We start from the raw sequence: 115,343 nt of genomic DNA, 5'->3' as shown, positions 1-115,343 counted from the left end.
CAGCTGTCGGGGCCGCGGCGTTGGCCGACGTCTGTTGGCCGAGGCGATGGCTTTTTGCGACCGTCGCGCGTTTTCTGCCGTTCAGCTGTGGACCTTCAGCGGGCTTGACGCCGCGCGCGCGCTGTATGAATCATTCGGCTTTACGTTACATAAAGAGTGGCAGGGCGATCAGTGGGGGATGATGATGACCGAACAGCAGTTCAGCCGATACCCGGCGGATGCAGCGTCGGCGTAGCCACCGTCCTTGACCGCGTACACCCGGCTAAGCTGTCTCCACCTTAGCCGGGGATTCAGTCTCCTTTAACTCAGTCTGGCGGTAATGGCCGCGATCTCCTCGCGCCACTGCGCCTGCAGGTGGGGTTTCTGGTGCTTAGGTTTACGCGATACATCATCCGCCAGCCGTTGTTCCAGATCGATCAGCCGTTCCAGCAGGGCGTCATGGTCTTCGGAGACGGTGGTCGTCGCATCCGCGTCGGCGGGCCTCCCGGGCAGGGGCGCCCCGCCGCGCAGGCGGGTGTAAACGTCGTCGGCGCTATGCCACTCGCTCAGCCCGTTATCATCAATCAGCCAGAAGCGGTTACAGCTCTGGCTTATCAACTGACGGTCATGACTGACCAGCAGCAGACCGCCGGAATACTCGCGCAGCGAGGCAGCCAGCGCCTCTTTGCCTTCCATATCCAGATGGTTGGTGGGCTCATCCAGCAGAAGCAGGCTATAGCTCGCCAGCGACAGCCCGACAAACAGCAAGCGGGAACGTTCGCCCCCGCTGAGGGTGCTGACCTTTTGCCCGTGGCGGCTCCAGCTGAAACCGGCGGAAATCAGCGCCCGCTTACGGCGTTCACCGGCGGGTTCGAAGCGCTCCAGCGCCTCCAGCAGCGTGGCATTATCCGCCAGCTGATGCAGCGACTGGTCGTAGTAGCCCGGATGTAATCGTGGATGCAGACGCAGGCCGACATCCGGCGCCGCCTGCTGCATCTGCCGCCACAGCAGGCGCAGCAACGACGATTTCCCGCCGCCGTTGCGCCCCATAATCGCCACCCGGTCGCCGCTGCGCAGACGCGCCAGCCCGGCGGTGAACAGGGCTGGTAATCCCGGAGCCGGGGGCACCGGCAGCTGTTCAATTTCGAGTAAACGATCGGCCCGCAGGGCGTCACCGTTCAGCGCCAGTCGCCACGGCGTGCCGGCGGTCAGCTCGGTTTGACTCTCCTTCAGGCGCGCGACCTGTTTCTCCATCTGTTTGGCTTTGCGCGAGAGATCTTCGTTGTCGTACACCTGTCCCCAGGTTGCCAGCCGTTTGGCGCTGGTGGTGACGCGGTCGATTTCTCGCTGCTCGGCTTTATGACGCAGGGCATCGCTTTCGTCCCGTTCCGCCAGCGCCTGACGCGCCGCGCTACAGGGAAGAGAGAAGGCGTGCAGGGTTCTGTCGCGCAGGATCCAACTGGCATTAGTTACAGCATCCAGTAAGAGGGGGTCATGGGACACCAGCACGAAGCTCCCCTGCCAGGTTTGCAAGAAGCTTTCCAGCCACAGCAGGGTCGGCAGATCGAGATGGTTGCCGGGTTCGTCCAGCAGCAGGAGATCCGGCTGCTGAATTAACGCTCTGGCCAACAGCAGTCGGGTATGTTGCCCGCCGCTTAGCGTTGCCGCTCGCTGGGTGAACGCCACCGTCGTAAAGCCCATTTCTGCCAGCAGACGTTCTGCCTGCCAGCGCTGTTGTTCACGCCCGCTGGCGGGAAGCCGCGCCAGAACCACCTCAATGAGCGATTGTTGCAGCAGGGCATCCGGCAGGTGCTGTTCAACCCGCGCCATCAGGCAATGGTGCGCCAGCGCCACGCTGCCGGCAGCGGGCGTCAGCGTGCCGTCCAGCACCTGCAGCAGGGTACTTTTGCCGCAGCCGTTATGGCCGATCAGGCCGATGCGGTCGCCTTTTTTCAGGGTAAAGGAGAGGTCGGTGAAAAGCGGCCCGAATGCCGTTTCAACATGCAGAGATTGCGCGCTAAATAATGTACTCATAGTGAACTTACTCAAGAGTTACAGGCGTAAAAACGCCTCGTCAAACATCGCTGACGATAACCCGGTAAGCCCGAGGGAAGGGAATTAGTCTGGGGTGTCTTCGCTCAAGCTGAAGTTATCGCAGCACGATACCGATAACGCTTGAGCAGTGACGATTACCAAATGTCAGTGAAAACATAGATATTTCACATAACAGCATGGGGTCCTCCTTTTTCATTCAGTGAGTTGACAGGTGAAGGCAGTGTAGGTGGTGGGCGGCGATTTGGCTAGCAACTAAAGATAGTGGGGCGGCGGCAAAAAAACGGGCCCGTTGTCAGGCCCGTTTGCGATGCAGGTTAATCAGATCGAGGTCCGGCGGTAGTTGCGATACTCCGGCAACCAGAAGTTATCGCTGATCGCCTGCAACAGCGCCTCGGCGGAGGTTTTCACCGCCACGCCCTGTTCCTGAGCGACTTTGCCGACCGCGAAAGCGATCGCGCGCGAGACGGTCTGGATATCTTTCAGTTCCGGCAGCACCGGGCCTTCGCCGTTGTTGACCAGCGGCGAGTGCTTCGCCAGCGTCTCACTGGCCGCCATCAGCATCTCATCGGTGACTCGCGATGCCCCTGAGGCGATGACGCCAAGACCGATACCGGGGAAGATATAGGAGTTGTTGCACTGGGCAATAACGTACTGCTTACCTTTCAGCGTGACCGGCGCGAACGGGCTGCCGGTGGCAACCAGCGCTTCGCCGTCGGTCCAACTGAGGATGTTCTGCGGCGTGGCTTCCACCCGAGAGGTCGGGTTCGACAGCGGCATTACGATTGGACGCGGGCAGTGCTTATGCATCTCGCGAATAATCTCTTCGGTGAACAGACCCGGCTGGCCGGAGACACCGATCAGGATATTCGGTTTCACATTGCGCACAACGTCAAGCAGGGAGAGCACTTCGTTGGTGGTATCCCACTGCTGCAGATTTTCACGCTTCTGCACCAGTTTGTTCTGGAACGGCAGCAGGTTCGGCATGGCGTCAGTCAGCAGGCCGAAACGGTCAACCATGAACACGCGCTGACGCGCTTCTTCTTCGCTTAATCCTTCGCGTTGGATCTGGGCGATAATCTGTTCGGCAATCCCGCAACCGGCAGAGCCGGCGCCGAGGAAGACGATTTTCTGTTCGCTCAGCTGGCTGCCCGCACCGCGGCTGGCTGCAATCAGCGTGCCGACGGTCACCGAGGCGGTGCCCTGGATATCATCATTGAATGAGCAAATCTCATTGCGATAGCGGTTGAGCAGCGGCATAGCGTTTTTCTGCGCGAAGTCTTCAAACTGCAGCAGAACGTCCGGCCAGCGGTGCTTAATGGCCTGGATAACGTCATCGACAAACTGATAATACTCATCGTCGGTAATACGCGGATGGCGCCAGCCCATATACAGCGGATCGTCGAGCAGCTGCTGATTGTTCGTCCCCACGTCCAGCACAATCGGCAGCGTGTAGGCCGGGCTGATACCGCCGCAGGTGGTGTACAGCGAAAGTTTGCCGATCGGGATCCCCATACCGCCGATGCCCTGGTCGCCGAGACCCAGAATGCGTTCCCCGTCGGTGACGACGATCACTTTGACGTTGTGGTTCGGGACGTTTTGCAGGATATCGTCGAGGTTGTGCCGGTTCTGATAGGAGATAAAAACACCGCGCGAACGACGGTAAATCTCAGAGAAGCGCTCGCAGGCGGCGCCGACGGTCGGCGTATAGATGACCGGCATCATCTCATCGAGATGGTTGCCAATCAGGCGATAAAAGAGGGTTTCGTTGGTGTCCTGAATGTTGCGCAGGTAAATATGCTTGTCGATCTCAGTTTTAAATCCCTGGTACTGGATCCATGCGCGTTCAGCTTGTTCCTCAATTGTTTCAACAACTTCTGGCAGCAGGCCGAGCAGGTTAAAGCTGCTGCGCTCTTCCATGCTGAAGGCGCTACCTTTGTTGAGAAGGGGAAATTCGAGCAGAACGGGGCCAGCGTAGGGGATATACAGGGAACGGTTTTTCTTATGGGTGAATTGCATCGCACTAACTCCTTGATGTTCACTTCAGACCGTGCGCGGCGATAAGCGTGCGGGCTGGCAGGGAATGCAGCGGGAGCAGTATAGAGCAGATGTTATCAAAGAGGGGAAATTGTATTAAAAAAACACCATCCTGACGAAAGGACGGTGTTTTTATCATCATTCAGCTGAGAAATTAACCCGCGCGGCGCTTACGGCCGGTGGCATGAGCGTGGTTAATTGTCGTTTCCACATCGCCGTCCAGCACCACTTTTTTCTGCTGGGACAGTTTATAGTTCAGACCGAGAAGATGACGTGCCTGGTGGTTCGATTTCATTCTTACTCCTTAATCCAGTTCTGTTTCAAGGACAAGCCCGGCGTGGCCGGACGAAATGTAACCCTAAGAACGGCGCGCTAGCGCGACCGTCTATCTATCGTGGTCTATTTTTCCGCCCCTGGCAACTTTATCACCCGGAATCAGGAATAGTCTGCGTTTACCACTTCATCTCGCCGGTGTTCACCTTCGCACTCAGCTCCAGCGAACTGACTTCCGCCAGCTCCGGCCAGCGCTGTTTCATCTCGGCGATCACCCCGGCGGAATCTTTGTGCGTTTTCAGCGCCTGCTCAAACTGCTGCAGATAGTCGCGGGTAAAGGCGATCGCGCGATCCCCGGCCGGCGGTGTGCCAAGATAGTGGCCCGGAATGACCTGCTGCGGATGGAGTGCGGCCATATCGTCGAGCGTTTTGCGCCACTGCAAGCGGCTTTCGGCGCTCTGGGTATCGGCCGTCCATACGTGCATACCCCAGGCGACACCGGTACCGCCGAGGATGGCTTTGTTCGCCGGGATCCAGACGAACGCCGCGTAGTGTTGCGGCTGACGAATTTCAACTTTTTCGCCGTCAATGGTAAAGGTGTTGGCCGCAATCACCTGCGGCGTATAAAGCTGCTTCGGTGCGCCATCTTTCATCTGCGGGCCCCAGAATGCCAGCTTCGCGGCCTGGGTTGCTTCGATGTGCTTGACCACCTCGGCCGTGGCGACAACTTTTGCGTCCGGGAAAGCCTTCACCAGCGGCTCGAGGCCGAAATAGAAATCCGGATCGCCGGAGGTAATGACAATGCGGCTCAGTTTCTTACCGCTTTTGCGGATCATATCGACCAGCTTTTCGCCATCTTTCACGCTAAATTGCGCATCAAACAGCACCGCTTCATGCGGGCCGGAAGCCAGCGTCGAGTTCACGGCGAAGATACCTTTATCCTGCGGGTTATAGGTCTGCAATGTTAAAGGTGCGGCAAACGCAGCGGAGCTGAACAGCGCGGTGGCAACGGCAAGGGCGGATAATTTCATGTTGGTTTTCTCTGTGTCTGTTGAATAACGCTATTTTACGGATTTCCTGATTTGCGAAAATTCCTGAAAAAAGAGATGCTGAGTTTCATAAAACGTGCAGATGGAAGTGAAAGATGGACAGAATTATTGCCGCGCAGGTCTACATGCGGATCTGCGAACTGGGGAGCCTGAGCGCCGCGGCCCGTGCGCTGGGGATGTCACGCCCGATGGTCAGTCGCTATCTGGAGCAGATGGAACACTGGGCGGGTACCCGCCTGATCCACCGTTCGACGCGCAAATTAACCTTAACCGCGGCCGGGGAGAAGGTGCTGCAAAAAACCCGCAGCCTGACGCAACTGTCGGATGAAATTGCCGGGCAGACCGAGCGGGCGGTGCCCAGCGGCACGCTCCGCGTCGCCTGCGCTCACTTTACGGCTATGCAGCTGATTTCACCGCTGTTACCCGATTTTCTCGCCCGTTATCCCCAGCTGCGTCTCGAACTGGATATCAATAATCATCCGGTGAGTCTGATCGGCGAGCGCATCGACGTGGCGATTCGCATCACCGATAACCCGGAGCCAGGAGCGATTGCCCGTCGGCTGGGGGTCTGTCGTTCGGTCCTGTGCGCATCGCCGCGCTGGCTACAGTTACATGGCCAGCCGCAGACGCCGGCGGAGCTTAGCGAACATAACTGTCTGCACTACAGCCATTTTGTCGCGCCGAGCTGGCAGCTTACCGACTCGCAGGGCGAGGAGGTCTCGGTGACGGTTTCCGGAAACCTCAGCGCCGGGATCTCCTCATTACTACTCGAAGCGGCGGTAGCCGGATGCGGTATCGCGATGCTGCCGGAACTGGAAGCGCAGCGCGCGCTCAACAGCGGGGCGCTGAAGCCGGTGTTGCCGGGCTGGACGCCGAAAGCACTCAGCGTCTACGGCATCTATTTATCGCGCGACTATCAACCCAGCGCGCTACCGCTGTTCCTCGATGAGATCCAACAGCAGCTGGCGCAGCTTAGCTAGCGCGCTTTCGTACCGCCGATCCTGCGTCGCGCCTTGCGGGCGCGCGTGCTCCTGCCATCACTCACCTCGCTACCTGCTACCGGGTGGCGTCCGCACGTCTGTCTCTTGTTCGCGCCGACAGCGTCCTCTTTCGTGAGCCATCTCCGACTTTCATCTAATCCTCCTGTGGATATCTAGACATATCGCAATTTGAGATATATCAATATATGTACATTATTTTACCAATAATTAACATTCAGGAGCGGAGAATGGATCTGGGGATTGGCGGAAAACAGGCTTTCGTCTGCGCATCATCGCAAGGACTCGGTCTGGCCTGCGCGGCGGCGCTGGCGGCAGAAGGCGTGAACGTCACGCTAAACGGGCGTTATGAACAGAAGCTGGCGCAGGCGGCATCGGCGCTGCGCCAGCGCTTTCCTCAGGTTGCCGTCACCACCGTCACTGCCGACCTGACGCAGTCGGCGGGGCGCGCGGCGATCCTGGCGGCCTGGCCAAAAATCGACATTCTGGTGACCAATAACGCCGGGCCTCAGCCCGGCGCACTTGCCGACTGGCATGAAGAGGCGCTGCTGGGGGCGATGGCGGCCAATTTTATTCCTGCGGTACAGCTGATTCGCGCGTGGCTGCCGGCAATGCAGCAGCAGCGCTTCGGGCGGATCGTCAATATCACTTCGGCCATGGTCAAAGCGCCGCACTACATGATGGGGCTATCCACCTCGGCGCGGACGGCGCTGACTGCTATCTGCAAAGCGATCGGTCGTGAAGTGGTAGCCGACAATGTGACCATCAATAACCTGCTTCCGGAGCGGATCGATACGCCGCGCCAGGCATTTATGTTGCAGCGGCTGATGGATGAAGAGGGCATCAGTCTGCAAGAGGCGCGCCGACGCAATGAGGCGACAATCGCCGCCGGTCGCTTTGGCCGCCCGGAGGAGTTCGCTGCGGCCTGTGCCTTTCTCTGTAGCCAGCAGGCTTCCTATATTTCCGGACAAAATCTGCAGCTCGACGGCGGTTCCTATGAGGGGCTGCTATGAATACGGATCTCCTGGCGCTAATGACGCTTGAGACGCAGCGTCAGCAGGCACTGGTGGCCGGTGATAGCGTGCGTCTGGCGGGGCTCCTGGCCGACGATCTTGTTCATATTCACAGTACCGGAATGGTGCAGGGTAAGGCCGAGTTTCTCGAACACGTGGTGAAAATGGGCGGCTTTGTGGCTATCGAGCGGCCAACGCCGGACATACGCCTGCTGGGCGATATTGCCATTATCAGCGGCGAAACGCGCAACGTGGTCCGTGCACTGCACGATGGCGCCGAAAGGGTTCGCCACGGTTTTTCCACGCTGGTTCTGCGACGTTCCCCGCAGGGCTGGCAGATTGTGTTGTCACAAATGACGCCCTTTGCGGCGTAAGAAGGAGTGTTATGAAGCTCGTGCGCTACACCCACCACGGACGTACCCGGCTTGGCAAAGTGGTTGATTCTACGGTCATTGATTTATCCGAAATCACCGGCATCGATCACTCAATGCGCCAGTTGCTCAACGACCTGCCGGCGCTTCGCGAACGGCTTGAGCGGGCCACCGGGCCGGCCATTGCGCTGGAGGAGGTTCGCCTGGAGGCCCCGATTCACGACCCGCAGAAGTTTCTCGGCATTGGTATGAACTATCGCCAGCATGCCGAGGAGGCACGCCGGGCGGGGATCGCCATCCCGCCATCGCAAATGTGGTTTAACAAGCAGGTTTCCTGCATCAGCGGGCCCTTTGATCCGGTCGTTAAGCCGCGCGTTAGCGAGCAGATGGATTATGAAATCGAGCTCGGTGTGGTTATCGGTCGCCGCTGTCGCCACGTCTGTGCCCGCGATGCACACGCGGTGATTGCCGGCTATCTGATCGTCAACGATCTCTCCGCGCGGGACTGGCTGAAAAAATCGCCGACCTTTACGCTCGGCAAATCATTCGATACGCACGGGCCGCTGGGCCCGTGGCTGACGACCGGCGATGAAATTGCCGACCCGTTGGCGCTACAGATGACGCTAACGGTGAACGGTGAACAACGTCAGCACGCCTCAACCGGCGATATGATTTACAACATATATCAACAAATTGAGTATCTCTCATCGGTGATGACGCTGGAGCCGGGCGACGTACTTGCTACCGGAACACCGTCCGGGATTGGCGCGCCGACCGGGCGTTTCCTGCAGCCGGGCGATCTGCTGCATCTGACCATCGACGGCCTGGGGGCGATAGAACATCGCGTGGTGGCAGAAGACGATGCCATAGCGTGGGAGGCGTGATGAGCAGCAACTCTTTTCGTGATTATCTTCTGCCTGCTGACGCGCCACGTATTCTGGCCGCGCGTAACGTGGATGTCGCCACCTATGGCGCCAGGATGCTGGCGACGGAAAAAGCGCGTGACCTACAGGCGCAGTGGCAGGCCAGCCTGGATGAAACGTTTCGCGGGATCACGACTGACGGCAGGGTACGCGAGGGGCTTTTCGCGTTAGCCGATGAAGGGTTTGCCGTCGACGAGGCGGTTGCCGCCGCCAGAGAGCTGCTGCGGACGCTGGAGCCGTCGCAGCGCCAGCGCGTCTGCCAGCCGATTGATGCGCCGCAGTGGCGTGCCTGGTATAACCCGGAAATTCCGTTCAATGACTATGGCGTGCGCCTGGAAGCGACGTCTCCGGCGACGCGCGAGGCATTTCTCGGGTTATTGAGGACCTGCACCAGCGAGCAGGGTTTTCGCAAAGTCTCTCGCCTGATGGATGCCAACCATTTCCTTGGCGAGCTGTATGACCTGAATAACATCATGAACCGCTGGAGCTTCCATTTCATGTTGTTCGGCGAGCCTTCGGCGGATCGGCCCTGGGGGTGGAATATCTACGGCCATCATGTCGCGTTTTGCTGTTTTATCGTCGGACGTCAGCTGACTATCGCCCCCACGTTTATGGGCGTGGAGCCAAACGTTATCGATCGCGGTGATGACAGCGATGCGACGCTGTTTACCGACGAAGAGCGCTGCGGCCTGGCGTTGATGCAGGCGTTGACTCCGCGGCAGCAGAAACGAGCAACGATTTTCCAGCAGATGGAAGATCCGGCGATGCCGCCAGAGCGCTTTAACTTCGCCGATCAGCGCCATCTCGGCGGGGCTTTTCAGGATAACCGCATGATTCCTTATGAGGGAATTTGTGTGGCGGAGTTCAGTCCGGCGCAGCGCAAGATGTTAATGGCGACGATTGCCTGCTTCCTTGATTTTTTGCCCGATGCTCCGCGACAGCGGCGGCTGGCGTGCATTGAACAGCATCTTGAGGAAACCTGGTGGTGCTGGATTGGCGGCTGCGGCGATGACGATGTCTTTTATTACCGTATTCAAAGTCCGGTGGTGATGCTGGAGTTCGATCACCATAGCGGGATGTGGCTGACCAATGAGCAGCCGGCGCGTTTTCATATTCACACGATTACGCGGATTCCCAATGGCAATGATTACGGCAAAGCCTTATTGGCACAAACGCGCAAATAAACCTGTCGGGTTTAATTTCTGTTGATATCACCCATCGCGAACGCAGAGCGTAGCGCGGGTGGGCGCATTGACGCGCCATTCTCTATGAGCCTGCGCGAACAGGCTCCGGGCGGTAAATAAAAATATCTCTGTCTCCTACAATGAGGTTATCTGGCAATGGAATTAAACTGTTCATTCAGAGTCTCAACGATGGCGTTATTTCCGCTGGCGTTGATGTGCGGCAGTTGTTACGCGAATACGGTATCTGCTGGTGGCGACTCTGATTCATTCAACGACTGGCTTTCGCAAGGAAATATTTACGGCGAAGTCAAAACTATGCATTTTTTTAAAGAATTTAACGGTACCGTTGCGGATAAACAAACGCACGCCTTTGGGGGTGATATTCAATATGTCAGCCCGGAACTTTATGGCTTTAGTTTTGGTGTTGCAGATTATGCGTCGTGGAATTTAGGTCTCAATCCCGATAACAGTGAAAAAACGGAAGTTTATCTGCCGGCGGATAATATCAATGTTCTGGGTAAGGCCTATCTGCGCTATCGGGGATATGGATTTAATCTACAGGGGGGACGAATTGCACTCGACACGCCTTTCGCCAACGGCGGCGAAGGTCGTACCATGATTCCGGCCTTATATGAGGGGGTTGGCGGCGATTACGCTTTGCTGGATAAGCAGCCGTTAAAGCTGTACGGCTATCGAATCTACCGCTTCAAACCTTTCAGCTCTGATACCTTTGGTAAGGGAGATACCGGGGCGCCAGAGGTTGATGATACGACGATCCCTTCGGTCGACAGCGATGGTTTCTCCACCTTCGGTCTGCGCTATGGCCACCTGTACGATGCCCAGGCCGAGGCCTGGTATTATCACTTTGATAAACGTGCGCAGATGGCTTTTGTCGGCGGTGAGCTGCCGGTACATGGGCTAAGCGTGGGACAATGGACGCCATTTTTCGGCGCACAGTATTTGCATGAATGGGATACATCGGATCAGTCCTGGCCGTATAAAAATATCGACACCGATCTTTATTCTGCCCGACTGGGGATGCGCTCGCGCAATCACAGTCTCTCGGTGATTGCCACTCATGTCCCCAGCAAAGACGGGGCGTTTTTAAATGGCGCCTATTTCGCACCATATAATTTCGGTATTTATGACACCACGCCGATTGAGGCCGGACAACCGCTGGCATCGATGATCACCAGTAATCAGCCCGGCGATGCGCTGGCGCTACGCTATGTTTATCATAATCAAAACGCGCTGGCGGTATTAGGCTATACGCGTCTGAATTTAAAAGATTCCAGTGGGATTTATTATCCGATTGCCGCTAAGGATATTAATGCCGGGTTTATGATATTAGGCTATAACCTGACCCCGCGATTACATGCTGAATTTGAATTTGATTATATTGACTCGCCGTCGCCGATAACCGGTGATTATCATGCTGAACGCCTGCGTCTGGTTTATAAATTCGGCGCTATGATGCCGGACAGCGAATATTAATCGTGATGACATTGTCCTTTTATTAGTAGCAGGGTCTGCCGGCGGCAGATCCTGACTGGAGATAAATATGAGTAACAGAAAAAGTCTTTATAGCGAGGCCTTCGTTCACGCCAATCCCGTTCCTGCCGCCTGTCGGATTGGCAATATGGTATTTTCCGGTGTGATTTATGGCCGCGATCCGCTGACCCGGCAGGTACCGGACGATCTTGATGCCCAGTGCGCGCTGATGTTTGCCCATATCAAAACGCTAATTGAGGATGCCGGAGGGACGCTGGACAACATTGCCCGATTGACGCTGTTGATGGCGGACAGAAACGAGCGCGAAACGGTGAACCGCCACTGGGTCCGCTATTTCCCTGATCCGGCATCGCGTCCGGCCAGGTACGCCATCGATGCTAAACTGAACGGCAATATTCGCGTACAGTGTGATTTTATCGCCGTTCTTTAACCAACTTTACTGACCGCTTCTTCGCTTTCCCGCACGTATTCCGTTGGCGAACAAAATTCAGGCCTGCGTCATCTCTTTAAGATATATTTAAAGTTTAGTTATGTTGCAGTGGATGATAAAGGAGTCGACGATGGAACAAACACAACGCTCCGGAAAAAAGTCCGCCGGTAACGACACTCCGGCTGTCCCGCAAAATGCGGGGCAGACCGGGCGTCGTGGGCGGGTATTCGATTACGGTGAGCTACGCGTGCTGCTCCTGGCGATGCTGTCTGAACAGCCGAGCCATGGATACGAACTAATTCATGACATTAAAGAACGCTTTGGCGGGTTGTATAAGCCCAGCCCGGGGGTCATCTATCCGACCCTGACCTGGCTGTATGACCGCAACTATGCGGTTATCGACCTGGAAAAGGGCGGCCGCAAGCGCTACAGCATTACCGAAGAGGGCCGGGCATGGCTGACGGCTAATCAATCGGTTATGGAAATGCTTAAGTCGCGGGTGGCGCCGCAGGCGAACCGAGCATCGCCGGTGGAGCTGGTAGAGGCAATGGACCACCTGAAACGGGCGCTCAGCCTGCGGATGAAATATGAGCCGCTGCCTGCCGGTATGGTCGTGAGCCTGGCGCAGGCAATTCATCTGGCCGCCGAACGTATTGAACATCTGCTGACTACCCCGGTTGCGTCGGAGGGCGTGCACACCAGTATCGCCTGCATCGCGACGCCCAATGCCTCGCGATTTATGCGCCGCTTGTGCAGCCATTTCCAACATCGCACGCCGGTCGTCAGCGATGAGCACAGCGGGCAGTTTCGACTGAGCATCGGCGAGGTCCGGCTGGATGTGCAGGATAACCTGTTGCAGATTACGTTGAGCGCCACGGAAACCGACGATCTGGCCGAGATGGAAACCATCGTGGAACGCCATCTGGCGGAAGCGGCAGTGCGCGAAACGCTGGATATCCGCTGGCAGCGGACGTAAAAAAACCGGCAGCCCTCTGCCGGTTTCTCGCTTTTGGCCCCGATAATCTGATGTTTAGCGGGGCCGATTTCGTTAGTCGAGATGGAACATCCGTGCGGCATTCCCGCCGAGAATATTGGCCTTATCTTCCGCTGAAATATCCAGACTCTGAATGGTGTCCACCCCCTGGAAGAACCAGTCTTTACGAATCGGGTAGGAGCTACCGTAGAGAATATTTTTCCCGCCGATCACCTTCACCGCGGCCTCCAGCTGAGCTTTACCCCATTGCGGCGCGCCGGAAGTATCGAAGAAGATGTTGTTGCTTAACTGCGCGCGCAGATTGCCGGTGCCGGTCTGGAAACGATCGACCGCATCGTTGAACTGATGCTGCGGCGGTACCAGCATATCGGCGAAGGCGTAAAACGCGCCGCCCAGCATGGAGTGGATAAAGCGCAGGTTCGGCAACTCGTCAAACATGCCGCTGAACAGCTCGCGTCCGACGGCGGTGGCCTGGTCGATGCAGCGCCCGAACTGGCGGCGCTGGTTGGTGTACGGCAGTACGGAGTTAAAATCCACCGGCAGCGGCGTATGGTGAACCACAACCGGAATTTCCAGCGAGTTCAGGTAGTTGAGGTAAGGGCGGAAGGCCGGGTCGTCGAGATAGATCTGCCCGTAGTGGGCGACAATCTGCGCGCCGCGGAAGCCGAGCTGATTCAGACAGCGGTCGACTTCGCGCAGACACTCTTCGGTCCCCCACGGCGGAACGACCGCCAGCGCCGACATTTTTCCGCCGCTGCGTTTCACGTATTCAGCCATTCGATCGTTGACCTTTTTACAGGTCTCCAGATCCAGCCACTCCTGCCATACCGGAAGACGGAAAATGGCGTGGTCGACGCCGGCTTTTTCCATGTCTGCCAGCTGACTCTCCAGCGTGTACTGACCTTCGGCGTAGTTGAGATTCACATAGCCTTTCGGCTGTTCGATGATCAGCTGACGCAGCGGTTTGCCTTCGATCTGCTCTACCCGGGTGTGGACCCCGTACTGTTTCGGCACGCAATCCAGAAATGCATTCAGCAGTTTTTCGTCGGAGAACAGGTCGCCTGGCAGCCAGTGCATGTTGGCATCGATAATTTTACTCATGCGTTCTTTCCTTTTGTTTTTGGTGTCATGTTGGTTGGTGGGGGGTTATTTCTGCTCGCTGGCAAAAACGGACTTATATTTACCGGGCGCTACGCTCTCTTTACTTCCAGGAATCCGCATCCCGGCTTTGGCGTGGTATTCGCTGAAGATAGCCAGCGCCTCTTCGTGGGGGAAAATGGCCTCAATATCGTCGAACGGTTTCCCGCCGCTGCGCTCTTCAACAATCCGACGAACCACCTCGGGGCCTTCGCCGCGTGAAGCCAGCACCAGCCAGTTCACCTTCTCGCGTCGTTCTTCCTCGTAGGCCCGCAGCGCCGCAACCGGATCGGCCACTGTGCTGAGTTTCTCAGCCAGCACGCGGGCGTCGACAAATGCCTGACAAACGCTGTTGCCGCCGCGCGGATACATGGCGTGCGCGGCGTCGCCCAGCAGGGTGATACGGCCAAAAGACCACTGGGAGAGGGGATCGTGATCGATCAGCGGGAAGAGGTAGCATTCGCGGGCGCGGCGGATCATTTCGCTGACATCCAGGAAACCGAGCTGGCAGTCATCGAAAACATGTTCAATCTCTTTGACGCCGGTTTCCTGATTCCAGTCTTCTTCGCTTTGCGGTTTTTCGGCCTGCTCAATCACCCAGTTGACCAGCTGATTTCCCTGACCATCGACGTTGTCCTGAATGGGGTAGACGATCAGAGTGCCCTGACGAATCGGATCGCCGATGTGCAAAATCGAGCCGCCGGTTTTGATCGGCGGCATTACGGTGACGCCGCGATACAGCGTCAGGCCGGAAAAGTGACTACGCTGAGAGGCCGGGAGCAGCTGGCTGCGCACCACCGAGCGAATGCCATCCACGCCAACCATCACGTCGGCCCGTACCTGCTGCGGGGCCGCCGGGTTCAGGCTGTTATCAAACGTGACGGTCACCCCATGCTCGTCCTGGGTGAAGCTCAGGCAGCGACAGCCGAGGGTAATCGCCTCGGGCCCCAATCGTTCCTGTACCGCACGATAGAGCATCATCTGGAGATGGCCGCGATGTACGAAGCGCTGATCGTGTTCATATCCCATATGTCGACCGCACTGTTCGGCGAAAATCTGCTGGCCGTAACCGGTGTAAAAAATCGACTCCTGAGCGTCGACAGAAATGTCGCAAAAAGCCTCGTACAGACCCAGTTCCGTCAGCTCTTTTACCGCGTAGGGTTTGATATCCACCCCGACGCCCAGCGGCTTAATTTCCTGAACGGCTTCGAATAAACGCGGTTTAAATCCCTGCTGGTGCAGACGCAGGGCCGCAGCCAGCCCTGCCGGACCGGCACCAATAATGACGATATCCAACATAATAACTTCCTCAGATTGTGTTATCGGCAGGCCAGCTGGCCTGTCATAGTCAGTTCACGGACGATTTGTTGATGCCAGCGCCGTCCGGGGCGCGGTGTTCAGCGGCAGGTTTATGGTTCGGATCGCGCAGCCAGACGGGAATGCCGACCAGACATACCGCCAGTCCCACCAGAACCAGCAGCGATAGCGAATGGCCGGTATGATTCTGTAGAGCATGGAAAAACAGCGGCGGTCCCAGGAACACGCCAATCAGCGTCAACTGGGTGATAAGCCCGCTGGTGGCGCCAATGCTGTCGCGTGAAGGGGCCACCACCGGCGCCAGTGCCCACATTCCCACCAGCAGCCCGCTGCCAAAGGTAAAGACCCACGACGCCACCAGCGATGGCCACAGCCCCAGCTGCAGGCTGAAGATGACCAGCGCGGGAATACCGGTCAGTACGATGCCCAGCGCGCCGATAAGCATCGCGCGGACGCCACGGTTGAGCAGGGCGCCGACCATCAGACAGCCGATGCCGTTACAGACCATCGCCACCACGTTCCAGCGCGAAACCGCCAGCGGATCCACGCCATAGCTTTTCGCCAGCCACGGTGCGAGGGTGGTGATGACGCCGGTTTGCAGAAACGCATCGGCGCCGAAAGAGATCCCCAGCAGCCACGGCAGCGGGCTCTTCAGCACGTCGCGCAGGCCCCGGGTACGGGAGAAGATGATTTTTTCTTCCGCACTGCGTCGCGGCAGGCAGCATTGCGCCACAGCGGCCAGCAGCAGGGTCAAGACCGAGTGGGCCAGGAACGCCACCCGCCAGTCGCCAAAGTGTTCGGCCAGACCGGCCGAGAGAAACGGCAGCAGAAAACTGGCGGGGACAAACGTTGACCACAGCGCCATCGCCATCGTCCTCTGCTTGCCGGTTGTGATGCGAATAAGCAGGGTGACGGCGGCGACGGCGGTCAGGACATAGCCCACGCCGGTAATCGCCCGACAGATCAGCAGCAGCGTAAAAGTGGGGGCAGCAATCACCAGCAGGTCGCCGGCAACAATAATCACCGCGCCAATCAGCAGCACCACGCGATCGCCGAAGCGGTCAACGGTATAGCCTGCCAGCAGCGCGCCGAGAGCGACCATTAAGGAAGGGAGCGACATGATCAGTCCCACCTGGCCGTGCCCGTCGATATGAAACGCGTGTGCAATGGCGCCCAGTTCGGTGACCGCTTCACTGACGGTCATCGCCGCCATCACGCCGAGGGCGTAGGTCACCAGAATTCTGAGATAAGCATTTTGAAAAAATGTAGCCACAATCGTACTCCTGGATGCTGTTAAGTTTGCTCACAGGCCGCGCGCGGCGCCGGAGCGTTGAGGTACAGCGTGTGACGATGTGCAATGTCAGGCGTCGTTGGCCATCGCCAGAAAACGTTCCAGGTCCGGCGGTTCAACCCGCAGCCGCGGAGGCTGCGGCGTCACGCCCACGAACGTTGTGGCCTCGGTAAACCATTTGTTTTGTGCCGGCAGTCCCCACTGATCGGCGCGTTTGGGATCCGCCAGATCCCAGCCGACGGCAGGTTCCGGGTCGATGTGCTGATAGTGGGTGTTGAACAGTTCAATGCGGTGGCCATCAGGGTCGCGAAAATAGATAAACAGCGCGCCGCTGATGCCGTGACGTCCAGGGCCGCGCTCCAGCTGCGGCGCGTAGCCCAACGCTCCGGCCACGTCACAGGCGCGAATCATGTCGTTGCTATCCGGGATGGTATAAGCGAAATGGTGCAGGCGAGGGCCGACGCCGTTAGTAAAGACAATATCGTGCGGGTTGCCTTTACGCTGCATCCACACCCCCCAGAGCTGCTCATTGCCGTCCAGCGTTGACCAGGTGTATTCGCTGGTGCGAAATCCCAGGCGCTGGTAGAAATCAAACGCGGTGCGCACGTCGCTGGCCTGCAGCTGATAATGATCGAGACGCTGGGCACAGGCGCCGCGGTAGCGATCGTACTGTTTAAACATTCGTTCGCGCGGCTCCATGGCCGCGCAGAACTCCAGCGGCACGCCGATGCTGTCGCTGACGTGCAGCGTCAGACCCTGCCAGGGGACATCAACCAGTTCGGCATTCGCTCCTTGTGCGGCGAAATAATCCCGCGCCCGTTTGACATCGTCCTCACTGTGGACCCGCATGCCGATGCGCGCGCAGCCAGGCTGTGCGCTTTTACGTAGCACCAGACTGTGGTGACCGCGCTCTTCCAGGCCACGCAGCCAGACGGTGGAGGCATCTTCATCGCTGACGATCAGGCCCACCAGCTCGCGATAAAAATGTTTACTTGCTTCAAGGTCCCGTACGTTCAGGACGACATGGCTGGCCCGGGTCACATTAAAAGGAGGCTGGCCGACTAGCTCATTGATCTGCTGCATTGTAGGGTTCTCTCTTTCAGTCATCGCTACAGGTATCGGATACGTAGCAGCTCTGTGGCCGCCTGTTCTGCTCAAGACAAAGCCCAATTGAGATATATCTTTTATCTCGATATATCTAGTTGTGAACTGATAGTAGATGAGCGGAAAAAATTCGCTATGGCGCGATGATGAAAATGTGATCTGTTGCGCGAATGTTAATCATTGTCATTTTCGTGTTAAAAAAACGACAGAAGGCGCCACCTGATAATTTTTTGTTTTATAGGGGATTTTCCTAATCCACCCCCGAAAGACGCCTCACCATCTATACTTTGGGTTCGACATACCAACAGGAGCGATTACATGGCAATCCATAAGAAAGGTCAGGCGCACTGGGAAGGGGATTTAAAAAGTGGCAAGGGGACCGTTTCGACAGAAAGCGGGGCGTTGAGCCAGCAGCCGTACGGTTTCAATACCCGTTTTGAGGGAGTAAAAGGGACCAATCCGGAAGAGTTGATAGGCGCTGCGCATGCGGCCTGCTTCTCGATGGCGCTGTCGCTGATGCTCAGTGAAGCCGGCTATACGGCCACGGCGATTGATACGGTGGCGGTGGTGACGCTGGATAAATCCGGCGGCGGTTTTGCGATTACCCAGGTGGCGCTGCAGAGTCAGATTGTTCTGCCGGGCATTGAAGCCGATGTCTTTGACGGCATTATCCAGAAAGCGAAAGCCGGCTGCCCGGTATCGCAGGTGTTGAACGCTGAGATTAGTCTCGACTACCAGCTGAATCCTTGAGTCTTTAGTGCCCGTTGCTGGCGGGCACTCTGCATCCTCGCTGCGGATAAAGTCACGGCCTGCACATGAGTCCCGTGCCGAATAGTGGTATGTTTTGCTGTCACGGAGAGAATCAGGCAAAACAATGACCAGCATACGCGGAATGATAGAAGCTCAGGTTCTGGGCTTAACCGGCATGGCGCTGAAAGAGATTGATTTCGAGCACCCGCAAGGGGAGCCGGGGCTGTTCGGCCCCCGATCGGCCATCTGGCAGGTACACGGCGACTTTACGTCGATGCTATGCGGAGGCGTGAGCGCACTGTTGCTCCAGATGTTGCACCCGCTGGCGCTGGCCGGCGTCTGGGATCACTCCAATTTCCGCGACGATATCTTCGGCCGCCTGCGGCGCACCAGCCAGTTTATCTCCGCGACCACCTTTGGCACCACCATCGATGCGGAAAGGCTGATTGCCAAAGTGCAGGGCATTCACCTGCGGGTCAGCGGGCAGGATAAAGACGGCACGCCGTATAAGGCCAGCGATCCGGCGCTGCTGACCTGGGTACACGTGGCCGAATGCAGCAGCTTTATGGCATCGCATCTGCGCTATAAGCGTACGGTGGTCAGCGAGGAGCGACAGACGCAATATTTCCACGAGGCGGCTGAGATTGCCCGCCGTCTGGGCGCGCGCGATATCCCGGTGACGCCGCAGCAGGTGACGGAATATCTGCAGGATATGCGCCCGCGTCTGCGCTGCGATGAACGTACGCGGGAGGTGGCGAACGTGCTGCTGACCACCCGTTTACCCGGCCGTCTGACTCAGCCGGCAGGCCAGTTGATGATGCGTGCCGGGATTGATCTGCTGCCGCCCTGGGCGCAGGAGATGCTCTCTCTGACGCTGACTCCCTGGCAGCGGCATACCGCCCGGCTTGCGGTACAGGGTATCGCCAGGGTGCTTCGCGCATCGGTACGCAACGGCGCCTATCATTGTGCGATGCGCAGAATGGCCGTGAATTAACGTTTTTGTCGCGGATAGCACCTGTCGGCTATTATTTCAGAATAAAAAAGTCGGCGCGATTTATATTTTTATGCGCGTTTTCGGCCCTCTGTGAATTAAATTATCGGCTCGCTGGAATCGATTGCGTGTGGGCCCCGCGACAGGTGCGTTAACTGTCCAGAGGAGGCTGACGCCGGCAGGTTGATAATGTAGCCACATTAATCTCAGGGTTGATTCATTGGCGCTCTACCTCGCATCCCCGCAGTGGTTTTCATATTGCCCGATAAATAAAAAAGGACCATAATTATTGCGCCATTATTCCATCGCATATTAATGGTTAATAACAAACGCATTGTCGTGTTTATGTTCAATAAAATAATCCAATCGGTTAATAGATATTATCTATAGCCAGACTGGGCATTCAGGAAGTCATACAATGATCATCCGACCAGAGCAACACTGGTTCCTTCGTCTGTTTGACTGGCACGGCTCCGTGCTGTCAAAAATCATTTTTCGCCTGCTGCTTAACGTCCTGATGTCGATTATCGCCATCATCAGCTATCAATGGTACGAACAGCTGGGTATCCATCTGACCGTGGCGCCCTTTAGTTTGCTGGGGATAGCCATCGCGATATTCCTCGGTTTTCGCAACAGCGCCAGCTACAACCGTTTTGTCGAAGCGCGTAATCTCTGGGGGACGGTACTGATTGCCGAACGCACCCTGATGCGTCAGCTGAAAAATATTCTTCCGACGGAGCACCAAACGCATCAAAAAATCGCCAGCTACCTGATTGCCTTTAGCTGGAGTCTGAAACACCAGTTACGTAAAACCCATCCCGGGGCTGACCTTAACCGGCTGCTGCCCCCCGATACCGTCGCGGAGATCCTCGGCAGCTCGATGCCGACTAACCGCATCCTGTTGCTGGTCGGTCATGAGCTGGGCCAGCTGCGCGAAGCGGGGAAGGTGAGCGATATCACCTATGGTCTGATGGACAATAAGCTCGACGAGCTGGCCCACGTGTTGGGCGGATGCGAACGCCTGGCCAGCACGCCGGTCCCTTTCGCATATACCTTGATTCTGCAGCGTACGGTCTATCTGTTCTGCACCTTGCTGCCTTTCGCGCTGGTCGGCGATCTGCACTACATGACGCCGTTCGTGTCGGTCTTTATCTCTTACACCTTCTTGTCCTGGGATTCGCTGGCGGAAGAGCTGGAAGATCCGTTTGGCACCGCGGCGAACGATTTACCCCTCAACGCCATGTGCAACACCATCGAACGCAACCTGTTGGATATGACCGGTCAGCACCCGCTGCCGGAAACGCTGCAGCCCGACCGCTACTACAATCTGACCTGATGGTTCTCTCTGCGTAACTGTTAAATAAGTTAAATCTAACGCGTGATAGATAACATTGATTATACAGTTGCGATCCCGATTGTTATGCTTTCGTTAACAAAAACGTCCGCCGCGGTGTTCTCCGGCGGACGAACTTTTTCACGTTGCGGATCGCCCTGATTAAGGTGATTCGGCACGTCGTTCTCGCTTATCGACGGCGCATTCTGGAGTAGATATGAATATGAAAAGACGCTCAGTACCTGGCGTGCATCCTTATGATGGCCCGGCCGGCGGCTGGGGCGCATTGAAAGCAACGGCCATCGCCGTGCGGACACAAATGGATGCCCTGGAGGCGCCCGTCACCCTGCTGCGCACCAATCAGCCTGACGGCTTTGACTGCCCCGGCTGTGCCTGGCCGGATAAAGAACACAAATCTACTTTCCAGTTTTGCGAAAATGGCGCCAAAGCGGTGACCTGGGAAGCGACCAGCAAACGCGTTACGCCGAAATTTCTGGCGGCGAACACCGTCACTTCGCTGTTGGCCAAAAGCGACTTTGAGCTCGAAGGCTACGGTCGCTTAACCCATCCGCTGGTCTACGATCGCGCCAGCGACACGCTGCGCCCGACCAGCTGGGAAAGCGCCTTCGCGCGTATCGGCGAAGTGGTCAGCGGCATGCAGCCGGACGAGGTCGAGTTCTATACTTCCGGACGCGCCTCCAACGAAGCGGCCTGGCTGTTCCAGCTGTTTGCCCGTGAACTGGGCACCAACAATTTTCCCGACTGTTCGAATATGTGCCATGAATCGACCAGCGTCGGGCTGCCGCAGTCGATCGGCATCGGCAAGGGAACGGTGTCGCTGGATGATTTTGATAAAACCGAGCTGGTGATTTCCATCGGCCATAATCCGGGAACCAACCACCCGCGTATGATGGGGACGCTGCATGAGCTGGCTCGTCGCGGCGTACCGATTATCGTGTTTAACCCTTTGAAAGAGCGAGCGCTGGAGCGTTTTGCCGACCCGCAGAATGTTATCGAGATGGCAACCCTGCGCTCGACAAATATTGCCTCTACCTATTTTCAGGTGAAGGCCGGTGGCGATGCGGCGGCGCTGAAAGGCATTGCCAAAGCGCTGCTGCAGATGGAAGAAGAGCAGGGTAGCGTCCTCGATCGCGCCTTTATTACTGAACATACGCAGAACTTCCCGGCGTTTGTCGATGATTTGCAGAAGACCTCCTGGCAAGATATCGAACGCGAATCCGGTCTCACCCGCGCTGACCTGCAGCGGGTTGCCGACGCTTACGCTAAATCGAACGCCACGATTGTGACCTATGGCATGGGGATCACTCAGCATAACAAAGGCACATCAAACGTGCGGCTGATCGCCGACCTGCTGCTGATGCGCGGGAATATCGGCAAACCCGGTGCCGGGATCTGTCCGTTGCGCGGTCACTCCAACGTCCAGGGCAACCGCACCGTCGGGATTACCGAGAAGCCGGGCGCCGCCTTCCTGGCGAAGCTGCAGGAGGTGTTTGGGTTCGTGCCGCCACACAAGCATGGCCATGACGCGGTAAAAGCGCTGCAGGCGATGATCGAGGGCAAATCGAAGGCTCTGCTGTGTCTTGGCGGTAACTTTGCGGTGGCAATGCCCGACCATGAGCGCGCGTTCCCGGCAATGCGCGGGCTGGATCTCAGCGTGCACGTCGGGACAAAACTGAACCGTTCGCATCTGCTGGTAGCGAAAGAGACGTTTATTCTGCCGTGTCTGGGCCGCACCGAGCTGGATATGCAGGAGACCGGGCGGCAGTCGATCACCGTGGAAGATTCCATGTCGATGGTGCACGCCTCGTCAGGAAAACTGAAACCGGCCTCGCCGCTGCTGCGTTCAGAACCGGCGATTGTTGCCGGTATGGCGATGGCGACCCTGGCAAACACTAAAGTCGACTGGCGCTCGCTGGTGGCAGATTACGACCGTATCCGCGATCTGATCGAACGCACCATTCCCGGTTTTGATAACTACAACGAGCGTATTCGTCACCCGGGCGGTTTTCGCATGCCGCTGCCGCCGACGGAGCGCATCTGGCCAACGCCAACCGGGAAAGCCATGTTCTCGGTGTTCCACGGCGTACATGAGAACGTCCATGTTGCGGGCGAGGAGGTGCTGCGGCTGGTCACACTGCGCAGCCACGATCAGTACAACACCACCATCTACGCCATGGATGACCGCTACCGCGGTATTTTTGGCCGTCGCGACGTGCTGTTTATGAACGAGCAGGATATGGCCAGTCAGGGATTCGAGCACGGCGACCGGGTGGATATCACCACCGCGCTGCCGGACAGCGATTTGCGTCTGGAGGATATTACGCTGGTGGCCTACAACATCGCGCCAGGCACCGTTGGCGCCTACTATCCGGAAGCCAACGTCCTGGTTCCGCTGGACTACATTGATGAAGAGAGCGGCACGCCTTCTTATAAATCCGTGCCGATTCGTCTGACCCTGCGCTCGAAAGAGATTCGGCCGGTCTCCGGCCTGCGCTAATCGGCCCGCGACCGCTGCCGACCTCAACGTCGGCAGCAAACTCTCGCTATTCTGGCGCCAGTACCAGCTTGATGCCAAGGCCGACAAAACCGGCGGCAAAAGCGACCCGCAGCCCCAGTAACACCCTGGGACGGGTCAGGACATAGCCGCGCATCGCGGCCGCGCAGGCGCCGTATAACATAAAGACCAGTAGCGTCATCAGCATAAAAATCCCGCTCAGCGTCAGCATCGCTTCCCCCGGGGAGGCGGCATCGCTGCGGATAAATTGCGGCAGAAAGGCGAAAAAGAAGAGCGGCAGTTTCGGGTTGAGAAGGTTAATCATCACGGCATGCGTGATGATTTTCAGCGGTGAATCGGCCTTGTCGCGGCTCTCTGGCGTGAGCGCGCCCCGTTGAGCGAGCGTATTCCATGCCATGTACAGCAGCCAGGCGACACCGAGATATTTGATCGCACCGAAGAGTTCCGGAGTGCGGTGGAGCAGCGCCGCCAGACCGGTGACGGCGGCAAGCAGATGCGGAATGATACCCAGGGTGCAGCCGAAAGCGGCCGCGAAGCTCCTGCGTCTTCCGGCAGCGAGTCCGGTGGCGATGGTGTAGAGCGTCCCGGTGCCGGGGGCGAGTACAACCAGCAATGAGGTGAGTAGAAATTCAGGGCTGATGAACGACATGGCGGTGTTCCTGTGAGAGAAATCAGTCGCTCTGAGTATTTCGCCACACCGCGGGCGCGTCTTGAATAAAATTGCAGGCGAGGTTACCGGACGGAGTGATAGCTGCCCGGGGTGGTGCCGAACTGTTTTTGAAAGGCGCGAGTCAGATGGCTTTGATCGGCGAAGCCGGCCATCTGCGCCGCATCGGCGGGGGAATGTCCGGCGCTTAACAGCCGACGCGCCAGCCGTACCCGGGACTGCACCAGATAGGCATGCGGGGTAATGCCCGTTTCGCGGGCGAAGCCGCGGATCAGCTGGAAACGACTCATGCCGCACAGCGCGGCGAGCATGTCGAGGGAGGTTTTTTCCTCCGGCGCATCATCAAGATACTCTTTTGCCAGCGCGATGGTCGGGGAGTAACGGGCCGGTGCCGTCCGGACGAGACGATGGCAGCCGGTTGCCCGCAGCAGACAGAGCAGCAGCCCCTCTTCAAGCGCCGTCTCATCGCCCGTGCGGGCGGTGATTTCAGCGAACAGTCGCTGCATGAGCAGGCGCAGCGGCGGGTCGTCGACCACCGGGCGCAGCAGGATATCCTCACTTTTGACTGCGCCCTGAAATTCATCGGTGACGAGCTGCGGATCGAGGTAGAGCATTTGCCAGCTGCGGGGACCGTTCAGCGGAACGCCATCGTGCATTTCTCCCGGGTTGACCATAATGATCTGCCCGGCCGAGGCGTCAACCTGGCCAAGATGACTCCACGAGCGCTGGGCACCGCGAATGAAAATACCGAGGCCAAACTGCTCGTGAGCATGGCGCGAAAAGTGCTGTTCGGTCAGCAGCGACATGGCCTCGAGACCGGGGAGAGGCAAGTGATGCTGCTGGACGTGATGGATGCGGGGCGCCATGTGCTCCTCCCGAAGCGGTTTTGTGCGAGTGTAGTCCGCCGATCGTCACTTCCGCAAGCGCCGGACCGGCTTGTATTTGTCCGATGCTGAACGTAACATTTAACTAACATACTTTTGACCGGGCGAGGGGAGTCTGCATCGCGCCGGCCGTTCGCATATAGCGAACGGCAACACACTGGATTAACCATGGATATTAAACAGCTCAAATACCTGATCGCACTCGATCAAACGCGTCATTTTGGCCAGGCCGCGGCGCTGTGCCATATCACTCAGCCGACGCTTTCGATGCGCATCCGCAATCTGGAAGAGGAGCTCAATCTGGTTCTGATTCAACGCGGGCAGCGGTTTGAGGGGTTTACCGCGGAAGGCGAACGTATTCTGGCCTGGGCGCGGGCGCTGCTGGCGGCTCATGACGGGCTGGAGGCGGAAGCGGCGATTTGTCGCGGCCAGATGGTGGGGCAACTGCGGGTAGGGATGGTGCCGCTGGCCAGCCTTAACCCGATGCAGCTGATTAAACCGCTGGCCGGGAAGTACCCGGAGCTGCAGTTCAGCCTGCTTTCTCTCACCTCGGAGCAGATTATCGATGGCGTCAGCCGTAATCAGCTCGATCTGGGCATTTGCTACCTTCACCACGTCGATAGCCAGCTTTTCAACATTAAGCGGCTGCCGGCAACGCGAATGGGGTTGCTGCATGATAAACGCCATTTTCAGTTTGCCGAAGGGACGCCAGACTGGGAAACGCTGGCCGCATTACCGCTTGGTTTTCTCACTAAAGGAATGCATTACCGTGAATCCATTGAGATGAGTTTTAAGAGTAAAGGGTTCACGCCGAAATATGTTTTTGAGAGCGATTCTACCTTCCAGATTATCCAGGCGGTGCAGGCGGGAATTTGCTGCGCCATTATGCCGCTCAACAATGGTCTGGAGGCGTTAAGCGATAATCTGGAGATTATTCCCATCGCCGAAACCGAAGTAGAGTCAATGCTGGCGCTGATCATGCGCAACCAGCAGCCGGTCTCGTCACTGGCGGAGAAATGTTTTGCCGATGCGCAGGTCATTTTTAATTAATATGGCCGGGGGATGGGAGGCCGTCCCTGGGGCTCAATGGCATATTCATTTGGCAAACTACGGCTTAGTGCGCTGACGATTGCCCGCCATGAGCCGACTGCGCCGCCGATAATCACCCGGCGGCGCAGCGGACAGTCAGATATTTTCCAGCTCGATACCGCGGGTTTTCGGGCCGTAAATACCCACCGAGAGCATCACCATCAGCATGCTGGCCACGATGAAGCTAATCACCCCCGGGGTGCCGGCGTATTGTAAAATCAGGCCGATCAGAAGGCTGGTGAGCGCCGTTGACAGGCGGCTGAACGAGTAGCAAAAGCCCACGGCTCTGGCGCGAATCCGCGTCGGGAAGATTTCCGCCTGGTAGGCATGATAGCTGATGGTCAGCCAGGCGTTGGACCAGGTAATCATAAACCCGCAGACAACCAGCATCACCGGATTATTCTGCAGCGCAAACAGGGTACCGAACACCACCGTCATCAGCGCGGAAAGAACGATCTGCCACTTATTCTCAAACCGGTGGACAAAGCGGGTGCAGAACAAGCAGCCCAGCGGGTAGGCGAGAGTGATAAAAAAGGCGTACAGCAGGCTGTGGGTAATGCTCGCCCCCTGGCCGGAAAGCAGCGCCGGCAGCCAGTTGCCGAAGCCAAAAAAGCCGATCGCCTGAAAGAAATTCATCACCATCAGCATGAGGGTTCGTCTGCGGTATTCCGGCGCCCAGATCTCTTTAAAGGTTCCACTTTTGCGCTGCGCTTCCCGGGTGTCCGGGATATGCTGCGGCGAAGGCGTGACGCCACAGCGCCGCTCCATCTGACACATCACCGCGTGCGCATCCGCATGGCGACCTTTCACCTCCAGCCAGCGGGCCGACTCCGGCAATTTTTTGCGGATGACCCAAATGATCAGCGAACACAGTGCGCCAAAGATAATCACCCAGCGCCAGCCGCTCAGGCCGAACAGCGTCGTCGGGACCAGCATCCATGACATCAGCGCGACGGCGGGAACCGAGAGAAACTGGATAAAAAAGGCAAAGGCGAACGCTTTGTTGCGCAGATGGGTCGGGACCCATTCGCTCAGGTAGGTGTCGATGGTCACCAGTTCAATTCCCAGCCCAATACCAACCAGGAAGCGGCACAAGATGACCCCTTCGGCGCTGTTCTGGAAAGCCATCAGCAGTGAAAACGCGCCGTACCAGGCCAGCGCAAACATAAAGGTTAATCGGCGGCCCAGCTTGTCCGCCAGCGGCGCCAGCAGACTGGCGCCGATAAATAATCCGAAGAAGGTGGCCGAGGCAAATGAGGCCTGATCGGAGATGCCAAAAATGCCCTGTTGGTCGGTATGAAAAATATGTTCTGCCAGCAGTCCGGTACTGATATACCCGGTCTGAAAAAGATCGTAGAGCTCAAAGAAGCCGCCCAGCGCCAGCAGAGTAATAAACGACCACAGGCCGACAGAGGCAGGCAGGGCATCAATGCGGCGGGTTAAGCTGGAGTGGGGGTGTTCTGCGGGTGCAAAAGGCGCATCCCCCAGAACCTGGGTGGTAGACATATTATTATTTTCCTCAGATAAAATGTTTGCCTGCTAATGTTATTAGATTGTTAATGGTTTTAAATTTTTAATTCCTCTTTCCATGGGACTTCCACAGCAAAAAATCTCGCCGATATGCAAAATGTCTACTGGATACGCTGGTTTCTTCGTAGAGTGGCCGACGGATTTGAAGTAAATGACCATGACACCGGCGGCCAGCATGATGCGCTGATCCGCTGCTTACCGGCCCACTTTTACCTGCGGCGGCAGCGCCTGTAATATCCGCTCTGCTTCCGACCCGGTCAGCGAATAATCGAAAAAGCGCTGATAAAAATCGCGGGTGATGGCGATCATATCCAGATCGTTAAAACGCTGTGGTTGCAACCGTTTCGCCGCCCATTGGATCTGCAGCGCACTTTCCGTGCCGTAGCGATCCCACGGGAACACGCCTGCCGGATTCTGCCAGACCTTGCCGTTTTTTACCGCCCGTAGCGGCGCGAACAGCTTGCCATAAGCCGAGTGCTGTAAATCGCCGCACCCGGCGCCGAGGATGATGATATCTGGCTGCCAGGCGAGCACTTTCTCCGGGGAAATTTCCTGCATATTGCCGGAGATTTCCGCCGCGGCGTTTCGCCCACCGGCCAGGTGAATCCAGGTATCGATTAGCGTATGGCTGCCGTCAACCTTAAGAGGCTTCAGCGACTGGATATGCAGCACCCGCGGCCGCTCGCCGTCCGTCAGACCCCGGTTGCGCTGAGTGGTAACGGCGATAACCTGTTGCAGATACCGGTTGTACGCCTGGGCCCTGGCCCGAACCTGGGGCGTATCGAAGACCGCTGCGGTGGTCTCTACGGCGTGGGCCAGCGACGGGTAGTCGGTAAAGTGCATTTCCATCACGGCTAATCCCGCCTGGCGATAGGCGTCCGCATCGCCATTGCCCTGCGCCACAAAGACCACCTGAGCATCGCGCGTCAGCAGCGCTTCGCTGGTGAAGTGGGGGCCGCGACTTATCAGCACCTGATTGAGCCGGGGAGCGATATGAAACATCCACGGGCGGCTATCCGGACGGTTAACCGTGGCGACGATACGGTCGCCGACGCCGAGCGTCATCAGCAGCGAGTGGTGCGCGAACCACCCCTCTGCCACCTGAGTCACCCGATCGGGCAATATCACCGGGTGCCCGGCATCGTCCGTCACCTGACGGTCGGCCAGCACCGGGAAAGCGAGTAGCAGCGAAAGCAGACCAGCGGCTATCTTTTTCATGTCGTTCCTCAGAAATCAAACTGTACTGACGCCGTCGCTTCGCGCGGTGCGCCGGGCTGAGCGCTGGCGTAACCTGCGCCGGTATAGCCTGTCAGCGCGCCGGGCACGATGTTGGTCCAGTAGTGGCGATTAGTAATGTTAGTAATTGCTAACCTGAAGGTGGTGTCGGTGCCAAACAGTCGGGTGCGGTAGTTGCTGCCGATATCCACGGTGGTATAGCTGGCGACCCAGCTGTCATTGGCATTATCCGTCGCCCGGCGCCCGACGTAGTGAATATTGCCGTTGACGTCGAGTCCAGGAACCGGGTCGATGCTGTAAATGGCCAGCAGGTTGGCGGTGAAGCGCGGCAGGCCGACAACCTGCTTATCATCGGCATCCGCGCTCGAGGTATTATGCAGACGCGGGTCGAGCCAGGTAGCGCCGCCGAACAGTCGCAGGTTAGAGGTGACGTGTCCGTCGGCCATCAGCTCCAGCCCGCGGTTTTTTTGCGTACCGTCTTCGGCAAAATCGCCGCTATCGTTGGTGTAGGCGAACGGACGTTCGGCCTGGAATAGCGCCGCGGTTAAGAGCAGGTCGCGGTGCGGGGCATATTTCGCGCCGACTTCCAGCTGATGGCTACGATAAGGGTCGAGAACCTCTCCGGCATTGCTGGCTCCGGCCGGCGTCGTGTCGCCCTGTTGCATGCTGTTTGCCCAGGTCGTGTAGAGCGTCACATTCTCCACCGGTTTATACATCAGACTGGCTGAGCCGCTGGTACCCCGGTCATCATGATTGCTGCTGCGATTTCCGCTTTTGTTGTAATTGTCGACGGTGAACAGGTTTTCGCTACCCGAGAGCAGCAGGCTCCACTGCGGGGTGAAAGTCAGCGTATCGCTCAGTAAAAAAACGTGCTGCGTGGTGGTGGCCGAATGATAGCGATCGGTAAAGTCCGGGTAAGCAGGGCGGGCGTAATCCGGATTTTCCGCCAGCGAGGCGTGTCCCAGCGTTTGCGTCCCGCCGTTGCGTGGATTGTCGTTTTTCCACACGAAACCGCGCATGCCGACCGCCAGATCATGCTGCAGCCAGCCGGTCTCGACGCTGCCGGTAAGATTGGCAAGATAGCTGTTGATGGTAAAACGGCTGGCGGCAGAGTTGGCGGTTGTGGTGGTGTAATGGCCGCGATTGTCGGTGAGCGTATTGGTCACGGCGGTGGATTCGCGGTCGGCAATCTGGCGCAGTACGCCAATGTCCAGCAGCCAGTTACCGTCAAAATCATGCTTAATATGCAGGCTTCCGGTTGTGGTGGTGTCGTCGTTGCCGGCGTAGTACTGGCCATATTGGCTTTTGGTCGGATCCAGCGGTGACGGGAAACGGGTGCCTTTTGCGAGGGCAAAAGTGCCGGGAAGACCTTTTTGATAGAAGTGGTAGTAGCTGAAATTGCTCTCCAGCACCGTCTGGTCGGTCAGCTGGAAGTCGAGCGCCAGACCCGCATACTGGTTGCGCTGACGGCTACCGTGGGTATAGCTGCTGCCGTCCTGCTCCCGCAGATTGAGGCGATATTTTACTCTGTCGGCCGCGTCAACCGGCCCGCTCAGGTCCAACGCGGCATTCGCGCCGGAGGCGGTCCCTCCGCCAACGGTTACCCTGCGCAGCGGCACATCGGTAGGCCGTTTCGAGACCAGGTTAAACATGCCTGCCGGGTTCGCCGGGCCATATAACGCGCCGGCCATACCGTTCAGTACCTCAATGCGTTGAAACTGTTCAGCGGGGTACTCGGTGGTCGACACCACGTTCAGGCCATCAATCATGCTGTTCTGGACCACGCTGCCCTGCATACCGCGGGTTTGCGGACGAACGCCGTCGCCCTGGACGGAGGGCAGATAACGGTAGATATCTTTGACGCTGCTGGCCTGCACCTGGCGGGTCAGAGAGTCGGAGAGCGTCTGCACGGACCACGGAACGTTAATCAACTTCTGCTTGCCGAGGTTGCCTACCGTAGCCTGCTGTTCAGCGGCAGGCGTAACATCATCAAGGGATTGCGTAAGCGGTTCTGCGGTGACAACCAGGGTTTCTGCCGCATATACGGGCATCGCCGGCATAATGAGAGAACAGGGAATCATCCCGGTAAATAAAACGAGTTTATATGAGCGCATTAATTTTGAGTTCAGACGAATGAAAGCGGAATGAGGCGGGTAAAATCTCGTCTCTGTCTGAAGGGTACGGTTTTTATTTGTATGACAAAAAGATAAAAAACATCGCTGTATATGTCAATATATAACGTTGGTTTTTGTAGGTCGGCACAGTCAACCTGCTACTGAATAAACAATGCTATTTATCTGTTTTTGCAGGTTTTAGTCTGCTGATGTGCCCCTGAAGAGAGCGATGGATTTTTTCAGGTCCGCGAGAGGTATAAAACCGTTGTGCTGCAGATAAGCTTGTTATTGTCGTGCAGGGAAGGTGTAATTGATGAGGATTCCTCATCTTTTTCCGGGGCAGATGCGCCGGTAACACCACGAAGAGCGAAAATGACGCAAGGAATGACTGAATTCAGGTTTACTTCGTTTATGGCGCAGCGGGCTCAGGAGCTGGCGTTGGCCCTTGATGCAGATCAGCAGGCGCTGGTTAATCAACTGGACACGCTGGGGAGCGGACTGACCTCAGGCAAGGCCGCCGGCGCCAAAGGGCTGTACGTCTGGGGGCGTACCGGGCGCGGCAAAAGTTTTATTATCGATCATTTCTTTACCAGCCTGCCGCTGGCGGAAAAGCGCCGGGTGCATTTCCACTATTTCTTTCGCGAACTGCATCAGCGGCTGAACGCGCAGCCCGCGCTAACCCTGCCTGAGGTGCTGGCACAGATGACCGACGGCTGTCGACTCCTGTGTTTTGATGAGTTCCATCTGCACGATCCGGGCGACGCCATGTTGGTGAAAGCGCTGCTTACGCTGCTGTTCCAACGCGGCATCATTCTGCTGGCTACCTCCAACTATCCCCCGGATCAATTACTGGCTAACCCGCTGTATCACGAACGTTTTGTTCCGTCGATTGCGCTGATCAAACAGCACATGACGATAGCCGCGCTCAATGGTGAAGAGGATTACCGGGCGCGCCATGCGCCGGCGGAAAATCCATTCTGCCGCGGGAGGTTTCTGGTGCAGCCCTCTGCACAAACCCGCCAGCGACTTGAACTACCGGAACCCTGCGTCAGCGCGCAGCCGCTGCAGGTGGGCTATCGTACGCTGCAGGCCGCCTCTGCGCCGGCGCATTTTCTGCATTTCACCTTCAACCAACTGTGCATGGCGGCGACATCGGTGATGGATTATCTGGTGCTCTGTGAACGGCATGAGCGCTGGCTGCTGGATGCGGTTCCGCCTTTGCGTCAGGCAGGCCCGGCGGCGCAGCAGCGTTTTATTAATCTGGTGGATGTGCTCTATGAAAAGCAGTGTCAGCTGATCGTGGTGGCTGCCTGTGGACTGAGCGAACTGGTGGCGGATGTCGAACAGGAAGATATTCAGCGTACCTACAGCCGGTTATTGCAGCTGGGGAAAACATAAGAGGGGAAGGGGAAAAGCCCCGGCGGGCATAGCGCCAGCCGGGGAGGGAGATTACAGATCGTAACGGTCGAGGTTCATCACTTTGGTCCAGGCCGCAACAAAGTCCTTAACCAGTTTCTCCTGAGCATCCTGGCAGGCGTAAACTTCCGCCAGCGCCCGCAGGACTGAGTTCGAACCGAAGACCAGGTCGGCGCGGGTCGCGGTGTACTTGCTCTCACCGCTCTGACGATCGCGGCCTTCGAACAGTTCGCCCTGCTCGTCGGTAGCGTTCCAAACGGTGGCCATGCTGAGTAAGTTGACGAAGAAGTCATTGCTCAGGACGCCGACGCGATCGGTGAAGACCCCGTGCTGGCTGCCATCATAGTTGGCGCCCAGCACCCGCAGGCCGCCCACCAGCACCGTCATTTCCGGCGCGGTCAGCGTCAGCTGCTGGGCTTTATCCAGCAGCAGCGTTTCTGTCGAGACGCCACCTTCGATACGGCGATAGTTACGGAAACCATCCGCCAGCGGTTCCAGCAGATCGAAAGACTCGATATCCGTCTGATCCTGACGGGCATCCACCCGGCCCGGCGCGAACGGTACGCTGACCTGCACACCGGCAGCCGCAGCGGCCTGTTCGACACCCACGACGCCTGCCAGCACGATGATATCGGCCAGCGACGCTTTACCCGAGGCTTTCTGAATGGCCTGCAGCGTCGGCAGCACTTTTGCAGCAACGGCGTTCACCGGCCACGATTTCTGCGGATCCAGCGCCAGACGCGCACCGTTAGCCCCGCCGCGTTTGTCTCCGCCGCGGAAGGTGGAGGCAGAGGCCCAGGCCACCGACACCAGCTCGCTGACCGACAGTCCGGCATCGGCGATGGCGGTCTTCAGCGTCGCAATATCCGCCGGCGTTGGGTTGTGGATGGCGGCCGGTAACGGATCCTGCCAGATCAGGTCTTCTTTCGGCACTTCCGGTCCGAGGTAGCGCGATTTTGGCCCCATATCGCGGTGGATCAGTTTGAACCAGGCGCGGGCGAAGGCTTCATTAAAGGCCTGCGGATCGTTGAGGAAGCGACGGGAAATCTTGCCGAATTCCGGGTCAAAGCGCAGCGTCAGGTCGGTAACCAGCATGGTCGGCTTGCGTTTTTTCTCCGGATCGAACGGATCGGGGATCAGGTCCGGGGCGTCTTTAGCTTCGAACTGAATAGCGCCAGCCGGGCTGCGGGTCTGGACCCACTCGTATTTGAACAGGTTCTCGAAGAAGTAGTTGCTCCACTGGGTCGGGGTCTGTGTCCAGACCACTTCCAGACCTGAGGTGATCGCATCGGGACCGGCTCCGCTGCCGTAGCTGTTTGACCAGCCGAGGCCCTGCGCTTCAATCGGTGCGGCTTCAGGTTCTGGGCCTACGTGAGTGGTTACCGCTGCGCCGTGGGTTTTACCGAGAGTATGACCGCCGGCAATCAGCGCAACGATCTCTTCATCGTCCATTGCCATGTTGCCGAAGGTGGCACGAATGGCGGCGGCGGCGGAGAGCGGGTCGCCGCTGGCGTTCGGGCCTTCCGGGTTAACGTAGATCAGACCCATTTCGGTGGCCCCCAGCGGCTGTTGCGCCAGGCTTTCCGGGTGACGATGTTCGAGCCAGGCCTTTTCATGGCCCCAGTCCACGTCCAGATCCGGTTCCCAGACATCTTCACGACCGGCGCCGAAACCGAAGGTGCGGAAACCGGCGTTTTCCAGCGCGACGTTACCGGCCAGCATATAGAGGTCGGCCCAGGAGATTTTCTGGCCGTATTTTTGTTTTACCGGCCACAGCAGGCGACGGGCTTTATCGAGGCTGACGTTATCCGGCCAGGAGTTCAGCGGCGCAAAGCGCTGCTGTCCACGGCCTGCGCCACCGCGACCGTCAACGGTACGATAGGTGCCTGCACCGTGCCAGGCCATACGAATAAACAGCCCGATGTAGCTGCCCCAGTCTGCCGGCCACCACTCCTGCGAATCGGTCAGCAGTGCTCTCAGGTCTGCCTTCAGCGCGGCATAGTCGAGTTTTTTGAACTCTTCACGGTAGTTAAAGTCTTCGCCGAGGGGATTTGAGCGGTTGGAATGCTGGTTCAGCAGGTCCACGCGGAGTTGATTAGGCCACCAGTCGCGGTTGGCGGTGCCGCCACCGGCACTTTGTGTGGGCTTCCCTGCGTGAAAAGGGCACTTCCCGGCGGATGCGTTGTTAGATGAATCGTTAGACGTGCTCATATCAGGCTCCGTTTGCTTTTGTGAATGCCATTACGATATACACTGCAACCAATAAGTGATACTTGAAAGAATCTACGGAATTAATAGTTATATCCTTTTAACAACAGGTGACAAAGAAATCCATAAAAAATTTGTGGATTAAAGCCAAAATACGTAAAGCAGCTTACGTATTTTCTTATTAGCTAATCAGTATAGGACACTGTAGCGAAGCCTCTGGTGATAAAAGCAGCGGTTGCAAAAAAAGCTAAGCAGGTGAATTCTGGTCATTTACTGGTTTCCGTCGCGACGACAAGAAATAAGATTACCGCGGTCGAGTTCCTGCGTTTATATAACCCGGTAGTGCTTGCAAAATGTGCCCGGGCCTGTTTTTGCTTGATTGCCTGCGGCGGGTCGTTGGTCGCACAGATGACCTGCACCAAAGTTACGCATTGCCCCAAAACCACTCCCCATTGTGGTGTGATGCCACGCTACTTTCAGTTATCTCACTGAATTAAAAAGAACAATTTTCTGGCATGCCCTTTGCAATTAATACATCAGAAGGCAGCGCAACAGACAATCAAGATGATCCAATAGCTGGCTAGGGTTCCGGTTCACGCAGGTGAATGTCTGGTCCGAGAGCTGGCGACCTCTGCGAGGTTACACGGCGGGACAAAAGCCCGGGAGACAGCAGCACCGTCAGGTGTCGCGCTGCTCCTGTTTTTGTGCCAACCAGAGGTTCATAATGAAGACATCCCGTGTAATCCGCTCGTTCATGCTGTCGCTGGCGCTGCTGGCCAGTTTCCCTTCCTTTGCCGCCGTAAAAAAAGAGTTCAACGTCTGCTGGACGATCTATGCCGGCTGGATGCCCTGGGGCGCCATCAGCAACGAAAAAATTATTGATAAATGGGCCGCGAAATACGGCATCAAAATCAATATCGTCCAACTCAACGACTATATCGAGTCGATTAATCAGTACACCGCCGGTCAGTTTGATGGCTGCACCATGACCAACATGGATGCGCTGACGATCCCTGCAGCGGGCGGCGTCGATACCACCGCGCTTATTACCGGCAGCTATTCCGACGGCAATGACGGCGTGGTGCTCAAAGGCAGCGCTAAAACGTTAGCCGATCTGAAAGGGATGCAGGTCTATCTCCCTGAGCTGTCGGTTTCGCACTATCTGCTGGTTCGCGGTCTGGAGAAGGCCGGTCTGCAGGAGAAAGATGTCAAAGTGGTGAATACCTCCGATGCCGATATTGTCTCCGCTTTTGGCACCAGCAGCGTCCGCGCCGCCGTGGCGTGGAACCCGCAGCTGTCGGCGATTAAAAAGACCCCGCAGACCAGCGAAGTCTTTAGCTCAGCGCAGGTTCCCGGCGAGCTTATCGACATGATGGTGGTCAACACGCAAACCCTGAAAGATAACCCCGCGCTGGGTAAAGCCCTGACCGGCGCATGGTTTGAGATGATGGCCAAAATGCATGCCGGAGATGCCCAGGCGCTAAACGCGATGGCGGCAGATTCCGGCACCGATCTTGCTGGCTACCAGGCGCAGCTGAAAACGACCCACTTGTTCTGGACCGCCGCCGAAACCCTGACATTCATCTCCAGCCCGGAGCTGGCAAAAACCATGCAGCGCGTGGCGCAGTTTTCATTTGATAAAGGGCTATTGGGTGAAGGGGCGCAAAGCGCCGACTTCATTGGCATGCGCTTCCCCGGCGACGTCACCGTCGGCGATAGCGCCAATACCCGACTGCGCTTCGACGATAGCTATCTGAAAATGGCCGCCGCCGGCCAGCTGTAATCATTGATGACGGGAGTGAACGCCATGCGCCAAATTAACCGCCATCCACAGCAGGGCATGCGGCTGATGCTATTGCTGCTGCCCTTTGTGTTGCTGATCGCCGCCTGGTTTATCGGCTCCGCTATTCGCCTTGAGGCTAACCCGCAGGACAAGCTGTTGCCCGGTTTGTCGCAGATGGCGGCGGCCGTCGAGCGGATGGCGTTTACGCCGGACAAACGCAGCGGCGAATACCTGCTGTGGGGCGATACGCTGATCAGCCTGACCCGCCTGCTCATTGGGCTGGCGGTGTCCGCGCTGATTGGCCTGAGCATCGGGATCGTTGCCGGCGTGTTTCCGCTCTATCGCGCGGCGCTGTCGCCGTTGATGACCGTGGTCTCGATGGTACCGCCGCTGGCGATCCTGCCGGTACTGTTTATCGTCTTCGGTCTCGATGAACTCTCTAAGGTGATGCTGATCGTGATTGGCATCACGCCGATGCTGGCGCGCGATCTTGAACAGCGGGCGCGGGAAATCCCGGCGGAACTGTTTATCAAAGCCCAAACCCTCGGCGCCAACAGCTGGACGGTGGTCCTGCGGGTGGTCCTGCCGCAGCTGCTGTCCCGTCTGATCACCTCGCTGCGTTTGCTGCTGGGATCGGCCTGGCTGTTTCTGATATCGGCGGAGGCGATTTCCGCTACCGCCGGGCTGGGCTACCGCATTTTCCTCGTGCGGCGTTACATGGCGATGGATGTGATCATCCCCTATGTCATCTGGATAACCCTGCTGGCCTGGCTGATGGATCTGGGGCTGCGCCAGCTGCATAAAGTCTGCTTCCCGTGGGCCGAAGGAGGCCGGACATGAGTTTTATCCGCATCAACAATATCTGGCAGGAGTACGGCGACCATGTGGTGCTGGAGCGCATCAATTTAGAGGTCAAAGAGGGGGAGTTTTGTTCAATGGTCGGCGCTTCCGGCTGCGGGAAATCCACCTTTTTGCGCCTGCTGCTGGGGCAGGAGCAACCGACCCGGGGGGCGATTACGCTCGACGGTCAGCCGCTGGCTCCCGAGCCGGATCGCAGCCGCGGCGTGGTGTTTCAACGTTATTCGGTCTTCCCGCACCTGAGCGTGCTGGATAACGTGACCGTCGGTCTGGAGCTGCCATCTTCGCCGTGCTTTGGCCGTCTGTTCGGTGCCCGCAAGCGCGCTGCCCGCGAACAGGCGGCACAGATGCTGGACAAAGTGGGGCTCGCCCACGCCCTGGACCGCTATCCGGCACAGCTGTCCGGCGGGATGCAGCAGCGGTTGGCGATCGCCCAGGCCTTTGTGATGCAGCCGCGGGTTCTGCTGCTCGACGAACCTTTCGGCGCACTCGACCCCGGTATCCGTAAAGATATGCACGCACTGCTGCTCCAGCTGTGGAGCGAAACGCGAATGACGGTCTTTATGGTCACCCACGACCTGGCCGAAGGATTCAACCTCGGCACCCGTCTGCTGGTCTTCGATAAGGTACGCCACGACCCGCAGGCTCCCAACGCCTATGGCGCGCGCATTACCTACGATATTCCGCTTAATGAGACCCGGATGTCGCAGATGCTCAGCACCGGTACCGATAACAATGTCTATGCCTTAAGGAGATAGCCCGATGACAGCGCTTTTTCATACCTCACCAAATCTGCGCGAAGAATTTTTGCCGGGCGGGGGCCATACCTCGTTCATTTTACGCCGTGGACAGATCCTGCGTTTGACCGACATCGAGGGCGGTGCGAACGTCAGCATGATGATGCTCAACCCGCACGAGAAAAGCGAGCGCCTGAACCTGCCGGACACCCTCAAGGGACAGCACACCGCGCGACTGACGGCCGGACACTGTTTCTACTCCGATATGGGGCGGGTACTGGCGGGCATTATCGCCGATAGCTGCGGCTGGCACGATCCGTTCGGCGGGGTGCTCAATGCGCAAGAGACGGAAGAAAAATATGGTGCCGGTCGCTACCAGGAACTGCGCAACACCTTCCATCGCAACGGCACCGATAATCTGCTGGTCGAAATGGGCAAATGGGATCTCGGCCTCGAGGATCTGCTGATGGTGGTCAACTTGTTCAGCAAAGTCACCGTCGATAGCGAAGGGCGCTTTCAGTTTTGTGCGGGCCATTCCACCCCGGGTAGCTACGTTGAACTGTTCGCGCCGATGGATGTACTGATGGTCCTCACCGCGCTGCCGCATCCGATGAACCCGTCTGACGAATATGCTCCTCGTCCGGTCCAGCTGGACTGGTATCAGGCCGACGATGAGCAGGCGGCGGTCGAATCGCTGTTTACCCGCGATGAAAACCAGCGCGCCTTCACCAACACCCACCTGTTCGCCCTTTGAGGAGCCTGCGATGAGCCTTGTGACCAGTACCCGTAACCCCGCCGATGCCGTCTATCGCCACGTGATTCCCGCAGGCGAACCCTGGCTGTTCGAAATCAAAAAGGGGCAGACCCTGCGCCTGCTCGATCTGGAAGGCAACCAGGCTGTCGATACCCTGTTTTATTGCGCCGACAGCCCACGCGAGCGTTACGATCCGCAGCGCACGCTGCGCCGCCAGGGCAACGCCTACCTGACGACCGGCAGCGTGCTGTACTCCAACCTCGGGAATCCGCTGTTGACCATCGTGGCCGATACCTGCGGGCGCCACGACACCCTCGGGGGGGCCTGCGCGCAGGAGAGCAACACCGTGCGCTATGCGCTGGATAAACGCTACATGCATAGCTGTCGGGATAATTTTCTCTGCGCCTGTCTGCATGACGGCCGGCTGCATAAGCGTGATATTGGCGCCAATATCAACTTTTTTATGAACGTTCCGGTGACGGAAGCTGGCGGCCTGACTTTTGAAGACGGGATCTCTGGCGCCGGGAAGTACGTCGAGCTGCGCGCGGAGCGCAACGTGATCGTCCTGATCTCCAACTGCCCGCAGCTGAATAACCCCTGCAACGGCTGGAATCCGACGCCGGCGGAGGTGCTGGTATGGAACTGACCCGTTGGCAGCGCTGGCGCCTGCTGGCCTGGCGTCTGTTTGCCGTTCGCGCCGACCGCCTGTTAAGCACACCTTCGCGCAAGCCCTGAATGCTTGTGCGCCTCGGGGACGGCCCCGGGGACGTCGAATTTTTTGGCGGGACGACCCGCCACGACGCGAGTCCCTTGTATGTTCAAAACCTTACTGATTGCTAACCGCGGCGCCATTGCCTGTCGAATTTTACGCACCCTGCGCGCGATGCAGGTGAAGGGCGTAGCGGTCTATTCCGACGCGGATCTCAGCAGCCTGCATATCCGTGAAGCCGATGAGGCGATCGGCCTTGGCGACGGCCCGGCGGCGCAAACCTACCTGATGACGGAAAAAATCATCGCCGCCGCTGTAAAAAGCGGGGCCGAAGCGATTCATCCCGGCTACGGTTTCCTGTCGGAAAACGCCGCCTTCGCCGAGGCATGTGAAGCTGCCGGGCTGGCGTTTGTTGGCCCGACGCCCGCTCAGCTCCGCACGTTTGGCCTGAAACACACCGCCCGGGCGCTGGCCAAAGCGCAGGGCGTGCCGCTGCTGGAGGGGACCGGTCTGCTGGCCGATAGCGTTGAAGCGTGCCGGGCGGCGGACGCCATCGGTTATCCGGTGATGTTAAAAAGCACCGCCGGGGGCGGTGGTATCGGGATGCGCGTCTGTCGCGACGCCCGCGAGCTGACGGACGCTTTTGAGACCGTACAGCGGCTGGGGCAGAACAACTTTAGCGATGCGGGCGTGTTTCTCGAAAAATACATTGAACGCGCGCGCCATCTGGAAGTGCAGATATTCGGCGACGGGCAGGGCGAGGTCATCGCCCTCGGGGTGCGCGACTGCTCGATACAGCGGCGCAATCAAAAAGTGATCGAAGAGACTCCGGCGCCCAATTTACCCACCGCAACGGCGGAGGCCCTCTGTGCGGCGGCGGTCGCGCTGGGCAAAGCGGTCAGCTATCGTAGCGCCGGGACGGTCGAATTTGTCTATGACAGCGCGGCGCAACGCTTCTATTTTCTCGAGGTGAATACCCGGCTCCAGGTGGAACATGGCGTCACCGAGCAGGTGTGGGGCGTCGACCTGGTGCGCTGGATGGTGGCGCTGGCAGCCGGAGATTTACCGCCGCTCACTGCGCTGCTGGCCGATCTGACTCCACGGGGGCACGCTATCCAGGCGCGTATTTATGCGGAGGATCCGGGCCGGCAGTTTCAGCCATCGCCGGGTCTGCTGACCGAGGTGCTCTTTCCACCGGCGGACGGCGAAACGCTTCGCATCGATCGTTGGGTAGAAGCCGGCTGCGACGTGCCGCCATTTTTTGATCCGATGCTGGCCAAAACGATCGCCTGGCGGCCAACCCGCGCAGAGGCTATCGCTGAACTGGCCCGGGCGCTGGCGAACACCCGCCTGTATGGCGTGGAAACTAACCGCATCTATCTCCAGCAGATTCTGGGCTTTGAACCCTTTACCCAGGGTGAACCCTGGACCCGTTGCCTGGAACAGCTGAACTATCGGGCCGCCACCGTCGAGGTGCTCAGCGCCGGGACGCAGACCAGCGTCCAGGATTTTCCCGGACGGCTGGGCTACTGGGCGGTGGGCGTCCCGCCGTCGGGGCCGATGGACGATCGGGCGCTGCGTCTCGGCAACCGGCTGCTGGATAACCCGCCGGGAGCAGCGGCGCTGGAAATCACCCTGAACGGGCCAACGCTGAAGTTTCATTGCGCAGCCCTGGCGGTGGTGAGCGGCGCCGGCGTCCCGGTCACCCTTGACGGTATCGCGCAAGAGATGAACCGCGTATTGCCGATCCCGGCCGGGGCGACGCTGAAAATCGGCGCCGTCGAAGGGGCGGGGGTCAGAAGCTACCTCTGCCTGCGCGGCGGCATCCAGGTGCCGGATTATCTGGGCAGCAAAAGTACCTTTACTCTTGGACAGTTTGGCGGCCATGGCGGGCGGGCGCTGCGCAGCGGGGATGTTCTGCATCTGGCGCCAGACGGCAAGGGAGAAACTGGCGCCGCGCTGCCTGTTGCGCTGGTGCCGCCGCTGGCAACGGTGCGTACCCTGCGGGTGATTTACGGTCCGCACGGTGCGCCGGAATTTTTTGCCGCAGATTACATCGACACCTTTTTTGCCACCGACTGGGAGGTGCATTTTAACTCCAGCCGTACCGGCGTGCGGCTGATTGGCCCTAAACCGCTGTGGGCCCGCGACAGCGGCGGCGACGCGGGGCTGCATCCGTCGAATATTCACGATAACCCTTATGCCGTCGGCGCGGTTGATTTTACCGGCGATATGCCGGTTATTCTTGGCCCCGACGGCCCGAGCCTCGGCGGTTTCGTCTGCCCGGTGACGGTGATTGAAGCCGATCTCTGGCAGCTGGGGCAGTTGAAAGCCGGCGACAAGGTGCGTTTTGTCGCCGTGGATCTGTCCACGGCCCGTCGACTGGCGGCTGGCTACCGGGAGGAGCTGGCGACGCTGGAGGCAATGCCCGTGGCGTGGCAACCCGCGCGGTTAACTTCCCCCGTGGTGATGAGCTGCGGAGAGGCGGATAAGCGTCTGGTGGCCCGTCTTTCCGGCGATACCCATCTGCTGCTGGAAGCGGGAGAGGCGGAGCTCGATCTGGTGCTGCGCTTTCGCATTCATGCTCTGATGCAGGCGCTGGAAAGCGGCTCCCGCGCGGGGGTGATTGACCTGACGCCAGGTATTCGCTCTCTGCAAATTCATTTCCAGCCGGAAACCCTGACGCTTGACGCGCTGTTGAGCTGGGTGAGCGTGGCGTGGGCGGCGGTGTGCGTCAGCGACGATCTGCAGGTGCCGAGCCGGGTGGTCCATCTGCCGCTGTCGTGGGACGACCCGGCCTGTCGCACCGCTATCGATAAATATATGACGACCGTACGGCGCGACGCGCCATGGTGCCCGAGCAACCTCGAATTTATCCGCCGGATTAACGACTTACCGGACGAACAGGCGGTATGGCAGACGGTGTTCGACGCCAGCTATCTGGTGATGGGGCTGGGCGATGTCTATCTTGGCGCGCCGGTGGCGACGCCGCTCGATCCGCGTCATCGTCTGGTGACCACCAAGTACAACCCGGCGCGTACCTGGACGGCGGAAAACTCGGTGGGGATCGGCGGGGCCTATCTGTGCGTCTACGGTATGGAAGGTCCCGGGGGCTACCAGTTTGTTGGCCGAACGCTGCAGATGTGGAATCGCTATCACGAGGTCGCCGACTTCGCCGGTAAACCCTGGCTGCTGCGCGTCTTCGACCAGCTGCGTTTCTACCCGGTTTCTGCCGAGGAACTGCAACAGATCCGCCGCGATTTTCCGCTTGGCCGCTATCCGCTGCGCATTGAGCACAGCACTCTGCGGCTGGCGGAGTACCAGCAGTTTCTGCAGCAGGAAGCGGTAAGTATCGACGCTTTTCGCCAGCATCAACAGCGCGCCTTCAATGATGAACGCGAACACTGGATAGCCAGCGGCCAGGCGCATTTCGATAGCCAGGAAGTCCCGGCTGACGCGGGTGTCGAGGCGCCGCTGCAGCGCGGACAGCAGGGCGTGGAGAGCCCGATCTCCGGCAATCTGTGGCAGGTGCAGGCCGCCGCGGGGAGTCATGTGCGCGCCGGCGACGTTCTGGTGGTGCTGGAGTCAATGAAAATGGAGATCCCGCTGTTGGCGCCGTGCGACGGCGTGGTGCAACAGATGAATGTTCAGCCGGGGGCGTCGGTACGCGCCGGGCAACGTGTGGCGGTGATCCTGGAGGAGAACGTATGAGTCAGCCAACCTTTGATTTACGTCTTGCGACCCTGGCAGAGGCGTATCGCCGCGGCGAATTGACGCCGCGCGCGCTGCTGGCCGATATCCGCCAGAAGGCGCAGACGCTGAATCCGGAGTATCAGTTGTTCATTCATATACTGACGGCGGATGAGCAGGAGCCCTGGCTGGCGGCGCTGGATACGGTTGCGCCGGAGACGCTACCGCTGTACGGCGTGCCGTTTGCCATCAAAGATAATATCGATCTTGCGGGAATTGCCACCACCGCCGCCTGTCCGGCCTTCGCCCGCACCGCGACTGAGGATGCCACTATCGTGGCCCAGCTAATTGCCCTCGGCGCTATCCCGGTCGGCAAAACCAATCTCGATCAGTTTGCCACCGGCCTGAACGGAACGCGTTCGCCCTACGGCCGCTGCCGTAACGCTTATCATGCGGACTATCCCTCCGGTGGATCCAGCGCCGGTTCCGCGCTGGCTGTCGCGCTCGGAGTGGCCAGCTTCGCCCTCGGAACCGACACCGCCGGCAGCGGGCGGGTCCCGGCTTCGCTCAATAACCTGGTGGGACTGAAGGCCAGCAAGGGACTTATCTCTACCGCCGGGGTGGTGCCGGCCTGCCGGACCCTCGACTGTACGACATTCTTTACCGCCACCGCCGACGAGGCCAGCCGGCTGCTGGCCCTGACCGCACGGCTGGATCCGCGAGATGCCTACAGTCGCCGCAACCCGCAGTGGAACAGCCGTCAGGCGTTTGGCGCCCCGACGCCGGGATTTCGCTTCGGCGTGCCGCAGACGCTGAATTTCCTTGGCTGTGCGCAGAGCGAGTCACAGTTTATGCAGGCGAAAGCACGGCTGATAGCCCTTGGTGGCGTGCCGGTCAACCTCGATATGACGCCGTTTCTTGCCGCCGCGCGCCTGCTGTACGACGGCCCGTGGGTCGCAGAACGTTATGCGGTGGTGGAACCGTTGATTACGCAGCAGCCTGAGGCGGTGCTGCCGGTGATTCGCGAGGTGCTGGCGAAAGCGCCGGATACCGATGCCGTGGCCACATTCCGCGCAATGTACCAGCTGCAAGCGTACAAGGCGCAGTGTGACGCGTTGCTGGAGACGCTGGACTGCGTGCTGACGCCGACCTGTCCGCGCCCGGTGACGCTGGCCGAACTGGAGGCCGAGCCGGTGCAGCGAAATGCCGATCTTGGCTACTACACCAACTTTATGAACCTGCTGGATTATGCGGCGGTGAATGTGCCGGTCGGTTTTCTGGCAAACGGATTGCCCTCCGGCGTCACCCTGTTTGGCCGGGCTTTCACCGACCAGTACCTTCTCGGTGTGGCCGACGCGTTCCAGCGCGTACAGCCACTGCCGCTGGTCGGCGGGAATCTGCTGGCCGCATCGTTGCCTGCCGCCACCGGTAGCCACGATCGTATGCCGCTGGTGGTCTGTGGCGCCCATCTTGATGGCCTGGCGCTGAACGGGCAGCTGCGGGAGCGGGGCGGGCGTCTGCTGACGGCCATACAGAGCGCTCCATGCTATCGGCTGTATGCCCTGGCCGACGGACGTCGTCCAGGGATGGTGCGTGATGAAAACGACGGCGCGGCCATCGCCGTGGAGGTCTGGGAGCTGCCCTCGTCGGAGCTGGGCTCGCTGCTGGCGGCCATTCCCGCACCGCTGGGGCTGGGCAAGGTCGAACTGTCCGACGGACGCTGGCTGAGCGGTTTTATCTGCGAAGGGTACGGTCTGCAGGGGGCTACCGACATTACCGGCTACGGAGGCTGGCGGGCCTGGCTGACCCGCGGCTGACCCCGGGGCCTCTGCCTTAACCGGGCAGAGGCCTTTTTGTGACAATGTCACACTCATTTCATCCCCCGGGTTTGTGCTGGCGCCTGCCGGGTATCTAACATGCTGAAACATTTCTGCTAAATCATTAGCAACCTTTCTGTAGGGCTGACGCGTCGATAACGCTATTCTGCTGCGCTTTTTCTTTTTTTCGCCTTTTATGCAAACTCAAGTGAATTGCCGCTAATGACCCTATTGAGAGATGAAATTCGCGATCACTCAGCGGAAGAGATGCTGTTTATTCGTCGTGCCGCGATCGCGTTTCTACTGGTGGTGGTCTGCTTTGGCGTGCTGATTTTTAACCTCTACCGTTTACAGGTTAAGCAGCACGATTTCTATCAGACCCGATCGAATCAGAATGACATAAAAATGCTGCCTATCGCGCCAAGCCGTGGGCTTATTTTCGATCGCAACGGTATCCCGCTGGTACAGAACATCACCCTCTACCGCCTGCAGGTGATCCCGAGCAAAATTCCCGATATGACCACATTGCTGAACGCATTGACACCGATCGTGGATTTGAGCCCCGATGATATCGCCAGTTTCCGCGACGATATGCACCACAACAGTCGCTACAAGCAGGTGACCCTGAAGTCGGCCCTGAGCGATGTTGAAGTGGCGCGATTTGCGGTCAACGAGTTCCGTTTTCCGGGCGTCACGGTGGAGAGCTACCAGCAGCGTGACTACCCCTACGGCGCCCAGCTGGCGCACGTGGTCGGCTATGTATCGAAAATCAACGACAGCGACCTGCAACGCCTGGACAAAAACGGTGAGGCGGAAAACTATGCTGCGGACCATAATATCGGCAAGCAGGGCATCGAAGGCTATTACGAAAAAGAGCTCCACGGCATGACCGGTTATCAGGAGGTGGAAGTCGATAACCATGGTCGCGTGGTGCGCCTGCTCAAAGAGGTGCCGCCGGTAGCCGGGAAGAATATCTACCTGACGCTGGATCTGCATTTACAGCAGTATATTGAAGGGGTACTGAAGGGGCAGCGCGCGGCGGTGGTGGTGGTTGATCCACGCGACGGCGGCGTGCTGGCGATGGTTTCCAGTCCCAGCTATGACCCAAATCCCTTCGTGAAGGGGATTGGCTATAAGGCGTACCGTTCTCTGCTCGATAACCCGGACCGCCCGCTGATTAACCGCGTGACCCAGGGGCTCTATCCGCCGGCATCGACGGTAAAACCCTATATGGCGCTGTCGGCACTTTCCGCTGGCGTGATTACGCCCACCACCACCTTTTTCGGCGCGCCGACCTGGACACTGCCCGGCACCCAGCGCCGCTACCGCGACTGGCTGAAAACCGGTCACGGGATGTTGAATGTCACCAAGGCGATTGAGGAGTCGGCGGATACCTTCTTCTATCAGGTGGCCTTCGAAATGGGCATTGACCGCATTCACAGCTGGCTGAGCAAGTTTGGCTACGGGCAGTTAACGGGGATTGATTTGAATGAAGAGTATGCCGGGGTGTTGCCGAGCCGCGAGTGGAAGCAGAAGGTGCATAAAAAACCGTGGTATCAGGGGGACACCATTTCGGTCGGCATCGGCCAGGGCTACTGGATCGCCACGCCAGTCCAGATGGTGAAGGCGCTGACGACGCTGCTCAACAACGGCAAGGTAAAAAATCCCCATCTGCTCTATTCCATGAAGCGCGGCAATAAGGTTGAACGCTATCAGCCGCCGGATAATACGCCGCAGGTGGGCGACCCGAAATCGCCGTACTGGGGCATCGTGCGCAACGGGATGTACGGCATGGCTAACTTGCCTAATGGCACCGGTTATAAACTGTTTCATACCGCGCCGTACCAGATTGCCGCGAAATCCGGTACCTCGCAGGTCTTCAGCCTGAAAGAGAATCAGACCTACAATGCGAAGATGATCCCGGTCAGACTCCGCGATCATATTTTCTATACCTTGTTTGCTCCGTATCAGCATCCAAAGGTGGCGATGGCGCTGATTCTGGAAAACGGCGGCGGCGAGGGTGTTGTCGCCGGGCCAACGGCGCGCGCTATCCTTGACCACATCTTTGATCCGGCCAACGCGCCTGATGTCGCACAGGGGGCTGAAGCCAGCGTTCCGCAGATAGACAGCGCCGACGCGCAGTAGAACAGGAGAGTATCGCCCGGTGTTGTGCTGGCCGGGCGAGGTTACAGCGGTAAATCGCCGTCAACATGATGTGGTCTGCCGAGGCCGGTGAGGGTACTTGCAGAACGTCAGCCAGAGGCGAGGCTGGCTGACGTTTTAGTGGGGATTCAGGCTTCACTCATTTCTGCACTGATTTGCTCAAGTGATTTGTTTTTTGTTTCAACAACGAAAAACAGGTTAAGTAAAAACCATAACAGGCAACATGCCCCGTACAGTAAGAATGGGAAGCTGCCGTTAAAGATGTTGTTGAGGGTCAGGCTGTTTGTAAGCATAGGAAATGTCTGTGAAACGATAAAACTCCCCGTCCAGATGAGTAGCGTGGCCCACGACATCAATTTATCACGGATCATATTTGGTGCCATTTCCGGGATGATAATCCATAAAATGGGGCCGATAGTCCCACCAAAAAAGAGGATGTAAACTATCATAATAACCAGCATAAGCATGCTGGTGACGCCCATCCAGATTAATATTCCGAGAAGCGTAATGGCAACAAAACAGACAAATGATCCGATTATTAGTAGTTTTCTCCTTCCGTATTTCTCGACGTTATACACCGCCCACACCGCCGCCGCAAAAAAAGCGATACCAATAATAATTTGCTGATAATAAGCCGTTTGTTCATTGGCAATTCCGATGTTCTCGAATAATACATTGCCATAATATAGCACGGCATTTATTCCGCACAGATTGGCCAGTAACGCCATGGCCATGATAGTGAAGGAGACTTTGCGGTATTTTTTAGACAACATCTTTTCATTATTATGCGTTACATTTTGCGGATTAAACGATTTTTTTATCTCCGCAATAGCTGTCTGGCTATCATATTGTTGTCCGTGAATGAACTGAAGAATGACTTCCGCTTCCTCCTCACGATGTTTATTAATCAACCAGCGAGGAGATTCCGGCAAAAAGAATGCTAAACCCATGAACACACAGCCAGGAACCGACATGGCACCGAGCATATAGCGCCAGGAGTACTGCGTCGCCCACTCGGCATCAGGCGTCCAGCCGGCAACCAGGGCATTAACCAGATAGACGGAAAGGATCCCGAAGGCGATCATCATCTGATAAAAACCGAGTGTTTTCCCCCGCACCTGGCTGGCCGAAATTTCACCAATATACACGGGGGCAGTAGCTGAGCCCAGTCCGACACCGATCCCACCGGCAATTCTGCAGAGAATAAACATGGTAAAGTTATAGGGGAATGCAGTACCAATTCCGGCAAGAAAAACCAACCCTCCGGTAATAATCAGCGCCTTTTTTCTTCCCAACCGGTTGGTGATAAATTGACCGCTGAAAGCGCCGATCATAAACCCAAGGACAACAGAAGATACGGCCCATCCCATCCCTATATCATCAAGGGAGAAAAAATTCCTTAAATGTAATATCGCACCGGCAATCACCGCGGAGTCAAATCCATAGAGTAAACCGGCCAGTGAGGCAATAAGGGATAACTTATAGCTCGTGGTATATACTGTTTTCATTTTATTCACCGGTTTTCTTTATGACGGGTACGGCCCCATTTTTGATTTTTGCTGATCTTTCTATATATTCAGGAATGATTTGCATTGAATCGTCAAACCACGCATCAGGGTCGGTACTCGCCACCAGGGCAAAGTTACCCCATGGCATTAAGGATCCTGAACGAATAATGACTCTGGCGCTGCCATAGACTTCAGCAACTAATTGCGCGTGAGGAATTAAAGTGAAATCAGCGCCTGAACCGGTAAATATTTCAGTGACACGCTGCAGGAGTTTCGGGTTTTTTTGCGGTACTTCATCGGCAAAAATTACATTCTCAATAAAAATCTCCTGTCGCAGGACCGATAAAATATCAAGTAAATCAATCATCCCGGCATAAAAAGCGAGATCGATTCGCTGGCTATGGGACGGGATTGGCGCACCTGCGTCGGTAACTAATACAATATCACCATGACCTAAACTGGCCAGCGCTTCGGCGATCTGCGGATGTAGAATTTTACCAGGTCTCATAATATTCTCCGGTTATAGTTATTTAGGCGTACAGAATCAGGTAATGTATTTTTCTATTTATCCAGACGGTGCCTGGTGATTATTTTCGATGTAATTCGGTTTCAATTTCCTCCAGCGTTTTCCCTTTGGTTTCCGGCACCTTCGTCAGGACAAAAAATAAAGCGATGATGGATATACCGGAAAAGATAAAGAAGGTATTTGCCGCGCTAATATTTTCCACCAGAACCGGGAAGTATCGTGAAACCAGGAAGTTTCCTCCCCATAATGCGAAGGTTGCTATTGATACGGCGATGCCACGGACGTGAATCGGGAAAATTTCAGCGATAATGACATAGGCTACCGTGCCGTAAGATACGGCAAAAATAGCCACATAGGCCAGAATGCAAATCAGCAAAAGCGTGGTTTGTGTTTCACTGGCGCGAAACAGAAGTCCGATACAGCCAAGAGCAATGGCCATTCCCGCCGAGCCGAAAATGAGCAACGAGCGGCGGCCAACCTTATCGATTATCCACATTGAAACCAGCGTTGAAATAACCAATACCAGTCCGATAAGTACGGTAAACGACATCGCGCCGCTGACATCAACTCCCGCGGTTTTAAATATTTCCGGGGCGTAATAAAAAATCGCGTTGATGCCTGTTATCTGCTGAAAGAGTGCAACGCAAAAGCCAACCACCAGCGCTTTACGTAAGCGCGGGGTGAAGAGTTCACGCAATCGCGAAGGAGAGTCGCTTAATAAGGCGGACTTAATTGCAGCGAGCTGCTCGCGGGCTGTTGTTTCATCGGGATTTATTTTGCGCAGTATAGTCAGACCCTGCGCATCTCGTCCTTTGCGTATCAACCAACGTGGGCTTTCCGGCACCCAGATCAGTAGCAACAGGAAAACAATTGCCGGTGCGATACCGGTGGCGAAAATAATTCGCCAGCCATGTTCAACATTCCATGCTTCACTGGCGTGACTGGCAATCACTGCGGCAATTGAAAAAATGGCCAGATTACCCACGCAGTTGAAAAGCTGATTAAGTGAGACCAGACGCCCGCGAATATGGGCTGGGGAGACCTCCGCAATATAGAGCGGGGCAATTGTCGTTTCCACGCCGATACCGACGCCCACCAGAATACGGAACCAGACCAACATTTCCGCCGTTGTCGCCATGGCTTCACCCAGAACGCCAAAAATAAAAATCAGCGCCGTTAACAACAGCACCTTTTTTCGCCCTACGGCGTCGGAAAGTGGTCCCGCCAGCGCAACGCCCACAATACATCCAATAATGATGGATGAGGTGACCCAACCAATACCATCGGCATCCAGTGCGAATCTGTTTTGCAAAAAACCAACGGAACCCGAAATGCTACCGTTATCAAAGCCAAACAGAAACCCGCCGACGGCGGTGACGATTGAAATCAACAGGACGTTGCGCATCCAGACATTTTTTGCCGTGACATGTGCATGACTAACCATAGTACCCTCCGTGATTAAGTCGGTGAGCGGGGCGGTGTTGGAATAGTGCGTACCGCGCAGCGCCGTTGTAGTGTTGAAAGCGGGAGTTCGGCAGCGAGGCCTGCCGTCGAGCTGGCGGCATTTGCTGCGCCACAGGCCGCTGCCAGCTTCAGATGTTCCACCCACCCAGCCTGTGGCCTGGAAAGTAGGCTGGCGATCAGTCCTGCGCAGTATGCGTCCCCGGAACCGACCGGGCTGGCTGTCATTACGGAGGGGGCTGTTAGTTCGAAATGGCCATCCGGCGTAAGGGCTAATGTCGGGCGCGGGCCATCGGTGATAATCACGCAACGCACCCCTTGTACCAACCATGTCTCAGGGAGAGGCAGCGACGACTCCGCATTAGCGTGGCGCAGTTCGTCGCGATTGATTTTGATAATATCCGGAAGTGCATTTGCAGAGTGCAGCAGAGCTGCGCCGTGCGTATCGAGTAGCGTAAGCACACCGCAGGCACGTGCCTGCGCTATCCAGTATCCGTACTCGTCAGGAGGCAGATTTTTTGCCAGTGAGCCGGTACAAATTAACGCATCCGCATGGGGTAATTCCTGCGCCAGCAGGGCATGGAGACGCTGATGTTCCTCCTGGCTGATGGGCGGACCGCCGGCGTTATATACGCTGGCTTTCTCTGGCGAGTCCGTTTCCGTAATGACCTCGCAGATGCGGGTGCTGCCGGCGATATCACACCAGCATCCGGCCAGCGCTTCTTGTTGCAAAAGCTCATGGCACAGGCGTCCGGTGGCGCCGCCGAGAAACCCCAGTAACAGCGGCACCGGCGCATCCGGTAAATATGTCGTCAGCTGTTTAAGTACCCGCGCGACATTGACGCCTTTACCGCCGGCCAGCGTTTTGTCATCCAGCAAACGATGAACGTCGCCAGGGCGCTGTTTATCAACCAGTAGCAAACGTTCGATCGCCGTATTCAGTGAAGCGATGATGACTTTCATAGCTGGTCCTCCCTGTGAGTCGCGATAAACCAGCTTTCACGGGCAATCATGGCGGCCCCCATCGCGACGGGTTCGGTTAATGTGCTGGCGAAGAGCGGCATTTTCCAGCGGCGTTTCCGGTGTTCAATCATCTCCGAACGCTGGAATAGCGATCCCATAAGTACGGCGTCCTGGGGACGTATCGCCCCCATTTCACACATCTGGGTAAGCAGCTGGTAGGCGCGATCGGCGATGTGGTTGAGTGTGGCCTGAACTAATCCGGCGGGGCGAATACCGGCATTCAGGTGGTGTAGTGAAAAAAGGCCTTGAGCTTCGCTCTCATCCACCGACACCGACACCCCACGGGTGTCTGCATCAGTCAATAGATCGTTGAAAAGGTGGTCATAATCCCCCTGATAAAGCAGTTCAGCGAGTGTCTGGATTATTTTCCCGGAAGGGGTCGCGCAACCCATCACAAACTCGCCGGCTTTCCAGGTCCGTTCGATATCGACGCCAAGTTGCCAGGCAGCAGATGTATCAGGAAAATGAGGGGTTAACACCATCAGGTATTCTGATGTGCCTATCGAGTCGAAAACGTGGGTCGGCTGACTGTGTTGCACGGCCAGCGCACCGACGATTTGATCATGCCCGCCAATGAATACGCAGGCGCCCGGATACAGCTCAACACCCGGCAGCATCTGCGCATGGATTTCGCCACAGCACTCGCCGGTATCTGCCGGCGTCGGGAATAATGTTGGCGAAAGTCGCAGCTGTTGCAGCGTAGGTTCGTGCGGCTGCATGCTTTTGAGATCGATGCACTGCGAATGGGTCAGCTGCGAGGAGGGTGCGCGCCATTCTCCCGTTAACCGCCACATGATGAAAGTGCCGAAATCAACCCAGCGATCGATGTGATTCCAGAGTTCTTCATGATGCTGCCGTATCCAGCTCAGCCGTTCCGGACTTTGGTTTGGTCGTGAACGCATACCGGAGATGGCATAGTGCTCCTCGCTGTCCAGCCAGCTTTGCGTCTCGTTATCCAGCGCGGCGGCAGGGTAGTTTTCCCACCAGGCAAGAGAAGGGTAGACAATGTCCCCGCGGAGGTTCACGGCCACGGACTCTTCTTGTCCAAAGGTTCCAATAGAAATTGCGGCCAGCGGTCCGTGAGCCCGGGCCGCTGTACGGGCATAATCTGTTAGCTGGATCACCAGCATTTGCCATACGTCTTGCGCATCGTGGAAGGTCAACCCGTCACGTTGCAGGATGGGAGTGCGGCACTTTTTCACGGGTAAAAGTACACCGTCCTCGCTCAGACCGATGATCTTGATATGTGTCGTGCCAATATCTATACCGAGAAACCACATGGTGAATCCCCCTCACTGTGCCGTTTATAATCCCAGCTTACCTGGATTCAGCGTTCCGTTAGGATCGAGTGCCTGCTTGACGCGGCGCAATAATAAATGTGCGGAACCGAGAGATTCGCGGGCATAAGGCGAACGAACTAATCCGCCGCCGTGGTGATGCGACAGTTCGGCATGATGTTCCAGACAAACGCGCATAGTTTCCCGCCAGATGGTGCGCAATTTTTCTACCGCTTCGCGGTCGCTGCTCTCCCGCCCAAGGAGAATCATGTACATCGAGGTCCCCTGAGGATAAACGTGCGAAAAATGCGACAGCACTTCGTCCGCGAGCGGGGTAAGCATCTCGTGCAGAGCGTGATACAGACCGGAGATACCGTCCCAGGTATGCGCAATTTCGATGGTCTCGGCAAATCCCCCATGGCTATCAAGTAGTTTCTCCACGGTTGAAAAATCAAATCGGCGCTCCATCCATTTCAGCACGCCTTCTGAGCCGATGGATTTTCCGCCGTGGCGATGAACAATGGCCATAAAAGCATCCATTTCAGCGTGCGCGACGGCATCCACGCCCTGGGTGCCGAGGAACATCACCGGTTTATCCTGCAGTGGGTTTTGCATTGCATGACGAGCTTCATTGGTATCATACAGGCGCAGCAGGAACGGCCGCAGACCCGCCATGGCCTGCTCACGCATGATCTCGAGACCAGCGTCGATAGAAGGGAGTTCCAGCGAATCGTACAGGCGCGTCTGGGGCAGGGGGAATATTTTGAGCTGCACCGAGGTGACGATCCCAAGCGTACCTTCGGCGCCAATAAACAGCTGGCGGAGATCCGGGCCCATTGCTGCGCGCGGAGAAGCCTTAAGCCGCAGCTTTTCACCCGTAGCAAGAATGACCGTATAGGCGGTAACTAACTCTTCAATACCACCGTAGTAAGATGAAAACTGCCCGGTTGCCAGCGTGGACAGCCAGCCTCCGACGGTGGACTGATACAGTGATTGTGGCGAGTGACCCAGCGTCCAGCCCATCTGCTGGAGCTCATCTTCCAGCTGACCTCCGTTATAGCCGGCAGAAACTTCGACGGTGAGGTTCGTGATGTTGATTTCGCGGTGCTGCGTCATACCGGTTACATCCAATACGATGCCGCCGCGCGTCGGGAGAGGCTGGCCGGTTACTGAGGATGCCAGCGCCCTGGGGGTGACCGGCGTATCATTTGCCGTCGCCAGCGCCAGTACTTGTTGAATCTGTTTTTCGTCGGTGACTTTTACCACTACATCAGCCTGATAATCATGGCATCCTAAGCGTCTGAGCTTTGTGGACAGAGGCCAGGTATCGTGGCTGGATGCCTGCAGCGTTTCACGATCGCTGAGTACCTGTGACTCAGGGAGGATGCTTTTCAGGTCGGTGATGAGATGGGAAACGTCGGACATACTAACTCCTGTTTTTTCAGTTTAAAGGATTTTCCTGGCGCGATGAGACGGGGTAAAACGCACAGGGCATATTTCATTGACAGCACGTTAGTGGCTAATATACGATCAATTTGCAGAAAGCTGCAAATTGCATTTTAATATTTTCCAGACTTTGTGAAGGAGAGCAAAATGGATAGTCGCACCGGTAAGGCAGTTCGTTTAGGTCGTATTTTGCGCCCGGAAACGGGGCGGGCAGTGGTTGTTGCCGCATCCCACGGGGTGATGTCAGGTCCTCCCTCTGGACTGAAAACACGCGATGAAATTGAAACTGTTTTCGCTCAGTTGCGTGATGCAGACGGCGTGATGGTGACTCCTGGGATGATTCCTGTGGTTGAAAAGACCTTTATTGGTCGCGACCGGCCTGGTTTTGTCCTGCATCTGGACTGGAAAAATCATGCCCGTTCTATCTATACCCCGGGTAAAGACGGCCGCAGTGAAGGCGTTCTGGCACAACTAGCGCACATCGAAGAGGTGTCTGCGTGTGGCATTGATGCAGTGATGACCTACATGTATCTGGGGCAGAAAGATACGGCGCTGGAACAGGCCGAGATTGCGCGCAATACGCGTATTGTACGCGAATGTGAGCGGCATGGGATTGGCGTTATTATCGAACCGCGTTCTGCACTGGAAGGTGTCGATCCCGATGCCCTGAGTGCCAAAGTCATGAGTCTGTATTGCCGTATCGCCGCGGATATCGGCGCGGATCTGGTCAAAGCGCTCTGGCCGGGGTCAGTGGAGGATTTTGCTGCTGTAACAAGCACCTGCTATACTCCGGTGCTACTCGCCGGAGGCGCGGGTGGCGAAGATCCGCACTCAACCCTGCAGCTGGCTGCGGATGCGCTTCGGGCAGGCGCCAAAGGGGTGATGTTTGGTCGACGTATTTTCCGTGCACAGCAACCTGCCGGCGTCCTTCGTGCGCTCAATGCTGTCGTGCATGAAGGTCAAAGCGTTGAACAAGCGTTACAGTATCTGGAACAGTAAAAGTCGGCGAAAACAATGACGGTTATTGCGCGTGAAGCAAAGCATCTCTCTCCGGTCGCATTTATTGCACGCTCGATTATTTCACTCGGCTTGTCCGGACGCCTTCCTACGACCTCCTGGTATCAGGATGTCCTGGAAATCGGTTCCGGGACCGTGCAGAAAGCGCTACAGGAACTAAAAAAATCCGGTGCGGTAACCCTTGTTTCTCGTGGTCATCAGGGGACCTTTGTGGTCTCCTGGGATTTTACATTGCTGTGGAACGCCGCCCGGATACCGCCGGTCCATATGCTACTCCCTCCTCGAGGCTCCCGGGAAGCGACCCAGGTGGCTTCCGCGCTGGTTGAGCAGTGTAGCCAATGGGGTGTCGTCACCACCGTTGGCTATCTGCGCGGCGCGCACTCGCGCCTGGCCGCCTTCAACGAAAACACCGCGGATATCGTTCTGCTCTCGTCCGGTTCGGCGCAAATGCTAATGAAGGATGCGGCTGCTGAAGGCTATGAGTTATTTGAAGTCGGCAACGGCAGCTATTACCGACCAGAAAGTCTGGTGGTGGTGGAAAAAACCGATACCGTGGCGGCGACGCGTTTGCGCGTCGGAATTGATTTTCACTCCAGCGATCATCAGCGTCTTACCCGCGCCCAGTTTCCGGAGACGCAATGCGAATATGTTGAGGTCGATTTTACCTTGCTGCCGCGTTCCGTCTTCCTTGGTGAGATTGATACCGGTGTCTGGCATCAGGAGCCTTCGCTGATCCCGCTGGATAAAATTGGCTTAACGATTCGTGCGCTGGATAATCCTCAGGCGATGGTGTTGGCAGATGAGATTTCCAGCGCTGTGCTGGTTGTTCGTTCAACATCACCGGTTGCTCAGCTATTGCGGCAAGTTGATTTCGATAAGCTCAAACGACAGGCTATGCAACCCGTAAACACGTCTGATCCTTACTTTGCCAGCGTGCCGGATATTCTCCGCTTCCAGAAAATTGCCTCGTTCGCGCGTACCTGATAGTGCAATAGGGTGGTGCGTAAATCATTTCCTTGCCGGCTTCCACGCGGAGCAGCGCTTATTCCCGCATGGTGTCACTCATAGAGATTGGTTATTTGTCGAAACAACCGCCTTTCTCCATAGTGAAAGGACTGTAGAAAGCATCGAAGGGTAACGGGCTATGGCGTTGAGAAACAAACTTCTTATTGTGCAGACCGGCGCGCCGCCGGCGGAAATTGAGGCCGAACATGGCGATCTTCCGCAGTGGTTTGGCCGGCTGCTTGCCCCCTGGCGTCAGCAGATCGCCACCGTGCGTGTCTATGCGGGGGAAACATTGCCCGCTCCGGATAGCCAGACCGTGGCGGTAATGACGGGGTCATGGGCGATGGTCACCGATCGGCTGGCGTGGAGCGAGAAAACCGCCGCGTGGATCCGTTCGGCGATGGCGGTAGAGATGCCGTTATTTGGTATCTGCTACGGTCATCAGCTGATGGCCGACGCGCTCGGCGGCGAGGTGGCGTACCATCCGGCAGGACGTGAAACGGGATGCAAGGCGATTACGCTTTCCGCTGCCGGACGAACGGACCCGTTGCTCAGCGACCGGCCGGCCCATTTCCCCGCACACCTCAGCCATCTGCAAACGGTCGTCAGGCTGCCGCCGGATGCGACGGTGCTGGCCGCTTCAGCGCACGATCCCCACCAGATAGTGCGCTATACCCGCCATGCGCTGTCCACACAGTTCCATCCGGAATTTACCCCTGAAATTGCGCGTTCATTGATCCACTATCGTGATGACGTGCTGCGAACGGAGGGGATCGATCCCCGGCAACTGCTGGATAAGGTGGAGGCGTGTCCGGTCGCGGCGGGAATATTAACCCGCTTCGTGGCCAACTATCTGGAGCCGGACGTTGCACATGCTTAACAGGCCGCTGAGGGCTTAACGTAAAGCGTTGGCCCGCACAGCGCGCCTTCCGTCTGTATCACAATGTATCTGCCGGGGGAGCAATACATCGCGATACAAAACCCCGCCATTCTGCGCATATGCCGTATACAAAACGCGGGTTAACTGTCTGGGTACGCTCTTCTCTTTCAGTTAACAGGTGGCTTTATGAACAGTTTATCTCGGGTCCGTAACGGTAGTGCGCTGATGCTGGCGCTGTCGGCTCTGTGGTCAGCCAGCGTTTGTGCGGCGGACGATGCCGGTGCATTCGATCATGTTCAACAGATTCAGGCCGGCGATCTGAATATCGGCTATGTCGATATCGGTCCGCGCGACGGTCAGCCGGTTATCCTGCTGCACGGCTGGCCGTATGATATTCATAGCTATGAGAAAGTGGCACCCGCGTTAGCGCAAAAAGGGTTCCGCGTTATCGTGCCGTATCTGCGTGGATATGGTACCACCCGTTTTCTCTCTGCGAAGACGCCGCGCAACGGACAGCCGTCGGCGATGGCGGCAGATATTATTCACCTGATGGACGCCTTGCAGATAAAACAGGCCGATGTGGCCGGTTTTGACTGGGGGGCGCGTACCGCCGATATCATGGCGGCGCTGTGGCCGGAGCGGGTTAAATCGCTGGTTTCGGTGAGCGGGTATCTGATTGGCAGCCAGCAAATCGGCGCCAGGCCGCTGCCGCCGCAGGCGGAACTCTCCTGGTGGTATCAGTTTTATTTCGCCACCGCGCGCGGCGAGGCGGGCTATCGGCAGAATACGCGCGATTTTGCGCAGCTGATCTGGCATCAGGCCTCGCCGGGCTGGGCCTTCAGCGAAGCCGAATTTGCGCAAAGCGCCAAAGCGCTGATAAACCCGGACCATGTTGCCGTGACCATCAGTAACTATCGCTGGCGGCTGGGCATCGATAAAGGCGAACAGAAATATGCCGCCTATGAACAGAAACTGGCGCTGCTGCCGACGATTTCCGTCCCGACCATTACGCTTGAGGGCGACAACAACGGTGCGCCGCACCCGACGCCGGAGAGCTATCGGGCGAAATTTAGCGGCAAATATGAGCACCGGACGTTAACCGGCAACATCGGTCACAATCCACCGCAGGAAGATCCCGCCGACTTTGTTAAAGCGGTGGTCGATGCCGACCGTCTGTAGCGCGTGCGCCGGAGGCGGCGAGTTGCGCTTCCGGCAACAGCGCATATTCTTGTTGAGTTGCATTCATTCACGACGGAGCCTGCGGTGGAACATATTGACCATATTCTGGTTGTCGATGACGACCGCGATATTCGTGAACTGGTGACCGATTATCTGAATAAATCGGGATACCGCGCCACGGGTGCTGCAAATGGTAAAGCGATGTGGTCAGTGCTGCAGGGTCATCATGTGGATCTGATTGTCCTCGATATTATGCTTCCCGGCGAGGATGGCCTGATCCTCTGTCGCCAGCTGCGTAGCCACGGTCAGCAAAATATCCCAGTTCTGATGTTAACCGCCCGCACCGACGACAGCGACCGTATTCTGGGTCTGGAAATGGGCGCCGATGACTACCTGGTCAAACCCTTCGTCGCCCGGGAGCTGCTGGCGCGGATTAAAGCGATCCTGCGACGCACGCGCGCGCTGCCACCCAATCTGCAAATTACCGAAGCCGGCAGACTGATTGCGTTTGGCGACTGGCAACTGGATACCTCCGCGCGTCATCTGCTGGATAATGACGGCACTATCGTCGCGCTGAGCGGGGCAGAATACCGACTGCTGCGGGTCTTTCTCGACCATCCCCAGCGGGTGCTCAACCGCGACCAGCTGCTGAACCTGACCCAGGGACGCGATGCCGAGCTGTTTGAGCGCTCCATCGATCTGCTGGTGAGCCGCTTACGCCAGCGGCTGCGGGAAGATGCCCGCGAACCGGCCTACATCAAAACCGTGCGTAGCGAAGGGTATGTCCTCGCGGTCGCGGTTGCCATTCGCGAGGTCCGCGAATGAGGCTGTGGCCCGCTTCTCTGCGGTCACGGCTGATGCTGATGATTTTCTTCACCTTACTGCTGGCTAATGCCCTGACCCTTTCGCTGCTGCTGTATGAGCGGATGAGCAGCGCCCGCAGCGTGATGCTGGGAAACCTGGAGTACGACGTGGCAACCAGCGTGGCGATCCTTGACCGACTTCCCGCCGCCGAGCGTCCGCAGTGGCTGGCGCGGCTGGCGCGTGGCAACTATCGCTACCGGTTGTCCGCCGGCGTCAGCGGACACTATCCTGACAGCTGGCGTTCCCGCGATGCGGTGCGTTCTCTGCAGGAAGCGCTGAGCGGCAGCTATCCGGTCAGCATTATTGCGGTGCCCGGTCCGCGTGAACATATTCAGGCACATATTACCCTGCATGACGGAGCGCCGCTGAGCATTGATTTATGGCCGCGGCTGCCGGCGATTGCCCGCTGGCTCCCGGCGGTGCTGATCGTCCAGTTCCTGCTGCTGCTGGCGTGCGCCTGGTATGCCGTGCGCCAGGTTGTGCGTCCGATGACGCGCTTTACCCGCGCGATTGACGCCCTGCAACCGGCGAACAGCGCCCCAGGCATGATGGCGGAACAGGGGCCGGTGGAAGTACAGCACGCCGCCCGGGCGTTCAACGCGATGCAGACGCGCATTCGCGACCATCTACAGGAACGCGCGCGGATCCTCGCGGCAATTTCCCACGATCTCCAGACGCCGATTACGCGCATGAAGCTGCGACTGGAAATGACCGACGCGCCGGAACTGCGCGATAAACTCCTGCAGGACCTCGACAATATGAGTCGTCTGGTCAGGGAAGGGATTGCTTTTGCCCGCTCGGCGCAGCCGCTGGAAGAGAAGCGCCAACGCCTCGATCTGAACGCGTTTCTGGACAGTATCGCCCTGGATTATGCCGATGTCGGCAGACCGGTTGCCTTTATCCCCGCCGAAGAGGGGCGCGTCGTGCTGACACAGCCTCAGGCGCTGCGCCGAATCATGACCAATCTGATCGACAATGGCTTAAAGTTCGCTGAGCGGGTCGATATTCGGTTGAGCTATGCAATGAATGGCGACCCCATTATTCAGGTGATGGATAACGGTCCGGGGATCCCGGAAGCGAGCCTGGAGGAGGTGCTGCAACCATTCTTTCGCCTGGAAAATTCGCGCAACCGCGAAACCGGCGGCACCGGGCTCGGCCTGGCGATCGCCGCGCAGCTGACCAGCCAGATGCCGGGAACGCTTCGCCTGGGGAACCGCCCGGAGGGGGGATTAGAGGCGATTATTCGTCTCGACTCCGCCGTTTTGTATCCGTCTGTATCTCGCGCTGAGACAGACAACTTAACAGACAAAAACCCGTAAATTCAGACACTTTATAACGACATTCACCTGATGTAATACGCCTGCGGCCATGACCGGCCGCATGTTGATAACGAGGTGAATATGATGTCTCTTCCGATCGCTTTTTTCGGCGGTATGTTGACGCTGCTGAGTCCGTGTACTTTACCGGTGATCCCACTCATCTTTGCTAACCTTCGCGGTAAACGCAGCCATCTGCTGCTCCTGCTTAGCGGGATGGTGCTGATGTTTACCGGGATGTCGCTACTGGTGACGCTGGCCAGCAGCGGCATCGTCAGTCTGACCCTGACCGGGCGCTGGCTGGCGCTGATTTTTCTGGCCCTGGTGGGGCTGAGCCTGCTCTCGCAACGTGTCGCCCAACGGCTTGCTTCACCGCTGGTGGCGCTGGGCAACCGTATCAACGATCGCAGCTATCGCCATGCCGGCGGATTCTCGGCGCTGCTGGCGGGGCTGGCCATCGGGCTGCTGTGGGCGCCCTGCGCCGGGCCGGTACTGGGGGCAATCCTTAGCTTTGCGTTTCTTAATGGCCAGTCGGTGACCACGGGCCTGCTGCTGGCCGCCTACGGCAGCGGTTGCGCCCTGATGCTGGCGCTACTGTGGTGGTTGGGCTCAAAGCTGGTGGCGCGTCTGCATCGCGGGCTGGCCTTTAGCCAGCGGCTGCGTCAGCTGGCGGGAGGGGCGATCCTCGCCTCGGTGACATTGATTGCCAGCGGAGCGGACCGCTACCTGCAAGGCGCAAATGGTCTGACGCAGTCGCTGGAGCAACGTCTGAGCGCCAGCTTACCGCAGCGGGCGCAGACAACGGTACTACAACCGGTTGTCGCGCCACAACCAACCAGCGATATACCCGCGCTGCTCGGCGGTAGCGCATGGATCAACAGCCAGCCGCTGCGCCCGGCCGACCTGCAGGGGAAGGTGGTTCTGATCGATTTCTGGACCCGGGATTGTATTAACTGCCAGCACACCTTGCCGTATGTACGCGCGTGGGCGAACAAATATCGCGCCGCCGGGCTGCTGGTCGTGGGGGTGCATACGCCGGAATACCCGTGGGAACGCTCGTTGCCGGCGCTGCGTGACGCGGTGGCAAAATGGCAGCTGCCGTATCCGATCGTCGCGGACAACGGTTACGCTATCTGGAACGCCTTTGGCAACCAGTATTGGCCGGCACATTATCTGTTTGATGCCAGGGGGAAGCTGCGCTACACCGCTTTTGGCGAAGGGGACTACGCGCAGCAGGAGAAAATGATCCAGCAGCTGTTACAAGAGGCGAAAGCCTGAGTGGGGTAATAGTCCCGCTGGCGTTGCGCTGAAGCGGCCAGTGGCAGACGTTGACAGGTTATCAGTGGCCCGCTCATCATTCAAATCGTGACGGTGTCACTTATACCTGCTCCGCAGACAGAAATAAAAAAGCCGATAAGCTAAGTTATCGGCTTTTACCAACAAGTTTCATGGCGAGGATTGTTGAGCGGGGCGGCAGTCAACCACCGTCCCGCTCAAGGATATTACTTCGCCAGCAATTCCTGCGCGGTGCGTTCCACCAGATTCAGCAGCACCTTCACGTCTTCAAGCGTCACGATCGGGTTCAGCAGCGTCAGCTTCAGGCAGGTCATGCCGTTGTGCTCGGTCACGCCGACGTTTGCACGACCGGAGTCGAGCAGCGCATCCCCAACGCGTTGGTTGAGCAGGGCGATCGCGGCATCATCGCTGCCGGCCATCTGCGCCGGACGAGAGCGGAACAGCACGCTCGCCAGCTGCGGCTGCATGACCAGTTCCAGCGTCGGCTGAGATTTAACGTATTCCGCCACCTTTTTCGCCATGGTCACGCCGTGATCGATGATCGCCGCGTACTGTTTCTGGCCCAGCGCTTCCAGCCCCATCCACAGCTTCAGCGCATCGAAGCGACGGGTGGTCTGCAGCGATTTGGAGACCAGATTCGGCACGCCGTGTTCTTCATCGAACTCGGAGTTCAGATAGGCCGCCTGGTAGCGCATCAGCTCGTAGTGGCGCGCGTCTTTTAACAGGAACGCGCCGCAGCTGATGGTCTGGAAGAACTGCTTGTGGAAGTCCAGGGTAATGGAGTCCACGCACTCAATGCCGTCCAGATAGTCGCGGTACTGCTCGGAGAGCAGCAGTGCACCGCCCCATGCCGCATCCACGTGCAGCCAGATCTGATGTTCTGCCGCCACGCCGGCGATAGCACGCAGCGGGTCGATAGCGCCCGCGTCGGTTGTGCCGGCGGTGGCGACGATCGCCATGATCTGCTCGCCGTTAGCCTGCGCTTCGGCGATTTTCGCTTTCAGATCAGCGACGTCCATCCGCGCGAATTCGTCGGTTTTCACCAGCGTCACGGCGCGGTAGCCGAGGCCCATCAGCGCCATGTTCTTCTGCACCGAGAAGTGGGCATTTTCAGAGCACAGCACTTTATACTGACGCACGTCACCCGGCAGACCGTCCTGCTGGATAGAGTGCCCCTGACGAGCGAAGAAGGCGTCGCGCGCCAGCATCAGCCCCATCAGGTTGCTTTGGGTGCCGCCGCTGGTGAAGACGCCGGCGTCGCCGGCCGGGTAACCGACCTGAGCACGCAGCCATTCGATCAGCTTCATCTCAATGATGGTCGCCGACGGGCTTTGGTCCCAGGAGTCCATGCTCTGGTTAGTCGCGTTAATCAGCACTTCCGCCGCCTGGCTAACGACCAGGCTCGGGCAGTGCAGATGCGCCACGCACTGCGGGTGATGCACCGACAGGCTGTCTTTCAGGAAGTACTCGATCGCACGTTCAATCGCCGCCTGGTTACCCAGACCCTGCTCGGTGAACTCAAGGGTAATGCGCTCACGCAGTTCGGCGACGCTTTTACCTTGATACATCTCAGGCTGCTGCAACCATTGCGCGACGGCCTGGCTGGTCTGGGCGATCGCCTGCTGATAAGCCTCAATACTTTGCGGCGAACCAGCAAGAATCGGATTCAATTTGGACATTGCGGTCACTCGCTCCACTCAGACCGGTTTGACACCGGCGGCCAGCATGGCCTGTTCAAATTTGTCGAGGAAAATTTCCAGCTCGGCGTTGCTGATCAGCAGCGACGGCAGCAGACGCAGTACGCAGCCGCCACGGCCACCGCGCTCGAGGATCAGGCCCGCTTCGAAACATTTCTTCTGCAGCAGGGCGGACAGCGCGCCGTCAGCCGGGTAGCAGCCCATATGATCCTGCTCGCCATTCGGGTTCACGATCTCAATACCGATCATCAGACCCAGACCGCGAATGTGACCCATGACCGGGAAACGCTTCTGCATATCGGCCAGTTTGCCTTTCAGCCATTCGCCCTGCGCGGCCACTTTGCCGGCAATGTCGTTGTCTTTCAGGTGACGCAGGGTGGTCAGCCCGGTGGCCATCGCCAGCTGGTTGCCACGGAAGGTGCCGGTATGGTGGCCCGGTTCCCAGGCGTCAAACTGCTTCTTGATACCCAGAACGGCCAGCGGCAGACCGCCGCCGACGGCTTTCGACATCACGATGATGTCCGGCTCAATGCCGGCGTGTTCGAAGGCAAATAGCTTACCGGTACGGGCAAAGCCAGCCTGAACTTCGTCGATGATCAGCAGAATGCCGTGTTCCTGAGTCACTTTGCGGATGCGCTGCAGCCACTCAACCGGAGCCGGGTTCACGCCGCCTTCGCCCTGAACGGCTTCGAGAATGACCGCCGCCGGTTTACGCACGCCGCTTTCCACGTCGTTGATCAGGTTTTCGAAGTAGTAGGTCAGCGCTTTCACGCCCGCTTCGCCACCGATACCCAGCGGGCAGCGGTACTGATGCGGATACGGCATAAACTGCACTTCTGGCATCATGCCGTTGACGGCTTCTTTCGGTGACAGGTTGCCGGTTACCGACAGCGCGCCGTGGGTCATACCGTGGTAGCCGCCGGAGAAGCTAATCACCGAAGAACGACCGGTGTATTTTTTCGCCAGCTTCAGGGCCGCTTCTACGGCGTCAGCGCCGGACGGGCCGGTGAACTGCAGGCAGTATTCTTTACCTTCTCCCGGCAGTAATGAGAGCAGGTATTCGGAGAAGCGATCTTTTAACGGGGTAGTCAGATCGAGCGTATGTAACGGCAAGCCGCTGGTAATGACACTTTGGATGCTTTGCAGCACATCAGGGTGGTTGTGACCAAGAGCGAGGGTACCAGCACCGGCAAGGCAATCCAGGTACTGTTTGTTATCCGCATCGGTTAACCACACGCCTTCCGCTTTTGCGATAGCCAGCGGCAGCTTGCGCGGGTAACTCCTGACGTTCGATTCGAATTCAGCCTGACGGGCCAAAAAGGTTTCGTTGTTAGCGTCCAATAAATCTGCACTTAAAGTATCAATACGGACTTTATCCGTCATCATATCACTCCCACAACCAGCGTTACGGTTGAACACTGGTTGAATAATTGGTTTTAGAAAATGAATCGCCATTCATAAAGCGCGCACAATATATGGCTTTTTAAATCGTCATTCAATGTTTTATTTATTGAGGTATTTTTACGTTATTTTTACACAACGAAAACCAATGGTAATGCTTTGATTTATATGATTTATTTAAAGTGTTATAAAACCATTAAAAGTGTAATTCTTAGTGAGGGAAAGCGCCGGGTTTTATTACCGCTTCGCTAAAGTAGCTGACGGAAATTCTTCCGTCAGCCGTATGGTTACTCAATCCAGTTCGACCGCATAATGAGTTAAAGGTGTGATTTTTTTAACCAACTTGTTGTTATATAAAAACTGTTCATAAGCTTCGTAGCGGGCCTTATCCAGCGCCGCGGGATGGTCGGCAAACAGGGGGGCCGTCTGCTGCCAGGCCTGCTGGTTCAGCTCGGTATTTAGCTCCGGATGAGCGGCGGCAAAAGCCTGCCAGGTTTCCTGCGGATGCGCGCGCAGATAGGCCACTCCCTCCTGCAGCGCGACGAGGAACTTTTTGATTTTGGCCGCATGAATTTCATCGCGGTTGGCGACAATCACCAGCTCGTCGTAGGCCGGAACGCCGAAATCTTCGACATTCATCACCTGCGGATCTTTACCCTGCAGCTTGAGCTCCAGCGCTTCAATATTACGATAGCCGCCAATCACCGCATCAACCTGGCCGGCCAGCAGGGCGCTGGTCAACTGGAAATTGACGTTAATCAGCTTGATGCTTTGCGGATCGATATGGTCATGTTGCGCCATAGTCGCCAGCGTAGCCTGCTCGATACCGCTAACCGAATAGCCGACTTTTTTCCCTTTCAGATCCGCGGGGGTTTTGATGCGCTTATCCAGAGCGATGATCGTGTTCAACGGCGAGTTAATCAACGTCCCGACCCGCACCAGCGGCAGCCCCTCATCGGCGAAAAAGTGCACCTGCGGCTGATAGGTGATAGCCAGATCCGCCTGGCCGGCGGCCACCAGACGCGGCGGCAGGGCCGGGTCAGACGGCGGGACAATCTTCACGTCCAGGCCCTGCGCTTTAAAGGCGCCAATCTGTTCCGCCACCATAATCGGCGCATGGTCCGGGTTAATATACCAGTCCAGCACCAGGGTCAGCTTCTCGTTGGCCATCGCCTGTCCGCTGATAAGCGCGGTTAATGTGATGGCGGTGAAAACGGGTTTATGCATGATTATTCCTTATTCCGGTGTCCAGTTGATCAGCCGGTGTAATAGAGCATCCACTGCCAGCCATAGCAGAATGGTCAGCAGCACTAAAATAAACAGCGCCGCAAAGCAGACATCGGTTTGCATGCGCGCATTAGCATTGAGCATCACATAGCCCAGTCCTTCGGCAGAACCGACCCATTCGCCGATGATCGCGCCGATTGGCGCTACGGCCGCGGCCATGCGCAGGCCGGAACCCAGCGCTGGCAGGGCGGCCATCAGGCGAACATGTCGCAGCTGCGCCCCTGACGAGGCGCCCATCGTACGCGCCAGATCGAGGTAGTCGTGATTGACCCGCCGCAGGCCGTCAAAAAATGCCGACGTCACGGGGAAGAAAATCACCAGAACCGCCATCATCACTTTGGCGCTCATCCCGAAGCCAAACCACAGCACCAGCAGCGGGGCGAGGGCGAAAACCGGAATCGCCTGACTGGTCAGCACCAGCGGCATCAGCCAGCGCTGTAGGCGCGGCGAGATCATCATACACAGGGCCAACACCACGCCGAGCAGTACCCCGAGAGTCAGGCCGCTGAGGATCTCGCTCAAAGTAACCAGCGTGTGCCAGCTCAGCCAGCTGCGGTTGTTCCACAGGGCGGCGGCCACCGCCGATGGCGACGGCAGCAGGAACGCCGGAATGCCGCTGTTACTGAGCAGCCACCAAAACACCAGCAGGCCGCAGAACACCACGCCGCCGCGGAAAAGTTTCCCTCTCATCCGTTGGCCCTCATCAACTGTTGCAGTAGCGCGGCTTGTCCCCTCAGCAGCGCCGGATCGTCCGGCGCCCGCGGCGGTTTCCCCGTCAGATGATGGGAGTCATCAATGCCGCCGGGCGGCGGCGAGAGCACCAGCAGGCGATGGCTGAGCCGGCAGGCTTCCATCGGATCGTGGGTAATCAACACCACCGTACGCTGAGTCAGCAGTTCCGCTGCCAGCGTCTGGATACGCGTGCGGGTAAGGGTGTCCAGCGCCGAAAAAGGCTCATCCATTAACACGATCGGCCGATCTTCATACAGCGTGCGCGCCAGCGCCGCCCGCTGACGCATGCCGCCGGAGAGCGACGCCGGACGATCGTCGGCGCAGTGGCTGAGTCCCACCTGCTCTAATAACCTCGCAACCCGCTGCCGATCGACGCGCTCTCCGCGCAGGCGGGCGCCAAGCGCTACATTGTCGCGCACGCTTAGCCACGGATAGAGCAGGTCCTTTTGCCCCATCCAGGCCAGACGAGGGGCCAGCGGGCGACCGTCGCTGGCCTGAACCTGACCGTGAGTGGGGGCAGCCAGTCCGGCGATAATTCGCAGCAGGCTGGTTTTGCCGGCACCGCTGGCGCCCAGCAGCGAAATCCACTGTCCAGCGGGAATATCAAACGACAACTTGTCAAAAATGACCCGTGAGCCGAAGCGCAGACTTAATTCCCGCACCGCGATAGTCGGAGCCGTCACTGAGCGACCGCCGCGGCATTCAGTCCCATCTGCCAGAAGTTGGCTTCCAGACGGGTGGCGGTGGTGAAGATGGCACCCAGCTCTGCGATGCGCGATTCGGCGCCGCGCTGCTGCCAGACACGCTCCAGCAGGCCGATAGCCGCCGTGACACCGTCGAGATAGCCCGCATCGCCGTAGTTACGGATCCAGGAGGCATAGGGGTTGTCGGTGAGCCGGGTGGCCGGATTGTGGAGCAGTCCGAGGCCGATTTCCGCATAGCCAGCCACGCAGGGCATCAGCGCCACCAGCAGATCGAGCGCATCGCCGGAATGACCGATATCCAGCACGTAGCGGGTGTAGTTTACCGTCTCCGGCGCTTCGCTTTCGGCGGCCATTGTCGCTTCGTCCAGCCCCCAGCCCGCGCAATAGCCGACGTGCAGCGGCAGTTCGCCAAGAATCGCGTTCATTGAGGCGGCCGCGGCGCGCATCTCCGGGAGCGTGCGCAGTTTGCTGACCAGCAGGGCATAGCTACGGGCAAAGTGGATCAGGAACAGGTAGTCCTGAGTCAGATAGCGTCGGAAGGCGCGTTCGGGCAAGGTACCGTCGGCAAGCTGGCGGAGAAAAGGATGGGCAACGTACTGTTCCCAGTCGCCTCCCGCCTGCTGGCGCAGACGACCATAAATACCCTGGGTAAAGATCGGCAGAATCACAGGACCTCCTGATTACGGGGAGATCCGGGTGTGCGGAAGTATGAACAGGCAATGGCGGTAAACTGGCAAAATTGCCGACCCGTCCCTTCGCTGGCATGACCCAGATCAGGTTCAAAGGGTTCGGCTTACGCCATCTCAGCCCTCACGGGACACCCCTCGGTTGCGCCATGTTATACGGCATTCACTTTTTGATTACAATCCCGGCCGCGGGCGAATTGCCATCTGAATATGTGACACCGTCACTTACCATGATGGCTAAAAACTCAGCGCCGGCATATTTTCGCCGTAGACCATTGGCTTTCTATGCGTTTTTAACTGGCTAATTTGTCCAGAATTAAAAAAAACCGCCGGCCGAAAATTGGTAGTTCATGGCACCATAGGATATATTTTCATTACCATGAAACCCATTATTCTTCAGCCACATGGGCATTCAGAACCCATCACGGCGCCGGAGAGTGCATGAAGTTTTCGCTACCGACCTTATTGCTGGCGCTCATCGTGCCACTTTCCCTTCCCGCCGTTGGCGCCGATCTGTTCGATCCCGAAGATGGCATGCTGGATATGAGCCGCTATCTCCAGGATAACCAGTACGGGTTTCTTCCGGTGCCTGTGGTGATAACCGAGCCGGCGGTGGGCTACGGCGGGGGGCTGTTTGGTCTCTTTTTGCACGGTAAAGGGACGCGGGATGGCGATCATTTTATTCCGCCGCCGATCACCGCTTTTGGCGGCGGTGGAACGCAGAACGGGACCTGGTTTATCGGCGGCGGCCACCGGCATACCTGGAATAATGACCGTATCCGCTATCTGCTGCTGCTGGGCTACGCCAATATTAAACTGGATATCTATTCCGACGGATTGACCAGTTTTAACAAAAATACCGCTATTCATTCGCAGACCCGCGGCTATGGCGGTCTGCAAAAACTGCTGTTTCGCGTAGGCGACACGCCGGTATTTGTCGGGGCCTCTCAGGTGTATGCGAAAACCGACGTTTCCGCCGATAACCCGGTCGTTAATCGGGTATGGCAGCAGGTGCTGGGTCAGGAGAGTGCATCATCGGCGCTGGGCGTGGTGGCGGAATATGACACTACGGATAATTTTTTCTATCCTGAGAAGGGGTTATCGGTACAAAGCGAATATCGATTTTTCCGTTCATTGTTAGGTGGCGACTATCATTACGATCAGTTCTCTGTCGATGGGAAATACTATATCCCGCTCAGTCGCACGCTGACGCTCGCCGTGGCTGGCAACTATCAGTCGTTGACCCACCATGATAAGCGCCTGACGCCAATGGCTCGCCCTTATATCGAATTACGCGGGATTTCTCGTTACCGCTATCAGGGGGATTATGTCAGTACGGCGCAGACCCAGCTTGCCTGGGAATTTCAGCCGCGCTGGATCCTGCAAGGGTTCGTCGGTATCGGCAGCGCCGCTGACGAGGCCCATTCACTGTGGGAGCAAACCGAAGTGGCGTGGGGGACAGGGTTTCGCTACCTGATAGCGCGCCAGTATGGATTACATACGGGGATTGATATTGCCTTCAGCGAACATGAACAGGCGCTTTATTTTAATGTAGGTTCCGGACTTTAAGGTCAGATGAGAAAAAAATGAGATGGACTAAAACCGTACTTACGTTGTTGTTAACGTCGGGCACCGCCTGGGGGGCCAGCACGACCGACAGTTCCGGCAGCAGCTATTTTCCGATTTGGGGTGATGAGGCAAGGGCGCGTGGATACTCCATTCCGCTGCCTTTCGGGGTCAATTTAAGCTATATGAACATTCGCCAGGATATCCTGGTCGACAGTATCTCTTTTTCCGGACTGAAGCTCGGGAACCACCCGATACCGAGCGATATGTTCGCTATCGATGCCGGACACACGCGACAAAAGAGCAAGACCGAGAACCTGCGTCTGGATATGTGGGTGTTTCCTTTCTTAAATATCTACGGCATCGCCGGGCATACCAGCGGATCGTCGTTATCAAAAGTCTCCGTTGACGCCGATCCCTCAAAATATACCGGGATCGACCGGATTATTGCCGGATCCGTGCATCGGCTCCATGAAAACGGACAGCTGCAGGATATTGATTTTGCGCTCGATTTTAAAGGCACCACCTGGGGAACCGGGTTTACCCTCGCCGGCGGCTATGGCAACTGGTTCGGCCTGATCGATACCAACTATACCCGTACCGACTTCGATATTCTTGACGGTAAAATCTCGGCCACCACCGTGTCGCCGCGCATTGGCTATCGCTTTAATTTGCAAGGTATCGCCGGCCCGTCAAACTTAAGTATCTGGGTGGGCAGTATGTACCAGAACGTACAGCAGGAGTTCAAAGGCAATCTCTCCGATCTGCATATGCCGCCGGAACTCCAGCCGCTTATTGCTGCGGTTAATAAAGACGATCAGGGCAAGTTTGACGTGAAGCAGCGACTCTCTTCTCCGTGGAACATGCTGGTGGGCGCGCAATATGAAATTACGCAGAACTTTAACGTCTTAACCGAGTTTGGTTTTAACGAACGTAATAGCTTCTTTGTTGCCGGAGAATACCGTTTTTAACCTCGCAAAATGCCGCCTGCGAGCGTCCGTTTTATGTCCTGGAGACGATGTTAATGCGTAATGGCTTGTTATTTTTGCTGGCGGCCGCGTTCTCGGTGTGCGCGAAGGATCCGGTATTACCGGTCGTTCCCACTCCCCGGGTCAAACCGGTGGTCAGCCAGCTGGCGCCGCCGGAATCGCTGCGTCCGTGCTGTGCTTTTGGCTATGATCTGCATGTCAGAGCGATTGGGGTGCCGATCCCGGTCTATCAAATTGGTAATGTCCTGACGCTCGATACGTTGGGTAAGCATCGTTACAACGACAGCGCGCTGGGGGCGGTAAAAAATCTTGTCGGGCTGAGTGAAGAGGAAAACGGGCTGATCTATACCCGTCGCGGCGGGTTTATCGATATCGCCCACGTGCGCGATACGGCGGATAACACTTTTTATCTCTTCTCCCGCATTTACCCGAATCTTGGACAGGCGGGGCGCATTTTCTACAGCGAGGAGCTGGGCGTCAGACGGATCCAGCTCAATGCTTTTATGCCGCCGGCTTCCCTGTCCCGACGCTATGAGATTGCCGCCTGGCTCGCAGGCCGTCTGGCCTATGAACTTGCGCAATGGCATGAAATTGCGCAGTGGAATGGTTTCCAGTCAGTTCCCGGTTTTTCGGAGGAAATCTCCGCCTTTTCCCCGGAAGATCTCTATTCGAATCTGCTGGGGGCACGGCTGGCCATCAGCGTCATTTTGCACGGCCATGCCGGTTCGGTTGACGACTATAACCGGGCGATGGACGTCGCGCTGAAAAAGGTGTTGGTGAAGCTGATGGTGGCTCCGCGCAGTGAAACGGAAAGTATGTTTCGCAAGCTGGATGGCGACTGGTGGAACAGCCAGCGTCGGGTTCCGGATAAATTTCTGGTGCTCAAACGCAATTACGATATGAGCGACGATCGGCTTCCGACGCCGGTCCCGTTCGAGAGGACGACACCCTGGCGGTTAACTCTGCCGCAGACGGTGGACGGCTTTTCGCTCGCAGAACTTGGTCAGTTGCAAATTCATCCGGGGCAGGACATGCAGATGCTGCCGGTGCCGGAGACCTTCTATACCCCCGGGCAGTTCCAGGGACTGGCCGATCGCGCCGAACGGGCGGATCAAACCCAGCTTGAGCGTATCGAGAAATAACTCAGGAACGGCGAGCGCCGGGGAGAATGCCCGGCTTCTGTCAGCGGCAGCGCCGTTTTGCTTTCCCGGTACACTTTCCATAATCAAAAAGGAACTATACTTCCGGCGTCTCCATCTCGTGTCTGAACTTTCGACGTCATTTCATTAGCTTATTAGCCTACGCCGTTGGGCCATATTGGCGATGAGCGCGTCGTTCAGAAGCGTGGTGCCTGTTCGCTGGAGGGCTGCATGTTATTAAAAGAGTTAATGATTTTTGATTTATTAAGCACCCCTGTTTGGGTGGTTCATCCTTTTAAAGAAGCAGTCGTCTATTGTAATCAGGCTTCCAGAACCCTCAGCGGAGCGATGTCGCTGGATGAAATGCGCAAAGGTACGCTCTCCAGCTGCCCGGAACGCAGCCTGCAGAATTATCTGTACTACTTCAAAAATATTGCTGAAGTATTCGAAGTGTGGACGATTCAAACCCCGGAAGGTCTGAGTCCGGTTTATTGTAAAACCACCCTGATTAAATCCGCAGAATATGACACATTAATTCTTTTTGAAGCGGCAAAGATCCTGCAGCAAAATGACTCGTTTAAGGCGCTCCCCGCGCACCCTTACAAACGGCGCAGCAATAGTTTCTTTTCGCGATTCTTTATGACCAGTTCTGCCCCGATGCTGTTGATTGACCCTGAACAGGACGGGCGAATTATTGATGCTAATATCGCCGCGCTGCGGTTTTATAACTATACGGCCGATGAGATGCGCACTCGCCATACCTGGCAAATCAATACTCTGGGAAGGGACGTGCTACCCGTGATGCGCAGCGTGGCAAGCTTACCCGGCGGCCACAAGCCGCTTAATTTTACCCATATTCTGTCCGATGGTTCTCTCCGCTACGTTCAGACCTATGCCGGACCGGTGGTGCTGAACCATATACGGTTGATGCTGTGTATTGTTCATGACATTACTGAAGAAGTGCATCTGAAGGAAGAACTTGAATTTGCCGCCACTCACGATCCTTTAACCGGATTACTTAACCGACGCGAGTTTTATCGTATTGTTGATTCTTCATTATTTCATTCAGGCGGTTTTTGCCTGCTGCTGGTGGATGTCGATAATTTTAAAGCGATTAATGATAGCTACGGACACCAAAAAGGCGATGAGGTGCTGCTGGCGATTTCCCGAATTCTTGAATCCGCTGCCAAAATTCAGGACAAGATCTATCGCTGGGGAGGGGAAGAATTTTTATTATTTCTCCCCGGCGCGTCAATCGCACCGGCGCTGGCGATGGCAGAAGCGATTCGCCACGCGGTCAGCTGTTATCATCTCCCCGAGCATGCCGGTACGGTGACGGTCAGTATCGGCGTCGCGGAACATCAAGAGGGTGAAGAGATCGATCAGCTGTTTAATCGCGTCGATAAAGCGCTGTATGCCGCGAAGAAAGAAGGGCGAAACCAGGTAAAACTTCATCTGGTCGAAAAATATTAAACACCTGGAGTACGAACGTATGCAATCCCCGGAACCTTCTCCCCCGGATAATCCGTGCGCTGAGGAGATCATCGATCTGTATGAGCGCCATGCCCGACGCTGGGCGGAACTGCGTTCAACCCACTTGTTTGAACAACCCTGGCTGGATACGTTTCTTGCGCGGGTGAGACCCGACGGTCATATTCTCGATATTGGCTGCGGTAACGGCACGCCTGTCGCCGCCTACTTTATCCGCCGGGGATATCGGGTGACCGGCATCGACGCCTCCCCGACGATGATTGCCCGCTGCCGCCGGGACTTTGCGCAACAACAGTGGATGGTGGCAGATATGCGCACCCTGGCGCTGGGGCAGCAGTTTGACGCGCTGCTGGCGTGGGACAGCTTCTTCCATCTGACCCGTGACGCCCAGCGCGCGATGTTTGCCCGCTTTGCGGCCCATGCCCGTCCGCACGCGCCGCTGATGTTCACCAGCGGGACCCACGATGGGGAAGCTATCGGGCGGTTTGAGGGGGACGAGCTCTATCATGCCAGCCTGGCGCCGGAAGCGTATCGCCTGCTGCTGGAAACCCACGGTTTTGAATTACTGAAGCATGTTGTCAACGACCCGTGCTGCGGCGGGCGCACGGTCTGGCTGGCGGTAAAAAACGCCTGAATCTGTGCCTTGCAACGATCGGCTGAGCGCGCGGACGACCAGGGGCCGGCAGAAAATACGTCAATCCGCGCGTTGGCTCGCCAGGAGGGATGCAAAACTATCGCTATACTGAATTATCATACCGATCCGCTGTTTTTCGTCAGGTCAGTATTTCATTGTCAGCCCAGGCTTTCGGGTAACCCTTTGATCTCCGGGTGAGGTTTCAAATAAGAAATGATGGTTTCTTTGCCACGTGCCTGCACTCTGTCTGCTGCCCTGTTGCTGGTCAGTCCGGCCTGTCTGGCTCTTGACGGTAGCCATTTAAAACAGCGCGCCGATGCCGTGCTGATGCTGATGAGCTACACCGTCGTCCCCGACGTCACCGCCAGCGACCTCAATATCGGCTCCGGCACCAATGAGAAAAATCAGCTGTCGATTACCCAGTTCGGCGGCGGGGCGACCCTGAGTAAACGTTATCCGATCTATTTAGAGGGAACGCTGGGCTACAGCCGCTACGATCCGCAGTTTGTCCTGAGCAACGGCGATGACAGCCGCACTATTCCGGCGAAGTGGAACAGCCTGACCGGGACCGGCGGCATCGGCTGGGACTTTAATCTGTATACCGATAAGTGGGGCGGTACGCTGGTCCTGCGGCCCATTTTTAACTTTATGCTGGGGACCATGGCCAGCGACGTGCGGATCGGCAGCCGGTTGATTGAGCATAAGCGGGATGCGGACTTTAAATTTCTTGACGGTGGACGGCTTAATGCATACGGGCTCGGTGGTTCGCTGATGCTGGATTACGAACTGTTCTCCAAAGAGCAGGATATCGATGTTGAACTGCGCTATTCCGGCATGAGCCTGCAAACCTTTGGCAGCACGCCGGAAGCCGTCAGCGGACAGTCCAGCGCCGAAAACCTGGGGCTATATCTGCGTCGCCGGGCGCCCATTTCCGACTGGACGCTGTTGAAAAGCCCGGTGCGCTACGTGCTGGAAGGCGCGCATACCGAGTATCTGGGCGATCAGCGCGGGCAGCTTGGGTTTAACGGTCTTAGTTCGCTGGGAGTTGGGCTGGAGCTCGACAGCAGCCAGTATCCCGTGTTCATCAGCCGCACGCGTCTCGTCGCCCGCTATATGTTCGGGGATAATACCCGGGGCTACGGCGTCGGTTTAGCAATGAGTTTTTAGTCGCGTTTGTTCTGACTGCGCATCGAACTGTGCAACTTGCCGCTTTTTTTTATTTTTTTAGCAATATTCCCGCCGCTCATTCGTCTACCTCAGCACAAGGTTACTTTTCACTACGTTAATGAGGTCACACTGATGAGAGATTTTGGAATGCACGGCTATGCGCGCGATCGCCAGTTCGGTCATCATCGAATGGCTAAACCGCTGATTATCGGCGTGGTGCTGATCGCGATTCTTGGGCTGCTGGTGATGTCGCTGTGGAATGCGCTGCTGCCGGCCATTCTTGGCGTCAAGAGTATCGGTTTCTGGCAGGCGTTAGGTATTCTGGCACTGTCGCGCATTCTGTTTGGCGGTCTGGGCTTTCGCCCCGGCATGTTCGGGATGCGTCGCCGGATGCACGAACGCTGGATGAAGATGAGCCCGGAACAGCGCGAAGAGTTTATTCAGCGCTTCCACCATCGCGCTTCTCGCGACCCGCGCGGGCATTGCGGCTGGCACGAACGCCGGGAGGAGAAAACCCCGCCGCAGAACGACGCGGTCAAAACGACGCCAGACGAGTGAGTCAGATGAAAACAGGGCCAGGCGGGGAGTCGCTGTTGCTATCGGCAATCAACGCCTGCCGCTCACGGCTGAGCGCGTTTATCCGCGGTCGGACGCCGGTGCGCGATGATGCGGATGATATCCTGCAGGAAGTCACCTGTCAGCTGATGACCGTGGAACAGCCGGTGGAGAACGTGGCGGCCTGGCTGTTTCGTGCGGCACGTAACGAGATGACCGACCGGGCGCGTAAAAAGCGTGAGCTGCCCTTGGCGGGCTATGTGAGCCCGGACGACAGTCTGCCGGAGGATGAGCTCTCAGAGACGCTGTTTGGCGTACCGCAAACGCCGGAAGAGGAGTATCTGAAAGCGCTGCTCTGGGAGGCGCTGAATCAGGCGCTGTCCGAACTGCCGACCGCCCAGCGCGAAGTCTTTGAGAAGACCGAACTGCAAGGCTACAGCTACAAGGAGCTGGCTGAAGAGTGCGGGGCCAGCGAGCAGGCGCTGCTCTCGCGCAAACATAAAGCCGTTCTCTATCTTCGTTCGCGTCTGCGGACCTTCTACGATGAGCTGGTCGACGGCTAAGCCCGCCGTCCGGTTCCGCGCTTTCCTCTCATGCAGCTCGTCTGACTAAGCCCAAAACACCCAAAATATCCCCATAAGGGGATATTTTTATGTTTATCCTTTAGTGGGGATAAATGGCGGAGAGCGGCGAGCAATCCGGTTGACATTATCCCTGACAGGGTATAAACAGTGTTTTATCCGCAGAAGAGGATAAGGAAACCCGATGAGCCCTTCACCAACGATATACAGCCCGGTTCAGCTGGCAAACTATCTCAAGCTGGTGCGCCAGAAAAACCAGTGGACGCAGAGCGAGCTGGCTCAGCGTATGGGGATTAAACAGGCCACCGTCTCTAACTTTGAAAATCATCCCGAGAAAACGACGTTAACCACGGTGTTTAAAATTTTACAGTCACTGGAACTGTCGATGGCGATTTGCGAAAAAAATGCGCCGGATACCGACGATAACCGTGATAACCCGCGGGATCTGGAGTGGTAATGGCGACTCTCGTGACATGGATGAACAATGAGCGGGTCGGCGAGCTAATCAAGCAGGCGAACGGCGCACATCTCTTTCGCTATGAAGAGGCGTGGATGCGCAATCCGCGCGCCAGACCGCTCTCACTGTCGCTTCCGCTGCAGTACGGTAACATCACCGACGAGGCGGTATTTAACTACTTTGACAATCTGCTGCCGGACAGTCCGCGGGTACGGGACCGCATTGTTAAGCGCTATCAGGCGCGTTCAAAGCAGCCGTTTGATCTGCTGGCCGAGATCGGACGGGACAGCGTCGGGGCGGTAACGTTACTCCCGCCAGGAGAAAATGCGCCCCGCGGGGCGTTGAGCTGGGAGCCGCTGGATAACCACGCTCTGGATGCGTTACTGACGGCCTACCAGTCGGATATACCGCTCGGAATGGTCAACGAACACGATGATTTCAGGATCTCGGTGGCCGGGGCCCAGGAGAAAACCGCGCTGCTGAAAATCGGCGAGCAGTGGTGTATCCCGACGGGTACCACGCCGACTACCCACATCATTAAACTGCCCATCGGCGAGATCAAACAGCCGGATGCGGTGCTGGATCTCAGCGAAAGCGTCGATAACGAATATTTGTGTCTGGCGCTGGCCCGGGCGCTGGGTTTTGCCGTTCCACCCGCCAGCATTATCCAGACAGCCAGTATCAGGGCGCTGGCGGTGGAGCGTTTCGACCGTCGCTGGGCGCAGGAGAAAACGGTGCTGCTGCGTTTGCCGCAGGAAGATCTGTGTCAGGCCTTCGGCATTCCGTCATCGATTAAGTATGAGTCCGACGGCGGGCCGGGCATTCGGGCAATTATGGCTTTTCTGGTTGGCTCCAGCGAGGCACTCGAGGATCGCTATAACTTTATGAAGTTTATGGTGTTCCAGTGGCTGATTGGCGCAACCGATGGCCACGCCAAAAACTTCTCGATATTCCTCCAGCCGGGCGGCAGCTACCGCTTAACCCCGTTCTACGACATTATCTCCGCGTTTCCGCTGCTTGGCGGAAAGGGACTGCACCTGAGCGATCTCAAGCTGTCGATGAGTCTGAAGGCCAGTAAAGGGCGTAAAACGGAGATCCAGACGCTCTATCCGCGTCACTTTCTCGCCACGGCTAAAGAGGTAGGGTTTGCCCAACAGCAGATGCTGGAGATTCTGCGCTATTTTGTCGATAACGTTCCCCGCGCGGTTGAGGCGGTAAAGGGGACTTTACCGCCTGACTTTTCACAACCGGTATATGAGGCGATCACCGATCGCTTACTGTGGGTCCATTCACGCTTGCAGAACGCAATGGCGGCGTCTCCGTCGGGCTGAGCGAGGGCCCGACGCGACTTCCCCAGCGGCTTTTCAGGTAGTTCACCGCCTGCCGGGTCTGCGGCTGGTTGAGATAGTTCTCGCGAAACAGGATCGTCCCCTGGATTTGCGGCATCGATTCGTTCAAATCCAGCTGTTTCTTCAGCTCCGGAACGCCGCCGTTGACCATCCAGTCGGGCTCATTTTTCGACGGCTCGCCAATTTTATACAGCGCCACGCCGATATACAGCCGGGTACCGGTCGGTTTCACCACGTCGGCCCACCATTTAGCAAGCACATCATAGCGGGCCGCATCACGGGCAAAGGGCCAGTACAGCTGAGGGGCGATGTAGTCAAGGAGCCCCTGCTGAACCCAGCTGCGGGTATCGGCGTAAGACTCATCATAGGCGGCCGCGCCGCGGGTGTCGGATCCTGCCGGATCGTGTGACCGGTTACGCCAGACGCCCGCAGGACTGACGCCGAACTCAACATCGGGATTAAGCTGCTTGATGGTGCGTGACACCTGGGCAATCAGCTGCTGGGTATTGTGTCGCCGCCAGTCCGCCTTTGAGGCATATCCTTGTCCATACTTCCGGTAGGTCTGGGTGTCGTTCAGCGCGGAACCCGGCGATTCGGTGTAGAAGTAATCGTCAAACTGCACGCCGTCAACCGGGTAGTGTTCCACCACTTCGGCAACGATGCTGGTTATCCAGTCGCGGACTTCCGGAATCCCCGGGTCGAGGACAAAGCGGTCGCCGGCGGTACGGATCCAGTCGCGATGCAGCACGAAGACGCTGGAGGGGATCTGCGACAGGGTTCCGTTGAGTTCGCTGACGGTTTTTGGCCGGGTGTTCACAGAGACGCGATAGGGGTTAAACCAGGCATGGACCCGCATACCGCGTTTGTGGGCTTCATCGAGCATAAACTGGAGCGGATCGTAGCCCGGATCCTGGCCAATGTGGCCGGTGAGCATATCGGACCACGGCAAAATTTTTGACGGCCACAGCGCGGTGCCATCCGGCTTGACCTGGAAGAAGACGGTATTGATGCCGAGGCTTTGCAGTTTATCCAGTTTATCGGTCAACGCTTTCTGCTGCTGACGGATCCGAACCGCAGGGTCGCCAGTCGTCACCGAGTCGACAGGCGGCCAGTCAAGGCGAGATACCGTTGTCAGCCAGACGCCGCGTACCGGTTCATGGGTTTTGGGTAAATGGGGCTGTTTCAGCGCCGGAGGAAGCGGAGTCACCAGAGAGGCGGGCGGTTTACCGGAACAGCTCACCAACAACAGCGCGGCGGCCACGGCCGCGGCGGACAGGGTGACTTTAGCGAAAACAGGGACGCTACGAGAGCAGAAAATCATATTCGTCATCGTTATAGGCCGTTGCGTGAAGATGCATTCTCCTACGATTCGGATTCAAGTCAATCAGTGTGTGTATTCTCCCCGCGTCTGACCTGTTGTTATGTGGGCTGGGCGGGCGCGGCGGCGAACGACGCCGCAACAGCGTCGGGTCGTTATCGCCGCCTTTTGCCGTCAGATGAGGTCAGCCGGCACGATGGAAATCATAAGAGTGGGCTATGCGTCCATAGCGCGGAATCCCTGTTAACGCGCCGCTTCTCGCGCGTCTTGTTATATTGTTCACAATACCGCAACAAAATTATTCACTCTCATGATCATTTTCGCACTTTTGCACCAGGGCAGTGCGCAACGAGTGAAAAGAGCAACTATGTTTAGCTCGCTGGTCGATATGGACGCCGCAGTTCCCGACTCGCCACGTGATGGCAACAGACCTCCTGACTCGTACTGAAATGCACGTCAGCCGGAGGCGGTAACGTTGTTATCACGCGTTATTGCCATCCATCACTAAGCGATCTGACGCGCCATTTCTCCCTGGCGGGATTTTTGCTTCTTCCACCCCGGCCGTGACGGCACATTGTCAGCCTTCGGCAAACCAAACAGTAATTGATATTTTCCGCGCCGTAACAGGGCGCAAGGCTATAAATCGCTGAGGAATATCGAATGTCTCTGAAACTTAAAAAGTTGACTCTTCATTTTGCGATTGCGGGTTGTATGAGCGTGGCATTTTACGCACAGGCGGATGTGAAGATTGGTGTTGCCGGACCGTTTACCGGGCCGAATGCGACTTATGGCGCCCAGTACTGGAAAGGGGCCTCGCAGGCGGCGGCGGATATTAATGCGGCGGGAGGAATCAAAGGCGAAAAAATTGTGCTGGTTCAGGGGGACGATGCCTGCGAACCCAAACAGGCGGTCGCGGTGGCGAACCGTCTGGTCGATGAGTCCGGTGTCTCTGCCGTGGTGGGGCATTTCTGTTCGTCATCCACCATGCCGGCCTCCGAAGTCTATGATGAGGCTGGTATTCTGACGATCACCCCGGGCTCGACGAACCCGCAAATCACCGAACGCGGTATGAAAGATATGTTCCGCATGTGCGGTCGTGACGACCAGCAGGGGGCTATTGCGGCGAACTATATGCTGGATGTGCTGAAGGCGAAAAAAATCGCCGTGATCCACGATAAAGATACCTATGGCCAGGGGCTGGCGGATGCCACCCGCGCCGCGCTGGCGAAACGCGGGACGAAAGAGGTGCTGTACGAGGGGTTGTCCCGGGGCGAGAAGGACTTCAACGCGCTGGTGACCAAAATTGGTGCGCTGAAGCCTGATGTGGTCTATTTCGGCGGCTGCCATCCGGAAGCCGGCCCGCTGGTTCGTCAGATGAGAGAACAGGGGGTACAGGCGAAATTCTTCTCCGGCGATTGTATTGTGACGGAAGAGCTGGTGACCGCTGCCGGCGGCCCGCAGTTCACTGACGGCGTGCTGATGACCTTCGGTCAGGATCCGCGCACCATTGCGGAAGGGAAAGCCGTGATTGAAAAATTCCGCGCCAGCGGTTTCGAACCGGAAGGCTATACCCTGTATGCCTACGCGTCGATCCAGGCGATCGCCGCAGCCTATAAGGCCGTTGGAGCCGATAACACCAAAGCCAGCGAATGGCTGAAAAACCACAGCGTCGATACCGTGATGGGCAAAAAAGCCTGGGATGGCAAGGGCGATCTGAAGGTATCCGATTACGTGGTTTATAAGTGGGATGATAAAGGCAAATATCACCAGCTTTAACCGCCAGAACTTTCCGCCCCTTCGCAAGGGGCTATTCGCGAAAAGGCAGCGGCGGTGCGCCAGGCTGTTCGCTGCCCGTTTACCGGCAGGATGGTGTCTATGGAAGCGTTCTTTCTACAACAATTGATCAATGGGCTGACGCTGGGCGCCGTATATGGATTAATCGCCATCGGCTATACCATGGTGTACGGCATCATCGGCATGATTAACTTCGCGCACGGCGAGGTGTACATGATTTCGGCCTATCTGTGCGCTATCGGGCTGGCGCTGCTCTCCGGTTTTGGGATTCACTCTTTTCCTTTGCTGATCTTCGGCACGCTGGTCTTCACCATTGTGGTGACCGGCGTCTACGGCTGGACTATCGAACGTATCGCCTACCGGCCGTTGCGCAACTCCACCCGCCTGGCGCCGCTGATTTCGGCTATCGGTATGTCGCTTATCCTGCAGAACTACGTACAAATCAGCCAGGGCCCCAATCAACAGGGGATCCCGACGCTGCTCTCCGGCGTCCTGCGTTTTGAGGTTGGCGACGGCATCGTGCAAATCACCTGGACCAAAATATTTATCCTTGTCGCCGCGCTGGTGGGCATGATCGTCCTGACCTGGATCATTCAGCATACCCGGCTCGGGCGCATCTGCCGGGCGACGCAGCAGGATCGGCGAATGGCCGCAATCCTTGGAATTAATACCGATCGGGTGATCTCGCTGGTTTTCGTCATTGGCGCGGCGATGGCCGGTCTGGCTGGCGTGCTGGTGACCATGAACTACGGCACCTTTGATTTCTATATCGGTTTTATCATCGGCATCAAAGCTTTTACTGCCGCCGTGCTGGGGGGGATCGGCTCGCTACCCGGCGCGATGCTCGGCGGTTTACTGCTGGGGGTGGCCGAAGCGCAGTTCGCCGGGCTGGTGAACTCGGATTACAAAGATGTTTTTTCCTTCGCGCTGCTGGTGGCGATCCTTATTTTCCGCCCGCAAGGGCTGTTGGGTCGCCCGATGGTTGCTAAGGTTTAAGGGGTCAAACATGGCTGAAGTGTCCCGTAAGCCAGGGCTGGATATCAGGCGCTGCCTGATCGACAGCATCCTGGCCGGATTGTGCGCGCTGATTGTATTTGGCCCGATCGTGGGCATTGTGCTTAAAGGTTACAGTTACAATCTGTCAACCCAGCGGGTGTTGATACTGGTTGGCATCGTGATGATTGGGCGACTGCTGCTCAGTCTGCTGCTGCAAAGTCGCAGCGGTCGCCAGTTTCTCGCCCGTTTTGAAGGAACGAATGATGGCGTATACGTGAGACCCGCCGGTTATCGTTCGCGGCTGCGCTGGGTGATTCCGCTGCTGGCGCTCCTCGCAATCCTGTTCCCGATCGTCGCCACGAAATATCTGCTGACGGTCGCCATTCTCGGGCTGATTTATGTCCTGCTGGGACTGGGGCTGAATATTGTGGTCGGTCTGGCGGGCCTGCTCGATCTGGGCTATGTGGCCTTTTATGCTATTGGTGCCTACGGGCTGGCGTTGGGTTATCAGTATCTGGGGCTGGGATTCTGGGCAATGCTGCCGGCCGGTGCCATTATGGCGGCGCTGGCCGGTGCGCTGCTGGGATTTCCGGTGCTGCGAATGCATGGCGATTATCTGGCGATTGTCACCCTCGGGTTTGGCGAAATTATCCGCCTGGTGCTGAATAACTGGGTCAGTTTTACCGGCGGACCGAATGGGGTTTCCGTCCCGGCGCCGACGCTGTTCGGCCTCGAGTTTGGCCGGCGGGCCAAAGACGGCGGGGTGCCCATCCACGAGTTTCTGCACATCAGCTATAACCCCAACCTCAAATTTATCTTTATCTACGCCGTGCTTTGTCTGGTGGTCCTGCTGGTGCTGTTTATTAAGCACCGGCTGACGCGAATGCCTATCGGGCGCGCGTGGGAGGCGCTGCGTGAAGATGAGATAGCCTGCAGGGCTATGGGGCTCAACCATGTGCTGGTGAAGCTCTCGGCGTTTATGCTGGGAGCCTCCACGGCAGGAATTGCCGGGGTCTTTTTTGCCACCTATCAAGGGTTTGTTAACCCGACCTCGTTTACCTTTTTTGAGTCGGCGTTGATTCTGGCCATCGTGGTGTTGGGCGGAATGGGCTCGACGCTGGGCGTGGTGCTGGCCGCGTTTGTCCTGACGGTGGCCCCGGAACTGCTCAGGGGGTTCGACGAATATCGGGTGCTGCTGTTTGGCGTATTAATGGTGCTGATGATGATCTGGCGGCCGCGTGGGCTGGTGCGTACCAGTCGTACGGGGGTAGCGGTACGGAAGGGAGTGGCGCCATGAATGACACTATTTTGCAGGTTGAGCATCTGATGATGCATTTTGGCGGCATTAAAGCGCTCAATGATGTCAATCTTGAGGTCAAAAGAGGGTCAATTACCGCGCTGATTGGCCCTAATGGCGCGGGGAAAACCACGGTATTTAACTGTCTGACCGGGTTTTATCGTGCAACCGGCGGGGCGATCAGGCTAGATGCCCGTTCGCGGATCACCGACGTGATTCAGGTTCTGGGGCAGAAGCTTCATCCGACGGATTTTCTTCATCCAGCCGCGCTGGGATCGCGGCTGTATTACAAAATGTTCGGTGGGACGCATCTGGTTAACCGGGCGGGGCTGGCACGAACCTTTCAGAATATCCGGCTGTTTCGTGAGATGTCGGTAATTGAAAATCTGCTGGTGGCCCAGCACATGCAGGTAAACCGTAATTTACTCGCCGGGATCTTAAATACCCGCGGGTATCGAAATGCCGAAAACCGGGCGCTGGATCGGGCCTTTTACTGGCTGGAGGTGGTCGGGATGGCGGATTGCGCTAACCTGCTGGCGGGAACGCTCTCCTACGGGCAGCAGCGGCGGCTGGAGATTGCCCGCGCGATGTGTACCGGGCCAGAGATGATCTGTCTGGATGAGCCGGCGGCGGGGCTGAATCCCGTGGAGACTCAGGCGCTGAGCAAGATTATCCGCTTCCTGCGCCAGTATCACGGCGTGACGGTACTCTTGATTGAACACGATATGGGAATGGTGATGGAGATTTCCGATCAGGTGATCGTGCTCGATCATGGCGACGTGATCGCCCGCGGCGAACCGAAGGAGATTCAGTCGAATACCAGCGTGATCGCGGCCTATCTCGGAACGGATGAAGAGGAGCTTGCCGAATGAGCCAACCGTTGCTTGAATTTCGTCAGGTTGATGTGTTCTATGGTCAAATCCAGGCGTTGAAACAGGTCTCCTTAACGGTTAATGAAGGGGAGACGGTGGCGCTAATCGGCGCCAACGGCGCCGGGAAGTCCACGCTGTTAATGTCCATTTTTGGCCAGCCACGCATCGCTGCAGGAGAAATTCGCTATCGCGGCGAGGATATCAGCCGACGATCTACCCATTTTATTGCCAGTAACGGTATTGCCCAGGCGCCGGAAGGGCGGCGAATTTTTGCCGATATGACGGTGGAGGAAAACCTGCTGATGGGGACAATTCCCGTAGGCAGCCACTATCAGAATGAGGACAAAGCGCGAATGTATCAGCTTTTTCCGCGTCTTGAAGAGCGACGGGCGCAACGCGCCATGACGTTATCGGGGGGCGAACAGCAGATGCTGGCCATTGCCCGGGCATTGATGAGCCGGCCAAAACTGTTACTGCTGGATGAGCCCAGCCTTGGACTGGCGCCGCTGGTGGTCAAACAGATCTTCCAGATCCTGCGGGAGCTGACGCAGCAGGGCATGACGCTGTTTCTGGTGGAACAAAATGCGCATCATGCGCTGAAGTTGTCCGATCGCGCCTACGTCATGGTGAATGGTCAGATTCAATTAACCGGAACGGGCAGGGAATTGTTGAATAACCCGGAGGTGAGAAATGCCTATCTCGGCGTCACCTGATAAGTGACAGCGTCACCATTTAAACATAAAAAAGCAGCGATATCCTGTCCGCCGGCGATTTCCCGCCGGCGTTTGTTTTTCTCGCCAGGGCAAGCCACTGATTTCTGCAGGATAAAGACGATAAACGTGCTGGCCTTTGTTCCGCGGATACGGGCATACTGAATGAACTTTACCCGGTTAGCACGCTACCGACGTCACCTGAACGGACGGATCGCTGCCCGGGACGCTATGCAGGTGCGAAATTAACGCAGGAGAAATGGAATGAACTTACCGGTTGTTGCCGTTATTGGGCTCGGCGCCATGGGGCATGCTTTTGCCAGCAATTTGTTAAAAAAAGGCTTTACCGTTCATGGCTGGAACCGTTCCCCTGAGCGGGGTGAAGATTTGATGGCCAGCGGATTAATCCGTCACGCGACGCCGCAACAGGCCGCGGCGTCGGCGGAGGTGATTCTGTCGGTACTGACCGATGGTGAGGCGACTCTGAATGCGATCCGCGAAATGGCTCCGGTTTGCCAGCCAGATGCCGTTTTCTGCCAGATGGGGACGATTGGCGTGGAAGAAACACAGGAGGCCGTTGACCTGCTGGCGTCGCTTCGTCCATCGATGGTCTATCTTGATGCTCCGGTGTCGGGAACCAAAAAACCGGCGGAAAATGCGCAAATTCTGGTGCTTGCCAGCGGGGATCGTCAGCGAGGCGCAAAGGCCGAGAGCGTCTTTGCCGCGATTGCGCGCGGCACACAATGGTTTGGTGATGCCGGCAACAGCCAGAAAATGAAGCTGGTACTGAACGCCTGGCTGATCACCATGATGGAAGGCGTCGCAGAAAGTACGCTACTGGCGGCGAAATTAGGTTTTACGCCAGAAGCGTTCTGGGGCGCGCTTGACGGTGGCCCGCTGGCGGCACCGTATGTGAAAGCCAAGCTGGAGATGATCGCGGCGAATGATTTTACTCCGCAGATGCAGCTCAGCCATGCGCTGAAAGATGCCCGGCTGGCGCTCGAAGCGGCGGAAGATACGCAGCTGCCGATTCTGGCCACCATCGCCGACTGTTGGGATGACGCCGCCGATGAGGGATATGCCGATCGAGACCTGGCATCGGTGTATGCCTGGCTGGCGGGACGGCCGACAACCGAGTAATAATGCCAAAAGAGCAGGGAGCCTACGTGAATTCTTGTGCATAATCGCGTACTGCGAAACATACAGAATTCACGTAGCGCACGCATTTTCCATTAAATCTTTATAAATCATAAGGTAATACGCGGAATATTCCAGTTTTTGGGGATCGCTACGCCGACATCAGCGATATTCGCTGTAGTTGTGCCTGGGCGTGGAATATTACGTTTGTGTTCTGAGCACCATTGCTGCGCTGTACCCGCAGGGTTTTGTGTTATTAAGCCAGACGAGGCTGACTGTTTGACAATGCTTAATACCTTACTTTTTAAAGCGATCGTGATTTTAATTCTCGTTATGTCGTGTTGGGACTTTTTAAGAAAAAGAGTGAATACAAAAGTCGCAGAACCTGAAGACAAAATTGCCGCAGCCAACGCCAGAGAGCGCCATCAATGGCGCTATGCCAGGTGGGGATGGAATTTAATACAGCTCGCGTGCTGCCTGTATTTCATTTTTTCCGCTATTCGTTTCATTTTGAGTTAGCGACAAGCTGCCGGACCAGTGGTTTGACTGGGTCACTGGCGTTCGGGACACCGGGAATTGCCTGCACTGACGGAGAAAACTGGAATGCGCCGGAGCCGGATTAACGCAGTGTCCGACAACGTGATGACTCAGCCAGGCCGTATTCAGCCAGACAGGACTGAGATAGTGCCCAATTCATCAGCTGGCAACTGAGGGTGAGCCGAATGGGTATTTATCCACATCCACAGACATTTGTGATTATGGTAGCAATCTGCGGTGGTGATGCTGAGTTGATGAAGCAGCAACAAGCAGCACGCGGTATGAAGATAATGTATCCCGAGCTGATGTATGAAAAAGGGCAGGAACTCAAGGCGGGCATCTAAAGTTTACTTATTGATATCTGGCATAGCATCAGGGCCGTATAACGTCAGGGTTCCTTAAATGCAATTTAACATAATATACATTATGCGCACCAATGATGTAGGGGCTCAATGATAATGTCTATTTGTGGCTCATTAGGAATGTCCAGGCTAAAGTTCTCAGACCTATATGCCTAGTCAACAACTCACTTTTCCTGATGAGGAGTTTTCTGTGGCTATACATGACACCGGGATGTTCACCGTGAAAGAAATCAACCGCCTCAAAATCCTTCAGGATGTCATCGACCGCAACCTGCGTCCTGGTCAGGCAGCCGAAATGCTCGGTATCACGCCGCGCCATTGCAGCCGTCTGCTGAAACGTTATCGTCAGTCCGGGCCACTGGGCATGAATAACCAGAGTCGTGGTCGCACCGGAAATCGCCTGCTTCCCGCATCATTGACTGATCAGGCCCTGAATATCATCCGTGAACGCTATGCCGATTTTGGTCCCACACTGGCGCGGGAAAAGCTCGCTGAAAATCACGGTATTGTTCTTGGTAAGGAAACGCTCAGACGGCTTATGATAAAAACCGGGCTCTGGGTTCCCCGCAAGCAACGTGCGCCAAAAATTCAGCAGCCACGCTATCGCCGGGCTTGCTGCGGCGAACTGATCCAGAGAGCTTAAGGTCCGCTTTGAGCGAGGAGCGGAAGTTCTCGCATAGGTAATGAAGGCATGACTAACATTGACACGTGTTGATCTTCAGGGAACAGGTCAGGATCATCAAATCCGCTGTGAGTGAATTACAGACCTTAGTTGTATGCAATGGCAACAAAAATTTATGTGCTGGACTTTGTATGATTTGTCTAAATGGGAGATTTTATCTCCCATTTTTCTATTTTTAATCTATCATTACGCTGAAAGTTTCAAGCATGCCTTCTGGATCTTTTTCCTCGTCACCTTGTTTAATGATCATGTAGGCTAAACTTTTCACATCGGGATCATCTTTGATGTATCGAACCTGATTGTTTTCGAAATAAATTTTTATAATCTTGAAAATTTGATCTTGTTTAAACTCTTTGAATTTTAGAAGTTTCGAAACAACACGATGAGTACTAGCAAAACTCGCCGACTCTTCTAATTCTTTAATGGTCAAGTTAACTTCCATATCTGCTAAATTATTAGCTTGCGGAAAGTGCTCTTTGATGAACTCCGATAATCTAGCATAGATATGCGGTTCAGATTTTTTCTTGGTTTGCCATTCATATTTCAGATATTCATTCATATCATCTTTAATGAAAGAACTTTTATAATCACCATCTTCTGTGATTAGGTATATGTCTTCACCTTCTGGTATAGCAGCTAGTAAGCACTCCCAGTTTACTGCGTCGCCGTAAGATTTATTCTTTCCAGGCGGATTGCCCAAGTCATAACGACGCTTACCTTTTTCGATAGTTGCTTCATCAACTTCTATTTTTACTGCTGCAGCAAAAATTTTTTTGATAACCAAATCTGCTGCCAAAGTTTCATCTTTAAATTGCTGCTGTATATCTTCAAAAATTTTATTCTTAAGTCTATTTGCTTCACTTACTGTTCTAAGGAATGTTTTTTGATCTACATGTTGCCTAAAAATATGTGGTAATGTTGGCTTATAGTCTTTCTCAATTTCTTTAATATTATCAGCAACTACTTTAGAACGATTTCTCCAAAATTCATTTTTTAAAAGTTCAGGCAACCAAATTTTTAGTTGCCCATAGTCGTGCAAAGCAAATACTTTATTTAGTTCATCTAACTTGTCTTGCCCCATACGATAAAAGTCTAGATAAAGATTTGTATCAATGAATACGTTCATCATTACTCCTTGCGTGCCAGATACTTCCTAACATTACCAAATGAGCCAGTAATTTAAAACATAATTAAATCAAAAGAGTTATATATCAGAGATTGCAAAACTTCCGCTCCTGGCACTAAGCGGACTTTTCAACATCAGGACATTTCTAACGAGCCAGTGATTAGACAATTCCAGTGAGCTTTGACAAATGATGTGGTAGCAAAGCTATAATGTCCCATCGAGGGATTCCGATGCATTGTTCATGCAGCGGAGTTTTTCACTTTGGATGAAGTTAACCGACTCAAAATCATTCACGATGTTGTCGCCAGCGACTGACCACACAGATAGCCGCGCAGCGCCTTGGGTATCTTCGAGCGTCAGTGTCGCGACGTCTTCTTTCGCGTTACGCGAACACAGCTAACCGTCTCGGGGAAAAACCAGCAATAACCAGCTCCCGGCCGGTCTTGCCCGGTATGCACTCAACATAATCCGCGAACGCTATATCGACTTTGGGCCGACACTAGCACGTGAAAAACTCGCGGAACTTGATGACCATCAGTCCACAGAAACTGTCCGGTCGCTTAGGGTTAAAGCTGGTCTCAGGGTTCCCCGCAAACAACGAGTTTGCCACTCATTATCAGACTCAACATTCTTTACCGTTTACCATTTTAACCAGTAAGAAGTTCCATTCGTTTCCCACAATCTCTGTTGCCGGCTGTATCAATAATGAAACATCATTTTCATACTTTTATCGGGAACAATAATGTCAGTGTATTGATAATCGAGGGCTCGAATCCAAACCTGGTGTAAAACTCCCTGACTTCATCATTCAAGGCATGGACGAGAAGCGCCCTTACACCGACCTGAACTGCGATATGTTCTGTACGGTATATTGCATCCTTAAGCAGTGCCGCTCCGAGTCCCTTCCCTGCCCAGGCTGCATCGACCGCAAGCCTTCCCAGAACAATGACCGGTACAGCTTCAGGTGCATTACGACGGTATGCCCCCGGTACTGTGTTTCTGTGCACGCTCCCGGATGACAAGCTGTAATACGCGATGACCCTTTTTGTGTTTTCGGCACAGACCACAAAGACCCTTGAAATGCCTGTACTGTGGTTCTTCAGCGCCTTCTTCTTCAACCACTCGTTAAGAACCTGATCCTGACAACAAAATTCTGCTATGTTGTGTCCAGTGCTGAGTGGTTCCGGTGGTCTCATTCCCATGGCGATTTGCGGTTCATCAGGTTATCAATACGTGCCTGACGCTCCGCTGTCATAGGTGCGTCAAGCTCTTCCATGAAACTAGCAAACTGCTTATCGTCCAGCAGGAACAAGCGCTGATCCAACAGAATGTCCTGAGCTTCGCGACAGGCCACTTCAAGCATAAAATCAGTACGTGATTTAGATACAAGATTTGCGGCCATGTCGATAAGGTCGCGCTGGGATGTTTTCGCCCGAATGTTTATCGGAGCTTCACGAACGTCTGGTTTCATAGATACCTCATGTGTAGCAGTCGTATACACAATTATAGACTTTGTATATAAAATTGCTATACACATCTGTTGCGATTCAGGTCATTCTGGTGATGAATGGTCAGGCCAGAGTTTATATCCGGTGCCGCCATATCCAATACGATCGCTGTCGTTCTCCTGTGCCCTAAAAACCAGCCGTCCATTAAATGAAAATATGCGCTGGTATCCCGTAGACGGGATACCAGCGCATCACGCATCTGACTAATAAAATTTCAGTTCGGTCGGCTTGTCATTGCAATCACTGTCATCCTCGCCAATTGACGATTCTCGGCGCCCCGCTCTTCAACTCGTTCTCAGAGAGGTAAGTCAGTGGATTCGGAGCTGTGTCTCCGTAACGCAAAGCTTGCGAGGTAAAACGTTATCCAGTGGACGATGTTCCTCAATCGAATGCCACGGAGATAAGCCTGCAGGCAGAGAGGGTTTTATAAATGATTTTCTGCATCAGGCGTCATTCGCTACGAGGTATTGATGCTATGATCATCATTGCTCAGTTCGGTTGATAATGTGTTTCTTTTTGGAGATTGTTCGATCTGAACAATCCGGGCTGAGTTCCCTTCAGGAGATTCCTTGTTGAATACAACAAAATTCCTTTGGAGTCCGCTATGCCTACAAAGAAAAATAACCCAAACATAAATACCAACACGGTTTCTATCGGCGGTAGAAACTACCTCACACAGCTCAAACCGGGAAGTAAAAATCCAAGAGTACTGGATATTCTTCCCGACCAACCCGATATCAGGGATACGCTCTTCCAACCCAACTTGCGGGTATTAAGGCCGGAAATAAAACCGACTCTATCCTTCACTATTCGAGATCAAGGGAGAAATAACAGCTGTGTTGGTTTTGCGCTGGGGCATTATATCGATATTCTGATGTCCGCCAATAATGATCTAATAAATAATCGGGTCAGCGCACGGATGCTTTATGAAATGGCCAGGGCTAATGATGAGTGGGCAGAATCACCTCATGAAGGTTCCAGTCTGCGTGGGGGGCTTAAGGGCTTTTATCGTAATGGTGTCTGTAAGGAGAGTAGCGCGCCTGCTAATAAGAAATCCTGGACGTTAACCTATGAACTGGCAAAAGAAGCACGTGAAATCAGGTTGGGTGCTTATTATCGGCTGTTACCAGAACTTAGCCACTACCACGCAGCCCTGAATGATATCGGTGCTATTTATATCTCCGCGCAAATTCATAGCAACTGGTATGTTGTCAAAAACGGTAGCATCATTCCGGGCGGTGAGCCCTTTGGTGGCCACGCGTTCGTCATTGTTGGCTATGACAAAACCGGTTTCCTGATCCTCAACACATGGGGTGAGGAATGGGGAGATAAGGGCATAGCTCACTGGGATTACAAAGACTGGGCCGACACGGTGATGGATGCATGGGTTTTGCAACTCGGTGTGAATGCCCCCTCTGCCTTCGATGCTATCCCCAGAATGTTCACAAATGCTCCCTCTGGGCTTTTTGGTTTATCTTCCCCGACCCGGGATGAAATTCTCGGTCATTTTATCAATATTGATGATGGGAAACTAAAAACCACGGGTAAATACTTCTCTCCGGTTGGCCTCGAAATAGAAGAGACAGCAAAAAGATTACTTTCGCCTACTAGCAATAAGGGGGATGGATTTGATCATCTGGTTATTTATGCTCACGGAGGACTTAATTCCGAGGAAGCTGAGGCCAAACGCATTGCTAAATGGAAGAGGTCGGGGATTTTTGATGGCAACGGCATTTATAACTTTCATCTGATGTGGGCATCCGATTTTATTGGCGAAGTGTTTGGCGGAATTTCCGCCGCCTCAGATATTGCCGGAGTCAGCTTTAGTGATGATTTTATGTATGAAACAGGACCGGTAAAAGCCGCTGGGAGTCGCGCCTGGCGTAATATGAAAGGAGATGCTCAGGCAGCGTTCAGCGGCGACCCTGATTATGATGGCGGCTATCGTGGACTATTGCCATTGCTCAAAAAACTGGATCAGGCCAGGGTGAAAAAGATCAAAATTCATTTGGTGGGACACAGTGCCGGGTCAATCGTTTTGGGCAGGTTACTTACCACTTTCGGCCGTTTTGAGCTGAATACTCTCTGTATTGAGAGTATTCATTTGATGGCTCCAGCCTGCACCGTGGATTTTTTCAATGAACATTATCAGCCTCTGCTCACAGATAAAGGGAGTATAAAGCTAAACGATAAAATTTATCTGTATATGATGCAGGATGACCTGGAGTATAATGATATTGTTGGCCTGCCATCTGTCCCATGGCCAAAATACCGCCACTCCCTGCTGTATCTGGTATCTCGTGCATTTGAGGAAAGAAAAAATATGCCATTAGCTGGAATGGAAATTTATAAATCTGGAATGCCGAAAGGAAATAATTTGATAATCTATCATTCGCAAAGCAACGAGACAAAATCAACCTCTCACGGGGGCTTTGATAACGATTTAAGCACCATGACTACTATACTGAAATGTATTAAAGGGGGGGCATTATCCCACCTTCCCAGGGAGGATGATATGACGGGATATTAATCCATCTATACGGATAAAACATTGAGGTAGAGAGCGCCCGTTGTTATTCAAATCAGCGCATAACAACGGCCCTCTTAGACATTTTGATGACAGGCTTCTCCTTCTCTAAAACGAACGCTTATGTCATTTTCGAAATATACGCTTTCTCACGACTATTTTATCTAAAGCTCCACTGTGCCGTAATGACAAATACTGACGGTATGATAATGCCAACATCCATCCCAAAATAAGATGTAAAATTATACTGGAACCCATGATAGATATAGGGAGAAAAACCGATTCCTGTCGCTTTCTTAAAATCATGGTATGAGCCATGATCGCCGCAATCACTGAAAGCATCAAAGAAAAACTCACCGACATAGCCATATATTCCCTTGAAAACCCAGCCATTATCCCACCCTACCCAATCCCTTCTTACGCCGGCAGCCAGGCATCTGTCATCAAAGCTGTTTTTCATTGTGCCGAGCACAAAACTATATTTTGAATCATCAGAGAATTTTCGCTCCACGGATATGAAGTTATTTTCAAAATTCTCAGTATACTGCCCGTGGTTATGGGTTAAATGATAAACATATGAGCCCGTATTGATTGAGTACAGGTTTATTTCATCCGCCGAACAATACCATGTAACCAAATACAAAATTCCGCACCACAACCATGTGGTATATCGTTTACGGCCATCCGGTTTATATCGCGCATTATCCATACACCCTCACCTTGACTAACGTACTGAAAATGATGACTGATTTTCTAATGAACCGCTGATTAAACAATTCTACTAAGCTTTGACAATATGCTAATTTAGCGCCAACGCTGGCTCCGAAGCCGATAAGACCGCCGCCGGATGAACGCCATTTCTCTACCACCGCGCTAAATTGCTACCCGCCGACCAATTTCCACCACCTGATCGCCCGGCAAACGATAGTAATTGGTAATGTGGGTGCTGTTTCTCACCATAAACGCAAAACAGTTACGCTGCCACGCGACCATGCCATGCCCCTCGAGCGCGATGATCGTCTCGTGTCCTAGATACCAGGTGATCTCTTCTGGAACAAACGGAACCGCCAGTCCAGGGACGCTATGAAGAAGCTGCGAAATATGCGGTTGCTCCATAAAGCCATAATGCGCAACGCCCTGCAGATAACCCGGTGCCCGCTCGGTAAGCACCAGTCGCTTCCCCGCATCCACATAAGGGATGTTCTGTACTTCAATGGTCAATGAGATGACCTGCTGTTGCAGAGCGCGGTTACGCGCGACGTGCCAGCGCATAACCGGCGGCACGCCATTCTGACTACGGGTTAAAAACACCGCAGTACCCGGTACGCGAGGAATCTTCAGCCGGTTGATTTTCTTGAAGAACTCGTCAACATCCATCACTTTCTCATTAATCGCGCGTGACGTGGCCTTCACGCCGCGGTTCCAGATAATCATAACGCCGCAAACCACGGCTGCCAGCATAAGCGGGATATAGCCGCCCTCCATGACTTTGACCAGATTGGCAATCAGAAAACTGCTGTCGATCAGCAGAAAACTGATGGCAACCAGCGTACTGGCAAGCAGATTCCAGCCCCAGATTTGCCGCATAGCCATGAACAGCAGCCCGGAGGTCATCAGCATCGTCAACGACACTGCGATCCCATAGGCTGCGGCGAGGTTCTCTGATGATTTGAATGCAATCGCGAGACCGACGGTAACGATCATCAGCAGCCAGTTAATCGTGCCGATATAGATTTGCCCGTAGCTCTCCGCGGTGGTTTGTTTGATATGCAAGCGCGGAAACCAGCCAAGCTGAATCGCCTGTCGGGTCATTGAAAACGCCCCGGTAATAATGGCCTGACTGGCAATGATAGTGGCCAGGGTGGCCAGAATAACCAGTGGAATTTGCAGGAACGGTGGGCAAAGACGGAAGAAGATATTCTGTGAAATGTCCGCACCTGAAAGAATTATCGCTGACTGGCCCGCATAGTTGAGTAATAACGCCGGAAACGCCAGGCCAAACCAGGCCATCCAGATTGGTTTTCTACCGAAATGGCCCATATCCGCATAAAGTGCTTCGGCTCCGGTGACACACAGAAACACACCGCCTAATACCAGGAAGCTGCTGAACCCATTTGAGAGTAAAAAGGAGACACCGTAGGCAGGATTCATCGCCAGCAGCACTGCCGGGTGCTGGACGATACCCGATATCCCCAGCGCAGCAATCGCCAGAAACCACAACGTCATCACCGGACCAAAGATTTTACCTATTTTGGCGGTGCCGAATGGTTGAATAGCGAATAAAGTAACCAGGATCACTATCGTGGCAGGTAATATAAAAGAGTGTGCGTCAGGAAAGATAATATTCAGCCCTTCAAGGGCAGAAAGCACGGAAATAGCGGGCGTAATTGCGCCATCTCCGTATATCAGCGCCGCACCAGTCAACGCAGAAAATGTCACCCACTTACTATCTTTACCTTTATGTACCAACAATGACATCAGGGCCATGATTCCGCCCTCGCCATTATTATCCATACGCATGGCGAAGATGGCATATTTAACGGAAGTAACCAGAATAAGTGTCCAAATGATAAGTGATAATAAACCCAAAATGACATCGGGAGTGGGACTATCGCCGGATAACAGCAGTATCGTTTTTAGCGTATACAGTGGGCTGGTGCCAATATCACCAAAAACCACTCCCAGCGCTCCCCCTGCCAGCATGAGCTTTCCTGATGTCCTGTGGCTTACTGAGTTATTATTAGCCATAATTCCCCGTCCATCTGGCCGTTTTATTGAATATTCAGGTTCTGATGTTGGGCGAGCTGCAACGTTAATTTCTCAATGCGCTCAGCCATTTGCCGCGTCAGGTCCGTTAATTCGGTATTTTGCTGCAATAAAATCATCAACTGTTCTGATTGCCGCTGTGCGAGCCCCTGCCTTTGGCTTATATCTTCCGCCAGCTCTTCACGGTGCTGTGCATCGGCTAACGCGTGCGCCCCGTCACGCTCAGCCTGTCGGGTTTGTGCCAGCAGGATCAGCGGCGCCGCGTAGGCCGCCTGTAAACTGAAGGCCAGATTAAGCAAAATAAAGGGATAAGGGTCAAACCGGGTCCATCCGATAATATTGATAAGGATCCAGACAACGACAATGACCGTTTGTGCCACCAAAAACGTTGGTGTACCAAAAAAACGTGCGAATGCTTCAGCTTTCAGGGCAAACCATTCATCACCAAACGTATGCGAGTAGCGGGATAAGGGTCGATGAAAGCGGAAAATATCCTTCTTATTCATAGGACACCTATAAGAGAAGCTGCGTTCCTGAAAGAGAAAAGCGTTTGTTCTGTATTAAGAATATAGCTAAAGGTACCGGGATCGGCCTGGCCATCCTTATGAAAGGACGTCGGTATTTTCAGGAAAACAGCGCGCCGTCAGGCGATCGGGATGGAACACGCTCTGGGCAAGCGGCGCCTCATTGGCCCTAAGACCAGATCGGATGGAATACGTGGCGGCGACAACAACGGTTCGGGACCCGCTTTGCAGATGATACAGCGGGTTCAGAACAGGGAGCACAGGGCTGCAGCGAGTACATCCCGTGAATTCCCTGCCCTTCACCAAGGGTGAGCGGGAAGTCTTACTTCCCGAACAGCAGCCGGGTATATTTTGTCGAAATCGCACCGCTGTGTTTACCATCCGCGCCATAATATCGGTCTTCACGGCACAGCTTTTCCTTAATATCGCAGAACGTGCCACCGGCAAAGGTAAACGAAGTCGGGTCAAACTGCCCCTGTGAACTCAGTCGTTTCGCCGCTTCTTTGCCCAGATATTTCGCAGTCATGGCCTGAGAAACGCCGTCTGTCGCCGTGGCGCAGATATACTTATCGCACAGGACGTGTGCTTCCGGCGAGTGAAGGGAAACAGGTTGTTTCGCCCAGACGGGAATGGCTGCCGTCGCCAGCAGCAATGACAATAGGCATGGTTTCATGTTGATATGCACTGAATAATCCCGTTAAATATTTTATGTGTGTTTCGGATAATGCGCATTGCTCACGCTAAGCAATGTCAGACTATTTGAATATATTGTCGCTGTCTACATCAGATAATTCTGCAAGTCGGCAAACGGGCGGCTTATCTGATATAACCCTGCTCACGCATTCTTATTACAGCTTCATCACTCAGGCAGACCATACCCGTCGTCAGTAATTCAAATCCGTGACGCTGATAAAATCCGGTTTTATCCGGCACCGAATAAATAAAAATTTTCCCGTAGGGTAACAGCACATCACATATTGTCTGCATTAACTGACGGCCATAGCCCAGCCCTTGATAACGCGGATCTACGGCCACATCGGCCAGATAGCTACACCAGGTGAGATCGCTTATCGCTCTGGCTACCGCAACCAGCTGGCCGTTGTGGAAACCAAACCAGCAGAACGTACTGTGGCGAAAGGCCTGTTCAAGCAACGATATATCGCGTTGCCCCAGCCCGGAAGCCGCGATAAGTTCTGCTATTGCCCGCCAGTCAACCGAGTTAAGCCCCTCTTTACCTTGCAGCATCATCATTGTGGCATCCTTTAAAACCGCAGATATTAGCGATCGTTTATAGCAGGGAACGGCTGAAATTTATATGTGCGCTCAATCTTCATGCGCCCGGTCAGGACAGGATGAACGCTTGTGGCGCCTATTCTGGATACAGAGTAATAAGACTCAGCTCTAAGCCGCGGAAAATCTACGTAGCATGGCGATTTAAATAAGCAGGTTCACCATATTTATCACGCATCCCCCTTCTCCTGCCGCCGATACCCTATCCGGATCTCCCTTCCCTGCGCTTTTCCATGCTAACGATATTGTTCCGATTCGATAGCCTCGCGGACCTGAAGCAGCGCCGCTCTTAAATGGGTGATATTCACCGAACCAAGCGCAATCCGGATAGCCTGAGGCACCGTTTGTGAGGTACAGAATGGTTCAGCCGCTGAAACGGCAATATTTTTATCCAGCAGATCTTTGACCACCCGGTCGGCCCTGGTCTCATCCGGCAGAGGAAGCCAGGCAAAATAGGAGCCCGGATGGGCGATATAAGCAATATCCCCGAGCGCTTCTCTCAACACGGATTGCCGCTGGCGCGCGTCCCGTCGCTTCAGCATTTCAAAACGGGCGACGCTCCCATCCTGTATCCAGTTGCATACCAGGGTCGTCATAATTGATGGCGTGTTCCAGCTCGTTGCGCGGACCGCTCTCTGCAGGGCTCCTCGGTAAGCATCAGGACAGATAACCACGCCGACTCTCAGTCCGGTGGCCACATTTTTGGAAAATCCGTTGATGTAGAGAGTACGTTCCGGGGCAAAAACAGCGACCGGCGGAGGAGGACGATGAGCCAGATAGGCATACGCGGCATCTTCAATGATCACAAGGTCATGGGTACGGGCAATGTCGGCCAATATTTTACGTTGTCGTTGGCTCAGCACCCAGCCCAGCGGGTTATGTAACGTGGGCATGGTATACACGGCGCGCACATCTCGTTTCTGGCAAAGTTGCTTCAAGGCGGCGAAGTCCGGACCATCGGACAGCGAAGGTATGGCGATAAGTTCGAGATGGTAGAGCGCGGCCAGGGCTTTAAAGCCGGGATAGGTCAGCGCGTCAACGGCCACCACATCGCCTGGTCTGAGCAGGCCCATCACCGCGACAGCCAGTCCATGCTGGGCGCCGTTGACGATAATCACATTCTCCGCTGATGGCTGAAAGCGGTGCCCGGCAAGATGTCCGGCGATGATCTCGCGTTCGCTAAGCCGGCCGGCATGAGGCTGATAGCGTAAATGTGATTCAATATCACCGGCGGCGGCCACCCGTCGCAGAGCATCACGTAGCGCATCGCCCTGCCCAGGTAATGTCGGATAGTTAAAGTTCAAATCAAGGACATCGCTGGCCACCGCGTGCTGATCGACGCCGTGACCAGGCGGCAGCGCAATCTCTCTGACGAACGTTCCCCGCCCGGTCTCACCGCTGACCAGCCCCATCGCTTCCAGCTCTGCATAGACCCGCGTCGCCGTTGCCAGAGAAATATGCTCCTTTGCCGAAAGATCCCGATGAGTCGGCAAACGCGTCCCCGACGCGATATCACCGCGGCGAATCGACGCCGCAAACCGATCGACGATGGCTTTATAGCGGGCTTTCATCCAATGTATCCATGACAATAATTTGATTGTATCAGATGCGTGAGATTACCATCGGCTCACCAGATGCTCAAGATAATGAGTGTTCCCGCAACGTGAGGTCATAGTGGTAAATTCTACAGCATATAAAACGGCACCGGGTTCAGCTTCCGGCTGGCTAAATGGTTTGCTCGGCGTTGTGATATTCAGCGGGTCTTTACCCGCCACGCGGGTCGCCGTGGTCGATATAGACCCGTTTTTCCTGACCTTCCTGCGGGCAACGATTGCCGGGGCGTTGGCGATGATACTCATTTTTGGCTACCGGGAAAAACGCCCGCGTGCGGACCAACTTTTACCTCTGCTTGTGGTATCGCTCGGCGTGGTCGTCGGTTTTCCTTTACTGACCGCAATGGCGCTGCAGCACGTGACGTCGGCGCATTCCATCGTCTTTTTAGGGCTGCTGCCGCTGGCCACGGCGATTTTCGGTGTGATTCGAGGCGGCGAACGACCAACACCCATTTTCTGGCTCTTCTCTGGGATGGGGAGTCTGCTGGTCATGGGATTTGCGTTATCCCAGAACGCCGCCGTTTCGCTGACCGGGGATCTGCTGATGCTGGCCGCGGTGATGGTCTGCGGTCTGGGATACGCTGAAGGGGCAAAACTGACTCGCGTGTTGGGCGGCTGGCAGGTTATCAGCTGGGCGCTGATTATTTCCCTGCCCTTTATGCTGACAGCATCCATTCTGACCCTGCCGGCCTCTTTTAGCCAGATCTCTGCTTCCGCCTGGCTGGCGCTGGGTTATGTTTCACTCTTCAGCATGCTGATCGGCTTTATATTCTGGTACAAAGGGCTGGCGGCCGGTGGGATTGCCGCCGTCGGCCAGCTACAGCTGTTACAGCCATTCCTTGGGCTGACGCTATCGGCTACGCTCCTGCATGAAGTTGTCAGCCCGCTGATGATCCTGATCACCCTGGGCGTGATCTTATGCGTGATCGGCTCGCGAAAATTTGCCAGGTAACCTGCGGCCGGGATGATAAATAATCGCCGGTGGCCAGTCGGAAACCAATCGGCAAAGAGAAATCACCAGGCTTCTGGTTCCCGCAGCATATGGACAATATTGCAGGGGTTCATGATCCATCCCCCCTTAAACCCTTCCGGCAAGGGCTCAACCGCATCGCAGCGCACGACGCCGTGCTGTTCGATATGCTTTTCCGCGGCGTGAAAATCGGGGGTGAACAGCTCCAGCCAGACTTCCGCCTGACTGAGGCCCGGCGCTTCATCGATCCACAGTCGGTTTGGGCCAAGGATGAAGCCGGTGGCAGGCGCTTTGTCCGTAATCTCCGGAAGCCTGAGCGTTTGTCGGTAGAAATCCAGCGTCTGTTGATACTGGTGCGGGGGAACCTTCATCGCAATATCAATTCCCCCTTTAATTTCAGTATTCATAAAGCTGACCTCATTTCGCGGGATGAACATCGCCCGGTTCTGCGCGCGTGTTGCCAGCGCCAGGAAAGTGGAATGAGTATAGCTTACCGACGGCGCCGGACTTTCCGCGCTACTCGCCTTTCACCACTCGCCGACGATGGCAATCCTGCGGCGTCAGCGTTTTGCCTTCAGCAGAACGCACCTCCAGCGGCATAACCACCTGGTTCGATGCCTTATCCAGCAGTACCGAATGCACCTCTCCGCGTTCAAACATATAGCGCTCACCCCACTGCCGCATGGCCACCACGATAGGAAATGCGGCGCGACCGCGCTCGGTCAGCACGTACTCTTTATAAGCGCTCCCGTCTGAGGCCGGGCAGATCTCGAACACGCCCAGATTAACCAACTGTTTCAGGCGTGAGGCGAGAATGTTTTTTGCCAGGCCGAGATTCTTTTGGAATTCACTGAAGCGTCGGACATCGTCAAAGGCCTCACGAATGATCATCATGCACCAGCGTTCGCCGATTGCCTCCAGAGTCCTGGCGACAGGACATTCACCGTCGGTGAGTGATTGCTGCTTCGCCATACGGGCTCTCCTTCTTTCACTGGGCGAATTGTTCAGTCGCCAGAATAAACGCAAACAAAACTAGTTGCAAAAAAAAACTTCTACGTCTAATTATGAGTAATCTGGTTTTAAAAAGAAACCAAAATTGATACGGAAAAACACCATGAAGATGAAGCCAGGCCTGAAAGAAGAGACGGCGTTAACGTACTGCGTAGCAGAGTCGAATCGGGAAGAACAGCGGTTAACGCCCTGGCTCACCTGCCTGTTTTCACTGACGGCGGCGCTGGCCGTCGCCAATGTCTATTTTGCCCAGCCTTTGCTTGAATCAATGGCAACAAGCCTCAGCGTACAGTCCGCGACGGTCGGGTTGGTGGTGACCCTGACGCAGATCGGCTATGCGGTCGGTCTGCTGTTTATTGTGCCGCTCGGCGATCTTGTGAATCGCAAATATCTGGTTATTACCCAGCTGTTGCTACTGGCGACCGCGCTGACGGTCGCCGGGCTGTCACAACGCTGGTTTATGTTCCTCGGCGCCATGGCGCTTGTCGGGATGATGGCGGTCGTTGTGCAGATCGTGGTGGCCTGTACCGCCGCGCTGGCCGCCCCTGCCGGGCGCGGTAAAGCGGTAGGGATGGTCACCAGCGGCGTGGTGCTGGGGATTCTCCTCGCCCGCTTAACTTCAGGGGTGATTGCCGATCTTGCCGGATGGCGCGCGGTATATCTCAGCGCAGCCAGCCTGATGCTGTTGCTGGCCGCGGTGCTTGCTCAGGCGATGCCGGCCGTCAGAAAAACGCCCATGGCTGGAAGCTATCTGGCGCTGATGACATCGGTTTTCCACCTGCTGATGACGGAACCGACGCTACGGGTCAGAGGCGTCTTTGCTCTGTTGATTTTCGCCGCCTTCAGCGTTTTGTGGACCGCCCTGGTCTTACCGCTCAGCGCTCAGGGACTTTCCCATACGCAGATCGGCTTATTTGGCCTGGCGGGCATCGCTGGCGCCCTGGCCGCGTCAAAGGCCGGACACTGGGCCGATCGCGGGGCAGCGCAGCGCGTCACCGGCGTCTCTTTGGCATTACTGCTCTTTGCCTGGGCCCCGATCGCCAGGGCCGAAACCTCCCTGCCGCTGCTGGTCATCGGGGTCATCATGCTCGATTTCGCCGTACAGGCGGTTCATGTCACTAACCAGAGTCTGATCTTTGCCGCACGGCCCGACGCACAAAGTCGCCTGGTCGGGGCATATATGTGCTTTTACTCTGTCGGCAGCGCGCTGGGGGCCGTGGTGGCGACACAATGTTATGCGCACTGGGGCTGGAATGCGGTCTGTCTGGCCGGTGCGGGCATCAGCGCGGCGGCGCTGTTTTTCTGGCTGGGGTTACAGAAAAGATCGCCTGTCCGCTAGGTGTGCGACAGGGTGGCCAGGGCGAGATAGGCGGCGACGGTGCGACCCGGTTCGGTTGCACGGCCGATAATCACCAGATTCGCCGCCACTTCCGGTGCGTTAAGGCTACGATAGACCAGGCCCGGGATGTTAACCTGCTGCAGCGGCGCCGGAATTAGCGCCAGCCCGAGGCCCGCCGCGGCAATCGCCAGCACGCTCAGAGTACTGCCAGAACGATGGGCAACATGGAACTGGCTGCCCAGCATTTGCCCCAGCACAAGGTAAAGCTGTTCATGATTATCGTGAGTATCATGCAGAACCAGAGGCTCTCCGGCGAGCATCTCCACCGTCAAACAGGCGTGAGCGGCCAGCGGATGATCGTCTGCCAGCGCGACCATCATCTTCCAGCGCCCCGCCTGATATACCGTGATGCCGGGTGAATGGGTGGTACTATTATCGGGTGTGTAGCCAACATCTATCTGCCCGGCAAGAATCGCCGCCACCTGCTGCTGCGGGCCGATCTCCTCAATCGTCACCTCCGCATCCGGGTAGCGTTTTCTGAACTGACGCAGATCGCTCATCATTTTACCGCTGAAGATTGCATTGCCGGCAAATCCGACCCTTACACGCCCCGTTTCGCCGCGAAGGGAGCGCGCCACGGCCAGACGGGTATGCTCGACCTGGTCTAACGTCCGCTGGGCCTCTGCTTGCAGCAGTTTCCCGGCATCGGTGAGCTCAACGCGGCGGCTGGTGCGAATAAACAGCGCCCCGCCCAATTCCGCTTCCAGCGCTTTGATCTGCATGCTGAGTGCGGGTTGAACAATATTCAGCCGTTCGGCCGCGCGTCCGAAGTGCCCTTCCTCCGCCACGGCCAGAAAATAGCGCAAATGACGTAACTCCATACACCCCCCATTCATCATTTAAAATGATTATTCAGTCAGATCTATCTATTTGAGTTTAACCCTGCCGTTCCGCAAACTGAAGGCCGTCAACTAACAGGAGCTGAAGCTATGAACAATCGCCAACAAGACCGCCAACAACTCAACGATCTGGTGAATGGCTGGATGCATCGCGACCTCGGTGAATGGGCCGCGCTACGTCAGCTGTTTCATCCTGATGGCACGATCGAAATTACGTGGTTTGAAGGGCTGGCGAGCGATTTTGTCGACGGTTCCATGCGGATGGGCGCATCTGACCTACGCACCAAACACCTCATCGGCACACCCGTGATCACCTTCAATGCCAGCGGGAACAAGGCTATTCTTGAGACCAACGCCATGATCATCGCTGAAAACGTCAAACTCAATCTGGGCTGTGAATGCCATAACCGGTTCTACGATCTGGCAGAAAAAAGAGACGGCGTGTGGAAATTGTTTCACCGGCAGAGCATTTACGATATGGGTACCTTTACCTTCCCGCTCGGTCCGGTTGAAATTGACCCGTCGGTAGCGCTGGCTTACCCCCGCGAATACGCGGCTTTGGCCTATCTTCTGCAACAGAGTGGTTTTCCGCTGGGACGGATTTTTGCTACCCGCGGCAGCGAACTGGAAGCGAAGATGAAAGCCGATGCGAAAAGCTGGCTGTTGGCCTAAGCACACAATCAACAATCCAGGTTCGATTTTTAGCACAAATCCGTGATATGTATAAAAAAGTATTTTTATAACCTCATTGATTTCTCGGCTTATCACCCTTGCTGCAGCCCGCCCTTCGCCTCAGGCTTAAGCGGAGGCGGGATGGCACGCAAACCAGATGACGTAAGCCCCCTACTTCAACAATGCAAAGGATCTCAAGATGATGACGCAAAGGGAACGCCTCGCCAGTGGCTACCTGTACACCGATATGGATGAGGGGATGCCGGAAGAGCGGCTTCGGGGTAAGATGCTGGCGTATGAATTTAATCATACGTCCCCCGCAGAACCCGAGAAACGCGTGGCGTTGATCCGCCAGATGATGGGCCGCGTCGGGAATAACGTCTGGATTGAACCGCCGCTGCACGTGGCCTACGGCAGTCAAATTAGTATCGGCGATAACTTCTACGCAAATTTTAATCTGGTGGTTGTCGATGATGGCAAAGTGATTATCGGCAATAATGTCATGATTGCCCCTAACGTCACCATCTCGACGACCGGACACCCGATTGACCCCGCGGTTCGCATTACCGGTCAGCAGTTTTCACAGACCGTCACCCTGGAAGACAATGTCTGGATCGGCAGCGGCGCTATCATTAACCCTGGCGTGACCATTGGCCGTAACAGCGTGATAGGCGCCGGAAGCGTGGTAACAAAAGATATTCCCGCCAACGTGGTGGCCGCCGGCGTTCCCTGCCGGGTGCTCAGGCCGATCGGCGAACAGGATCGCCGGAACGCGCTGGCAGGTTTGCCGGTGATGGATGCGGAGTAAACCACTGGCAATCGTCGAGGCTTGATAACAGGAGCGAAAATGTCGCTTAATACGATGAGTGATGCCCGGGAAATTCTGCAATTCTGGTTTCATCAAATTCCGCCTGAACGCTGGTTTCGATCGGACGCGGGTTTTGATGAGCAGATTCGTCACCGTTTTTCTGATGTTCATCAGGCAGCCTTGCGCGGTGAGCTGGCCGAGTGGCGGGAGAGCAGCTCCGGTCGGCTGGCGGAAATCATCGTGCTCGATCAGTTTTCGCGCAATCTGTTTCGCAACAGCCCGCTTTCATTCGCTGCCGACGGTATGGCCCTGGCCCTGGCACAGGAATTGGTCAAACAACCTGACTTTGACCAACTTCCTGTTGAAAGACGCGATTTTGCCCTGCTGCCATTTATGCATTCGGAATCGCCGATAATTCATGCTGCTGCGCTCAGGCTCTATCAACGCTACGCGAGCACACGCTCACTCAGAGCAGAAACAGAGCACAAGCGGGTGATTGACCAGTTTGGCCGCTACCCGTATCGCAATCAGGCGCTCGGCAGAAGATCCACGCCGGAAGAGCGCCGCTGGCTTAATCAACAACGATAGCCCCGCCCGGACGACACACATTCATGGCGCTGGCGTTGTATGAACACTTACCCCACTGTATCCCCATCACGGCCATTCTGCGGTCTGAGTTTAACAAGCCAGATTATCGTTTTACAGGCAACCCATCTCGCTGGCTAAAGTCCCTTTCGTTGCTTTGATATGAGCCGAGACCTTCGCAGGCAGCGAGGACCAAATCGAGAGTTTTGGGTTTGTTTTACTCTCAATCAAGTCTACGGTGACCTGGTAATCGCAAAAATTAGCTGTTTTAGGGGTTGACTGATCCATCAGAAACGCTGCGTATTGTCCTTTATCAGGACTGACGCCAATAAAAATGATCTTCCAGTAGGCACTTGGAATTTCAACCGAAGGGTCCGCCGGTAAAGTGGCGATATGTCGTTCGAAAAGTGGTCCGGTGACTGAATAAACAGCCGTAACATCACTTCTGTTGGCCAGTTCTCGTTCTTTATCTTCTAACCTAACCCAGGCTCCCTGATTGAGGTCCGCCTTTTGTGGAGTAATATTCGACAGATAATTGAGTGATGGCCAGTCTGACGCGCCTCCTAACCCAGCCAACGGTGCCTGGTGTCCGCGGTCTACCCCAAGGAGCGTATTAGCATTTTGATAAGCATCCGGGGATAATGTATCAGCAGGTGGTAATGCGGGATCCCGCTTCCAGTCTCTCGGACGGCCGCTCGCCTGACTGGATTTTGTCATTTTATATGCCACCCAATTAGCAAACTTAGTATTGCTATTATTATTCAGGGTATAACTATCGCGAACTAATGTCTGATCACTGCCACCGCTTGGGCATCCAACTTCACAATTATCTGTTGTTACAGGAAATTGAGTCGAGGGTTGATAACTGGTAGTACAAGAAAATAATAAGAACACAAACCACAAGCATAAATATCTATAGTAAATACGCATCTTAACACCTCATAGCATTACGCTTGACCACGCCAATATTAAACGAAAGCGCTGCAATTTATTGCAGCGCTTTATTTAAAAAAACGTCATTCCAGACACAGGGCTTTTACTGTGCTACCACTTTTAGCCGGCGTTTTCATATCATTCAACCACTGTTCCATGGTGGTTTTTTCTTGTTCCGCAAACAGATCTTTAACCCGTTCCCAGCTCGCACGGGAGAGACTATATAACGCCTGTTGCAATGAGTATTCAGACTTAAAGGAGATCACGCCTTTGCTTTGGGTCGACGAAATCTCAAATGTGCTGGCATATAGCGTGAAAATCACCTGGTCGTCGCCAGTTTGCAAAATGTTTTGCGTAAAGTTTGATGATTTCTGATCCTGGTTTGCATAGCTTAGCGCTGCTTTTGCTAACGAGGTTACGGAGGATTTAATCTTAGACTGGTCGCTTTGTGTAAGACCATCAAAAGCATCGACAAATGAGTTGATGAGCTCATCTGCGTTATGACTTTGTTGTTTAATATTTTTTGTCTCTGCGCTTAGTAAACTCAGACACGGAACGTTGGCCACGTTCTGAGTAAACCTGGTGAAATAGACTTTATTCCCGGTACCATCAGGATCCAGCGCGTTATAACCTGATTGCACGCGACAGAGGTTTACAATGGTTTGCAGGCCATCAAACATTGTTTGCGGGGCTGACGATGTTGCATTAACAAGTTTACTTGCGTGAATATTACCATCAATATAATCCTGCGTCGCAGCGGCTATCGCAGGGTTCATAACAAGTATATCTTGTGAGTTAAACAAGAATATAGGATCATGATTTACCGGGCTGGTAATGTAGTTAAACCAGGTCTGTGTTCTGTCTTTAATATCTTCCGAACTCATGGTTTATCTCCGAACAATATTAAACAGATGCAATCACTGTACCATTGCGAAGAGCAAAGCAAGTGATTGCCTTGTGGTTGATTACCTATTAAAAGACGATGATTTAACATCAAACTGGCAGTGTAAAAGAGAAACGAAAACGTGCATTGCTGGTTGCAATGATGATTGCGCCAGAATATCTGGCGGGCTGCAAATTTGATGTTTTACTAGCTTATATTCTGTCCGAATTTTATCCATCAAATATTCCATGCAATCTTCAAAATTATATGTCGAGGTTGCTTTAATGAGCGAAAAACAACGCGATGATTATTATGAAAATAATGTATGGAGCGGACAATAAACATTTGCACAGATGCGGATGGATATCTTAAAATATGTGTTTATTCGATCATTAAAACTGTGTAATTTTATTTTTAAGGATAAAATTCTTTATTTAAACGAAACGACAGAAAACCAAATTTTCAGATGAAAAAAATGACACGTGCCGGCCACCGTCAGCTTGAGTGCGGGGAACAAAAAAATGCGCCCACAGGCGCACCGCTAACGCTTTGCAGATTGATTCTTCCCTGACCGTTGGTGTCACCCTGACACCGGCAAAGACCCTAATCATGGCGCTCGAGCAGCAGTAACCCGCTAGCGGTAAAGCGCCATTGAGCTCAAACACCGCCCCGCCGGCTTAGCGATAGTGGTGCTTGTCTAAGCCAAATTTCTTCATTCGCAGGTAGAGCTTTTTACGCGGGATCTGCAAATACTCTGAGACATCGTTGATCCGGCCCTGATGGATGTTCAGGGCCTCAATAATGATCTGCCGTTCATAATCCTCAACCCGCTGGTCTAGTTGCATCGGTTCAACCTGATGCAGCAGCGGATTGGGGATCTCGGCCAGCGGCATCACCCCGACGGCAAACAGCCTGGCGGCATTTGCCAGTTCGCGCACATTGTTCGGCCAGTGGCGATTGACCAGCTTTTTAGCCAGCGCCGTCGGCAGTTCAGGTACCGGATGATTCAGCCGTAAGCAGGCCTGCTGTAGGTAGTGCAGAAACAGGGGCTCGATATCGTCGAGACGCTGTGCCAGCGGCGGGCAAAACTGCTGGGTCATGGCAAAACAGTAATAGAGATCGGGAACAACCAGGTTGTTGCCCACCAGGGTAATCAGCGGCTGAAGCCCCGTGGCAACCAGTCGACACGGCGGTTCATCCTGCGCTTGCTGATGGGCCAGTACCAGCTGCTGCGCCTGGCTCAGAAATTCGATATTACGCAGAACCAATGTGCCGCCCTGCGCCTGCTCACACCACGCCTGCAGCGGTGTCTCCTGGCCTTGCAGGATATCGCCGAAAATTATCGGCCGATCGCCGCGCGTGCTGAGGCGATGCAGGTAGCATGCCGCCAGCGTTCGCCCCGTTCCCCGTTCGCCATGAAAATAGACCGCGACATCCGTTTCGGCCAGCTGCTGAAGCGTTTGTCGCATCTGAATCACCCACTCGCTGCGACCAATCAGGTTGTCTTCGAGCTGCTCTTTTTGCCACTGTCGCCGCATCACCTGCGACTGACGCTGGGCCAGCGCTTTATCGACCAGCTCTAACAGCTGTCCGGGATTAACCGGTTTTTGCAGAAAATCCCAGGCGCCTTGCTTTACCGCCTCAACCGCCATCGGGACATCGCCGTGGCCGGTAATTAATATCACCGGCAAATGCGGATCGTGTTTAAGCAGTATCTTCAGTAAATCGATACCGGAACAGTGCGGCATACACACATCGCTGAGCACAATGCCGGGCCACGCCTCGCTGACCAGATCCTGTACGCTTCGCGGATCGCCGCAGGCGTAAACCCGATGCCCGGCCTGGGTGAGCAGCTGGGTATAGGCATCGAGGACATCGCTATCATCGTCAATCAGCAATATGTTGTGGTGATCGGTCAGCATGACTTATTTCCGTAGCTAAAAATTGCAAAACAACACAGGCATGACGATCCAGCGTCGACGCCAGCCGTAGATGCCCTTCCATCTGTATCATTAACGATTCGCTGATCGACAGGCCGATACCCAGCCCCAGCTGCTTGCTGGTGACAAATGGCTTGAGGAGCGACCCCGCCAACGCCAGTGGCCAGCCGCCGCCATTATCCGCGATCATCACCGTCCAGCCTTCAGCCGTGCGCTCCCACGCCACGCTAATGCAGGGCGCCGTCTGGGCGGCATCCAGCGCATTGGTGAGCACATTTACCAGCACCTGCTGGATGCGCACCTCGTCACCGAGTACCCGTGGTTCATCAGGCGGCAGGTTCAGTACGCCGCACAGCGGTTTATGGCGCAACGCCAGCAGCTCCCAGGCGGCAACGAATGCCTGGCGCAGACTGACGGCGCGGGCGGGCGTATCCGCCTCCGCACGACGAGAGAACTGCCGCAGGTTGCGGATAATGGCGTCAATTCGGCCAATCAGCCCTTCCGCCCTGACCAGGGTCTGGCTGGCGCTGGCCATCTGTTCATGCTTAATGGCGGTACGGGCGCTGTAGAGATACATCGACAGGGCGTTGAGCGGCTGATTGATTTCATGCGCCAGCGTTGTCATCGTCTGCCCGACAACCGCCAGCTTGGCCGCCTGAACCAGCTCATCCTGGGTCGTACGCAGATGGATATCGATCCTCTTGCGCTCAGCGATCTCCTGTTCCAGCAGCTGGCGTTGTTGATTAAGCTGTCCCAGGGTATGGCGCAGCAGTTTCCCGATGCGCCCCAGTTCATCTTCGCCATACACCGGAATAGCGGCGTTAACATCGCCCAGTCCGATACGCACCACCGCCTGATTCAGCTGGCTAAAGCGTTTAACCAGCCGCGAGCGGATAAAATAGTGGTTGAGCAAATATGCCAGCGCCAGCGCCAACAGCGTGGCAATCAGAATCAGACTGCCGCTGAACCACATGGTATGTTCCAGGCGCTGATTGAACGCGCGCATTTTACCGTGGCTGTCGCTGAGCTGGGACTCCAGCTGGGCGCGAAAACGCGCCAGCGTGCTCTCTTTGGCTTGCGTCACCTGCGCCAGCGCCTTTTGCGCTTCAATGTATTCCCGAATCGCGGCCGGCATTTTGTTTTCCGCGATGCCGGTGTCGAGCAGCTCATCGATGGTTTGCCGCAGGGTGATCGTGCTGGGATAGCCTTCCAGCAGATGCATATTGTCATCGGCGGTGTTTTTAAGGTAGGTCAGGTAGCGAATATGCCCTTCCACGTTACCGTCGCCCTCCGTGCTGGACTGCACCTCGCTGAGTCTGTCGCGCAGGTCGCTAATAATCTGGTTCTCAATGCGCGCCAGGGTGTAGACCTGCTGCTGTTCTCCCTGTACCGCCCGCAGATTGGCCTGCAGACGGTGAACGGCATGGCCCTGCTTCTCCTCCATCTGATCCAACAAGGCGCCCTGCTGCCAGCTGAAGTCCTGCACCAGGGAGTTCATCTCCGAGGTGAAGTCATCATGCAGCCAGTTAATACGCGCGGTGATTTCATTGACCTTTTCCCGTGCGATAAACATGTTGTAGAGCGAGCGATCGAGCCTGGCGAGCAGCTGCCGGCTGTCGCGAAGCGTCAGCTCAATTTGCTGGCGTTCCGGCCTATCAAGGCGCTGGCTTAACCTGTCGATGTCATCCAGATGTTGCAGGATCTGGTTACGTAATTGCAGGCGCGACGTGGTATTGGCCGCCAGTAAAAACTCATTAAGCTGATCGACCAGCGTATTCAGGCTATTTTCAATCAGGAACGAGGTCTGAATTCGCGGGAAATAGTCGTTGAGCGCATAGCGAATTTGCGAGCTCTGTTCGTGCCAGGAATAGAGGCTGACGCCGCTGACGACGAGGGTCAGCAGCGCGCCGGTCAGGAACGCGCCGCGCAGACTGGCGCTGATAGTCAGGTTCCTGATAAAGCCGGGCAACCTCATTTCAGGTTCTCCAGCTTGACGATCGCCTGCCGCTGTTGTTCCTGGAAAAAGAGCTGCCACTCCATCATGAGCTGTTCGGCCCGATCTTTATTATCCAGCTGTCGGAGATAATCCTCATCGCGACTCTGCTGCTCGCTGACCGGCATGGCGGTCAGCAACGCACGGACCTCCGGTAGCGGCGTCTTAAGCCGGGCTTCAGCATTGTGCAACGCCCGCCAGGCATCCTTCAGCTGCGACAGACGAAAGCTGATCGCGGTATCAAACAACTTTTGCACCAGACGCTGACGTTGCAGGATCAACTGATAATTGAGCGAGGGTTCGCTCAATAGCTGGCGCTGCCGCCGCGCGCGCGGCGTATTTCCCGGATCGGGGATAATCGAGTATTTTCCGGTGTTGGTATCCGAGAGCGCCTGCTGGCCTTCCGGACTCAGCAAAAACTGAATAAAGCGCCGGGCATCCGCCGGGTACGGGTTATGACGAATCATCGCAACGTAGGTAGGTGATGCCGCCGAGTGCGGAAAATAGTGAAACGTCAGGTTGGGATCGTCGAGCAACAGATTGGCGTAGTTATCAATCACCGGGCCGACCGAACCTAAGCCGCTTTTGATTTTATCCGCCACGCCAAAACTGCGGCTGGAGATGGTGATCAGGTTTCCCGCCATGCTCAAAATAATTTCCCAACCGTGGTTCCAGCCCTCCTGTTGCAGCAGCGATTCCACCATCAGATGGTTAGTATCCGAACGCGAGGGGCTACTCATTAATAAGGTGCCCTGGTAGCGCGCCTGCATCAGATCGTCCCAGCTGCCGGGCAGCGGCAGATGGCGCTCGCTGAGATTACGCTGGTTAATGAGTAAACCAAAACCGGAGATGGCCACCGCAACCGCGGTACCGCGGATCGAAGCCGGAACCCGCTGCTGCGACTGGGCCGGCGCGTCCGGGTAGGCAGCCAGCCGCTGATGTTCCTGCAGGTGCTGCAGCAGCATGGGTGAGGAAGTCAGCACCAGATCGATATTCTCGCCTCCGGCGCCGTCCAGCAGTTGTTCCAGTGAGGCGCTGGTGCGATTCAGGGTACGGATGATCACCGATTGCGGCTGAGTCTGCCAGCGGCTGATGATATAGGCGGTCGCATCAGGTGAGAACGTGGTGGCAATCACCAGTTCATTCTTTTTGGCCTCAGCGCTAAAGACCATCAGCAAACTGAGAAAGAGCGCAATACCCCATCCGCGCTGTCGTTTATTTGACCACTTCGTCATGAAATATCCTTCCCGCTGAAATGGTTTTGTGATCGTTTTCATAAAACAAGAACCTGAATAAATAATATCTCGCTGAGGTTTGTGACAAAAAAGTTCATTGCCCGGCGCTTTGCTTAAAGCCGGGAAAATATCCACACTCAGCTTAATCTCGCAGAATAATAAACAGCCTAGCACCGCTATTAAAATCATACTGTTAACAAGGTCAAACTAACAAGAATGCAGGCCCTTTGCGCCGTTGCACCATATGCCCCCGGCCCGCATGAGTATTTCACAAAATGAGTGATGCCAGAAAAATATATTTGGGTCAAAAAAAGAACATCTGGATTTATATTTGAGTCACTTTTGACTCAAATAGTCTGGATTGTATTGTCGCTTTGTTTTCACCACAATCGATAGCGTACTGACAACCGCTTAATTGAATTATCCCGATATTCACCACCGCCAATAAAATACAGGTACGGTTATGCTTTCATTATTAAAACCCAAGGTCGCCTCGGCCACGATTCCTGCACAACAGATTGTCCCCACCTATAAACGCTATCGTATGCAGGCGCTACTGAGCGTCTTTCTCGGCTATCTCGCCTACTACATCGTGCGTAACAACTTCACGTTGTCGACCCCCTACCTCAAAGAGCAGCTTGACCTGAGCGCCACTCAAATTGGCATGCTCAGCAGCTGCATGTTGATCGCCTACGGTATCAGCAAAGGCGTGATGAGCAGCCTGGCGGATAAGGCCAGCCCGAAAGTCTTTATGGCCTGCGGACTGGTGATGTGCGCGGCGGTGAACGTCGGGCTGGGCTTCAGCAGCGCGTTCTGGATTTTCGTGGCGCTGGTAGTGATCAACGGGCTGTTTCAGGGCATGGGCGTTGGCCCCTCGTTTATCACCATCGCCAACTGGTTTCCACGCCGCGAACGCGGCCGGGTCGGCGCATTCTGGAACATTTCGCATAACGTTGGCGGCGGTATTGTCGCCCCCATCGTCGGAACCGCTTTTGCGCTACTCGGTACCGAACACTGGCAGACCGCCAGCTATATCGTTCCCGCCGCGGTTGCGGTGCTGTTTGCCGTTGTGGTGTTGATTCTGGGGAAAGGCTCCCCGCGCAGCGAAGGGCTACCGGCGCTCGACGAAATGCTCCCGGAAGAGAAAGTGTTGCTCAATACCGGCAAAGTGGAAAAAGCGCCGGAAAACATGAGCGCATGGCAGATCTTTTGTACCTACGTGCTGAAAAACAAGAACGCCTGGTACGTGTCGATGGTCGACGTGTTCGTCTATATGGTGCGCTTCGGGATGATCAGCTGGCTGCCTATCTATCTTCTGTCGGTGAAGCACTTCTCGAAAGAAGAGATGAGCGTCGCCTTTCTGTTTTTCGAATGGGCGGCTATTCCGTCGACGCTGCTGGCCGGCTGGCTGTCGGATAAGTTGTTTAAAGGTCGCCGCATGCCGCTGGCGATGATCTGCATGACACTGATCTTCTTCTGCCTGATTGGCTACTGGAAAAGTGATTCGCTGTTTATGGTCACGGTGTTTGCCGCCATCGTCGGTTGCCTGATTTACGTCCCGCAATTTCTGGCCTCGGTACAGACCATGGAGATTGTGCCGAGCTTTGCGGTCGGTTCTGCCGTCGGTCTGCGCGGTTTTATGAGCTACATCTTCGGCGCGTCGCTGGGGACCAGTCTGTTCGGCGTGATGGTAGATAAGCTGGGCTGGCACGGCGGTTTCTATCTGCTGATGGGCGGCGTGGTGTGCTGCATCCTGTTTTGCTACCTGTCACACCGCGGCGCGCTGGAGCTGGAACGTAAGCGTCAGGAGGCGGCCAGCGCGCACGAGCTGTCGCTGGCACAGGCGTAAATTCGTCAGTATGAGATAAAGAATAGCCCCGGCGGCCACAGGCTGGCGCCGGGGTGGAGACCTGAGAACCTTTAGCGAAGCGCGGCAGCGTCACTGTGTTGACGGATAAACCGTGCGCGCCAGGGTTTCAGCAGCGCAATCGCCAGCGCGGCAGTAATAAAATCAAGCCCTATCGCACAGCTGAAGACCACTCCCCACCCTTGAGTATGCTGGTACAGCAGCGCCGCCAGCGGGCCGCCAAAAATCGATCCGATCCCTTGCGATATATACAACCAGCCGTAGTTAGAGCTCGCATATTCGCTGCCGAACGTGTCGGTCAACGTGGAGGGGAACAGTGAAAAGATCTCTCCCCAGCCGAAAAACACCACCCCGGACAACAGCACAAACAGCATCGGATCGTCCCGGCAGGCCAGCCACAGGGTCATCGCCACCCCTTCCAGCGCAAAGGCGATAAACATGGTGTTTTCGCGGCCATAGCGATCGGAGATAAATCCGAACAGCGGTCGCGTCAGGCCATTGGTAAAACGGTCGATAGTCAGCGCCAGCGGCAGCGCGGCCATGCCGAAAACCACCGCCTTACTGATACCGAAATCCTCAGCAAAGACGGCCATTTGCGACGTCACCATCAGTCCGGAGGTCGACATCATCGCCATCATGGCAAACATCAGCCAGAAAAGCGGTTGGCGCAGCATTTCACGCGAAGTGAATTGCCGGGTACTTTGCGCAACGCTCCGACTGGCGGGCAACGCTCCGCTATCGGGCGGCAGCTTCAGCCCCTGACTGGCCAGCAATCCCACGGCGGCAAAGAGGATGCCAAAGACCGTCATGGTCTGTTCCAGTCCGTACTGGCCCAACGAAACGGAGACAGGAAAGGTGGTCATAATCGCCCCCATGCCATACCCTGCCGCGACGGCGCCAGCGGCAAATCCACGATGGCGGGGAAACCATCGCACCATTAAACCGACGACGCCGATATAGACAATACCGGTCCCCAGCCCGCCGAGG

General features: G+C 55.9%; 99 protein-coding genes, 2 pseudogenes and 2 riboswitches (2 of these 103 running past the window's edge). Of the genes and pseudogenes, 56 read left to right on the top strand and 45 right to left on the bottom strand.

Annotated features, from left to right (window positions below; all coding sequences use genetic code 11):
- A protein-coding gene (locus AC236I_RS12895) for a bifunctional helix-turn-helix transcriptional regulator/GNAT family N-acetyltransferase (RefSeq protein ID WP_097357863.1) crosses the window boundary here: on the top strand, positions 1-235 show its 3' portion. The gene continues 743 nt to the left of window position 1, outside the view; only the last 235 of its 978 coding nucleotides appear in the window; its start codon lies beyond the left edge, outside the window; its stop codon occupies positions 233-235.
- A gap of 65 nt (positions 236-300) precedes the next feature.
- Here AC236I_RS12895 and AC236I_RS12890 read toward each other — a convergent pair whose 3' ends face one another.
- From AC236I_RS12890 to AC236I_RS12875, 4 genes are all read right to left on the bottom strand, one after another.
- Entirely contained in the window at positions 301-2,013 is a 1,713-nt protein-coding gene (locus tag AC236I_RS12890) for an ABC-F family ATP-binding cassette domain-containing protein (protein ID WP_064359361.1), read from the bottom strand.
- A 339-nt stretch (positions 2,014-2,352) separates the two neighbouring features.
- Positions 2,353-4,050: an NAD-dependent malic enzyme gene (locus AC236I_RS12885; protein ID WP_004861771.1), complete on the bottom strand. Its 1,698-nt coding sequence runs from the start codon at positions 4,048-4,050 to the stop codon at positions 2,353-2,355.
- Between the two features lie 172 nt (positions 4,051-4,222).
- On the bottom strand, positions 4,223-4,363 hold the full coding sequence (gene sra / locus AC236I_RS12880; RefSeq protein WP_004861775.1) for a stationary-phase-induced ribosome-associated protein: 141 nt from the start codon (positions 4,361-4,363) through the stop codon (positions 4,223-4,225).
- Between the two features lie 157 nt (positions 4,364-4,520).
- Positions 4,521-5,372, bottom strand: coding sequence for a Vmh family MBL fold metallo-hydrolase (locus AC236I_RS12875; protein ID WP_004861778.1), 852 nt, complete (start codon positions 5,370-5,372; stop codon positions 4,521-4,523).
- 113 nt (positions 5,373-5,485) lie between these two features.
- Between AC236I_RS12875 and AC236I_RS12870 the strand changes: the two genes are divergently transcribed.
- From AC236I_RS12870 to AC236I_RS12835, 8 genes are all read left to right on the top strand, one after another.
- Positions 5,486-6,370 (top strand): LysR family transcriptional regulator, encoded by an 885-nt coding sequence (locus tag AC236I_RS12870; RefSeq protein ID WP_004861781.1) that lies wholly within the window; start codon positions 5,486-5,488, stop codon positions 6,368-6,370.
- A 248-nt stretch (positions 6,371-6,618) separates the two neighbouring features.
- Complete coding sequence (locus AC236I_RS12865; RefSeq protein ID WP_015584377.1) at positions 6,619-7,401, top strand: SDR family oxidoreductase; 783 nt, start codon at positions 6,619-6,621, stop codon at positions 7,399-7,401.
- Complete coding sequence (locus tag AC236I_RS12860) at positions 7,398-7,775, top strand: nuclear transport factor 2 family protein (RefSeq protein WP_015584376.1); 378 nt, start codon at positions 7,398-7,400, stop codon at positions 7,773-7,775. Before AC236I_RS12865 ends, AC236I_RS12860 begins: the two co-directional genes overlap by 4 nt.
- An 11-nt stretch (positions 7,776-7,786) precedes the next feature.
- The gene (locus AC236I_RS12855) at positions 7,787-8,656 is read left to right on the top strand and encodes a fumarylacetoacetate hydrolase family protein (protein ID WP_015584375.1); all 870 of its coding nucleotides are present in this window, start codon (positions 7,787-7,789) and stop codon (positions 8,654-8,656) included.
- Positions 8,656-9,879: a DUF3500 domain-containing protein gene (locus AC236I_RS12850; RefSeq protein ID WP_032717421.1), complete on the top strand. Its 1,224-nt coding sequence runs from the start codon at positions 8,656-8,658 to the stop codon at positions 9,877-9,879. Before AC236I_RS12855 ends, AC236I_RS12850 begins: the two co-directional genes overlap by 1 nt.
- A 315-nt stretch (positions 9,880-10,194) precedes the next feature.
- Positions 10,195-11,373, top strand: coding sequence for a hypothetical protein (locus AC236I_RS12845; RefSeq protein WP_227520590.1), 1,179 nt, complete (start codon positions 10,195-10,197; stop codon positions 11,371-11,373).
- A gap of 67 nt (positions 11,374-11,440) precedes the next feature.
- Entirely contained in the window at positions 11,441-11,821 is a 381-nt protein-coding gene (locus tag AC236I_RS12840) for a RidA family protein (protein ID WP_183114184.1), read from the top strand.
- A 130-nt stretch (positions 11,822-11,951) separates the two neighbouring features.
- On the top strand, positions 11,952-12,797 hold the full coding sequence (locus tag AC236I_RS12835) for a DUF2218 domain-containing protein (protein ID WP_015584371.1): 846 nt from the start codon (positions 11,952-11,954) through the stop codon (positions 12,795-12,797).
- 72 nt (positions 12,798-12,869) lie between these two features.
- Here AC236I_RS12835 and AC236I_RS12830 read toward each other — a convergent pair whose 3' ends face one another.
- From AC236I_RS12830 to hpaD, 4 genes are all read right to left on the bottom strand, one after another.
- On the bottom strand, positions 12,870-13,916 hold the full coding sequence (locus AC236I_RS12830; protein WP_015584370.1) for an amidohydrolase family protein: 1,047 nt from the start codon (positions 13,914-13,916) through the stop codon (positions 12,870-12,872).
- Positions 13,917-13,961: 45 nt separating this feature from the next.
- Entirely contained in the window at positions 13,962-15,251 is a 1,290-nt protein-coding gene (locus AC236I_RS12825; protein ID WP_015584369.1) for an FAD-dependent monooxygenase, read from the bottom strand.
- A gap of 49 nt (positions 15,252-15,300) precedes the next feature.
- Positions 15,301-16,542, bottom strand: coding sequence for an MFS transporter (locus AC236I_RS12820; protein WP_086816643.1), 1,242 nt, complete (start codon positions 16,540-16,542; stop codon positions 15,301-15,303).
- A gap of 87 nt (positions 16,543-16,629) precedes the next feature.
- The gene (hpaD, locus tag AC236I_RS12815; RefSeq protein WP_487608510.1) at positions 16,630-17,643 is read right to left on the bottom strand and encodes a 3,4-dihydroxyphenylacetate 2,3-dioxygenase; all 1,014 of its coding nucleotides are present in this window, start codon (positions 17,641-17,643) and stop codon (positions 16,630-16,632) included.
- Positions 17,644-17,982: 339 nt separating this feature from the next.
- Here hpaD and AC236I_RS12810 point away from each other — a divergent pair, with 339 nt between their 5' ends.
- The 4 genes from AC236I_RS12810 to AC236I_RS12795 all read left to right on the top strand — a co-directional run bounded on the left by AC236I_RS12810 (position 17,983) and on the right by AC236I_RS12795 (position 23,256).
- Positions 17,983-18,414 carry an OsmC family protein gene (locus AC236I_RS12810; protein ID WP_004861784.1) on the top strand — a complete coding sequence of 144 codons (432 nt, stop codon included), beginning with the start codon at positions 17,983-17,985 and terminating at the stop codon, positions 18,412-18,414.
- A 124-nt stretch (positions 18,415-18,538) separates the two neighbouring features.
- On the top strand, positions 18,539-19,408 hold the full coding sequence (locus AC236I_RS12805; RefSeq protein WP_032717429.1) for an oxygenase MpaB family protein: 870 nt from the start codon (positions 18,539-18,541) through the stop codon (positions 19,406-19,408).
- A gap of 415 nt (positions 19,409-19,823) precedes the next feature.
- Positions 19,824-20,741 (top strand): bestrophin family protein, encoded by a 918-nt coding sequence (locus tag AC236I_RS12800; RefSeq protein WP_004861790.1) that lies wholly within the window; start codon positions 19,824-19,826, stop codon positions 20,739-20,741.
- A gap of 214 nt (positions 20,742-20,955) precedes the next feature.
- Positions 20,956-23,256: an FdhF/YdeP family oxidoreductase gene (locus AC236I_RS12795; protein WP_004861793.1), complete on the top strand. Its 2,301-nt coding sequence runs from the start codon at positions 20,956-20,958 to the stop codon at positions 23,254-23,256.
- 46 nt (positions 23,257-23,302) lie between these two features.
- On the opposite strand, the gene AC236I_RS12790 is transcribed toward AC236I_RS12795, so the two are convergent.
- Positions 23,303-23,923 (bottom strand): LysE family translocator, encoded by a 621-nt coding sequence (locus tag AC236I_RS12790; RefSeq protein WP_032717430.1) that lies wholly within the window; start codon positions 23,921-23,923, stop codon positions 23,303-23,305.
- Positions 23,924-24,006: 83 nt separating this feature from the next.
- Entirely contained in the window at positions 24,007-24,807 is an 801-nt protein-coding gene (locus AC236I_RS12785) for a helix-turn-helix transcriptional regulator (protein ID WP_088911762.1), read from the bottom strand.
- A 186-nt stretch (positions 24,808-24,993) separates the two neighbouring features.
- Between AC236I_RS12785 and AC236I_RS12780 the strand changes: the two genes are divergently transcribed.
- Positions 24,994-25,875: a LysR family transcriptional regulator gene (locus tag AC236I_RS12780; RefSeq protein ID WP_004861802.1), complete on the top strand. Its 882-nt coding sequence runs from the start codon at positions 24,994-24,996 to the stop codon at positions 25,873-25,875.
- Positions 25,876-26,010: 135 nt separating this feature from the next.
- On the opposite strand, the gene AC236I_RS12775 is transcribed toward AC236I_RS12780, so the two are convergent.
- From AC236I_RS12775 to AC236I_RS12765, 3 genes are all read right to left on the bottom strand, one after another.
- The gene (locus tag AC236I_RS12775; RefSeq protein WP_004861807.1) at positions 26,011-27,420 is read right to left on the bottom strand and encodes an MFS transporter; all 1,410 of its coding nucleotides are present in this window, start codon (positions 27,418-27,420) and stop codon (positions 26,011-26,013) included.
- A 219-nt stretch (positions 27,421-27,639) separates the two neighbouring features.
- Positions 27,640-28,662: an ABC transporter substrate-binding protein gene (locus tag AC236I_RS12770; RefSeq protein WP_004861810.1), complete on the bottom strand. Its 1,023-nt coding sequence runs from the start codon at positions 28,660-28,662 to the stop codon at positions 27,640-27,642.
- Between the two features lie 8 nt (positions 28,663-28,670).
- Positions 28,671-30,740: a TonB-dependent receptor gene (locus tag AC236I_RS12765; RefSeq protein WP_487608509.1), complete on the bottom strand. Its 2,070-nt coding sequence runs from the start codon at positions 30,738-30,740 to the stop codon at positions 28,671-28,673.
- 426 nt (positions 30,741-31,166) lie between these two features.
- Between AC236I_RS12765 and zapE the strand changes: the two genes are divergently transcribed.
- Positions 31,167-32,192, top strand: coding sequence for a cell division protein ZapE (gene zapE, locus AC236I_RS12760; RefSeq protein ID WP_484636634.1), 1,026 nt, complete (start codon positions 31,167-31,169; stop codon positions 32,190-32,192).
- 51 nt (positions 32,193-32,243) lie between these two features.
- Here zapE and katG read toward each other — a convergent pair whose 3' ends face one another.
- Positions 32,244-34,421 (bottom strand): catalase/peroxidase HPI, encoded by a 2,178-nt coding sequence (gene katG, locus AC236I_RS12755; protein WP_015584359.1) that lies wholly within the window; start codon positions 34,419-34,421, stop codon positions 32,244-32,246.
- Between the two features lie 566 nt (positions 34,422-34,987).
- Positions 34,988-35,086, top strand: a riboswitch (guanidine-I (ykkC/yxkD leader).
- A gap of 56 nt (positions 35,087-35,142) precedes the next feature.
- Between katG and AC236I_RS12750 the strand changes: the two genes are divergently transcribed.
- From AC236I_RS12750 to mrdA, 8 genes are all read left to right on the top strand, one after another.
- On the top strand, positions 35,143-36,201 hold the full coding sequence (locus tag AC236I_RS12750; RefSeq protein WP_004861822.1) for a putative urea ABC transporter substrate-binding protein: 1,059 nt from the start codon (positions 35,143-35,145) through the stop codon (positions 36,199-36,201).
- Positions 36,202-36,225: 24 nt separating this feature from the next.
- Positions 36,226-37,041 (top strand): ABC transporter permease, encoded by an 816-nt coding sequence (locus AC236I_RS12745; protein ID WP_004861825.1) that lies wholly within the window; start codon positions 36,226-36,228, stop codon positions 37,039-37,041.
- A complete protein-coding gene (locus tag AC236I_RS12740; RefSeq protein ID WP_004861827.1) occupies positions 37,038-37,817 on the top strand; it encodes an ABC transporter ATP-binding protein in 780 nt (259 codons plus the stop codon). The genes AC236I_RS12745 and AC236I_RS12740 overlap by 4 nt, the downstream gene beginning before the upstream one ends.
- A gap of 4 nt (positions 37,818-37,821) precedes the next feature.
- Positions 37,822-38,550, top strand: coding sequence for an urea amidolyase associated protein UAAP1 (locus AC236I_RS12735; RefSeq protein WP_004861830.1), 729 nt, complete (start codon positions 37,822-37,824; stop codon positions 38,548-38,550).
- A gap of 10 nt (positions 38,551-38,560) precedes the next feature.
- On the top strand, positions 38,561-39,196 hold the full coding sequence (locus tag AC236I_RS12730; RefSeq protein ID WP_004861833.1) for an urea amidolyase associated protein UAAP2: 636 nt from the start codon (positions 38,561-38,563) through the stop codon (positions 39,194-39,196).
- 168 nt (positions 39,197-39,364) lie between these two features.
- Positions 39,365-42,970, top strand: coding sequence for an urea carboxylase (gene uca / locus AC236I_RS12725; RefSeq protein WP_487608508.1), 3,606 nt, complete (start codon positions 39,365-39,367; stop codon positions 42,968-42,970).
- Entirely contained in the window at positions 42,967-44,766 is a 1,800-nt protein-coding gene (atzF, locus tag AC236I_RS12720) for an allophanate hydrolase (protein WP_487608507.1), read from the top strand. Before uca ends, atzF begins: the two co-directional genes overlap by 4 nt.
- Before the next feature lie 222 nt (positions 44,767-44,988).
- On the top strand, positions 44,989-46,911 hold the full coding sequence (gene mrdA, locus AC236I_RS12715) for a penicillin-binding protein 2 (protein WP_487608506.1): 1,923 nt from the start codon (positions 44,989-44,991) through the stop codon (positions 46,909-46,911).
- A gap of 146 nt (positions 46,912-47,057) precedes the next feature.
- On the opposite strand, the gene AC236I_RS12710 is transcribed toward mrdA, so the two are convergent.
- The 6 genes from AC236I_RS12710 to AC236I_RS12685 form a co-directional block, all read right to left on the bottom strand.
- A complete protein-coding gene (locus AC236I_RS12710) occupies positions 47,058-48,437 on the bottom strand; it encodes a sugar porter family MFS transporter (protein ID WP_433903866.1) in 1,380 nt (459 codons plus the stop codon).
- 1 nt (position 48,438) lies between these two features.
- Complete coding sequence (rbsD, locus tag AC236I_RS12705) at positions 48,439-48,945, bottom strand: D-ribose pyranase (protein WP_004861848.1); 507 nt, start codon at positions 48,943-48,945, stop codon at positions 48,439-48,441.
- Positions 48,946-49,024: 79 nt separating this feature from the next.
- Positions 49,025-50,407 (bottom strand): sugar porter family MFS transporter, encoded by a 1,383-nt coding sequence (locus tag AC236I_RS12700; RefSeq protein WP_052626740.1) that lies wholly within the window; start codon positions 50,405-50,407, stop codon positions 49,025-49,027.
- 14 nt (positions 50,408-50,421) lie between these two features.
- Positions 50,422-51,387, bottom strand: a complete 966-nt coding sequence (locus AC236I_RS12695; protein WP_015584352.1) for a 1-phosphofructokinase family hexose kinase — start codon at positions 51,385-51,387, stop codon at positions 50,422-50,424.
- Positions 51,384-52,727 (bottom strand): FGGY family carbohydrate kinase, encoded by a 1,344-nt coding sequence (locus AC236I_RS12690; RefSeq protein ID WP_015584351.1) that lies wholly within the window; start codon positions 52,725-52,727, stop codon positions 51,384-51,386. Before AC236I_RS12690 ends, AC236I_RS12695 begins: the two co-directional genes overlap by 4 nt.
- A gap of 24 nt (positions 52,728-52,751) precedes the next feature.
- Positions 52,752-54,149: an FAD-binding oxidoreductase gene (locus AC236I_RS12685; RefSeq protein ID WP_004861858.1), complete on the bottom strand. Its 1,398-nt coding sequence runs from the start codon at positions 54,147-54,149 to the stop codon at positions 52,752-52,754.
- A 168-nt stretch (positions 54,150-54,317) separates the two neighbouring features.
- On the opposite strand from AC236I_RS12685, the gene AC236I_RS12680 reads away from it, so the two are divergent.
- The 7 genes from AC236I_RS12680 to AC236I_RS12650 all read left to right on the top strand — a co-directional run bounded on the left by AC236I_RS12680 (position 54,318) and on the right by AC236I_RS12650 (position 61,709).
- Complete coding sequence (locus AC236I_RS12680) at positions 54,318-55,169, top strand: class I fructose-bisphosphate aldolase (RefSeq protein ID WP_004861860.1); 852 nt, start codon at positions 54,318-54,320, stop codon at positions 55,167-55,169.
- 15 nt (positions 55,170-55,184) lie between these two features.
- The gene (locus AC236I_RS12675; RefSeq protein ID WP_487608826.1) at positions 55,185-56,171 is read left to right on the top strand and encodes a YhfZ family protein; all 987 of its coding nucleotides are present in this window, start codon (positions 55,185-55,187) and stop codon (positions 56,169-56,171) included.
- A gap of 160 nt (positions 56,172-56,331) precedes the next feature.
- Complete coding sequence (locus AC236I_RS12670; RefSeq protein ID WP_004861867.1) at positions 56,332-57,072, top strand: glutamine amidotransferase; 741 nt, start codon at positions 56,332-56,334, stop codon at positions 57,070-57,072.
- A gap of 186 nt (positions 57,073-57,258) precedes the next feature.
- Positions 57,259-58,251 (top strand): alpha/beta hydrolase, encoded by a 993-nt coding sequence (locus AC236I_RS12665; RefSeq protein ID WP_290333787.1) that lies wholly within the window; start codon positions 57,259-57,261, stop codon positions 58,249-58,251.
- Positions 58,252-58,335: 84 nt separating this feature from the next.
- Positions 58,336-59,076: a response regulator gene (locus tag AC236I_RS12660; RefSeq protein WP_487608825.1), complete on the top strand. Its 741-nt coding sequence runs from the start codon at positions 58,336-58,338 to the stop codon at positions 59,074-59,076.
- Positions 59,073-60,434 (top strand): ATP-binding protein, encoded by a 1,362-nt coding sequence (locus AC236I_RS12655; protein ID WP_032717441.1) that lies wholly within the window; start codon positions 59,073-59,075, stop codon positions 60,432-60,434. The genes AC236I_RS12660 and AC236I_RS12655 overlap by 4 nt, the downstream gene beginning before the upstream one ends.
- 84 nt (positions 60,435-60,518) lie before the next feature.
- Complete coding sequence (locus tag AC236I_RS12650; RefSeq protein ID WP_487608831.1) at positions 60,519-61,709, top strand: cytochrome c biogenesis protein/redoxin; 1,191 nt, start codon at positions 60,519-60,521, stop codon at positions 61,707-61,709.
- A 224-nt stretch (positions 61,710-61,933) separates the two neighbouring features.
- Here AC236I_RS12650 and AC236I_RS12645 read toward each other — a convergent pair whose 3' ends face one another.
- The 6 genes from AC236I_RS12645 to AC236I_RS12620 form a co-directional block, all read right to left on the bottom strand.
- Positions 61,934-63,415 carry a pyridoxal phosphate-dependent decarboxylase family protein gene (locus tag AC236I_RS12645; RefSeq protein ID WP_160873090.1) on the bottom strand — a complete coding sequence of 494 codons (1,482 nt, stop codon included), beginning with the start codon at positions 63,413-63,415 and terminating at the stop codon, positions 61,934-61,936.
- A 9-nt stretch (positions 63,416-63,424) separates the two neighbouring features.
- Entirely contained in the window at positions 63,425-64,810 is a 1,386-nt protein-coding gene (locus AC236I_RS12640) for a diaminobutyrate--2-oxoglutarate transaminase (protein WP_015584344.1), read from the bottom strand.
- Positions 64,811-65,116: 306 nt separating this feature from the next.
- On the bottom strand, positions 65,117-66,052 hold the full coding sequence (locus AC236I_RS12635) for an ABC transporter substrate-binding protein (protein WP_004861888.1): 936 nt from the start codon (positions 66,050-66,052) through the stop codon (positions 65,117-65,119).
- A gap of 9 nt (positions 66,053-66,061) precedes the next feature.
- Positions 66,062-66,802, bottom strand: coding sequence for an ABC transporter permease (locus tag AC236I_RS12630; RefSeq protein ID WP_004861892.1), 741 nt, complete (start codon positions 66,800-66,802; stop codon positions 66,062-66,064).
- Positions 66,799-67,527, bottom strand: coding sequence for an ABC transporter ATP-binding protein (locus AC236I_RS12625; protein WP_044346646.1), 729 nt, complete (start codon positions 67,525-67,527; stop codon positions 66,799-66,801). The genes AC236I_RS12630 and AC236I_RS12625 overlap by 4 nt, the downstream gene beginning before the upstream one ends.
- The gene (locus AC236I_RS12620) at positions 67,524-68,216 is read right to left on the bottom strand and encodes a TenA family protein (protein ID WP_004861896.1); all 693 of its coding nucleotides are present in this window, start codon (positions 68,214-68,216) and stop codon (positions 67,524-67,526) included. Before AC236I_RS12620 ends, AC236I_RS12625 begins: the two co-directional genes overlap by 4 nt.
- Positions 68,217-68,281: 65 nt before the next feature.
- A riboswitch (TPP riboswitch) is annotated at positions 68,282-68,383 on the bottom strand.
- A gap of 292 nt (positions 68,384-68,675) precedes the next feature.
- On the opposite strand from AC236I_RS12620, the gene AC236I_RS12615 reads away from it, so the two are divergent.
- From AC236I_RS12615 to AC236I_RS12570, 10 genes are all read left to right on the top strand, one after another.
- Positions 68,676-69,803 (top strand): BamA/TamA family outer membrane protein, encoded by a 1,128-nt coding sequence (locus AC236I_RS12615; RefSeq protein ID WP_004861901.1) that lies wholly within the window; start codon positions 68,676-68,678, stop codon positions 69,801-69,803.
- A 17-nt stretch (positions 69,804-69,820) separates the two neighbouring features.
- Positions 69,821-70,771 (top strand): hypothetical protein, encoded by a 951-nt coding sequence (locus AC236I_RS12610; protein WP_487608824.1) that lies wholly within the window; start codon positions 69,821-69,823, stop codon positions 70,769-70,771.
- 53 nt (positions 70,772-70,824) lie between these two features.
- Positions 70,825-71,931 carry a DUF4056 domain-containing protein gene (locus AC236I_RS12605; protein WP_004861907.1) on the top strand — a complete coding sequence of 369 codons (1,107 nt, stop codon included), beginning with the start codon at positions 70,825-70,827 and terminating at the stop codon, positions 71,929-71,931.
- A 228-nt stretch (positions 71,932-72,159) separates the two neighbouring features.
- Positions 72,160-73,401: a GGDEF domain-containing protein gene (locus AC236I_RS12600; RefSeq protein WP_004861912.1), complete on the top strand. Its 1,242-nt coding sequence runs from the start codon at positions 72,160-72,162 to the stop codon at positions 73,399-73,401.
- A gap of 19 nt (positions 73,402-73,420) precedes the next feature.
- Positions 73,421-74,053: a class I SAM-dependent DNA methyltransferase gene (locus AC236I_RS12595; RefSeq protein ID WP_048023555.1), complete on the top strand. Its 633-nt coding sequence runs from the start codon at positions 73,421-73,423 to the stop codon at positions 74,051-74,053.
- Positions 74,054-74,266: 213 nt separating this feature from the next.
- On the top strand, positions 74,267-75,220 hold the full coding sequence (locus tag AC236I_RS12590) for a hypothetical protein (protein WP_004861921.1): 954 nt from the start codon (positions 74,267-74,269) through the stop codon (positions 75,218-75,220).
- A 132-nt stretch (positions 75,221-75,352) separates the two neighbouring features.
- Positions 75,353-75,778, top strand: a complete 426-nt coding sequence (locus AC236I_RS12585; protein WP_162661303.1) for a hypothetical protein — start codon at positions 75,353-75,355, stop codon at positions 75,776-75,778.
- 5 nt (positions 75,779-75,783) lie between these two features.
- The gene (locus AC236I_RS12580; protein WP_004861926.1) at positions 75,784-76,338 is read left to right on the top strand and encodes an RNA polymerase sigma factor; all 555 of its coding nucleotides are present in this window, start codon (positions 75,784-75,786) and stop codon (positions 76,336-76,338) included.
- Between the two features lie 202 nt (positions 76,339-76,540).
- Positions 76,541-76,813: a type II toxin-antitoxin system antitoxin HipB gene (hipB, locus tag AC236I_RS12575; RefSeq protein ID WP_032717448.1), complete on the top strand. Its 273-nt coding sequence runs from the start codon at positions 76,541-76,543 to the stop codon at positions 76,811-76,813.
- Entirely contained in the window at positions 76,813-78,144 is a 1,332-nt protein-coding gene (locus tag AC236I_RS12570; protein ID WP_015584335.1) for a type II toxin-antitoxin system HipA family toxin, read from the top strand. The genes hipB and AC236I_RS12570 overlap by 1 nt, the downstream gene beginning before the upstream one ends.
- Here AC236I_RS12570 and AC236I_RS12565 read toward each other — a convergent pair.
- Positions 78,077-79,483 (bottom strand): glycoside hydrolase family 10-like protein, encoded by a 1,407-nt coding sequence (locus tag AC236I_RS12565; RefSeq protein WP_015584334.1) that lies wholly within the window; start codon positions 79,481-79,483, stop codon positions 78,077-78,079. The two genes, AC236I_RS12570 and AC236I_RS12565, sit on opposite strands and share 68 nt — an antisense overlap.
- Before the next feature lie 714 nt (positions 79,484-80,197).
- On the opposite strand from AC236I_RS12565, the gene AC236I_RS12560 reads away from it, so the two are divergent.
- The 8 genes and pseudogenes from AC236I_RS12560 to AC236I_RS12525 form a co-directional block, all read left to right on the top strand.
- Positions 80,198-81,256: a branched-chain amino acid ABC transporter substrate-binding protein gene (locus AC236I_RS12560; RefSeq protein WP_325939086.1), complete on the top strand. Its 1,059-nt coding sequence runs from the start codon at positions 80,198-80,200 to the stop codon at positions 81,254-81,256.
- Between the two features lie 99 nt (positions 81,257-81,355).
- The gene (locus tag AC236I_RS12555) at positions 81,356-82,270 is read left to right on the top strand and encodes an ABC transporter permease subunit (RefSeq protein WP_015584333.1); all 915 of its coding nucleotides are present in this window, start codon (positions 81,356-81,358) and stop codon (positions 82,268-82,270) included.
- 10 nt (positions 82,271-82,280) lie between these two features.
- On the top strand, positions 82,281-83,567 hold the full coding sequence (gene livM, locus AC236I_RS12550; protein ID WP_015584332.1) for a high-affinity branched-chain amino acid ABC transporter permease LivM: 1,287 nt from the start codon (positions 82,281-82,283) through the stop codon (positions 83,565-83,567).
- Positions 83,564-84,439, top strand: coding sequence for an ABC transporter ATP-binding protein (locus AC236I_RS12545; RefSeq protein ID WP_032717450.1), 876 nt, complete (start codon positions 83,564-83,566; stop codon positions 84,437-84,439). Before livM ends, AC236I_RS12545 begins: the two co-directional genes overlap by 4 nt.
- Positions 84,436-85,152: an ABC transporter ATP-binding protein gene (locus tag AC236I_RS12540; RefSeq protein ID WP_325938430.1), complete on the top strand. Its 717-nt coding sequence runs from the start codon at positions 84,436-84,438 to the stop codon at positions 85,150-85,152. Before AC236I_RS12545 ends, AC236I_RS12540 begins: the two co-directional genes overlap by 4 nt.
- Before the next feature lie 261 nt (positions 85,153-85,413).
- Positions 85,414-86,289: an NAD(P)-dependent oxidoreductase gene (locus tag AC236I_RS12535; RefSeq protein ID WP_032717451.1), complete on the top strand. Its 876-nt coding sequence runs from the start codon at positions 85,414-85,416 to the stop codon at positions 86,287-86,289.
- A gap of 719 nt (positions 86,290-87,008) precedes the next feature.
- Entirely contained in the window at positions 87,009-87,167 is a 159-nt protein-coding gene (locus tag AC236I_RS12530; protein ID WP_004861965.1) for a hypothetical protein, read from the top strand.
- Between the two features lie 229 nt (positions 87,168-87,396).
- Positions 87,397-87,819, top strand: a pseudogene (locus AC236I_RS12525) (helix-turn-helix domain-containing protein); the annotation flags it as partial.
- Positions 87,820-88,042: 223 nt separating this feature from the next.
- Here the strand turns inward: AC236I_RS12525 and AC236I_RS12520 are convergent.
- Positions 88,043-88,996, bottom strand: coding sequence for a PIN domain-containing protein (locus AC236I_RS12520; RefSeq protein WP_487608823.1), 954 nt, complete (start codon positions 88,994-88,996; stop codon positions 88,043-88,045).
- Positions 88,997-89,227: 231 nt separating this feature from the next.
- Here AC236I_RS12520 and AC236I_RS12515 point away from each other — a divergent pair.
- Positions 89,228-89,594, top strand: a pseudogene (locus tag AC236I_RS12515) (ISNCY family transposase); the annotation flags it as partial.
- A 118-nt stretch (positions 89,595-89,712) separates the two neighbouring features.
- Here AC236I_RS12515 and AC236I_RS12510 read toward each other — a convergent pair.
- The gene (locus AC236I_RS12510) at positions 89,713-90,195 is read right to left on the bottom strand and encodes a GNAT family N-acetyltransferase (RefSeq protein WP_097357840.1); all 483 of its coding nucleotides are present in this window, start codon (positions 90,193-90,195) and stop codon (positions 89,713-89,715) included.
- Positions 90,186-90,464 (bottom strand): type II toxin-antitoxin system TacA family antitoxin, encoded by a 279-nt coding sequence (locus tag AC236I_RS12505; protein ID WP_015584326.1) that lies wholly within the window; start codon positions 90,462-90,464, stop codon positions 90,186-90,188. The genes AC236I_RS12510 and AC236I_RS12505 overlap by 10 nt, the downstream gene beginning before the upstream one ends.
- Positions 90,465-91,105: 641 nt before the next feature.
- On the opposite strand from AC236I_RS12505, the gene AC236I_RS12500 reads away from it, so the two are divergent.
- Positions 91,106-93,031: a C1 family peptidase gene (locus tag AC236I_RS12500; protein WP_487608822.1), complete on the top strand. Its 1,926-nt coding sequence runs from the start codon at positions 91,106-91,108 to the stop codon at positions 93,029-93,031.
- Positions 93,032-93,188: 157 nt separating this feature from the next.
- On the opposite strand, the gene AC236I_RS12495 is transcribed toward AC236I_RS12500, so the two are convergent.
- The 6 genes from AC236I_RS12495 to AC236I_RS12470 all read right to left on the bottom strand — a co-directional run bounded on the left by AC236I_RS12495 (position 93,189) and on the right by AC236I_RS12470 (position 99,179).
- Positions 93,189-93,737, bottom strand: coding sequence for a hypothetical protein (locus AC236I_RS12495; protein WP_004862054.1), 549 nt, complete (start codon positions 93,735-93,737; stop codon positions 93,189-93,191).
- 164 nt (positions 93,738-93,901) lie between these two features.
- Entirely contained in the window at positions 93,902-95,731 is a 1,830-nt protein-coding gene (locus tag AC236I_RS12490; RefSeq protein WP_404943822.1) for a potassium transporter Kup, read from the bottom strand.
- A gap of 68 nt (positions 95,732-95,799) precedes the next feature.
- A complete protein-coding gene (locus AC236I_RS12485; protein WP_004862067.1) occupies positions 95,800-96,300 on the bottom strand; it encodes a DUF1003 domain-containing protein in 501 nt (166 codons plus the stop codon).
- A 340-nt stretch (positions 96,301-96,640) separates the two neighbouring features.
- The gene (locus tag AC236I_RS12480) at positions 96,641-96,991 is read right to left on the bottom strand and encodes a YcgJ family protein (RefSeq protein WP_032724357.1); all 351 of its coding nucleotides are present in this window, start codon (positions 96,989-96,991) and stop codon (positions 96,641-96,643) included.
- Positions 96,992-97,134: 143 nt separating this feature from the next.
- Positions 97,135-97,569 (bottom strand): GNAT family N-acetyltransferase, encoded by a 435-nt coding sequence (locus tag AC236I_RS12475; protein ID WP_015584322.1) that lies wholly within the window; start codon positions 97,567-97,569, stop codon positions 97,135-97,137.
- Between the two features lie 275 nt (positions 97,570-97,844).
- Complete coding sequence (locus AC236I_RS12470; RefSeq protein ID WP_100663662.1) at positions 97,845-99,179, bottom strand: aminotransferase-like domain-containing protein; 1,335 nt, start codon at positions 99,177-99,179, stop codon at positions 97,845-97,847.
- A gap of 103 nt (positions 99,180-99,282) precedes the next feature.
- Between AC236I_RS12470 and AC236I_RS12465 the strand changes: the two genes are divergently transcribed.
- Positions 99,283-100,173: a DMT family transporter gene (locus AC236I_RS12465; protein WP_044351621.1), complete on the top strand. Its 891-nt coding sequence runs from the start codon at positions 99,283-99,285 to the stop codon at positions 100,171-100,173.
- Positions 100,174-100,235: 62 nt separating this feature from the next.
- On the opposite strand, the gene AC236I_RS12460 is transcribed toward AC236I_RS12465, so the two are convergent.
- Together AC236I_RS12460 and AC236I_RS12455 are read right to left on the bottom strand one after the other, a co-directional pair.
- The gene (locus AC236I_RS12460; RefSeq protein WP_044023608.1) at positions 100,236-100,598 is read right to left on the bottom strand and encodes a glyoxalase/bleomycin resistance/dioxygenase family protein; all 363 of its coding nucleotides are present in this window, start codon (positions 100,596-100,598) and stop codon (positions 100,236-100,238) included.
- A 109-nt stretch (positions 100,599-100,707) separates the two neighbouring features.
- Positions 100,708-101,163 (bottom strand): winged helix-turn-helix transcriptional regulator, encoded by a 456-nt coding sequence (locus tag AC236I_RS12455; protein WP_015584318.1) that lies wholly within the window; start codon positions 101,161-101,163, stop codon positions 100,708-100,710.
- Between the two features lie 142 nt (positions 101,164-101,305).
- On the opposite strand from AC236I_RS12455, the gene AC236I_RS12450 reads away from it, so the two are divergent.
- The gene (locus AC236I_RS12450) at positions 101,306-102,541 is read left to right on the top strand and encodes an MFS transporter (RefSeq protein WP_048023587.1); all 1,236 of its coding nucleotides are present in this window, start codon (positions 101,306-101,308) and stop codon (positions 102,539-102,541) included.
- Here the strand turns inward: AC236I_RS12450 and AC236I_RS12445 are convergent.
- A complete protein-coding gene (locus AC236I_RS12445; RefSeq protein WP_048023589.1) occupies positions 102,538-103,422 on the bottom strand; it encodes a LysR substrate-binding domain-containing protein in 885 nt (294 codons plus the stop codon). The genes AC236I_RS12450 and AC236I_RS12445 overlap by 4 nt on opposite strands.
- A gap of 108 nt (positions 103,423-103,530) precedes the next feature.
- On the opposite strand from AC236I_RS12445, the gene AC236I_RS12440 reads away from it, so the two are divergent.
- The 3 genes from AC236I_RS12440 (at position 103,531) to AC236I_RS12430 (ending at position 105,508) form a co-directional block, all read left to right on the top strand.
- Entirely contained in the window at positions 103,531-104,112 is a 582-nt protein-coding gene (locus AC236I_RS12440; RefSeq protein WP_004862091.1) for a nuclear transport factor 2 family protein, read from the top strand.
- Between the two features lie 199 nt (positions 104,113-104,311).
- Positions 104,312-104,920: a maltose acetyltransferase domain-containing protein gene (locus AC236I_RS12435; RefSeq protein WP_004862093.1), complete on the top strand. Its 609-nt coding sequence runs from the start codon at positions 104,312-104,314 to the stop codon at positions 104,918-104,920.
- 39 nt (positions 104,921-104,959) lie between these two features.
- Positions 104,960-105,508: a DUF924 family protein gene (locus AC236I_RS12430; protein WP_004862095.1), complete on the top strand. Its 549-nt coding sequence runs from the start codon at positions 104,960-104,962 to the stop codon at positions 105,506-105,508.
- Between the two features lie 111 nt (positions 105,509-105,619).
- On the opposite strand, the gene AC236I_RS12425 is transcribed toward AC236I_RS12430, so the two are convergent.
- The 5 genes from AC236I_RS12425 to AC236I_RS12405 form a co-directional block, all read right to left on the bottom strand.
- Entirely contained in the window at positions 105,620-106,435 is an 816-nt protein-coding gene (locus AC236I_RS12425; protein WP_004862097.1) for a DNA/RNA non-specific endonuclease, read from the bottom strand.
- Between the two features lie 86 nt (positions 106,436-106,521).
- Positions 106,522-107,322 (bottom strand): hypothetical protein, encoded by an 801-nt coding sequence (locus AC236I_RS12420; RefSeq protein WP_099843532.1) that lies wholly within the window; start codon positions 107,320-107,322, stop codon positions 106,522-106,524.
- A gap of 676 nt (positions 107,323-107,998) precedes the next feature.
- Positions 107,999-109,243: a two-component system response regulator PgtA gene (pgtA, locus tag AC236I_RS12415; protein ID WP_004862101.1), complete on the bottom strand. Its 1,245-nt coding sequence runs from the start codon at positions 109,241-109,243 to the stop codon at positions 107,999-108,001.
- The gene (gene pgtB, locus AC236I_RS12410) at positions 109,209-111,236 is read right to left on the bottom strand and encodes a two-component system sensor histidine kinase PgtB (protein ID WP_004862103.1); all 2,028 of its coding nucleotides are present in this window, start codon (positions 111,234-111,236) and stop codon (positions 109,209-109,211) included. The genes pgtA and pgtB overlap by 35 nt, the downstream gene beginning before the upstream one ends.
- Positions 111,233-112,489 (bottom strand): ABC transporter substrate-binding protein, encoded by a 1,257-nt coding sequence (locus AC236I_RS12405; protein WP_369974008.1) that lies wholly within the window; start codon positions 112,487-112,489, stop codon positions 111,233-111,235. Before AC236I_RS12405 ends, pgtB begins: the two co-directional genes overlap by 4 nt.
- Positions 112,490-112,952: 463 nt before the next feature.
- On the opposite strand from AC236I_RS12405, the gene pgtP reads away from it, so the two are divergent.
- Entirely contained in the window at positions 112,953-114,338 is a 1,386-nt protein-coding gene (gene pgtP, locus AC236I_RS12400; RefSeq protein WP_004862107.1) for a phosphoglycerate transporter PgtP, read from the top strand.
- A gap of 71 nt (positions 114,339-114,409) precedes the next feature.
- Here the strand turns inward: pgtP and oxlT are convergent, their stop codons facing one another.
- Positions 114,410-115,343 carry the 3' portion of an oxalate/formate MFS antiporter gene (oxlT, locus tag AC236I_RS12395; protein WP_004862108.1) on the bottom strand. The gene runs 341 nt beyond the window's last position, so the window shows 934 of its 1,275 coding nt (coding positions 342-1,275); its start codon lies off the right edge, out of view — the gene reads right to left on this strand; it ends in the stop codon at positions 114,410-114,412.

The sequence above is a fragment of the Klebsiella sp. Sb-30 genome (assembly GCF_057652795.1).
This window is presented reverse-complemented; position numbering and strand designations above follow the sequence as displayed.

What these genes read in the sequence shown, in the direction of transcription:
- AC236I_RS12545 (WP_032717450.1), top strand. Translation starts at nt 83,564, where the DNA reads ATGAATGACACTATTTTGCAGGTTGAGCATCTGATGATGCATTTTGGC.
- AC236I_RS12845 (WP_227520590.1), top strand. Translation starts at nt 10,195, where the DNA reads ATGCATTTTTTTAAAGAATTTAACGGTACCGTTGCGGATAAACAAACG.
- AC236I_RS12605 (WP_004861907.1), top strand. Translation starts at nt 70,825, where the DNA reads ATGCGTAATGGCTTGTTATTTTTGCTGGCGGCCGCGTTCTCGGTGTGC.
- AC236I_RS12630 (WP_004861892.1), bottom strand. Translation starts at nt 66,802, where the DNA reads ATGAGAGGGAAACTTTTCCGCGGCGGCGTGGTGTTCTGCGGCCTGCTG.
- AC236I_RS12855 (WP_015584375.1), top strand. Translation starts at nt 7,787, where the DNA reads ATGAAGCTCGTGCGCTACACCCACCACGGACGTACCCGGCTTGGCAAA.
- AC236I_RS12470 (WP_100663662.1), bottom strand. Translation starts at nt 99,179, where the DNA reads ATGAAAGCCCGCTATAAAGCCATCGTCGATCGGTTTGCGGCGTCGATT.
- AC236I_RS12825 (WP_015584369.1), bottom strand. Translation starts at nt 15,251, where the DNA reads ATGTTGGATATCGTCATTATTGGTGCCGGTCCGGCAGGGCTGGCTGCG.
- AC236I_RS12745 (WP_004861825.1), top strand. Translation starts at nt 36,226, where the DNA reads ATGCGCCAAATTAACCGCCATCCACAGCAGGGCATGCGGCTGATGCTA.
- AC236I_RS12595 (WP_048023555.1), top strand. Translation starts at nt 73,421, where the DNA reads ATGCAATCCCCGGAACCTTCTCCCCCGGATAATCCGTGCGCTGAGGAG.
- AC236I_RS12430 (WP_004862095.1), top strand. Translation starts at nt 104,960, where the DNA reads ATGTCGCTTAATACGATGAGTGATGCCCGGGAAATTCTGCAATTCTGG.
- atzF (WP_487608507.1), top strand. Translation starts at nt 42,967, where the DNA reads ATGAGTCAGCCAACCTTTGATTTACGTCTTGCGACCCTGGCAGAGGCG.
- AC236I_RS12445 (WP_048023589.1), bottom strand. Translation starts at nt 103,422, where the DNA reads ATGGAGTTACGTCATTTGCGCTATTTTCTGGCCGTGGCGGAGGAAGGG.
- AC236I_RS12735 (WP_004861830.1), top strand. Translation starts at nt 37,822, where the DNA reads ATGACAGCGCTTTTTCATACCTCACCAAATCTGCGCGAAGAATTTTTG.
- pgtB (WP_004862103.1), bottom strand. Translation starts at nt 111,236, where the DNA reads ATGAGGTTGCCCGGCTTTATCAGGAACCTGACTATCAGCGCCAGTCTG.
- AC236I_RS12835 (WP_015584371.1), top strand. Translation starts at nt 11,952, where the DNA reads ATGGAACAAACACAACGCTCCGGAAAAAAGTCCGCCGGTAACGACACT.
- katG (WP_015584359.1), bottom strand. Translation starts at nt 34,421, where the DNA reads ATGAGCACGTCTAACGATTCATCTAACAACGCATCCGCCGGGAAGTGC.
- AC236I_RS12495 (WP_004862054.1), bottom strand. Translation starts at nt 93,737, where the DNA reads ATGGATAATGCGCGATATAAACCGGATGGCCGTAAACGATATACCACA.
- AC236I_RS12800 (WP_004861790.1), top strand. Translation starts at nt 19,824, where the DNA reads ATGATCATCCGACCAGAGCAACACTGGTTCCTTCGTCTGTTTGACTGG.
- AC236I_RS12795 (WP_004861793.1), top strand. Translation starts at nt 20,956, where the DNA reads ATGAATATGAAAAGACGCTCAGTACCTGGCGTGCATCCTTATGATGGC.
- AC236I_RS12840 (WP_183114184.1), top strand. Translation starts at nt 11,441, where the DNA reads ATGAGTAACAGAAAAAGTCTTTATAGCGAGGCCTTCGTTCACGCCAAT.
- AC236I_RS12420 (WP_099843532.1), bottom strand. Translation starts at nt 107,322, where the DNA reads ATGAGTTCGGAAGATATTAAAGACAGAACACAGACCTGGTTTAACTAC.
- AC236I_RS12775 (WP_004861807.1), bottom strand. Translation starts at nt 27,420, where the DNA reads ATGTCTACCACCCAGGTTCTGGGGGATGCGCCTTTTGCACCCGCAGAA.
- AC236I_RS12580 (WP_004861926.1), top strand. Translation starts at nt 75,784, where the DNA reads ATGAAAACAGGGCCAGGCGGGGAGTCGCTGTTGCTATCGGCAATCAAC.
- AC236I_RS12530 (WP_004861965.1), top strand. Translation starts at nt 87,009, where the DNA reads ATGGGTATTTATCCACATCCACAGACATTTGTGATTATGGTAGCAATC.
- AC236I_RS12610 (WP_487608824.1), top strand. Translation starts at nt 69,821, where the DNA reads ATGAGATGGACTAAAACCGTACTTACGTTGTTGTTAACGTCGGGCACC.
- AC236I_RS12480 (WP_032724357.1), bottom strand. Translation starts at nt 96,991, where the DNA reads ATGAAACCATGCCTATTGTCATTGCTGCTGGCGACGGCAGCCATTCCC.
- AC236I_RS12860 (WP_015584376.1), top strand. Translation starts at nt 7,398, where the DNA reads ATGAATACGGATCTCCTGGCGCTAATGACGCTTGAGACGCAGCGTCAG.
- AC236I_RS12640 (WP_015584344.1), bottom strand. Translation starts at nt 64,810, where the DNA reads ATGATGACGGATAAAGTCCGTATTGATACTTTAAGTGCAGATTTATTG.
- AC236I_RS12740 (WP_004861827.1), top strand. Translation starts at nt 37,038, where the DNA reads ATGAGTTTTATCCGCATCAACAATATCTGGCAGGAGTACGGCGACCAT.
- AC236I_RS12670 (WP_004861867.1), top strand. Translation starts at nt 56,332, where the DNA reads ATGGCGTTGAGAAACAAACTTCTTATTGTGCAGACCGGCGCGCCGCCG.
- AC236I_RS12600 (WP_004861912.1), top strand. Translation starts at nt 72,160, where the DNA reads ATGTTATTAAAAGAGTTAATGATTTTTGATTTATTAAGCACCCCTGTT.
- AC236I_RS12850 (WP_032717421.1), top strand. Translation starts at nt 8,656, where the DNA reads ATGAGCAGCAACTCTTTTCGTGATTATCTTCTGCCTGCTGACGCGCCA.
- AC236I_RS12830 (WP_015584370.1), bottom strand. Translation starts at nt 13,916, where the DNA reads ATGAGTAAAATTATCGATGCCAACATGCACTGGCTGCCAGGCGACCTG.
- AC236I_RS12700 (WP_052626740.1), bottom strand. Translation starts at nt 50,407, where the DNA reads ATGGTTAGTCATGCACATGTCACGGCAAAAAATGTCTGGATGCGCAAC.
- mrdA (WP_487608506.1), top strand. Translation starts at nt 44,989, where the DNA reads ATGACCCTATTGAGAGATGAAATTCGCGATCACTCAGCGGAAGAGATG.
- AC236I_RS12810 (WP_004861784.1), top strand. Translation starts at nt 17,983, where the DNA reads ATGGCAATCCATAAGAAAGGTCAGGCGCACTGGGAAGGGGATTTAAAA.
- AC236I_RS12485 (WP_004862067.1), bottom strand. Translation starts at nt 96,300, where the DNA reads ATGAATAAGAAGGATATTTTCCGCTTTCATCGACCCTTATCCCGCTAC.
- AC236I_RS12535 (WP_032717451.1), top strand. Translation starts at nt 85,414, where the DNA reads ATGAACTTACCGGTTGTTGCCGTTATTGGGCTCGGCGCCATGGGGCAT.
- zapE (WP_484636634.1), top strand. Translation starts at nt 31,167, where the DNA reads ATGACGCAAGGAATGACTGAATTCAGGTTTACTTCGTTTATGGCGCAG.
- AC236I_RS12555 (WP_015584333.1), top strand. Translation starts at nt 81,356, where the DNA reads ATGGAAGCGTTCTTTCTACAACAATTGATCAATGGGCTGACGCTGGGC.
- AC236I_RS12885 (WP_004861771.1), bottom strand. Translation starts at nt 4,050, where the DNA reads ATGCAATTCACCCATAAGAAAAACCGTTCCCTGTATATCCCCTACGCT.
- AC236I_RS12675 (WP_487608826.1), top strand. Translation starts at nt 55,185, where the DNA reads ATGACGGTTATTGCGCGTGAAGCAAAGCATCTCTCTCCGGTCGCATTT.
- AC236I_RS12875 (WP_004861778.1), bottom strand. Translation starts at nt 5,372, where the DNA reads ATGAAATTATCCGCCCTTGCCGTTGCCACCGCGCTGTTCAGCTCCGCT.
- AC236I_RS12460 (WP_044023608.1), bottom strand. Translation starts at nt 100,598, where the DNA reads ATGAATACTGAAATTAAAGGGGGAATTGATATTGCGATGAAGGTTCCC.
- AC236I_RS12685 (WP_004861858.1), bottom strand. Translation starts at nt 54,149, where the DNA reads ATGTCCGACGTTTCCCATCTCATCACCGACCTGAAAAGCATCCTCCCT.
- AC236I_RS12730 (WP_004861833.1), top strand. Translation starts at nt 38,561, where the DNA reads ATGAGCCTTGTGACCAGTACCCGTAACCCCGCCGATGCCGTCTATCGC.
- AC236I_RS12665 (WP_290333787.1), top strand. Translation starts at nt 57,259, where the DNA reads ATGAACAGTTTATCTCGGGTCCGTAACGGTAGTGCGCTGATGCTGGCG.
- AC236I_RS12490 (WP_404943822.1), bottom strand. Translation starts at nt 95,731, where the DNA reads ATGCTGGCAGGGGGAGCGCTGGGAGTGGTTTTTGGTGATATTGGCACC.
- pgtA (WP_004862101.1), bottom strand. Translation starts at nt 109,243, where the DNA reads ATGCTGACCGATCACCACAACATATTGCTGATTGACGATGATAGCGAT.
- AC236I_RS12425 (WP_004862097.1), bottom strand. Translation starts at nt 106,435, where the DNA reads ATGCGTATTTACTATAGATATTTATGCTTGTGGTTTGTGTTCTTATTA.
- AC236I_RS12405 (WP_369974008.1), bottom strand. Translation starts at nt 112,489, where the DNA reads ATGACGAAGTGGTCAAATAAACGACAGCGCGGATGGGGTATTGCGCTC.
- AC236I_RS12585 (WP_162661303.1), top strand. Translation starts at nt 75,353, where the DNA reads ATGAGAGATTTTGGAATGCACGGCTATGCGCGCGATCGCCAGTTCGGT.
- rbsD (WP_004861848.1), bottom strand. Translation starts at nt 48,945, where the DNA reads ATGAGACCTGGTAAAATTCTACATCCGCAGATCGCCGAAGCGCTGGCC.
- livM (WP_015584332.1), top strand. Translation starts at nt 82,281, where the DNA reads ATGGCTGAAGTGTCCCGTAAGCCAGGGCTGGATATCAGGCGCTGCCTG.
- AC236I_RS12505 (WP_015584326.1), bottom strand. Translation starts at nt 90,464, where the DNA reads ATGAAACCAGACGTTCGTGAAGCTCCGATAAACATTCGGGCGAAAACA.
- AC236I_RS12570 (WP_015584335.1), top strand. Translation starts at nt 76,813, where the DNA reads ATGGCGACTCTCGTGACATGGATGAACAATGAGCGGGTCGGCGAGCTA.
- AC236I_RS12540 (WP_325938430.1), top strand. Translation starts at nt 84,436, where the DNA reads ATGAGCCAACCGTTGCTTGAATTTCGTCAGGTTGATGTGTTCTATGGT.
- AC236I_RS12635 (WP_004861888.1), bottom strand. Translation starts at nt 66,052, where the DNA reads ATGCATAAACCCGTTTTCACCGCCATCACATTAACCGCGCTTATCAGC.
- hipB (WP_032717448.1), top strand. Translation starts at nt 76,541, where the DNA reads ATGAGCCCTTCACCAACGATATACAGCCCGGTTCAGCTGGCAAACTAT.
- AC236I_RS12475 (WP_015584322.1), bottom strand. Translation starts at nt 97,569, where the DNA reads ATGATGATGCTGCAAGGTAAAGAGGGGCTTAACTCGGTTGACTGGCGG.
- AC236I_RS12680 (WP_004861860.1), top strand. Translation starts at nt 54,318, where the DNA reads ATGGATAGTCGCACCGGTAAGGCAGTTCGTTTAGGTCGTATTTTGCGC.
- AC236I_RS12695 (WP_015584352.1), bottom strand. Translation starts at nt 51,387, where the DNA reads ATGAAAGTCATCATCGCTTCACTGAATACGGCGATCGAACGTTTGCTA.
- AC236I_RS12770 (WP_004861810.1), bottom strand. Translation starts at nt 28,662, where the DNA reads ATGAAAAAGATAGCCGCTGGTCTGCTTTCGCTGCTACTCGCTTTCCCG.
- AC236I_RS12710 (WP_433903866.1), bottom strand. Translation starts at nt 48,437, where the DNA reads ATGAAAACAGTATATACCACGAGCTATAAGTTATCCCTTATTGCCTCA.
- AC236I_RS12890 (WP_064359361.1), bottom strand. Translation starts at nt 2,013, where the DNA reads ATGAGTACATTATTTAGCGCGCAATCTCTGCATGTTGAAACGGCATTC.
- AC236I_RS12565 (WP_015584334.1), bottom strand. Translation starts at nt 79,483, where the DNA reads ATGATTTTCTGCTCTCGTAGCGTCCCTGTTTTCGCTAAAGTCACCCTG.
- AC236I_RS12785 (WP_088911762.1), bottom strand. Translation starts at nt 24,807, where the DNA reads ATGGCGCCCCGCATCCATCACGTCCAGCAGCATCACTTGCCTCTCCCC.
- AC236I_RS12865 (WP_015584377.1), top strand. Translation starts at nt 6,619, where the DNA reads ATGGATCTGGGGATTGGCGGAAAACAGGCTTTCGTCTGCGCATCATCG.
- AC236I_RS12510 (WP_097357840.1), bottom strand. Translation starts at nt 90,195, where the DNA reads ATGGGAATGAGACCACCGGAACCACTCAGCACTGGACACAACATAGCA.
- uca (WP_487608508.1), top strand. Translation starts at nt 39,365, where the DNA reads ATGTTCAAAACCTTACTGATTGCTAACCGCGGCGCCATTGCCTGTCGA.
- hpaD (WP_487608510.1), bottom strand. Translation starts at nt 17,643, where the DNA reads ATGCAGCAGATCAATGAGCTAGTCGGCCAGCCTCCTTTTAATGTGACC.
- AC236I_RS12780 (WP_004861802.1), top strand. Translation starts at nt 24,994, where the DNA reads ATGGATATTAAACAGCTCAAATACCTGATCGCACTCGATCAAACGCGT.
- AC236I_RS12440 (WP_004862091.1), top strand. Translation starts at nt 103,531, where the DNA reads ATGAACAATCGCCAACAAGACCGCCAACAACTCAACGATCTGGTGAAT.
- AC236I_RS12590 (WP_004861921.1), top strand. Translation starts at nt 74,267, where the DNA reads ATGATGGTTTCTTTGCCACGTGCCTGCACTCTGTCTGCTGCCCTGTTG.
- AC236I_RS12500 (WP_487608822.1), top strand. Translation starts at nt 91,106, where the DNA reads ATGCCTACAAAGAAAAATAACCCAAACATAAATACCAACACGGTTTCT.
- AC236I_RS12615 (WP_004861901.1), top strand. Translation starts at nt 68,676, where the DNA reads ATGAAGTTTTCGCTACCGACCTTATTGCTGGCGCTCATCGTGCCACTT.
- AC236I_RS12870 (WP_004861781.1), top strand. Translation starts at nt 5,486, where the DNA reads ATGGACAGAATTATTGCCGCGCAGGTCTACATGCGGATCTGCGAACTG.
- sra (WP_004861775.1), bottom strand. Translation starts at nt 4,363, where the DNA reads ATGAAATCGAACCACCAGGCACGTCATCTTCTCGGTCTGAACTATAAA.
- AC236I_RS12435 (WP_004862093.1), top strand. Translation starts at nt 104,312, where the DNA reads ATGATGACGCAAAGGGAACGCCTCGCCAGTGGCTACCTGTACACCGAT.
- AC236I_RS12805 (WP_032717429.1), top strand. Translation starts at nt 18,539, where the DNA reads ATGACCAGCATACGCGGAATGATAGAAGCTCAGGTTCTGGGCTTAACC.
- AC236I_RS12650 (WP_487608831.1), top strand. Translation starts at nt 60,519, where the DNA reads ATGTCTCTTCCGATCGCTTTTTTCGGCGGTATGTTGACGCTGCTGAGT.
- AC236I_RS12455 (WP_015584318.1), bottom strand. Translation starts at nt 101,163, where the DNA reads ATGGCGAAGCAGCAATCACTCACCGACGGTGAATGTCCTGTCGCCAGG.
- AC236I_RS12765 (WP_487608509.1), bottom strand. Translation starts at nt 30,740, where the DNA reads ATGCCGGCGATGCCCGTATATGCGGCAGAAACCCTGGTTGTCACCGCA.
- AC236I_RS12520 (WP_487608823.1), bottom strand. Translation starts at nt 88,996, where the DNA reads ATGATGAACGTATTCATTGATACAAATCTTTATCTAGACTTTTATCGT.
- pgtP (WP_004862107.1), top strand. Translation starts at nt 112,953, where the DNA reads ATGCTTTCATTATTAAAACCCAAGGTCGCCTCGGCCACGATTCCTGCA.
- AC236I_RS12690 (WP_015584351.1), bottom strand. Translation starts at nt 52,727, where the DNA reads ATGTGGTTTCTCGGTATAGATATTGGCACGACACATATCAAGATCATC.
- AC236I_RS12790 (WP_032717430.1), bottom strand. Translation starts at nt 23,923, where the DNA reads ATGTCGTTCATCAGCCCTGAATTTCTACTCACCTCATTGCTGGTTGTA.
- AC236I_RS12655 (WP_032717441.1), top strand. Translation starts at nt 59,073, where the DNA reads ATGAGGCTGTGGCCCGCTTCTCTGCGGTCACGGCTGATGCTGATGATT.
- AC236I_RS12750 (WP_004861822.1), top strand. Translation starts at nt 35,143, where the DNA reads ATGAAGACATCCCGTGTAATCCGCTCGTTCATGCTGTCGCTGGCGCTG.
- AC236I_RS12450 (WP_048023587.1), top strand. Translation starts at nt 101,306, where the DNA reads ATGAAGATGAAGCCAGGCCTGAAAGAAGAGACGGCGTTAACGTACTGC.